The organism is Salinicola sp. V024 (genome assembly GCF_052645315.1).
Map to the genome: position 1 here is coordinate 112787 of NZ_JBQXYB010000008.1, position 93822 is coordinate 206608.

Below are 93822 nucleotides of genomic sequence, written 5' to 3' on the forward strand. Positions count from 1 at the left end.
ACCGAATCGGCAAGCTTGGCGATGGTGCCGAAGGCGGGACTTGAACCCGCACGACCATAAGGTCACTACCCCCTCAAGATAGCGTGTCTACCAATTCCACCACTTCGGCATCAGGGGTGTGTAGCACCGAAACGCTACACCAATCTCGCAACATCTACAGGTCTAGCTAAACGTAGCGAGTTTTCCTTTCCACTCAAGGATTTGACGATTCCTGACCGCCACCTTCCTCGAGTGCTGGCGCAGCATTATTCCCGCTTTGGGCACCATCGTCAAGCGAAGGCGCGCCATTTTGTTGCTGCTCGATCACTTGAGCGTCGGGAATACCACTTTGCGGCGCATTGCCCGCGTTGGTGGCGAAGTACGCGAGCCCCAGCGACGTGACGAAAAACAGCGCCGCCAGACCACCTGTCAGCTTGGACAGAAACCCGCCGCTACCGCGCGAACCGAAGACGGTCTGCGAGGAACCGCCGCCAAAAGCCGCGCCCGCTTCGGCTCCCTTGCCCTGCTGCAGCAGGACAAACACCACCAGAGCGATGGCGGCCAGAACGTGAACCAACAAAATTGCTATTTGCATGAAATCAACCTGCTGACTGACAAATCGCTATAAAATCGTCGACCTTGAGCGACGCTCCGCCGATCAGGCCGCCGTCGATATCTTGCTGCGCGAGCAACGCCCGTGCGTTATCCGCACTCATGCTGCCGCCGTAAAGCAGACGCAGCGACTCAGCCAACTCACGGTCGAAGCCGGCCTGATAGGCGCGAATCGCGGCCATCATCTGCTGAGCCTGCTCCGGTGTCGCAGTACGTCCGGTACCGATGGCCCAGACGGGCTCGTAAGCAAGCGTCATCTGGCGCCGCTGACTCGGCTCGAGCCGGGCCATGACGTAGCCTACCTGGCGCAACACGACTTCCTCGGAGTGGCCGGCATCGCGCTCTTCGAGCGTCTCGCCCACGCACAGGATCGGGCTGATCCCGGCCTGAAGCGCCGCGACCACACGCTCGTAAACCTGCTCGTCGCTTTCCTGAAAGAGCTGGCGACGCTCGGAGTGGCCAACCAGCACGTACTCGACCCCGAATTCGCCGAGCATCTGGCCGCTGACTTCACCGGTGCGCGCACCGGAGGACAACGGATTCAGCGTTTGCGCACCCAGGCCGAGAGGCGTGTCCGAGAACGCGCGGCGCGCGGCATCGAGGTAGGGAAACGGAGGATGGATCACCACGTCGACTGGCGACGGCAACTCAATCTCGGCGAATGCTCGACCAAACGTCTCGACCAATCCCGCCGAGCCGTTCATCTTCCAGTTACCCGTGATCAACGGCTTGCGCATGCAACCTCCCATCGGTGGTGCGACATGGTATAAGAGCCTTGACAGCAAGACAACAAGTGCCGCCGGCTATCTCGTGGTTCAGGCGATCAAGGTTTCGACGCTATCGGCGATCCGCTGGGCCATGGCTTGAACATCGAATCGTGGCCGTCCTTCCACCATGACCCGGATCAACGGCTCCGTGCCCGACGGGCGCAACAACACCCGACCGCTACCGCCCAGCTCATCCTCGACCGAACTTACCGTCTGGCGCAGCGCCTGGCTGTCCAACAGCGTTCTGGCATCGAAGCCCGCGGGCAGTCGAACATTGATCAGCGACTGCGGCGCCTTCTCGAAGCCATCGAGCAGCTGCTCCAGCGGCGCGCCTTCTCGCATCATCACCGCCAGCACCTGCAGCGCGGCGACGATTCCGTCACCGGTCGTCTGTACGTTGCGGCAGACGATGTGGCCGGACGCCTCGCCCCCCAGCAGCCAATCGTTGGCGAGCAGCCGTTCGACCACATATCGATCGCCCACCTTGGCCCGCTCGAAGGGGATGCCCTGTTTTTCGAAAGCCGCCGCCAGACCGAAGTTGGTCATGAGCGTACCCACAACCCCGCCATTGAGCTTGCCCCGGGCGTGCAGATCCCGCGCGATGATATAGAGAATCTCGTCGCCGTCCACCAGCTTGCCGTGGCGATCGATCAGCAGCACCCGGTCGCCGTCGCCGTCAAAGGCGATACCCAAATCGGCCTGGCGGGCCAGCACGGCTTCGCTCAAGCGCCCGGTATGCGTCGAGCCTACGTCCTGGTTGATATTGAGACCGTCGGGCTCGCCGCCGATCACGCTGACGTCGGCTCCCAGCTCGCGAAAGACATTGGGTGCGATGTGATAGGTCGCCCCGTGGGCGCAGTCCAGCACGATTCGCAGGCCGTGCAGCTCGAGACGATTGTGGACCGTGGATTTGCAGAATTCGATATAGCGTCCGGCGGCATCGTTGATCCGGACCGCCTTGCCGAGCTGATTCGGCGCCATCGTCTCCAGCGGTCTATCCAGCTCGTTCTCGATCTCCGTTTCGACCTCGTCGGCGAGCTTCAGCCCTTCCGCCGAGAAGAACTTGATGCCGTTGTCCTGGTACGGATTGTGCGACGCGGAGATCACGATGCCAGCATCGGCACGAAACGTCCGGGTCAGATAGGCGATACCCGGCGTCGGCATGGGGCCCAGCAACGACACATCGGCACCGGCGGCCGACAATCCTGCCTCCAGCGCCGATTCGAACATGTAACCCGAGATCCGCGTGTCCTTGCCAATGATCACCTTGGGCCGCGTCGACTGGGAAAACTTGTGCCGCGCCTGATGACCGGAGAGCTTGCGGGCCAGCACCCGACCCATCGCCCAGCCCAGCTTGAGCATGAAATCGGCAGTGATGGGATACTCGCCGACGGTCCCACGAATGCCGTCGGTACCAAAATAACGTCTACTCATGATCGCTCCGTTCCTGAAGCTGGTCGTTCCTGAAGCTGGTCGTTCCTGAAGCAAGGTCGCTCCTGAAGCACAGTCCAAGCCATATTGATTGCATCCACCGTGGAGGCGACATCGTGCGCTCTGACGATTTTAGCGCCCCGTTCCACCGCCATCACCGCCAAGGCCAATCCGCCGGGGAGTCGCTGGTCGACGGGGCGACCCAATGTCTGGCCGATCATGCTCTTGCGCGACATACCCACCAAGAGCGGCAACTCCAACGCCATCAGCGATTCCAGCCGATTGAGCAGTTGCAGATTATGCTCGAGGGTCTTGGCAAAACCGAACCCGGGATCCAGCAGCAGCCGCTCGCGCCCAATTCCCGCCGCCTCGCAGGCCGCCACTCTTTCGCGGAGAAAATCGGCCACGGCGATTTCGACCGGCCGCTCGTAATGGGGGGCCTGCTGCATCGTCCGCGGCTCACCCAGCATATGCATGAGACAGACCGGCAGCTCGGTGGCCGCCGCTGCCGCCAGAGCGCCGGGGCGAGTCAGCGAGCGCACGTCGTTGATCAAGCCGGCGCCCGCCTGGGCGATCTCGCCAATCAGTTCGGGGGTGCTGGTATCGACCGATACCAGCGCATCGAACTCCGACACCAGCATGTCGACCACCGGCAGCACGCGATCACGCTCGACATCCAGCGGTACGGCCTCGGCACCCGGACGAGTCGATTCTCCACCGACATCGAGGATAGCCGCTCCCTCGTTCAGCAGGCGCTCGGCGTGACGTCGGGCGGCGTCCAGGCCGTTGTGTCGGCCACCATCCGAAAACGAATCCGGCGTCACGTTGAGAATACCCATCACGCAGGGGCGCGAAAGATCGAGAGTGTGATGACCGCAGCGCAGGCGAGCGCCGACGGGTGCCGGGTCAGTCATGAAAATCCGTACTCGCAAAAACGCCCACTCTAGGCAGGCCGGGATCGTCGCGCAACTGGCTCGAAACGCGACAAGGCGCCATTTCTGACGCCCTGTCGCAATTGCTGTCGCTTCCTTATTCGAAGCACTGTTCTTTCAAGGCAGGCATGCCGGGGCACTTACAGGCCCGTGGGGCCACCCAGCGGATCGGACGGGCGACGGCTGTCGGACTCATCGTCCGCGGCACCATCTTCCTTCGGCTGCGGCTCGGGATCGTCGACGGGTCGACCGGAACCCGAGGTCGGGCCGTCGTCGCCCCAATCCTTCGGCGGGCGTGGCTTGCGGCCTTCCATGATGTCCTTGAGCTGCAAGGCATCGATGGTTTCGTACTGCATCAACGCTTCCGCCATCAGGTCGAGCTTGTCACGATTGTCCTCGAGGATCTTGCGCGACATGGCATAGCACTCGTCGATGATCCGACGCACTTCCTTGTCCAGACGGGTCGAGGTCTCGCCGGAGCTCAGCTTGCCACCACCCTGGCCCGGACCGCCGAGGAACTGATGCGACTCGTCCTCGTCGTACATCAGCGGCCCCATCTCTTCGGACAGGCCCCACTTGGCGACCATGCTGTGCGCGAGCTCGGTGGCACGCTTGATATCGTTGGAAGCACCGGTGGTGACGCCATTCGGCCCCAATGTCATCTCTTCGGCAATACGTCCGCCAAACAGCGAGCAGAGCTGACTGATGATCTGCTGACGGGAGTAGCTGTAACGATCTTCTTCCGGCAGGAACATGGTCACGCCCAACGCTCGGCCGCGCGGAATGATGGTGACCTTGTAGACCGGATCGTGCTCGGGCATCACCAGACCGATAATGGCGTGGCCGGACTCGTGATAAGCGGTATTGAGCTTGTCCTTCTCCGACATGACCATGGAGCGCCGCTCGGAGCCCATCATAATCTTGTCCTTGGCCAGCTCCAGCTCTTCCATGCCGACGGTGCGACGATTGCGGCGCGCCGCGAACAGAGCCGCCTCGTTGACCAGGTTGGCCAGATCGGCGCCGGAGAAACCGGGCGTCCCGCGGGCAATGATGCTGGCCTGGACGCCGTCGGACATCGGCACCTTGCGCAGGTGAACGTTGAGGATATGCTCGCGCCCCCGAATGTCCGGCAGCGGTACGGTGACCTGGCGGTCGAAGCGGCCCGGGCGCAGCAGCGCCGGATCGAGCACGTCGGGGCGGTTGGTGGCGGCGATCACGATAATACCGTCGTTGGCTTCGAAACCGTCCATCTCGACCAGCAGCTGGTTCAACGTCTGCTCGCGCTCGTCATGACCACCGCCCATGCCGGAACCACGATGGCGACCGACGGCATCGATCTCATCGATAAAGATGATGCAAGGCGCCTGCTTCTTGGCCTGCTCGAACATGTCGCGGACACGGGAAGCACCCACGCCGACGAACATCTCGACGAAGTCCGAACCCGAGATGCTGAAGAACGGCACCTTGGCTTCACCGGCAATCGCTTTCGCCAACAGGGTCTTACCCGTGCCCGGCGGACCCACCATCAACACGCCGCGGGGAATCTGCCCACCCAGACGCTGGAACTTCGAAGGATCCTTGAGAAAGTCGACCAGTTCGACGACCTCCTCCTTAGCTTCGTCACAGCCGGCGACATCGGCAAAGGTGGACTTGATCTGGTCCTGGCTCAGCAGCTTAGCTTTCGACTTGCCGAAGCTCATCGGCCCGCCTTTGCCACCGCCACCGCCCTGCATCTGACGCATGAAGAAGACGAAGATGCCCAGAATCAGCAGGATCGGGAAGCTGGCAATCAGCAAGCGCGTCCACAGGCTCTGCTCTTCGGGCTTCTGGCCGACGACGGTGACGTCGTGCGCCAGCAGGTCGTCCATCAGCTTGGGATCCTGGGCTGCCGGGCGGATGGTCTGGAACTGCGTACCGTCGTCCCGCTCGCCATTGATGGTATAACCCTCAATGGTCACGCTGCGCACCTGGTCCTTCTGGACCTGCTGCACGAACTGTGAATAGCTCATCGTCTGCGGCGAGCTATCGACACTGAAATTGTTGAACACCGTCAGCAGTACAGCCGCGATGACCAACCAGAGAATTAGATTTTTCGCCATGTCGTTCAAGACACCACCCTCGTAGTACGAACCTTGCTGCCTGCGCTTGCCGTGATCTGACACTACACCAGATGGGGTCGCTCAACCACGCTTGCAAGCCTAGCCCTGAAATCCTTGCGCCAACAGGTAGACTTCCCGGGACCGAGCCCGTGACGCCTCCGGCTTGCGCGTTACCACCTTGCGGAAACTGCCTCGCAGATCCCGCAGGTAGTCATCGAATCCTTCGCCCTGAAAAACCTTGGCCAGAAAATGGCCGCCGGGCGATAACGTCTGCTTCGCCAGATCGAGCGCCAGCTCGACCAGATACATCGACTGTGGCTGGTCGATCGCCGCCATGCCGCTCATATTCGGCGCCATGTCTGACAGCACCAGATCGACACGGCGCTCACCGAGCTCGCCCAGAATCGCTGCCAGCACCTGCTCTTCGGTGAAATCGCCCTGAATGAAGCTGACACCGGCCAGCGCATCCATCTCCAGAATATCGGAGGCGATCACCATCCCCTCGGTGCCGACTTTCTCGGCGGCGACCTGACTCCAGCCGCCTGGCGCGGCGCCCAGATCGATCACCGCCATGCCGGGACGCAATAACTTGTCACGCTCGTCCAGTTCCAGCAACTTATAGCTTGCACGCGAACGATACCCATCCTTCCAAGACTGCTGAACATAGCGATCGTCGAAATGCTCTTTCATCCAGCCGGCGCTGCTTTTGCTTTGCCGCGTGGGAGAACCGACCTTGTCAGCGCCGGATGAGGAGCTAGAGCTGGAAGAGCGCGCCACTGATGATCACCTGGAAGAATAGTCGAGAAAGCGAAGAGCGGTAATGCGGGACTGGAGTGCAGCTCGCAAGCTGCCGGACACATCGACCGTGCCATGCCAGGACTGAGCCATTACAGGTATGAGCCATGTCGAGACTCAGCCATTGTAAGACTTAGCCATCACAGAACTGAGCCGTGTCAGGACTTGGCGATGCCCGGATCCGGCCATCCCAAATCGGGTCGTACCCGGACACGGCCGACGAGCAACGGCATCTTTCCTGTTGCCATCGAAACCCGTAACATGGCGCGTTTCGACAGTGCGGTGGTGAGACCGATTGCAGCACCGCTGTAAAATATCGCGAAGTCCAACGGTCAGATTACCATGAGCCTAACATCCGCACAAAAGAAAGCCTTTCGCAGCATCGGCCACCACCTGCAGCCGATTGTCACCGTGAGTGAAAACGGTCTGAGCGAAGGCGCCCAGCAGGAACTCGACCGCGCGCTGCGAGACCACGAGCTGATCAAGGTCAAGCTGGCGATTGCCGACCGCGAGGAACGCCAGGCGATGGTCGAAGAGCTGGTCGAGGCCTCCGGCGCAGAACTGGTCCAGACGCTGGGCAAGGTCGCCCTGCTCTATCGCCACAACCCCAAGGTCAATCCCAAGCTTTCCAACATCCAGCGCGCCGAGGAACATCACGGCCGGCACTGAACACGAAAGCCGCGAGCCGCGAAAACAGATGCTCCACAACGAGAGAAGCCGCGACACTGTCGCGGCTTCTCTCGCTTGCGGCCGCCTATCTTGCAAGCGCTTGCGAGCTAGGAACAAACGAGGCGAAAGCGGCCGAAACAGCGGAGTTTACGGGGTGTAAATCAGCATGCCGAGGCCGTTTTCAACGCCGTTTGGCCGACGCGCTGCTGCGCGTGAGCGGTCAAAGATGCTCGACGCCGGAGATCTCGTACTCCACATCGCCACCCGGCGTGCGGACGTTGACCACGTCGCCCGCCTGCTTGCCGATCAGCGCACGCGCAATGGGCGAAGTCACCGATATCTTTCCGTCCTTGATCCCGGCCTCGTCCTCGCCGACGATCCGATAGCGCACTTCTTCATCGGTCTCCAGATTGAGCAGCTCGACGGTGACACCGAAGATCACCTTACCGGTGTTGGGTATCTTGGCCACATCGATGACCTGAGCCAATGACAGCTTGCCCTCGATCTCCTGGATACGCCCTTCGATGAATCCCTGCTGCTCGCGGGCGGCATGATATTCGGCATTCTCCTTGAGATCGCCGTGCTCGCGGGCGACCGCAATGTCGTTGATGACTCGCGGACGCTCCACGCCTTTCAACTGCTCCAGCTCCTGACGCAAGGCCTGTTCGCCGTGGACGGTCATCGGGACCTTATTCATTGACTACTCCTGCATGCTGTTCCTGCAGCCGCCGCACCGTGATCTCGTTTCCGTACTCCAGCGCCATGCACACCGCACGCGCACCCGCCAGGGTCGTGGCATAGGGTACCTTGCGTGCCAGCGCCGTGCGCCGGATGACCGAGGAGTCGTTGATCGCCTGGCGGCCTTCCGTGGTATTCACGATATAGGCGATTTCGTCGTTCTTGAGCAGATCGACGATATGCGGACGGCCTTCAAAAACCTTGTTGACGACGGCAACGGACAGACCAGCCTCTTCCAGAGCCCTGGCCGTGCCACGTGTTGCCACTAAACTGAAGCCCAAGGCTAGCAGAGATTGAGCTACCTCGATAACACCCTGCTTGTCGGGTTCGCGTACCGAGAGGAACGCCTGGCGCTCGCCGGTCAATCGCGGAATCGCCTCGCCGGCCCCCAGCTGCGCCTTGTAGAACGCTTCCGCGAAGGTCGCACCGCTGCCCATCACCTCGCCGGTCGACTTCATCTCCGGCGACAGGATCGGATCGACACCCGGGAACTTGTTGAACGGGAACACCGCCTCCTTGACCGCGTAGAAATCCGGAATCAACTCGCGGGTGAAGTTCTGGTCGGCCAACGACTGGCCGGCCATGCAGCGCGCCGCGATCTGCGCCAGCGACGTGCCGATGCATTTGGACACGAACGGCACCGTACGCGAGGCGCGCGGATTGACCTCGATGATGTAGATTTCACCGTCCTGCCAGGCGAGCTGCACGTTCATCAGGCCGACCACGTTGAGCTCGACGGCCATGCGCTTGACCTGCTCGCGCATCTCGTCCTGCACCTCCATCGGCAACGAGTAGGGCGGCAGCGAACACGCCGAGTCGCCGGAGTGCACGCCGGCCTGCTCGATATGCTGCATGATGCTGCCAATGACGACCTGCTCGCCGTCACTGACCGCATCGATATCGATCTCGATGGCGGCATTGAGGAAGTGATCCAGCAGTACCGGCGAATCGTTGGAGACCTTGACCGCATGGGTCATGTAGCGCTCGAGCTCTTCGGCGGTATAGACGATCTCCATGGCCCGGCCGCCGAGCACGTAGCTCGGCCGCACGACCAGCGGATAGCCGATCTTCTCGGCCTTGGCGAAGGCATCTTCGAAACTGCGCGCGGTGGCGTTGGGCGGCTGCTTGAGACCCAGCTTGTCGATCATCTGCTGGAAGCGCTCGCGATCCTCGGCGCGATCGATGGCGTCCGGCGTGGTACCGATGATCGGCACGCCGGCGGCTTCCAGGGCCCGCGCCAGTTTCAGCGGCGTCTGACCGCCGAACTGCACGATCACCCCGACCGGCTTCTCCTTGTCGGCGATCTCGAGCACGTCTTCCAGCGTGACCGGCTCGAAGTAGAGTCGATCGGAGGTGTCGTAGTCCGTGGAGACAGTTTCCGGGTTGCAGTTGACCATGATGGTCTCGTAACCATCCTCGCGCATGGCCAGCGCCGCATGCACGCAGCAGTAGTCGAACTCGATCCCCTGGCCGATCCGGTTGGGCCCGCCGCCCAGCACCATGATCTTCTGGCGATCCGTGACCTCCGCCTCGCACTCTTCCTCGTAGGTCGAATACATGTAGGCGGTATCGGAAGCGAATTCAGCCGCGCAGGTATCGACCCGCTTGTAGACCGGGCGGATATCGAGCTGCTGACGGCGCTGACGGAATTCACTCTCGGAGACGCCCAGCAGTGTGGCCAGGCGCGCGTCGGAAAAGCCCTTGCGCTTGAGACGGTAGAGCTCATCGGCACTCAGATCGTGCAGTGAGCGCTTGGTAACGGCCGCCTCGGTCAGAATCAGATCCTCGAGCTGGACCAGGAACCAGCGGTCGATATGGGTCAGCGCGAAGATCTCGTCGACGCTCATGCCGCTGCGCATGGCATCGCCAATATAGAAGATGCGGTCGGCGCCGGCGGCCTGCAGCTCGCCCTTGATCAGCGCCATGTTTTCCGGGCCGAAGTCGGAGACTTTCGGATCGAGGCCGTCGGCACCGATTTCGAGGCCGCGCAGCGCCTTGTGCATCGACTCCTGGAACGTCCGCCCGATCGCCATCACCTCGCCCACCGACTTCATCTGCGTGGTCAGACGATCGTTGGCCTGGGGGAACTTCTCGAAGGTGAAGCGTGGAATCTTGGTCACGACATAGTCGATCGACGGCTCGAAAGACGCCGGCGTGGCGCCGCCAGTGATGTCATTCTGCAGTTCGTCCAGGGTGTAGCCCACCGCCAGCTTGGCGGCGATCTTGGCGATCGGGAAACCCGTCGCCTTGGAGGCCAGCGCCGACGAACGCGACACCCGCGGGTTCATCTCGATCACGACCATGCGCCCGGTGTCCGGGTCGACGCCGAACTGGACGTTGGAACCCCCGGTCTCGACACCGATCTCGCGCAGCACCGCAAGCGATGCGTTACGCATGATCTGGTACTCCTTGTCGGTCAGCGTCTGCGCTGGCGCGACGGTGATGGAGTCGCCGGTATGCACGCCCATCGGGTCGAAGTTCTCGATCGCGCAGACGATGATGCAGTTGTCGTTCTTGTCACGAACGACCTCCATCTCGTACTCCTTCCAACCCAGCAGCGACTCGTCGATCAGCAGCTCGTGGTTGTTGGAAAGCTCGAACCCGCGATCGCAGATCTCCTCGAACTCCTCCTTGTTATACGCGACGCCGCCACCGGAACCGCCCATGGTGTAGGAGGGGCGGATGATCACCGGGAATCCGAGCGTTGCCTGGATTCTCCACGCTTCATCCATGCTGTGGGCGACTTCGGCCTTGGGACACTCGAGACCGATGTTCTTCATCGCCTTGTCGAACAGATCGCGGTCTTCCGCCTTGTTGATGGCATCGGCGTTGGCGCCGATCATCTCCACGCCGTACTTCTCGAGCACGCCGTGCTTGTCGAGTTCCAGCGCGCAGTTGAGCGCGGTCTGGCCGCCCATGGTCGGCAGGATCGCCGACGGCCGCTCGCGCTCGATGATCTTCTCCACCGTCTGCCAGGTGATCGGCTCGATGTAGGTGGCATCCGCCATCACCGGATCGGTCATGATGGTCGCCGGATTGGAGTTGACCAGGATGACGCGATAACCCTCTTCGCGCAGCGCCTTGCAGGCCTGGGCCCCGGAGTAGTCGAATTCGCACGCTTGCCCGATGACGATGGGGCCGGCGCCGATGATCAGAATGCTGTCGAGATCCGTACGTTTTGGCATGCGCTAACACTCGTCGAAAATGGTGGTGTCGGCGGCTGGCGCCGACCCAGGATGACTAAATTCCAAACTGCCGCTGAGGGCGTGAGCGACTCGTCGCTGATGGATCATGCGACCTGTCGCTGAAGGCTCATGCGACCTGCCGCTGACGGCTCAGGCGACCTGCCGCTGACGGCTCTGCATCATCGTCACGAACCGATCGAACAGCGGCGAGACATCGCGCGGCCCGGGGCTTGCCTCGGGGTGGCCCTGGAAGCTGAACGCCGGACGATCGGTCAACTCGATCCCCTGGAGGGTGCCATCGAACAGCGAGCGGTGCGTGGTTCGCACGTTGGCGGGCAGCGTGGTCTCGTCGGCGGCAAAGCCGTGATTCTGACTGGTGATCATCACCTGCCCCGAGTCCAGATCCTGGACCGGATGATTGGCGCCGTGATGGCCGTGGTTCATCTTCACGGTCTTGGCGCCGGCGGCCAGCGCCAGCAGCTGATGACCCAGGCAGATGCCGAATACCGGAACGTCGGTCTCGAGAATCTCGCGAATCGCCGTGATCGCGTAATCGCAGGGCTCGGGATCGCCCGGTCCGTTGGCCAGGAAGACGCCGTCCGGGTTCATCGCCAGCACTTCGGCGGCCGGGGTCTGCGCCGGCACCACGGTCAGGCGGCAGCCGCGGGACGCGAGCATGCGCAGGATGTTGTGCTTGACCCCGTAGTCGTAGGCGACCACGTGATAGGGGCGCTCAGCGCTGGCGGTATCGGCATATCCCTGACCCAAAGCCCATTCGCCCTCGGTCCACTGGTAGCTGGACTGGCAGGAGGCTTCCTTGGCCAGATCCATGCCCTTGAGCCCCGGAAAGGCCTGGGCAGCCGCCAGAGCCCGCTCGACGGCGTCATCGCCCTGAGCTTCTGCACCGGCCAGAATGGCCCCGTCCAGCGAGCCCTTGCTGCGCAGAATGCGCGTCAGCCGACGGGTATCGATATCGGCGATGCCAATGACGTTCTGCGCGGCGAGATACTCGGAGAGCGATGTGGTGCTGCGGAAATTGCTGGCGATCAGCGGTAGATCACGAATCACGAGGCCGGCCGCGCAGATGCGGGTCGACTCGACGTCTTCGAGGTTGATGCCGGTGTTGCCGATATGCGGGTAGGTCAGGGTCACGATCTGTCGGGTGTAGGAAGGGTCGGTGAGAATTTCCTGATAACCGGTCATGGCGGTATTGAAGACCACCTCCCCGCTGGTTCGTCCATCGGCTCCGATCGCAGTACCGTGAAATACACTACCGTCTTCAAGAGCCAGTATCGCGGGTCTGTTCAAGGCAACATCCTCCTTCACTGGTCATCAAACTGGATATCAAAACACGCCCATCAACACATGGCGTCTAGGCCTGGCATCACGCCCTCACTTCGTATTGACCGTCCAAGCCGCCGCAAGGTCGTAAAAAAGCGGGACGAAATCCGGTAAGACCGGTTTCATCCCGCTTCATTATGCTGATTGCCGCATCGAGAGCGGCGAATCTTCAATCTCTGGGGCAATCTTGATGCCCGCAGCGCTGGCCCGGCCAAATTGGCGAAATGATACCGGAAACCGACTTCCGGCTCCAGTGAAGATCGCGATTCATCACCATGCCGCGCCGGCTTGCTCTTCCACGCCACCGGTTTTCCGCGCCACCCGGCTCCGCAAGCTCAGGTCTTCGCAACGCTAGTCTTTCAAGCCCAGTACATCCTGCATGTCGTAGCGACCTGCCGGACGCCCGGCCAGCCACGCCGCCGCACGCACGGCGCCATTGCCGAACGTCAGCCGACTCGAGGCCTTGTGGGTGATTTCGATACGCTCGCCCTCGGCCGCGAACAGCACCGTGTGCTCGCCGACGATATCGCCGCCACGCACCGTGGCGAAGCCGATCTCCTGGGGATCCCGCGGCCCCACCTGGCCAACCCGCTCGAATACGCCGTGCGTCTTCAGATCGCGACCCAGCGGTTCGGCTACCGCCTCGCCCAGCATCAGCGCGGTTCCGGAAGGCGCATCGACCTTGTGACGATGGTGCGCCTCGATCACTTCGATGTCGTAGCCAGCATCACCCAGCGCCCTGGCCGCGGTCTTGAGCAGATTCACCGTCAGGTTGATACCCGTGCTCATGTTGGCGGCAAACACCATCGGCACTCGCGCGGCAAAACCGTCGAGAGCCTTCAGCTGACTTTCATCGAGGCCTGTCGTACCGATCACGATCGCCTTGTCGTTGTCGGCGCACCAGGCGAGGTTCTCCAGCGTCAACGCCGGGGTGGAGAAGTCGATCAGTACGTCGAAATCGTCTCTCGCCTCATCCAGCGAGCCCAGCAAGGTGACGCCGAGCTTGCCGAGTCCGGCCATTTCGCCGGCGTCGCACCCCAGCAGCGAACTCTCCGGGCGCACGATCGCCGCGCCCAGCTTCGCGGCGTCGCTGTGGTGTGTGGCTTCCAGCAAGATACGCCCCATCCGGCCTGCCGCCCCCATGATCGCAATCCGCGTCATGCTTCCTCCCGTTGCGTCGCCCTGGTTTGGTTTGGCGCAGATTCACCGCGCCGATGACCGTCATTGGCAGCAGTATATCAATGCCACACCCCCGCGCCTCCAACGAACGCCGTCATTCGTTCGTGTTTCGAGTCGAGCGCTAGAAAAATTGAAGACAGGATCGCCAGGACCTGCTTTTAAAAAAGTGCATCTAGGCAAGCTTGCAGCTGACCCAGAAAACCCGGCAGGCGACTAAATTATCGGGAGAACGATAAACGCGCTAAATAAAACCTGCCGCGTATCGAGTGCCATCAGACATGACAAGGGACAATGATTCGGCCCTATAAAGACTAAACTTTAGCCTCATAAACCAAAGCCTAACGCACATAAAATCCTTTGGAATCAAACTCTAACAACAAAGTCACGAAAAGGAAAAGCGCCGCCATCGAGATCGACCCAAAGTCTGTTTGACGCCATTTGGCGGCGCTGTTATTCCTGATATATCAAAAAATATCACAGCGAAATCGGCATCACTAAGTCGTCATATTCGGGTTAACCGGACAGCATCTACCGTTTCGCTGGGAGATTGATTCTTCAACACGCAGGAAAAGAATGGCGATAGGCGCTTCATGAACTCAATCGAAAAACAAGGAAGTCGCGAATGTCGATTCAGCTATTCAACCTGACCGGAAAGACCGCACTGGTGACGGGTTCGTCGAGAGGCTTGGGCCGCGCTTTCGCGGAAGGTCTGGCATCCGCCGGCGCCAAGGTCATTCTCAACGGTATCAACGAGGAACGGCTCTCCATTACCGCTGAAGAGATGTCTCAGGCGGGTCATGAGGTCCAGATTGCCGCCTTTGACGTCACCGATGATCACGCCGTCAAGGAGGCCTTCAACCGGTTCGATAACGCGGGAATCACGATCGACATTCTAATCAATAACGCCGGCATTCAGTTTCGTAAACCCATGCTAGAGCTCGAAACCGCCGACTGGCAGCGAGTTCTCGATACCAATCTGACCTCGGCGTTCGTGGTCGGTCGTGAAGCGGCCAAACGCATGGTCGAACGCGGCCATGGCAAGATCATTAACATCGGCTCACTGACCAGCGAACTCGCGCGCGCCACGGTCGCCCCGTATACCGTGGCCAAGGGCGGCATCAAGATGCTGACCAAGGCCATGGCGGCGGAATGGGGCGGCTTGGGCCTTCAGGCCAACGCCATTGGCCCCGGTTATATGCTGACCGACATGAACGAGGCATTGACCGCCAATGCCGAATTCGACGCCTGGGTCAAAGGGCGAACGCCGGCGGGACGATGGGGCAGGCCAGAAGAGCTTATCGGAACCGTGTTGTACCTGTCATCCCAGGCTTCCGACTATATCAACGGGCAAATTATCTACGCCGACGGCGGCATGATATCGGTGCTTTAAAAGCGGGATTTCGACTGAAAACTCAGCCGTACCGCAGCTTATATTGCCCCACTGTTCCATTATCGACCGGACCCGACATCATGCCAGATGGCCAGGACATAGCGTTACCGGTGCCTCAGGACAAAGGCCGCGACAATAAGAGCCTGCTGGAGCACGCTTACAAGGAAATCGAAGAGCTGATAGTTACCTGTCGGCTAAGACCCGGTAGTTATCTGCGAATTCGAGATCTTCAGGATATGACAGGCTATAACCGCATGCCGGTCTATCAGGCGGTAACCCGACTGGCCTCGGACACGCTGATCACGATACGACCCCGTCAAGGTGTTCAGATCGCGCCCGTCGACCTGCCGCGAACGGCGATTTTGCTCAAGCTTCGACGAGATATGGAGCGATTTCTCGTCACGCTGGCCTGCGAAAAATCTTCACCGCAACAGCGAACCCTGTTGGGCCAGATTTCCCAGGCCATGGAAGAGCAGTCAGCTTCGATGTCGCTCTCGACGTTCAATCGTTTCGATCTTCAAATCGACGCGCAGATACTGAAAATCTGTGACGAACCCTTTCTGGAGTACTCGTTGCGGCCCTTGCACACCATGTTTCGTCGAATCGGATGGATCTATCACACGCACGCCAAACCGAACCAGGATCTGGCCGACACCGTTCACGGTCATCTCGGGGTTCTGCGAGCCGTTCTTGCTCAGGATGCGCAGGCGGCAGCCAAGGCTTCGGATCGTCTGATGGATTTCATGGGCGCGACCGTGAACGCCATCGAGCGAAACGTCGATCCGAAGCTTCTGAACGTGGGTCTGGAGTTGGATACGGTCTAATCATCCGCCGACGTCAGGCTCACCAACAATAAAAACAGCCTTTTCCTACAAAAATTCAATCGATCGACACATCAGCATAAACTCCCAGAGGGACATGACATGACGACACATACCATCCTGAAACACGCTCCCCGTCTTGCCGCGGTATCCTTCGGCGTTGCCATGGCCATGGGTAGCATTTCCGCCAGCGCGGCACAGTACAATGCGAAACTGTCACTGGACGTTCCCGAGGGAAATACCAAGTACAAGGCCGCTCAGGAGTTTGCCGACCTGGTCCGTGAACGCACCGACGACAACGTGGATATCAAGCTATTTCCCAACAGCGTTCTGGGAGGAGAAACCGAGTCCGCAGAAGGCATCCGGCTGGGCTCCGTGCAGATGGGGATCATCACCAGCTCGGTGCTGTCATCCTGGGTGCCCGAGGTCCAGGTCCTGGATCTTCCCTACGTCATTACCGACGAAGCCAACGCTACGGCGCTCAGCGAGCCACTTACCGAAGCGCTCTCCTCGAGCTTCGAGGATCAGGGCTTTCATCTGCTCGGCTTCACCGTCAACGGTGTGCGTGAACTGATGAGCAGCTTCCCGATTCACTCCATCGACGACATTCAGGGTAAAAAGATGCGCGTCATCCAGAGCCCATTGCATGTGGACGCGTGGAGAGAAGCCGGGGCCAACCCGACGCCGGTTCCGGCACCCGAAATCTACAATTCCATGCAAACTGGCGTCATTGACTTCTTCGACAATACGGCAACCAATTATTTGACGAATCGCTTCTATGAGGTCGCGCCTTACTATGTAAAAACCGACCATATCTATGCCATGGGCACCTGGGTCGTCGCACAGAACTGGTGGAAGCGGCTCCCCGAAAACTACCAGCAGGCGATCACCAAGGCGGCGCTCGAGGTCCAGTCCCATGTCCCGGAAATGCGTCAGAAGGATGACGAGGAAGCGCTGAAACAGACGGTCGCTGATGGCGCCACCATCATCGATATCGACGACAAGACACCGTGGATGGAAGCGATGGCCCCCGTACGGGACAAGTACATCGATCAGATTCCCAACGGATCCGAACTGGTCGAACTGATTCGCAACGCCAAGTAAGCTTTCGCGCCACCCAGGCCGGGCCTGGGTGGCGCACCTGTCATTGACGATCGATCCCTTTCCTGGAGGTGGCATCATGGCTGCCGATCAACCCGCTCTCTCCTCTGCAATATCGCTGCTCGATCGATCGGCAGCTCGCCTGGAAGGTCTCGTCCGGCTTTCCGTATTCACCATCCTGGTTGCGATGTCCGTCGCGGTTCTCACCGGGGTCATCGCCCGCTATGTGTTCAACAGCTCCTTTTCGTGGACCGAAGAATTCGCCATCTGGTGCTTCACCTGGCTGATTTTCCTGGGCGCAGCGCTGGGCGTGCGGCGCAGTCGTCATGTCGTGGCGGATCTGCTGCCTCTGGCGCGGCTGCCAATGGTGCAAGCACTGCTCGAGCCAGTAGCCACCATGCTATTGGCGCTGACGTTGATCATGATGTATTCGGGAGGCATGCAGCTGACCGATATGGTCGGGGGGCTGAGCGCCAGCCTGCAATGGCCCAAATCCATCAAATATGCCGTGATTCCCGCATCGGCTCTCATTTCGCTGGGATTCCTGCTGGTCCGCCGCGTCGACTCTCTGCAGGGTTGTCTACGCAACCTCGTGTGCATCGGCGTCGCCTGGCTACTGTTCCAGTGGATCGACGCCGGCGGCCTCGCCTTTCTGGGCGGCTTTTCACCCAGTCTCGTGATGCTCGCGGCATTCTTTCTGGCGATCGCCATCGGCGTGCCCGTGGCTTTCGCTCTGGTACTGGCCGTCTTCATTGCCAGCTCGGCGTCTTTTATCCTGCCGCCTCCCGCTGTCGTTCAGAATATGGTGACCGGCTCGACCAAATTCATTCTTCTGGCCATTCCCTTCTTTCTGTCGACAGGATATCTGCTGAATCTCGGCGGGCTGTCCGCTCGATTGATCGAGTTTGCCGTCTCTCTCGTGGGCCATTTCCGTGGCGGCCTTGCACACGTCAATATCCTCAACAGCCTGATGGTGGGCGGCATCTCCGGTTCGTCCAGTGCCGATGCCGCCAGCAGCACCAAAATCCTCGTTCCCGAGATGGTCAAGCGCGGCTATTCGCCGGCTTTCTCCTGTGCCGTCAGTGCTTCTTCGGCGATATTGCCCAATGTCGTGCCCCCGGCCATCGCCATGCTGGTCTATGCCTCCGTTGCCAACGTCTCGGTGGCCAAGTTGTTCACGGCAGGCGTTCTACCGGCGGTCTTGATCGCGCTGGCCCTGATGGGCGTCGCCTATGCCATTTCGGTTCGACGCGACTATCAGTCCTCCAGTCAGCACGCCCCGTGGCTGACCGTGCGTAACAGCTTTCTCAGGGCACTCCCCGTGTTGGTCATCACCGTCGGCGTATTGGGCGGAATTCGCTTCGGGATCATAACGGCCACCGAGGCAGGCGTCGTCGCCCTCTTCTGGACCTTTATCCTGGGCAAAATGGTGTTCAAGGAGTACGGCTGGAAAACGTTCTACCGTGCTTTCAGTGACTGTGCCATGGATGCAGCCCTGATCGGATTCATCATCGCGTCGTCGGTACCTTTTGCCTGGATCCTGATTGCCGAGCAGGTGCCTCAGGCGATCGTCGGCTGGGCCGGTACGGCGGCAGAAGGGCCGCTGGGGCTCTTTTTCATCCTCATTCTCGTGCTGGTGGCTGCAGGCATGTTCCTGGACCTCACTCCAGCCATGCTGATCATCGCCCCGCTGTTCCTGCCCATGATGATCAATGCCGGTATCGACCCCATCCAACTGGGCATCATCATGATCGTCACGCTGCAACTCGGCGGCGTCTCGCCACCCGTGGGACTGCTGGTGTTCATCACGTCCCAGATTGCCAATGTGGCCCCTTCAGCCGTTTTTCGCGCCGTCATACCCTTCGTCCTGGCGACGATGTGCGTCGTGATCCTGCTTTGCGCGTTTCCCTCTCTGACCATCGGGCTATGGGGCCTGCTGGAATGAGTGGAGGGAAGTCGAAGCCTGCCTACGCCGCGCTGGCCCCCTTACGGGGCCAGCGGTTGTCATCAACGAATCGGGGATTGTGGATATACTGACTGGCAGTCACGGTCGAAGGAAAAGCGCTCATGTCGCTGTCATCTCTCAGGCTTGCCACAATCATCGCATGGCTGGGGCCGGTGTTGCTCGCCGGCTGCAGCGCCGTGCCTCAGCGAACGGCTCTTGCGCCGGTCGATCTGCTGGCGAGCACGCCCAACATCGACTGGTGTGGAACGTTGGCGCTGCCCGGGGAGTGGCAGGACGGCACGCCGGTCGGCGGACTGTCCGACCTCGGCTGGGATGACGACGAAGCGATGCTGTTTCTGATTTCCGACCGCGGCTGGCTGCATCGCGCCCGTCTGACGTTCAGCGGCAGCGGCGAGCTGCGCGATTACGAACCGCTGGATACTTACCCGCTACGCGGCGAGGACGGCGCCATTCTGGCAAGTGCCGGTAGCGACGCCGAAGCGTTGACGCTCGAGAACGCCGACGACGGCATCCGCGGCAACACGCAACTGGTGATCGGCTTCGAAGGCCCCGCGGCGGGTAAGGCGGAAAGTCACGCGGCGGGCGAGATGGAAAGCCATGCGGCGGCGGGTGCAGAAAGCGACGCTCGCTGGCAGCGTTTCCTGCCCTCGGGCCTCGCCAGCGAGCCGCCGCACTTTCCGGCCGGTCTGTCGGGCGTCGAACCCAACGGCGGGCTGGAGGCTATCGTCGCGCTTTCCGGCCACGGCCTCATCGGTGGCATCGAAACCCCACCCGATGGCTGGCCGGAGAAGCTCACCCGTCTATTCACCCTCGACGATCAGCACGAATGGCGCTATCCGTTGGCGGATAACGCCAACAGCGCGCTGACCGCCATGGAAAACCTGGACGGCGATCTGCTGACTCTTGAGCGCGCCTACACGCCGCCGGCCTCACTCGTGATCCGGTTACGCCGCGCCCATCTCGAGGCCGACGGCAGCGTGCGTGTCAGCGAACTGGCGCGACTCTCCAACAACGATGGCTGGTCGCTGGATAATTTCGAAGGCCTGACCCGAATCGGCGGCCACCGCTACCTGATGGTCAGCGACGACAATTTCAGTCTGATGCAGCGCACGCTGTTGACCTGCTTTGCCGTGACCGACGTAGACGGTGCAGGAGGCTGAGACGCAGGCTCCGCGAACGTCTGTAACGCTTGTCAGAAACGATGAACCTCGCTGGCGACGGCTGTCGCTGCAGCGACAGCCGATGTCGCACGTATGCACGTATGCACGTATGCACGTATGCACGGCGCAGCATAATGATTTCCGCTAGTTGTCATTTTCCCTCTCTGATTCGATCCTGCCGACTGTCTTGTGAATACAGCGATATCCAAGAATAAGAATTCGTGTTCATAAGTTCAGCGCTCAAGCCAGGCGCCGTCCCTGCCGATGTAGAGCACGCGGTGTCCTCTCGGTAGCACCGGCAGCGCCAACGACACGATAATCAAGAAGAGGGTTCAGGATGAGTGGGATCAATCAAGCCGTGCTGGAAACCGGCGGCGACAGCCAAGCGGGGTTTTTCTCCCGCGAGAGAACGGTTGCGGGGCCCAATTTCAACCGCTGGCTGGTACCGACGGCAGCGCTGGCGATCCATCTGTGTATCGGCATGGCCTACGGTTTCTCGGTGTTCTGGCTTCCCATGAGCCAGGAGATCGCCAACGCGCCCGCCAGCTGCACCAACCTCGGTCTGTTCCAGGCGCTGACCACGACGAGCTGTAACTGGAGCGTTCCTCAGGTCACCTATGTCTTCGGCATTTTCATTGCGATGCTCGGCGTCTCGGCGGCCATCTGGGGCGCCTGGCTCGAACATGCGGGGCCGCGCAAGGCAGGCTGCATCGCGGCATTGTGCTGGGGTGGCGGCCTGATCGTCGGCGGTCTGGGGGTCATGAATCACCAGCTGTGGATGGTCTATCTGGGCTGCGGCGTCCTCGGCGGTATCGGCCAGGGGCTGGGCTACATCACACCGGTCTCGACTCTGATCAAGTGGTTCCCGGACCGTCGTGGCATGGCTACCGGGTTTGCCATCATGGGTTACGGCGGCGGCGCCATGGTCGGCGCGCCGCTGGCCGTGCTGCTGATGAATCACTACTCGATCGATGGCGGCACCGGGGTCGCCATGACGCTGATCACCATGGGTGTGATCTATGCCATCGTCATGGCTTGCGGCGCGATCGGCTTCCGCGTGCCGCCCAACGGCTGGAAACCCTCCGGCTGGACGGCGCCGAAGAACGCCAAGACCAACACCATGATCACCCAGGGTCACGTCCACCTGAAGACGGCGTGGAAGACCAAGCAGTTCTGGCTGATCTGGGGCGTGCTGTTCCTCAACGTGACCGCCGGTATCGCGGTGATCTCGATGGCCAGCCCGATGCTGCAGGACGTCTTTGGCGGCGCCCTGGTCGGTCTCGAGGATAGCGCCGCTGCTCTCAACGAAGCGCAGCAGGCGGCGGTGGTCGCCGCGGCAGCCGGTCTGGTCGGCCTGATCAGCCTGTTCAACAGCGTCGGGCGTCTGTTCTGGGCATCGCTGTCGGACAAGATCGGGCGCAAGAACACCTACTTCTGCTTCTTCGTGATCGGCATCGTCACGTACTGTCTGTTGCCGATGTGGGGGCATCTGGGCATGGCCGGGCTGTTCGTGATCTCGATCTGCCTCATTCTCAGCATGTACGGCGGCGGCTTCGCCACGGTACCGGCTTACTTGGCCGACATTTTCGGTACCCAGATGGTCGGCGCGATTCACGGCCGCCTGCTCACCGCGTGGGCGGCGGCCGGCCTGGTCGGCCCGCTGATCATCGCGGCCATTCGCCAGACGCAGCTCGATGCCGGCGTGGAACCCAGTCTCGTTTATGACCGCACGCTCTACATCATGGCGGGCCTGCTGCTGTTGGGCCTGATCTGCAATCTGCTGATCAAGCCGGTCAAGCCGGAGCAGCAGATGGGCGAGGCGGAGCTGGCTCACGAGCGTTCGCTGCAGAAGGAAGACGGTGTCGCCGCCAATGCCGAGACCGCGGCACGCGGGCGCTTCGGTGTCGGCGGCGTTCTTGCCTGGCTCGGCGTGGGCATTCCGTTCCTGATCGGGCTCTACATCGCCCTGGCCAAGGCCGCGGCGCTGTTCTGATCCCGCCGCCATTCCACACTACGCCATCATGAACGACGGCCGGACGCTCCCAAGCGTCCGGCCGTCGCGTTGTTATTCGTCTCGTTGCCGAGTTTTCATGCGCCACCGGTCCGTCGATCCTCCGCCAGCAGTGCTTCGAACGATTCCACTTCACCGCAACGGTCCGACGCGTAGCCGCTCAGCGATTCGACTTCGGCCAGAAATGCCCGCGAGGCCATGAAGGCGAGCAACTGCTGCACGTTGTCCTGCTCGAGCCGATCCTCGTGGCAGATCAGCAGATAGTGCTCGGTGGAGAGCGGCAGAAACTCGAGGCCGAACTGCGCCGCCGCCGCCTCCAGACCAAAACCGACATCGGCCATGCCGGCCGCCACGTAGGCCGCCACCGCGGTATGGGTGAACTCTTCCTGCCCCGCGCCCGCAATCTGATCCTCGCCGATGCCGTGCTCCGTCAGCAGCAGATTGAACAGCACGCGTGTGCCCGAATGCTCGTCGCGATTGATGAAGCGGACGTCGGCCCGGGTGAGATCCGCCAGCGATTGAATCCGGTCTCGGTCCTCGCCACGCAGGATCAACCCCTGTCGGCGAGTGACGAATCGAATGACCTTGAGCTTCTGCCCTCGTTGACTCTGCCCCTCCAGCTGCGGCCGATAGACCTGCATCACCCGCTCGGCGAGCCGTGGACATGAAGGAACGTGGAAGCTGGCCAGGTCGCATTCGCCGCGGCCCAGGGCATTCAGCGCTTCCTGCGGATTGCAGTAGCGCAGATCGAGTTCGCCGGGACATTCCGGCAGTAGCGCCACCGCATAACCATGGCTGGCATGCAATCGCAGAACGGGGTGCGCGCCCTCGAGCAACTGCTGCAGCTGATGGTTTAGCTCGGAGGCCATGCTGTCGATCTGCGGCTCCAACCTTGCCCTGACCCGCTGCTCCGACCACAGCAGTTTCTCGCCCAGAGGCGATGGCCGGGTGCCATGCCCCTTGCGCATATCCGCCAGCGGCATGCCGAAGAACGCCTCCCCCCGGTTGAGGAGATTCCAGGCATGACGATAGGAGATGCCGGCGGCTTCCGCAGCGCGCGTCAGCTTGCCGGTCTCGCGCAGATTGGCGAGTAGCCGGAACAGCACCGGGTCGAGCAGTTCGCCGTCATCGCTGCGAAACAGCCACGCCGGCGTGATATTCAACTTTTTTCTAAGCATATTCGTTCATATTTCTCGCGCCCCGCGGGAGTGCTAGGTTGGCGTTTAGCGGCACTCAACATAAAACAGTTAAGAACAACGATTCCTATAAGACGATTGGCTGAGAGCTGGCGAGAGAGGTGGAGTCGCCGGACGAAATCCAACTGCTTGATGAGATGACCAGGCCATGCCACACGCCAGCCCGCAGACCGTCGGCGCCTGGACGCCAGCACAGATTCAGGACGTGATCGACGCCCATAAATCGATGCCGGGCGCCATGCTGCCCACGCTTCATGCCATCCAGGATCGCTTCGGACACATTCCCGAAGCGGCGATTCCGATCATTGCCGAGTCGCTGCGCCATACACGCGCCGACGTCCACGGCATCATCAGCTTCTACCACCATTTTCGGACACAGCTGCCAGGTCGCAGTGTGGTGCAGGTGTGTCGGGCGGAGGCGTGTCAGGCGCGCGGCTGTCGACAGCTGGAAAGCCACGTCAAAGCGGTACTGGGCGTGGATTACCACCACACCACGAGCGACGGCGAGATCACGCTGGAGCCGGTCTATTGCCTGGGCAACTGCGCCTGCGGGCCGACGATTCGGGTCAACGACGAGATTCACGGCCGCATGACCGCGGCCAAGTTCGATCGGCTGGCCGAAGAGCTCACGGCCACCGTGGTGGAGGTGAGATGATGACGACCACCGTCTATGTTCCTCGCGACACCACCGCGCTCGCGCTGGGCGCAGACGCCGTCGCGGCGCGTCTCGAGCGCGCCGCACGGCAGCGCTCGCTGGATCTAAGGATCGTGCGCAACGGCTCCCGCGGCCTGTGCTGGCTGGAGCCGCTGGTAGAAGTCGAGACACCCAAGGGCCGAGTCGCTTACGGGCCGGTCGAGCCCGAAGACGTCGAGGCGCTGATCGAAGCCGGCCTGTTCGAGGGACGCCAGAATCATCCGCTGGCGCTGGGGCTGACCGAGGAGATCCCCTATCTCCGTAACCAGCAGCGCCTGACGTTCTCGCGTATCGGCGTGACCGACCCGCTGTCGCTCGAGGGCTACACCACGCTGCGTGGCTTCGAAGGATTGAAGAAGGCACTCGCCCGCGATGCGCAGGGCATCGTCGACGAGGTCAAGTCCTCGGGGCTGCGCGGCCGCGGCGGGGCCGCCTTCCCCACCGCGATCAAATGGCAGACGGTGCATGACCAGCCCGAGGGGCAGAAGTACGTCGTCTGCAACGCCGACGAGGGTGACTCCGGTACCTTCGCCGACCGTCTGATTATGGAATGCGACCCCTATCTGCTGATCGAAGGCATGGCGATTGCCGGTCTCGCGGTGGGTGCCACCCAGGGCTACATCTATCTTCGCTCGGAGTACCCGCTGGCCCACGCCATCCTCGAGCAGGCGATCTCGCGGGCACGCACGGCGGGCTATCTGGGCGACGACATCCTCGCCAGCGGCAAGGACTTCCACCTTGAAGTCCGCCTCGGCGCCGGGGCCTATATCTGCGGCGAGGAGACCTCGCTGCTGGAGAGCCTCGAAGGCAAGCGCGGCCTGGTTCGCGCCAAGCCGCCGCTGCCGGCGATCGAGGGGCTGTTCGGCCGCCCTACCGTGGTCAACAACGTGCTCTCACTGGCCGCCGTTCCCTACATTCTCGACCACGGCGGCCAGGCCTACGCCGACTACGGCATGGGCAAGTCGCGCGGGACGCTGGCGGTGCAGCTGGCCGGCAACGTGGTGCGTGGCGGGCTGGTCGAACTGGCCTTCGGCGTCACCCTGCGCGAGCTGATGGAGAACTTCGGCGGCGGCACCCAGAGTGGCCGTCCGCTCAAGGCGGTGCAGGTCGGTGGCCCGCTCGGCGCCTATCTGCCCGAGAGCCAGTGGGATAGCCCCATCGATTACGAAGGCTTCACCGCGTTCGGCGGCGTCGTCGGCCATGGTGGCGTGGTGATGTTCGACGACAGCGTCGACATGGGCGATCAGGCGCGCTTTGCGATGGAGTTCTGCAGCGTCGAATCCTGCGGCAAGTGCACGCCGTGTCGAATCGGCGCCGTGCGTGGCGTGGAGGTGATCGACCGTATCCGCGCCGGCGAGCGGGCCGAGGAGAATCTCGTCCTGCTTGCCGATCTCTGCGACACCATGGTCGACGGCTCGCTCTGCGCCATGGGCGGGATGACACCATTCCCCGTCCAGAGCGTAATGAAGCACTTTCCCGATGATCTGATCCGGCCCCGGGCCGAAGGCGGGAGGTAGGCATGCTGCAACATTTCGATCCAAAACAGTTCGACCGTGACCTGGGAACGCCGGCAAGACTCTCGGAAACCCTGGTTCCGCTGACCATCGATGGCGTCGAGATCAGCGTGCCTGAAGGCACCTCGGTGCTGCGTGCCGCGGCGCTCGCCGGTATCACCATCCCCAAGCTGTGCGCGTCCGACAACCTCGAGGCCTTCGGCTCGTGTCGTCTCTGTGCGGTGGAGATCGAGGGCCGGCGCGGCTATCCGGCATCGTGCACCACGCCGGTTACCGAAGGCATGGCGGTGACGACCCAGAACGGCAAGCTCGCCAGGCTGCGGCGCAATGTCATGGAGCTCTACATCTCCGACCACCCGCTGGACTGCCTGACCTGCCCCGCCAACGGCGACTGCGAACTGCAGGACATGGCCGGTGCCGTGGGTCTGCGCGAGGTGCGCTACGGCTTCGACGGTGCCAACCATCTGGATGCCGAGATCGACGACTCCAACCCCTATTTCAGCTTCGATCCCAGCAAGTGCATCGTCTGCTCGCGCTGCGTGCGGGCCTGCGACGAGGTCCAGGGCACCTTCGCCCTGACCATCGAAGGCCGCGGCTTCGATTCCAAGGTCGCCGCCAGCCAGAACGAGCCGTTCATGGATTCGGAGTGCGTCTCCTGCGGCGCCTGCGTGCAGGCCTGCCCGACGTCGACGTTGATGGAGAAAAGCGTCATCGACCACGGCGTGCCCGAGCATAGCGTGGTGACCACCTGCGCCTACTGCGGGGTGGGCTGCTCGTTCGAGGCGCAGATGAAGGGCGACAAGCTGATACGCATGGTGCCCTACAAGGGTGGCGATGCGAATCACGGCCACTCCTGCGTCAAGGGGCGCTTCGCCTTCGGCTACGCCACTCACAAGGACCGCATCCGCGAGCCGATGATCCGCGATAGCATCGACCAACCGTGGCGCCCCGTCTCCTGGGAGGAGGCGATCGCCTTCGCCGCGCGACGCCTCCGGGAGACGCAGTCGACCTATGGCCGCGAGAGCATCGGCGGCATCACCTCGTCGCGCTGTACCAACGAAGAGACCTATCTGGTCCAGAAGCTGATCCGCGCCGCTTTCGGCAACAACAATACCGACACCTGCGCCCGGGTCTGCCACTCGCCTACCGGGTACGGCCTCAAGACCACGTTGGGCGAATCGGCCGGGACCCAGACCTTCGATTCGGTGATGAAGGCCGACACGATTCTGGTGATCGGCGCCAATCCCACCGATGCCCACCCGGTATTTGCCTCCCAGATGAAGCGCCGCCTGCGTCAGGGCGCCACGCTGATCGTCGCCGACCCGCGCCGGATCGACCTGCTCAAGACGCCCCATGGCGGCAGGAGCCTGCATCTGCCGCTCAAGCCCGGCACCAACGTGGCGCTGGTGAATTCGCTGGCCCACGTGGTGGTGACCGAGGGGCTGGAAGACGCCGACTTCATCGCGAAACGCTGCGACGGCGACGCCTACCAGCGCTGGCGCGAGTTCATTCAGGAAGCGCAACACTCACCGGAAGCTCTGGAGTCGGTCACCGGCGTGCCGGCCGTGCAGGTCCGCGAGGCCGCTCGCGTCTACGCCAGCGCCGCCAACGGCGCGATCTACTACGGCCTGGGGGTCACCGAACACAGTCAGGGCTCGACCATGGTCATGGGCATCGCCAATCTGGCGATGGCAACCGGCAACATCGGCCGCGAAGGCGTGGGGGTCAATCCGCTGCGCGGACAGAACAACGTCCAGGGCTCCTGTGACATGGGCTCGTTTCCCCACGAGCTGCCGGGCTACCAGCACGTCGCCGATCCCGCCGTGCGCGAGAAGTTCGAGGCCGTCTGGCACACCACGATCGACGACGAGCCGGGGCTGCGCATTCCCAACATGTTCGACGCGGCCATCGCCGGCACCTTCAAGGGGCTCTACGTCCAGGGCGAGGATATCGCCCAGTCCGATCCCAATACCCAGCATGTCGAAGCAGCCCTGACCGCGCTGGACTGCCTGATCGTGCAGGACATCTTCCTCAACGAGACCGCCAAGTACGCCCACGTGCTGCTCCCCGGTTCCACCTTCCTCGAGAAGAACGGCACCTTCACCAACGCCGAGCGGCGCATCAACCGCGTCCGCAAGGTGATGCCACCGGTCGCCGGCAAGGAGGACTGGGAAGTCACCCAGGACCTGGCCAACGCGATGGGCTATGCCATGCACTACACCCATCCCTCCGAGATCATGGACGAAATCGCCCAGCTGACACCCACCTTCACCGGCGTCAGCTATGCCCGGCTCGAAGCGCGAGGCAGCATCCAGTGGCCATGCAACGATGCCTTCCCCGACGGCACCCCGACCATGCACGCGCTCGACTTCCCCATCGGCAAGGGCAACTTCGCCATCACCGAATACGTGGCCACCGAGGAGCGCGCCAGCCGCCGCTATCCGCTGCTGCTGACGACCGGGCGCATTCTCAGCCAGTACAACGTCGGCGCCCAGACCCGACGCACCGACAACGTGGCCTGGCACGCCGAGGACGTGCTGGAAATTCACCCTTCGGATGCCGAGCTCCGCGGCCTGCGCGACGGCGACTGGCTGGGCATCAGCAGCCGGGTCGGGCGTACGGTGCTGCGCTGTCTCGTCAGCGATCGCATGGCGCCGGGCGTGGTCTATACCACCTTCCACCACCCAGGCAGCGGGGCCAACGTAATCACCACCGACAACTCCGACTGGGCCACCAACTGTCCCGAATACAAGGTAACGGCAGTGCAGGTGGAAAAGGTCTCTCAGCCGTCATCATGGCAGCAGCATTTCCAACGCTTCGACGAACGTCAGCAGCGTTACCTGGAATCCGCCGAGGCGGCGCTCAAATGAGTGTCGCCAGCCACTCTTTCGGCGCCTGGGAGAGCATGAGATGAGCGATTCGAGCAGAGGTGATTCGAACAGAGATGATTCGAACAGAGATGATTCGAACAAAGACGAGCCGGGCCATGGCGGACCCACGGCCCCGCTAATCAAGATGGTCAATCAGATCGGCGCCAACAATCTGCACCATGGTGACGACGCCCAGGCGGCCGAACTGGTCGCCACGCACCTCAAGAAATTCTGGGCGCGCAGCATGAAACGCCAGATCATCGATTACGCAGACACGGATGGCAGCGAACTGAGCCCGGTGTCGCGCCTTGCGGTCGCGCGGCTGCAGACAATGTCGACCACGGTCAAGAACTGGGAGGAGACCTCCGACGCGGGCTAGTCGGGATGTCTCCTTCTAGCGGCTAGCATGCAGCAGACCGTGAACACCCAAGCCGCCGAGCACGCCGCCACCCGCTCGTTGCAGCCAACGTGACGAGCGACCTTCCCCTTGCGTGATCCAGCGCCGCAATGGTGCTGCCAGTAACACCGTGACCACGTCAGCGGAAGAAAAAATCAGGTTGGTGGCAACGCCCAGGAAGAACAGCTGCCAGGTCATCGCCAAATCGGCTTCGGGCTGGACGAACTGTGGCAGGAAGGCAACGAAGAATAGTGCGGTCTTGGGATTAAGCACCTCGACCAAAAAGCTGTCGCGCAATACCCGCCGCGCCGAGGCACGCTCATCCAGCGCTGACGCTTCACCCAAACCCTGACGCCACAGGCGGATACCGGCCCAAACCAGATACGCACCACCGATTAGCTTCATCGCCACATAGGCCGGGGGCACCGCGGCAAATAGTGCCGCTAGTCCCAACGTTGCCGCGATGACGTGCACATAGCATCCAAGATGCACACCCAGTACCGCTTGCCAGCCCGCCCGGCGGCCCCGCCCTAATGTCTGTGCGGCGGTATAGAGCATGGCAGGACCGGGAAGATAGGCGAAGCCAAGCGCGGCGAGAGCAAAGGTCAGCAGGTCCATCACGTCGAGCGCTCCAAGTGTGAGAACCCTCAAGATATCGCGGGCTCATTCAAAACCGAAGCGCTTCGAAAACAAAAGCTCAATGAGAAAAAAGCCTCATCCGACGAATCGGATGAGGCTTTCGAGCTTCAGCCATACAGACTTCTTACGGCTTCATATCTTCGAAGAAGCGCTTCACGCCGTCGAACCAGCCCTCTTTCCGGGGCGAGTGGCGACTGGCGCTGCCCAGGCTGTCCTGGAACTTGCGCAACAGGTCTTTCTGCTCATCGCTCAAGTTGACCGGCGTTTCGGTCACCACCTTGCAGAGCAGATCGCCGGCCGGGCCGCCGCGCACGGGCTTGACGCCCTTGCCACGTAGCCGGAACAGCTTGCCGGTCTGGGTCTCGGGCGGGATCTTGAGCTTGACCCGACCTTCCAGCGTCGGCACTTCCAGCTCGCCACCCAGTGCGGCATCGACGAAGTTGATCGGCACTTCGCAGTGCAGGTGCCGACCGTCGCGTTCGAAGATCGGATGCGCCTTGATCTCGACCTGGACGTAAAGATCGCCCGCGGGGCCACCGTTGAGCCCGGATTCGCCCTCGGCATTGAGCCGAATGCGGTCGCCGGTATCGACACCCGCCGGGATCTTCACCGACAGCGTGCGCGTCTCGCGAACGCGGCCTTCGCCATGACACTTGCGGCACGGCACCTTGATGCTCTGGCCGCTGCCGTGACAGGTCGGGCAGGTCTGCTGCACGGCGAAGAAGCCCTGCTGCATCCGTACCTGGCCCTGGCCGTGACAGGTCGGGCAGGTTTCCTTGCTCGAGCCCGGCTCGGCGCCGGTGGCGTCGCAGTGCTCGCACTCGACGTGACGCGGCACGCGGATATCGACGGTGGTGCCGAATACCGCGTTCTCGAGATCGAGTTCGAGGTTGTAACGCAGATCACTGCCACGCTGCGGTGCGTTCGGATTACGCCGACCGCCGCCGCCCCCGAAAATATCGCCGAACACGTCGCCGAAGATATCGCTGAAGCCGCCCGCTCCGGCACCGCCGAAACCGCCGCCACCGAAGCCGCCGCCCTGACCATCGACGCCGGCATGACCGAACTGATCGTAGGCCGCACGTTTCTGGTCATCGGAAAGCACTTCGTAGGCGTCGGAGACCTCGCGAAACTTCTCCGCCGCCTGCTGATCTTCCGGATTGCGGTCCGGATGGTATTTCTGCGCCAGCCGACGGTAGGCTTTCTTGATGTCCTTGCCGTCGGCGTCTCTATCGACGCCCAATACTTCGTAATAGTCACGTTGGGACATTACTGAGTCCGCCTCCGTATCGGCGCCGTGCAAACAGCAGCGCGGGAGTCATGTTGGCTCCCGCGCTCCTGCCGATCACACGGCGTCAGACGTCGTGTTTATTGCTTTTTCTGATCGTCGTTGACTTCTTCGAACTCGGCGTCAACCACGTCATCCTCTTTCTTGCCGCTGGTCTGGGCGTCGTCGGCCGGCTGGCCTTCTGCGTCGGCGCCTTCGCCCTGCTCGGCATACATCTTCTGCGCCAGGTTGCCGGAAGCTTCGGTCAAGGCATCCAGTTTGGCCTGAATGGCATCCTTGTCATCGCCCTTGAGCGCTTCCTCGAGTTCGCTGATCGCGGTCTCGATCTTGCTCTTCTCGTCGGCGTCGACCTTGTCACCGGCTTCTTCGAGCGTCTTGCGCGAAGCGTGGATCATGCCATCGGCCTGGTTGCGCAGCTGGACCAGTTCCTCGAACTTCTTGTCCTCGGCCTCGTGGGCTTCGGCATCCTTGACCATCTGGTCGATCTCGTCGTCGGAGAGACCGCTGGAGGACTTGATCACGATCGACTGTTCCTTGCCGGTCGCCTTGTCCTTGGCCGTGATGTGGAGGATACCGTTGGCATCCAGATCGAAAGCCACTTCGATCTGCGGCACGCCACGCGGCGCCGGCGGAATGTCGGCCAGATCGAAACGACCCAGCGACTTGTTCTGACCTGCCTGCTTACGCTCACCCTGCAGCGCGTGAATGGTCACGGCCGTCTGGTTGTCGTCGGCGGTCGAGAAGGTCTGGGTCTTCTTGGTCGGGATGGTGGTGTTTTTCTCGATCAGCGGGGTCATGACACCACCCAGCGTCTCGATACCCAGCGTCAGCGGTGTCACGTCGAGCAGCAGCACGTCCTTGACGTCACCTCCGAGCACGCCACCCTGAATCGCGGCGCCCATGGCCACGGCTTCGTCCGGGTTGACGTCCTTGCGCGCTTCCTTGCCGAAGAACTCGGCAACCTTGCTCTGGACCATCGGCATGCGCGTCTGGCCGCCGACCAGGATGACGTCCTGAATCTCGCTGTTGGAGAGACCGGCATCCTGCATCGCGGTCTTGCACGGACCGAGCGAACGAGCCACCAGGTCTTCGACCAGCGATTCGAGCTTGGCGCGCGTCACCTTGATGGCCAGGTGCTTGGGACCGGTGTTGTCCGCCGTGATGTACGGCAGGTTGACTTCGGTCTGCTGCGCGGAAGAGAGCTCGATCTTGGCTTTCTCGGCGGCTTCCTTCAGGCGCTGCATGGCGAGGCTGTCGCCGGACAGATCGATGCCTGAATCGCTTTTGAACTGCTGAACGAGATAGTCGATCAGCTTGAGATCGAAATCTTCGCCCCCCAGGAAGGTGTCGCCGTTGGTGGCGAGCACTTCGAACTGCTTCTCGCCATCGACGTCGGCGACTTCGATGATCGAGATATCGAACGTACCGCCACCCAGATCGTAGACCGCGATAGTGCGATCACCGGTGGAACGATCCATGCCGTAGGCCAGTGCGGCTGCGGTCGGCTCGTTGATGATGCGCTTGACCTCGAGACCGGCGATGCGGCCCGCGTCCTTGGTGGCCTGGCGCTGAGAATCGTTGAAGTAGGCCGGCACGGTGATGACCGCTTCGGTCACTTCTTCGCCGAGATAGTCTTCGGCGGTCTTCTTCATCTTCTTCAGCACTTCGGCGCTGACCTGCGGCGGCGCCAGCTTGTTGTCGTTGACCTTGACCCAGGCGTCGCCGTTGTCGGCTTCGACGATCTCGTAAGGCACCATCTTGATGTCTTTCTGAACGACGTCGTCCTTGAACTTGCGACCGACCAGACGCTTGATGGCGTAAAGCGTGTTGTGCGGGTTGGTGACCGCCTGACGCTTGGCCGCCTGACCGACCAGCGTTTCGCCGTCGTCGGTGTAAGCGATGATGGAAGGCGTCGTGCGGCCGCCTTCGGCGTTTTCGATCACTCGGGTCTTGTCACCATCCAGTACGGCAACACAGGAGTTGGTCGTACCCAGGTCAATGCCAATGATGCGTCCCATAATTCCTCACCTCTAACTATTCGTTGACGACTCAATTCGTTTTGATGACGGCGCTTGCTGCGCGTTTGACTGCTATGTGGGGGCTGGTCGGCGCCTTTCAAGTCCCGTCGACGATTCAAACGCATCGCCGGGCACACTCGCCCCCCTAGCCGCTAGTTCGCCGCCTTGCTGACCACGACCATGGCCGGACGCACCAGGCGGCCGTTCAGGGTGTAGCCTTTCTGCATCACATCCATCACGGTGTTGGGCTCCAGCTCGGGGTTGGGCACCATGGTCATCGCTTCGTGAAACTGCGGATCGAAAGGCTCACCCTGCGGATCGATCTGCTCGACACCGAATTTGCTCAGCGCATCGAGCTGCATCTTGAGGGTCATCGACACGCCTTCTCGGTGCGTGTTGTCGACCTCCTGCATGCTTTCCAGGCCTTTCTCCAGGCTGTCGACGACCGGAAGCAGCTCCTTGACGAACTTTTCGAGCGCAAACTTCTTGGCCTTGTCGGCGTCTTGCTCGGCGCGGCGGCGTGCGTTCTGCGCATCGGCGGCGGCCCGCATCGACTGGTCCTTGGCCTCCGCCAGCTCCTGCTCGAGCTCCTCGACCCGGGCAGCCAGAACCTCGGCTTCGGGATTGGCCTCGCCTTCCGTGTCGCCCGCCTCGTGTTCTATCGATTCCGCGAACTGCTCCAGATCGCCATCCAATGCGTCGTTGGTGGACTGATGCTGGGGTTCAGCGTCGCGCTCGGCGCGCTCGAGTTCTTCGTCTACGGGGTTCTGCGGATCTCTAGCCATGAATCTCTCCTGGCAAGGTGTTGTGACAGTTATTCGAAAAACGTGATTTCGACAAGCGTCGGAGCTGTCTGCCTATATGGGGCTATCGATTCAGATCTCAAGCGCCAATACCTCTCGACCGTCAAGACATTCATTGAAGGCGAATTTTGACTACTGTATAAACGAACAGATCGACAACACTTGACCGTCAGTCAACAGACCTCGCTCGTTCACCAGATTTCGACTGGCCGCCATCGACACCGGGAGGCAGCATGCTGATCCAACTCGCCATTCGTGACTTCGCTATCGTCGACACGCTGGATCTGGAGTTTCACGCCGGCATGACGGCCATCACCGGCGAGACCGGTGCCGGCAAGTCGATCCTGCTGGGTGCGCTGGGGCTCTGCCTGGGCGAGCGCGCCGACGCCGGCGGCGTTCGCCACGGCGCCGAACGCGCCGACCTGAGCGCACGTTTCGACATCGCCGAGCGGGAAGAAGCCAAGAGCTGGCTGAGCGCCCGCGAGCTCCCCACGGACGACTGCCTGCTTCGTCGCGTCGTTACCGCCAGCGGGCGCTCCAAGGCGTGGATCAACGGCCAGCCCTGCACCATTGCGGACCTGCGCGAGCTCGGCGAGTGCCTGATCGATGTGCATAGCCAGCACGCCCACCAGGCTCTGCTCAACGAGGAAACCCACCGCCGTCTGCTCGATGATGCCGCCGGCCATCATCAGGCGGTGGCCGAGCTGGGCGATCTGCATCGCCAGTGGCACACGCTGCGCCGACAGTACCGCGAGCGCAGCGAAAACGATGAAGAGCGCCAGGCCAAGCGTCAGCTACTGCGCTATCAGGTGGAGGAGCTGGATCAGCTCGATCTGCAGCCGGACGAGCTGGAAAGCCTCGAACAGGAACAGGAGACGCTGGCCCATGTCGAGGAAAGCCTGCAGGAAGCGCAGTTCGCCGCCGACAGCTGCGATCATGACGAGAACGGTGCGCTGACGCTGTTATTGCAGGCGACCACCCGGCTTGGTCGCGTACCCGGTAGCGACCGCGGCAGCCTGGCGGAAGCGCTGGGCATGCTGAACGAGGCGCAGATCCAGCTCGAGGAAGCCGCCCGGGAGCTTCATCACTACGTGGAGTCCACCGAGCTCGACCCGCAGCGCCTCGCCTGGGTCGATGAACGACTCAGCGAAATTCATCGCGTCGCACGTAAGCATCACGTCATGCCGGAAGAACTGGCCGGTCTCCACCGTCAACTGACCGACGAACTGGCCATGCTCGACAGCGGCGATGACGACCTGGAGTCGATGCGCGCGCGCCTGGACGAACTACGCCAGCAATACCGCGACGCTGCCAAGCGCATCAGCGACACGCGTCAACGCACGGCCACCGTCTTCGCTCAGCAGGTTCAGGAACAGCTGGCCTTTCTGGGCATGGACAAGGCGCGTTTCGCGGTCGACGTCACGCCGCAGGAAACGCCGCAGCCTCACGGTATGGATCGGGTCAGCCTGCAGATCAGCGCCAACCCGGGCCAGCCGCCGAAGCCGCTGACCAAGGTGGCCTCCGGCGGCGAACTGTCACGCGTCAGTCTGGCGATCCAGGTGGTGGCCGCAAGCCACAGCACGCTGGCAACACTCGTCTTCGATGAGGTCGATGTGGGTATCTCCGGCGCCACCGCTGAAATCGTCGGCCAACTGCTGCGCCGGCTGGGGAGCGACGCCCAGGTCATGACCGTCACTCACCTGCCGCAGGTCGCCGCCCAGGCGCATCAACATCTGCATATCGAGAAGCGCTCCAGCGACGACGCCACCCATACCCAGATGTCACAACTGGACGACGCCGGGCGAGTGCGGGAGCTGGCTCGAATGCTGGGCGGTGTCAAACTCTCCAACCAGACCCTGGCTCACGCCCGCGAGATGCTCGCGGCCAGCCAGAGCTCGGCTCACTAGCCACTGCTTTCTCAACTCGGTTTCGACGCTCGGTCATACAACCCGGCGGTGTTCCGGGGTCGTTCTCGAATTATTGGGCCGCTTTCGAAACCTCACGACATCCCAAACGCAAAACGCCGACCCTGAGGTCGGCGTTTTCGTGATTCTGACGAAAGTGATTCTGACGAAAGCGATTACTTCTTTACGCCATCCTGACGGGTGGCCTTGGAGCCGCGAGGCCGCACGTAAAGCACCAGGGCGTGCTCGACCAGTTCGTATCCGTGCTCTTCGACGATTTCACGCTGGCGACGCTCGATCTCTTCATCGTAGAACTCGACGATCTCGCCGGATTCCAGATCCACCATGTGATCATGGTGCTCTTCCTGAGACATCTCGAAGACCGCATGACCACCGTCGAAATTGTGTCGAACGACTAAACCAGCGGCCTCGAACTGGGTCAAAACGCGGTAGACGGTCGCCAACCCGACATCTTCTCCCGACTCCAGCAGCGCCTTGTAGACGTCCTCGGCACTCATGTGGAGCTCTTCTTCCATCCGAGTCGCTTCGAGGATCTGCAGAATCTTGACGCGCGGTAGCGTGACCTTCAGGCCTGCTTTACGCAATTCTTGGTTTTCGTCGGCCATGGTCGCTCTTCGCAGTAGCGTCTTGTGTCGGGTATGATCAATCCACGCAACGATAGTGAAAGACGGGCCCAAATGCAAAATCTGATCAGAACCACCGTACTCCTCCTCGCAGCCTCCCTCATCACCGGCTGCAGCTACTTCGGCGTCTATAAAAGGGATATCCCCCAAGGCAATCTCATCACCCAGGACATGGTCTCTCAGCTTCATCCCGGCATGAGCCGCGAACAGGTCGCCTACATCATGGGGACCCCGCTGATGGAAGCGCCGTTCTCGTCTGACCAGTGGGACTACGTCTTCTATCTCGACGAAGCTTACGGCGATACGGTCGAGAAACGCATGACGCTGACCTTCCAGAACGACCAGCTGACCGATATCGCCAAATCCGGCGACATGGACTCTGACGTCGAGCTGAACCAGGACAGCGGTCCCGGACCCGCGGTAGAAGGTGCCGGCGAGAGCGCGCCGACGCCTCGGATCGGGCCTAGCGCCATCTAATCTCGCCGGATGGCGCCTGGTGTCGTGAATGGGCATTCATGGCGGGAACACCGTCATGATCCGGGCGGTCAACGCGATGAGGCGTTGGCCGCCCGTTCACGTCGGGCCTGCTTGGGATCGATCTCCAGCGGCCGGTAGACCTCGATGCGCTCTCCCTCTGCGGGCAGATACATCTCCGGCTCGCGCAGGCGTTCACCGAAAACGCCTAATGGCGCCTGAGCGAAGTCGAGATTCGCCCATGCCGGATACCGCCCTGGCAGATCCGCCAGCATGACGGCCTGGCGAGCATTCATCCCGGGTTCGAGCGAGACGCGAACGATGACCTGATGCGCCGGCGTCGCGAACGCAATTTCGACATCGGCCACAAGGTCAGGCATATAGATGTCCCCTCTAACGCCCGTAGACCTGATCGGCCCGACGCGTGAACGCATCGACCAATTGGCCCGCCACCTGCTGGAACAGCCTGCCAAACGCCATGCCCAGTAGCCGATTGCTGAATTCGAAGTTCATCTCGAGTTCGATCTTGCAGGCATCCTCCCCCATCGCACGAAAGTGCCAGCGACCGTCGAGCCGCTTGAACGGGCCATCGACGAGCGAGAGATCGATTCGCTCGGGTCGCTCGAGATCGTTGCGTGTGGTGACGCTCTGCTCGACGCCGCCTTTGGCTAGCGTCATGCGCCCAATCAGGAAGCTGTCACCACGCTCGAGGACGCTGGCGCGCCGACAGCCGGGCAGAAACTCGGGGTAGCGCTCGAAATCATTGACCAGTTCAAACATCTGTTCCGGGGTATGCCGAACGAATGCAGACCGATTCACGCTTGGCATAGGGGTCTCCACTGATTTATCGCCCCGACATGCGTATCATGGGGCACCGTTTTCGATGGCTTGAATGGTATCACGACTGCCCTCACAACTAGACTTCACATGAGTTGGCTCCACACGAACCTTCGTCGGGCATCCCTCGCGCGCAGAAGAAAACAGTAACTGCCTGAGCGCGTCGCCCGCGGGCAACCGAATATCGCTGTAAAGAGGTGTCATGGGTAAGAAAAAAGCAAATGCGCCAAGCAGCAACACGATCGCCCAGAACAAGAAGGCTCGTTTCGAATACCACATCGACGAGACTTTCGAGGCCGGTCTGGCGTTGGCGGGTTGGGAGGTCAAGAGCCTGCGCGCGGGCAAGGCCCAGCTGACCGACACCTACATTCTGGTCAAGAATGGCGAGGCGTGGCTGCTGGGAAGCCACATCATGCCGCTCAACACGACGAGCACGCATGTGGTGGCGGACCCGACCCGGACGCGGAAACTGCTGATGCATCGCAAGGAGATCGCCAGGATATTCTCCCGAACGCAGGAGAAAGGGCACACCTGTGTGCCTCTCAAGCTCTACTGGAAGCAGAATCTGGTCAAGTGCGAACTGGCCCTGGTGCGCGGCAAGCAGCTGCACGACAAGCGCGCCACCGAGAAGGAACGCGACTGGAATCGCGAGAAAGCCCGTATCGTCAGAGACCATGCGTGATCTCCGACGGGTTTCCAAGCGCTAGAAGCTTGAAACGGCACTTGATATGGCGTGGACTCGCCGCCATCTGTTAGAATGATCGCGTAATACGGGGGCGACATGGCTTCGACGCCGGTGACAATCCCTGAGGTGCATGCCGAGAGCGTAACGTATCTCGTAAATCCAACGTTGCAAATGAATAGTCGCAAACGACGAAAACTATGCTCAAGGCGCACTGGCAGCGTAAAAACTGCTAGTTGTTAGTCTGGCCTCAAAGCGATGTGCCCATTCATCGCCGCGAGGATACGAGCTAAAGCTGATGGGACCGCGGATGTCAGCGCTCTCCTGACATTCGTTAAACCTTAGAGAGATCGCAAGGTGCAATCCTGCCCGCCGGAGTGCACTGCGTTAAATCAAAAGACGGAACTAAGCATGTAGAGCTGATGGGCGAGTGCCGGCGGACGGGGGTTCAATTCCCCCCGCCTCCACCAAATAAGGGTTTCAGGGCATATCAGGAAGTGTCATGAGACCAGCAAACAAGGGCCTTCGGGCCCTTTTTTGTTGTTAGGCCATATCACGCGATTGCTTGTAATATCGCTATCAAAGGGGGCATATTTGGGGGCATATCACCAGAACGCCCACGAGATGCCCCCAAATGCCCCGCCCCACCAACAAGCTGAGCGCCACCGCCGTTCGTAACGCCAAGCCTGGAGAGAAGATCCAGCGCCTGGCGGATGGAGGCGGTCTCTATCTGGAGATCACTCCCGCTGGTGGCCGCTACTGGCGGATGAAGTACCGGATGCACGGCAAGGAGAAGCGGCTGGCGATCGGCGTCTACCCCGACGTTGGTCTATCGGATGCGAGAGGCGCCCGAGATGAGGCGCGCCGGCTGCTGGCGCAGAACATCGACCCCAGCACTGCCAAGCGTCTGACCCGGCAATATGGCGCGGAGAGCGCCGCCAGCACCTTTCAAGCCGTAGGCGTCGAGTGGCTAGAGCAGGTCCACCAGCATGAGGTGGTGCCAGAGCACTACCAGCGCAACAAGCGCCGGCTGGAGCGTGACGCCTTCCCCATCTTGGGCCGCCGGCCGATCGCCGAGATAAACGCCCCGGAGCTGCTGGACTGCCTCAAGCGGATACAGGACCGCGGGCACCTGGAGACCGCCCACCGCATAAAGACACTTTGCGGCCAGGTGTTCCGCTATGCCATCTCGAAGGGGCGCGCCGAGCGTGATCCAACGCCAGACCTCAAGGGTGCGTTACGCAGTGCGAGAAGCGGCCACCACGCCGCGCTGACCGATCCCGATCAGATAGGCCCGTTGCTGCGAGCGATCGACGGCTATGGCGGCACACCGATTGTCATTGCCGCGCTCAAAGTCTCGCCTTTGATCTTCGTTCGGCCGGGAGAGCTGCGGCAAGCGTTGTGGGAAGACATCGATCTTGAGGCCGCCGAGTGGGCATTCCAGCCCAGCAAGAACGCTCCGCCGCTGATCGTGCCGCTACCGACTCAGGCGGTGGAAGTGCTGACCAGCCTGGAAGGGCTCACCGGGCGTAGCCGGTACGTTTTCCCCGGCGCCCGTAGCAACACCCGCCCGATGAGCAATGCCGCCATCAAGGCCGCACTGGACACGATGGGATTCAAAGGCCAGATGACCGCCCACGGGTTCCGCGCGATGGCGCGCACAGTACTGGCGGAGCGCCTCAACTTCCCCAGCGAGTACATCGAGCAGCAACTGGCCCACTCGGTGCGCGATGCGAATGGCCGTGCCTATAATCGGACGCAGCACCTCGAGCAACGCCGGGAGATGCTGCAGGCTTGGGCCGATTACCTGGATGTCCTGAAACAGGACACCCCCAACGTGGTCCCTATCAGGGGTAGGCTATGAGAGATTACGGGCTTCTGGCTTCCTCCGTCGAGGAGCTAGACCAATTAGACGTCGGGAAAGCCGTTCAGGCTGGCCGTGATTGGGCAAAAGCCGAAGGTACTGGAAGCTCCGACAATCCAATTGCCCAGTGGCAGGCTTGGCACGAAGACATCCCCAGGCTGAGAGAGAGCTACGAGCGAGGCAACCCCCGAGCTTTACTCAATGCTTTAGAGCTATGTGCCATTCGTGGGCTACCTATGCCGGAATGGTGCCGATCGGCTTATCTCGAGTGCTGGAGAAAGGCCAAGGAGTACAGGTGCCGAACGCTGGATGAAGCCTTCGGGCATGAGGTGAAAGGCACCAATCTGGCCAGGGCACGCGAGAAGTATCAGCACTCAATGGCGGTGGCAATATCGGTGGCGCGTGAGATCGGTAGAGGTGCGACGGTAGAGGTCGCCATCCAGTCCGTGGCTGATGAGTTCAACATCTGCTTTTCACGTTCGCGAGAATGGTACTACGCATTTCGGCGAATCGATCACCCCGCCATCATGTGCTTCCTTCCAGCAGAATCCGAAAACTCCCGGAAAGACTGAGCGCCGCTGACAATTCAGTCTTGTCCTCGTGAACTCACACGAGACAAGGTGAACTGGAATGACAAAGCGCGATACCCCATCCGCCTCCCCGGTATTTCTTAAGGCTGGTCAAGTCTCCGAGCGCGAGAGCATCAGCGTCCCAACCATCTGGCGCTGGGTGCGTGAAGGTCGCTTCCCCGCCCCCGTCAAACTAGGCGAGAACTGCACCCGCTGGCGCCTGGCTGACCTTGAGGCTTGGGAAGCCGAACGATGCGAGGTGGCCTAATGCTTGCGCTGCCCTCTCCGTCCCGATATGCTGAGATTGTTGCGGCAAAATCCGTAACCGATCTTGGCGGATCGAATTCAATCAGGCGCACCAGCGCCCCCCATGACGGCGCTTTTTTTGTGCCCGTCAGTTATGGCGGCTGTGCGCGAGATGCCTCAGGGCATGCCGGATTCCTGTTTGACCGGTCCGCCAACTTGCGTACAGTCGCCCCCATTCGATGCTTGGCGGCATCCGGGGACGACTCCAATTCAAACAGGAGTCACCCAATGGCATTTCCACGCCTGTTCCCTACCCGCAATCCGTCCGATCGCGCCGCAGCGCACCGCGCTATGGCGAGAGCCGCCCTGTTCAGCGACTCCAGCGCTGCCGTCCGGCTCAAGCGTTACAACTACCACATCGCCAAAGCTCACCGCCTGACCGCCGCCAATAACGGCCAGGAGGTGCCGGCATGAATACCGTGACCCTCACCCCTACCGCGATCAAGCATCGCGCGGATGCCGCTGCGCGCATTGGTTCAGCGCTGGCGGGCATTACCACCGTGCTCCAGAACGACGAGATAGAACGCGGCGAGGGCCGTTCCGGGCTGGTGGACGCCTTCACCCGAGGCAATCTGTTCGAGGCGCTGATGTCGCTCAGCGATCAAGCCACCGATCTGGCGGACTCCATCGACTACTTGAGCAAAAGCGCTGACGAGGTGCCGTCATGAGCGACGATCTATCGATTGCCCAGCAGATGGCGGCCCGCTTCGTGTTCGAGTCCAGTCGCCTACAAGTCGCGCTCACCGCGATCAATGAGGTGGCCTCCTCCGAAGAAGGCGCCATTTCCGAGGGAACGCTACGAGGGCTGATGGAGGCTTCCGGCATCCTTGGCGACTACCTCGACCTGTTTGCCTCCGACCAACAGACCCACCTCGAGCGTATCGCCGAGGAACGCGCATCGGCCAAGACGAAGAAAGGAGCCGCGTGATGACCGCTATCAGGCAAAGAATCGACGAGTACAGCCTAAAGCTCGAGCAGCTTTCCCTGGCATCCGAAGACCTGCTGCAGGCGGCGGCGCTGTTCAAGGCTGTCGAGGCAATGATCGAGAAAGATCCGTTCGACCCTGCTGCCAAGCGTGTCGCCCAAGCTGGGCGCCAGATTGCGGAACGTCGATCGGATTACTTCGAAGATGAGGCCAATGCGCTGGAGGCCGAGATCGAGCAGCTAGAGGCTCAAGAGGAGGCAAAATCATGCGAGTAGAAACGAAAAAACCCGGCCTCTCCCCAGGCCGGGCTCATTCGAATGCTCTATCTGATATTGATCCTACCACCCAGACGGGACGGGTGCTAGAGGCGCTGAGGCGTCATCCGATGAGCGCGGCGGAGTTGCAGTGGGATCTACGCATTGCCCACGCGCCCGCAGCGATCCGAGACCTGCGCAATCGCGGCTTCTCCATCGTCACGGAATGGCATCCACAACCGGCAAAGCCCAAGGCCAAAATCAAGCGTTATCGCCTGATCGAGACCGAGTAGCTGGCGCGGGGGTGTCGCGAAACGCGACGCCCCTGCCTCCGAGGAGGATGGCATGACGAAGAAGAAGCGCGATCGGGTATCAGCGCCCGGCGGCTTCCTCGCATTGCCCAAGCTACTGATGGAGCAGCGGGACTTCCGAGAGTTGTCACCGTCTGCCCTGAAAGTGCTGATGGTGCTGGGAAGCCAGTACAACGGCCGCAACAACGGCAATCTGGCCGCCACTCACTCCATGATGGATGGCTGGGGCGGCATGGCCAAGGCAACGCTGGCCAAGTCGCTGAGGGAGCTGCAAGACCGCAACCTGATCAGCAAGACCCGTGACAATCGGCATGGCCGTGAGGGCGCCCGCTGCGCGCTGTTCGCGCTCACGTGGCACACCATCGACGACTGCCCGGGGAAGGATCTGGACGTGGTGCCGAGCATCATCCCGCAGCGCAAGCTATCCCAAGCATAAACAGATTGCCCTTTCGACCCGCCGTTGAGGCGGGTTTTCTTTTCTTTGGCCGTTCGATTTTTACCGCGTTCAAAATTTGCCACCCACGGTGGCAAAAAATGAACCCTTATCCAGTTGAGGATACTGCCACCTTTAAATAAGGGTTCAAAAAATGAACCCTTATCCGGGAGTTTCGATTTTTACCGCGTTCAATAATTGGACACCCTTCTAGAGTTACCACCCAGTGGGCATTTAAAGGTGTTTCAGGATCCCATTTAAAACATCTATGCAACGATATATCATTACGCTTATGGTGGTTATTCATACAGTACCGCCAGCCCAACCCGACACCGCCACAAGGTGAATCATCATGAAACTGAGTGCCCTACGTGAGCAGCGTTCCGCCAAGGTCGCCGCCATGAAAACCCTGGTCGAAACCGCCTCCAACGAAGGGCGCGATCTGACCGCTGACGAAACCCAGAACTTCGACGCCCTCAAGGCCGAGGAGCGCAACCTGGTCGGCCAAATCGAGCGAGCCGAGTATGTGGCCGATGCCGAGCGCCGCAGCGTCGCCACGCCCGTGAACAACGAAGCGGGCGGCGACCTCGACAAGCTGGCGCGTCAGGTCAGCGTCGTGAAGGTGATGCGTGCCCAGATGGAAGGCCGCTCGCTGGATGGCGCTGAACGTGAGTACAGCCAGGAAGCCGAACGCCGATCGGGCCGCAAGGCTCAAGGCGCGTTCATTCCGATGCAGGCGCTCGAGACCCGAGCCAACGAGACCAGTACCGCCAGCCAGATTGTGCCGGTGCAGCATCGCCCGCAGGACTACATCGGCGCGCTGCGTAATCGCCTGCTGGCCCGTAGCCTTGGTGTGCGTGTGCTCTCCGGCCTGTCCGGCGACGTGGCTATTCCCAAGTACGGCACCGGGCTGGCCACTGGATGGGTGACGGAAGGCCAGGCCGTACCCGAGGGGCAAATGTCATTCGGTGACGTGAAGCTGACGCCCAAGCACGTGGGCGGCAAGACGGAGATGTCCCGCCAGCTCATCCAGCAATCGAGCCCGGACATCGAGGAGCTGGTGCGCAGTGACTTGACCGCACTGATCGCCGAGCAAATCGACCGCGCTATCCTCGCTGGCACCGGGACCGCTGGTGAGCCGACCGGTATCCTCAACGCCGCCGGCATCCAGACCGCCAACCTGCCGAGCGATTGGGCGGGCGTGCTGGGTCTGTCCGAGCTGCTGGAGCTGGCCAACCTCGAGGCGGTCAACTGGCTGGCGGCGCCCGGCGTGAAAACCACGTTCGCCAGCACCGAGAAGGTGCCGGGCAGCGGCTCCGGCTTCCTACTGCAAGGCGGCCGGATGGACGACAAGCCGTTCAACGTCACCAACCAGATGCCGGCCGAAACGCTTCTGCTGGGCGACTTCAGCCAGGTGATGCTGGGGATCTGGTCGGAGCTCGATATTCTGGTCAATCCGTATGCCGAGCCGGCCTACAGCCGTGGCGGTGTTCAGGTTCGCGCGATGGCGACCGCCGATGTGGCGATTCGCTACCCGCAAGGCTTCGTTGTCGCCAAGCCGGTAGCCTGATCATGGAAGTGCGCGCCAGCAACGAGATGAAGCCCCAGGGACGCAAGCTGACCGGCTATGTGTCCCGCTTCAACGCGACCGCCGATCTGGGCGAGTTCGTCGAGGTAGTCCGGCCTGGCGCGTTCACTCGCACGCTGGGCGAGCCGACCGCCCGCAACATCCGCGCCATCTACGAGCATGACGGCCGCGCCCTACTGGGGAGAGTAGGCGCCGGCAGTCTCAGGCTTACCGAAGATGCCGATGGCCTGGCGTTCGAGATCGACCTGCCCGACACGACACTGGGCCGGGATCTGGCGGCGCTCGTCACGCGCGGGGACGTTGCCGGCTGTTCGTTCGGCTTCCTGCCGGTACGAGATCGCTGGATCGAGGAGAACGGGCGCCCGATGCGGGAGTTGCTGGATGTCGACCTGTTCGAGGTGACAGTGACGGCGGCGCCCGCCTACGACACCTCGAGCGTTCAGGTTCGCCACACTCAACACCGTGCCATCCGCTTGGCCCGGCTCTACCTGGAGGCTTGCCAGTGAGACTGTTTCGACGCCGCACCGAGAAGCGCGCCGACGCCTACGACCGTTACTGGGACAAGGTGGCGGCCGCTCAGGACGTGGCCGGCGTGAACGTGACCCCATCCAGCGCCGAGGGTATCTCCGCTGTCTATGCCGCCGTGGCAGCGATATCCGAGAGCGTGGCCAGCCTACCCTTGGACATCTATCGGCGCACGGAGGACGGCCGGGAGAAGGCACGCTCACACCCGCTGTACAAGGTGCTGCACACCGAGCCCAACTCGAAGCAAACCGCGCTCGAGTTCCGCGAGATGATGCAGCGTCACGTACTGCTGAGGGGCAATGCCTATGCCGAGATCCAGTGGAGCCGTACCGGGCGCATCGAAGCCCTACTGCCATTGCATCCAGATCGGGTGAGCGTACTACTCACGGCCGACGACTCGCTGGTCTACGAGGTGAGCGATCGACGCGGCAACATCCGCCGCTTGCTGGCCGAGGAGGTGCTGCACCTTCGCTACCACACCGATGACGGGATCATGGGTAGAAGCCCGATTGAGGTAGCCCGCGACACCGTGGGGCTGGCACTGGCCGAACGCACGCACGGGGAACGGATGTTCGCCCAGGGCACCAAGCTATCCGGGGTGATCCAGACGCAAGCCGGCACCACCAAGCAGCAGGCCGGCGACATACGGGAGAGCTGGGCCGCTGGCTATGGCGGCGTGGGTAGTCACGGCAAGACCGCCGTACTGCCTGCCGGCGCCGAGTTCAAGACCGTCAGCATGACGCTCGAGGATGCCGAGTGGATCGAGGCCCGCCGGATGAGTGTCGAGGAGGTGGCGCGCCTGTTCCGCGTGCCGCCTGTCCTGATCGGTGATCTGCGCGAGGCCAACTACTCCAACGCCGTGGAGCTGGGCCGGTACTTCGTGACGCACACGCTGCGCCGGCACCTGGTGATGTGGGAGCAGGCAGCGGGCCGATCGTTGATCAACGACCCGAACACCTTCTACGCCGAGCACAATGTGGAAGGCTTGCTGCGCGGCGACAGCCTCAAGCGCGCCCAGTTCTACCAGCGTTCGATCGAGGATGGCTGGATGATGCGTTCAGAGGTTCGCCAGTTGGAGAACCTGCCCACCGTGGAGGGTATCGACGATGCGCCCCGTCAAGAAGCAGCGCCGCGTACCGCTGAGTAGCGCCGCTTGGCGCAAGCTGCGTGCCCAGGTGCTCGCCGAGGAGCCGCTGTGCCGCCAGTGCGTGGCGCTGGGCATCGTCACCCCGGCTACCGATGTCGACCACATCGACAACGCCGTGGGCGACTACACGGACGACAACAGCCGCGAGAACCTGCAGCCACTGTGCCACGAGTGCCACTCACGCAAGACGATGGCAGAGACTCAGGGGCGCGGCGCGACCGTCATCGGATGCGACACGAGTGGAATGCCGCTCGACCCGGATCACCCGTGGCGAAAAATCACCAGCAACTGACCCGGCCCACACCGCCGCCAAAGGTCGCTTTTATCGGTAACTGCCATGAAATCCACGCCACGCCGCCATCGATCCGACAGCGCTAAGGCCGCTGTGACGGCTGCCCAGGCCGCGTCTATGGGGCCGATCGAGCCGCCGGCATTCGTGCGCGTGCGCGACCGTGACCGCCCGGCGTGGGACGCCATCGTGACCGCTCGAGCGCGTGACACGTGGACCGAAGCCGACCTGATGCTGGCCGGGCAACTGGCCCGCGCCTATGGCGATATCGCCGAGCTGGAGGCCTACATCGACGAGAACGGCATGATTCTAGGCGATCAAATCAACCCGGCCTGCACACTGCTGGACAAGGTGAGCCGGCGAGCATTGGCAATGGCCCGCCAACTCAAGGTCGATACGATCAGCGTGGTGGGCAAGTCGCAGGACATCCATAAGGGCGCAGCACTCGAGCGTGGCGCCCGCCAGGGTATCGACGATGACGACGACCTAATTCCGAGGGCGCTGCAATGACTCGCGCCGATCGCGTGATTCGCTTCATCGAGCGCTACTGCGTCACGCCTGAAGGTGCCGGCGTTGGCAAGCCGATGGTGCTGGCGGACTTCCAGCAGCGGTTTATCCGCGACATCTACGACAACCCGGCCGGCACGCGGCGCGCGATCCTGTCGGTGGGCCGCAAAAACGGCAAGACCGGGCTGATCGCCGCCTTGCTACTGGCCCACCTGGTGGGGCCCGAGGCGAAGCAGAATAGCCAGCTCGTCTCCGGCGCGCTGAGCCGCGATCAGGCGGCGCTGGTGTTCAACCTGTCGTCGAAGATGGTGCAGCAGTCGCCCGAGCTATCCCGCATCGTGAGGATCGTGCCCAGTGGCAAGCGCCTCATCGGGCTGACGATGAATACCGAGTTCAAGGCGCTGGCGGCCGATGGCAAGACGGCGCACGGCTTGTCGCCGGTGCTGGCCATCCTCGACGAGGTGGGCCAGGTGCGCGGGCCACAGTCCGACTTCGTGGACGCGATCACGACCAGCCAAGGCGCCCACGAGAGCCCGCTACTGATCACGATCAGCACGCAGGCAGCGAACGATGCCGACCTGCTGAGCCAATGGATCGACGACGCCCTGCGCTCGAAAGACCCGCGCACGGTTTGCCGACTCTACGCCGCGCCCGAAGGCTGCGACCTGATGGACGAGGAGGCGTGGAAGGCTGCCAATCCAGCGCTTGGCATCTTCCGCAGTCAGGACGATATGCGCGAGCAGATGGCGCAGGCCGAGCGGATGCCGAGCATGTCGAACACCGCCCGTAACCTACTGCTGAATCAGCGCGTGAGCCTGGATAGCCCGTTCATCAGCCCGGACGTATGGGCTGGCTGCGCCGAGACACCCGAGCCATTCGATGGCCCGGTCTATGGCGGGCTAGACCTGTCGGCCCGAACCGACCTCACCGCGCTGGTGCTGGTGGGCAAGGTCGGCGGCGTGTGGCAGGTGCGCCCGTACTTCTGGACGCCAGAGCAGGGGCTATTCGACCGCGCCAAGGCAGACCGGGCGCCCTATGACGTGTGGGCGCGTTCAGGGCTGCTTCGTACCACGCCCGGTGCCACCGTGGACTATGAGGCAGTGGCCGCCGAGCTGGCGGACATTCTGCAGGACGTGGATCTGCACGCGCTGGCCTTCGACCGCTGGCGAATCGACATCTTCCGTAAGGAGCTCGACCGGCTTGGTATCGAGCTCCCGCTGGTACCGCACGGCCAAGGCTTCCGAGATATGGCGCCGGCACTTGATGCGCTCGAGGCCGAGCTGTTGAACGGTCGCATTGCCCACGGCAATCACCCGGTGCTGACGATGTGCGCGGCCAACGCCGTCGCCGTCACCGATCCGGCCGGCGCTCGCAAGCTGGACAAGTCGCGGCGAACCGGGCGCATCGACGGCATTCAGGCGCTGGCGATGGCAATGGGCGCCGCCCAGGGGGCTGAGGAGCCCGCCGATATCGAAACTGAGGTGTATTTCATATGACGACCGTCACGCTGCAGGAAGCAAAGGACCATCTCCGAATCCCCGAGGACTACGACGACGCCTACATTACCGGGCTGCTGGCGGCCGCTGAGGGCCACGTAGCCGGCTACCTTGGCGATGACCTGCCCGAGCCAATGCCGGCGCCCGTGCGCGCCGCCGTCCTTCTGCTGGTCGGCGACCTGTACGAGCATCGCGAGCGGCAGAATGACCGGGCGCTGTACGAGAACGCCACGTTTCATCTGCTGCTGAACCCCTACCGATCGCACGAGGTGCTGTGATGCCGGATATCAGAATAGTCGCCCGCCCCAATCCCCTGCGAGCTGACACCGTAGAGGCCTACGTCTCCGAAGGCGAGACCGTGAACCGGATCATTCCCAATGTCGTCGAGTCGGTAAGTGTCCAGTGGAATGGGCAACCGTTTCCACGTTGTCGCTGGGATGAACCACTGAGCGGGGGCGAGCTGACGATCGTGAGCACGCCGCGGGACGACAGCATCACTTCCGCAGTGCTTCAGATAGGCATGGCGGCAGCAGCAGCATACGCAGCTTCTCTAGTGCCAGGCTCATACGGGCTTTGGGCAAAAGTCGCTGTGGGCGCCGCCACACCAATTTGCGGCCGGCTGAACATCGGGCAGAGGTCTGCACCATGACCACGCTTAACCTCACGATTACAGCAGAGCGCGCCTGGATGTCTCAAGATCACGCGTTAGCGTCGACGTCCAAGGAACTCCCCGAGTCAGTGGAGAAGCTGCACTTATGCCACGACAGGAAGATGGTTGTCGGCGCCGCCGGCTCCTTCCTGCACGCAATGCTTTGGAGGGCTCGCCTTGCAGCCATGCCCGAAGGTGATATCAGTGAAGTTGCCCAATGGGCGCCTGACGCTTTGCGCGAGATCGTGAAGATACCCGTCGCAACGGATGTGGCCGATCTCATCGTCATTCACGCGGGGTGGAGCTCGTCAGAGGGCAGAGTGATTGCCTTCATCTATCAACGCGCCAATGACTTCGCCCCCCTCCGAGTCGATCAAGGGCATACCTATACGCCTTCCGAACTGAGCAACGATGCCCCCGGCTACCCGCGCCTATACGAGCTATGGCCACAAGCTGCAGAAGGGCGGAGGGTCAAAGAGTTTCACGCCGCGCTACTTGAGAACCAGCGGTTTAGTTCGGCGGCTGGCCGACTTCTCAACGACACAAACATCTCGGAGTCCTTTTCCATTGTGGCGATCGATCATGTAGGCATACACGCGGTGGAAGGGTGCGATTTGAAATCGCGCCCTTGAGGGTACGCACACTGTGCGCCCCCTATTTGGCGCCCGTATCTCTTACACGGTGGCAAAGGGTGGGTTGTTTCGCCCCATCCTTACATACCTCCCTCGACGGGGGCATATCTGGGGGCACACCGGATCACGCATTATGAAAAATGCTTTATTAACTGATGCATAGACGAGCTTTTCAGTGGACCCCGCCTCCACCAAACATGAAAAAGCACCCGATCGGGTGCTTTTTTTGTGTCTGTACCGCGAGCGACTCAGGCCAAGCATGACCTTCGCGCGATGGCCTCTACTCGCTGTCTCAGGCCACCGCAGCCATGGCAGATTTTCGATGCTGGGCAGACATGACCCGCTCCAGGTCGTTGCCCTTGCACTTGAAGGCGGAGCAATCGGCGCAGCGAATGTCTTCAGATGCCTCGCTCAGTGTCGGCAGCAGGAATCGCCCGCCACCGCAGACGTTGCAACGTAGATCCAGCGTGACTTTCAGCATCATCTCTTCCTCCACTGACGGCTATGCGTGCAGCGATATCATCAGGTCGATAGAGCTTCACTCGGCGCCAGCAGTGCCGTCATGAAGCTGTGATAAGGCTCGCAGGGCGCGTAACGATTCATCCGCTCCAGCAGCTTGATTCTCTCGGACGCCGATATGCCCCGCAGGGCACCGTCGAGATTGGCATCATCCAGGGTCTCGAGAATCCGGCCCGGCGTTGCCAGGTAGCGCTCGTTGGTCTGCAGAATCACGTAATCTGCGGCCTCGTGATCGACGATCTCCTGCACATAACTGCCCGGCAGATTGATCACGACGACTCGCTGGAATATGTGCGCGAACAGCAGCGCGAACCCGCCGGCATTCGAGGAAGAGCCGCCGAAGATCAGCAGCGTGCGGGTATACCGCGGCCGGGAGTTCTTGAAGATCGTGATGTTACCGGTGCCAGGCAGGTGGTTGGAAAAACGGCAGGCGACCCCGCTTTTCTCCTGAAAGACGGCGGCGGTCGATAGCGACTTGGCGGGAGGATCGATCTTGGACCCGAGATCGCCGACCAGCTCGCGCTGCTCGAAATCGTAGAGCGAGTCGAAATCGTCATCGAGGCCGAAGTATCGCATGCAGGCCACGAACGCGAGATAGGCGCCACGCCCACTCCAATGGGTATCCGTTTGATAGTAACTGTCCGATACGGCCTGCATCGCCGCGACGGGGTTGGCGTAATCGACTTCCGCCTGTTGCAGAATGGCCGACACCTGCTCGGTGGTCGTGATATCGGCCTTCTCGAACGGATAATATTCCGGCCGGACCTTTTCCTTGGAATTGGCGATCAGGAACAACAGAGAGCGCTGTTGTTGCAGTGGCGCGAGCTCTGCACTGAAACGGTGCCACTGATGAGTCTCGTCGTCCGTCAGTAGCCGCTTGCCGGTGAACTGATCGATACTCGCGTTGGTGTCGTTGGCCAGAAAAAGCCACCCTTCACGGCCCTCGATGACTTCCATGACCGGGGCCAGAGAAAAGCGCAGGCATTCATAGGCCTTGCCGCCCTCGAGCCTGACGCCGAGCGTCAGACCGCGAGAGAGATCGAAAGTGTGCTCGAACATCCAGCCCGCTTCCTGATAGGGCGCGCTCGGTTCGACTGCGGTAAGCCCGAGGGTGTCGGTCCCTGCATGAGTCGAGGCGATCAGTTCCGGCCGCTGATCCTGGCGAGCGTCGACCCAACCGCGGATTCGATAGTGGCGGAATGACTCGAGGTTCGTAATCTGTTTCTGGCCCTCGTCGACCTCCCAGCGTATCGCGATCGGCGCCGCCAGTTTGTGCGCCGCCAGTTGAAACTTCTTCGCTTTGTGGCTGGCAATGACGTTCTTGAGATCGGCGAGGGTCGTGTTCCCAGGCTGCTTCTCGAGTGCCAGATTCACCACACGAAGCGCCTCAGCGAACTGTTCGGCCGCCAGCAGGGCGCGCGCCTGGCGCAGGTAGATCTGCGGAGGGAATGCCTCGTCACGATCAATGATCGACTGCCACCTTTCGATGGCCGCCGGCCAGTCCTTTCTCGTCATCGCCGCTTCGGCATACGCGATCCGAAGCTTGAGCGGCGACTCGGGAGTTTTCTCCAACGCGACGGCCATCGTCATTTCCCGCTTGGCGCTATCGCCGGCGCCTTCGTAGGCCTTCAGCAACGCCGCGACGAGTTCAGGACTGTCGGCACCCGCCTGGAAGGCCGGCTCCAGCAAGGCGATGGCACCGGCAAAATCCTGCTGCGCCAGTCGATCTTCGGCCTCGACGACCAGTTCGGGGGCCTGCTCGATGCGCTCGGCAAAAGAAGATGAACTCATGGCAGCCCCTGATTGGTTGGCGGCGGTAGACAGGGAGAGAACGTTGACGGCGGCGAGGCCGCTGTCAGCCGACCGAACCGGATCGCATCGCGCCGACCTCTCGATCAATCGCCCTCTCGATTATCAGCCACTATATCCCAGCCGCCAGATGGCTAGACATCGCCCGTCGAGCATGAACTTTATCAGCGTCGTGGGGCGAGCAACGTCATCCGCCGCGGATTCATCGGTACGGTCCCGGTATCGCTTGCGGTCATCAGATAGTCATCGTGACCGTCACCTTTCGATAGGCGCCGGAGCTCTTCATCCAGCCTTGATTTTCCAACCGATAGTCCCGTTTCCGGGCGAACAGCGCGACGGTCTCGCATGTGGAAATCCCGACCAGGCCGGCTAGTCTGACAGGATCGCCATTCGTCTGGGGTTCGGAATTTCTCCCCTGCCAGAAAGTGTTACCCTAACGATGGTTAGGCTGGCAACATGCCGTCAAATCGATCCGCTCATAAAACAAGGAGGTTGGAGCTTGATAGTCCTTCGCCCCGATCGCTGGCTCTGTCGCTGGCTACTGCTGTTATTACTGGTATTTGCTGCCCCGGTGTTCGCTCAGGATAGCGGCTCCGAAGGGCAAAGTGCCAAGGATGGCCCCGCCTATTCCACCATGGCGGACCTGCTGGAAAATTCCGAATCGCGTCAGGCCCTGATCGACCAGCTGAGACAGCTGGCCTCGCAACAGGAGTCGGCTGGCGAGACTCAAGGCAGTAGCGACGCTGAAAGCCGTGATCAGGAGTCGGGCGCGGCCAACGCCGAGGGTAGCCCCGCCACGGAATCGACCGCCACTGCCGACAGCGAAGAAAGCGCCGAAATACCGGTCTCGTTTCCTCGTCGGATGGCGCAGGCCACCAGTCACATCGCGGGCGATATCGGTGGACAGTTCACCAGCATCGTCGCCATGGTCGGTGGCTTCTTCGGTAGCGGCGATGCCGCGGCCAGCAGTGGGCCTTCGTTCAGCATGAGCGACTTCGTCAGCGCCGCGATCGACCTCGCGCTGGTGATCATCGCCACGGTCGCGGCGTTCTTGATCCTGCGCCGGATCGCCAGCCCGCTATTCTCCAAATTCAGCCACTGGGCGCTGCAGGGCGAAGGACGCAGTCATTTGCTGCGAGTGATCCTGTCAGTGCTGGTGGCGGCCATCGTCGACATCATCGTCGTCGTGCTGGCCTACGTGGCCGGCAATCTGGTCGCGACGTTCCTGGTCGGCGAAAGCGGCAATCTCGATACTCGTCTGTCGTTGTTCCTCAACGCGTTCCTGCTGATCGAGCTCTTCAAATGCGCACTGCGCGTACTTTTCTCCTCGCGTCACGAAGGGCTACGTCTGGTATCGATCGAGGCCGCTCAGGCACGCTACTGCAACCGATTCCTGGCGACGCTGGCGGGCTTCGTCGGCTACGGCATGCTGGTGGTGGTTCCGATCCTCAATACCACGCTGTCGCCGGCCTTCGGCAAGGCCGTTGGTGTGCTGATCATGCTCATTGCGCTGGTCTGGTCTGTCATCGTCATCCTGAAAAATCGCGCTGGCGTGCGTGACATGATCATGACCAAGGCCGAGGCAGCTCAGATGTCGGCGTCTCGCGTGGCGCTTCGTCTGCTGGCGCGCATCTGGCATGTCATTGCCCTGCTCTACGCCGTCATGGTATTCGCCGTCACGTTGCTGCATCCCGAGACGGCACTGCCATTCGTGCTGCTGGCAACACTCAAGACCATTATCTACATCGGCATCGGCATGCTCGTTTCCGGCATCCTGACTCAGCTGATCGGGCGTCGCATCAACCTTTCCGACGAGCTTCGTCAGCGTCTGCCGATGCTGGAGTCGCGGCTCAACTCCTACATCCCGACGCTGCTCAAGATCATCCGCGCGATCATCCTGATCGCCGTGGTGATGTACACCCTGGATGCGTGGGGCGCATTCGATCTTGCTGCCTGGTACGTCAGCGATGCCGGTTCACACACCATCGCGACGGTGGTCCAGGTTCTGCTGATTCTGATAGTGGCCGCGATCGTATGGGTCGGTCTGGCCAGCCTGATCGAGAACTTCCTCAATCCGGATACCGGCGGCGGCGCGCCCACCGCACGCGCGCAGACGCTGATGAGCCTGTTCCGCAACGCGCTGGCGATCACTCTGATCATCATGACGGTGATGATCATTCTGTCTCAGATCGGCATCAATATCGGGCCGCTGATCGCCGGCGCCGGCGTACTGGGCCTGGCCATCGGTTTCGGTGCGCAGAAGCTGGTGCAGGATGTCATCACGGGGGTATTCATCCAGCTGGAAAATGCGATGAATACCGGCGATGTCGTCACGGCCGGCGGCATCACCGGCACCGCCGAACGCGTCAGCATTCGCTCGGTGGCCATCCGCGATCTCGCCGGCACCTACCACATCGTGCCCTTCTCGTCGGTTGATACCGTTTCCAACTTCATGCGTGAGTTCGGCAACCACGTGGGCGAATACGGCATCGCCTATCGCGAGAACATCGATTACGCCATCGAACAGTTGCAGGCCGCTTTCGATGACCTCCAGGCTAGCGAAGAGCATGGGCACAAACTGCTGGCGCCGATGACGGTAGCCGGGGTCGTCGCCCTCGCCGACAGCTCGGTCAACATTCGCGTGGTGATCAAGACCACCCCGGGCGATCAGTGGGGCGTCGGGCGAGCGTTCAATCGGCTGGTCAAGCTCTACTTCGACAAGGCCGGTATCGAGATTCCGTTCCCGCATACCACGCTCTACTTCGGCCAGGATCGCACCGGCTCGGCGGCGCCCGCCAATCTGCGCATCATGCAGGAGGACTTCACGATCGACGGCAGTCCCGCCGGTCAGCCGAAGGCGCATCAAACCGACGCGCCGAACGCGATCGAGGGCGAAAGCCGTTCGACGACCGAATCCCGTGCGCAAGACGAAACGCATCGCAAGCCGAATCACGATGACGTCGACGGCGATAACGGCGACGAGCGTTAAGCCGGAAGCACGATCATCAGATCCAAGCTAAACAGGCCGCCTACGGGCGGCCTTTTTCATGGCCGCCGACAACAGGATTCCCCGCCGAGGCGGCCGCACCCAGCATGGCCGCGCCGCGAACGCCGCTGGCATCGCCCAGACGAGAGCGCACGACCTCGGGTACCTCGACGCCCGCAAACAGGTGCTCGGCGATGGCGCCCGACAGGGCCTCCACGAATCGATCCATCGTCGACAGGCCGCCGCCGACGACGATCACCTGCGGCGACAGTAGCTTGACCACACTGGCCAACGCCCCGCCCACCAGATCCAGATGACAGTCGCGGGCGCGCTGCGCCGATTTCTCGCCCGCCTCCCAGGCCTGGTGCCACTGTTCGGCGGATACCGACGCGCCACCGAAATGACGATGCAATCTCACTAACCCTGGCCCGGCGATATAGGCTTCCAGGCAGGCCTCCAGGCCGCAGCCACAGGACAGCAACGGCAGATCGTAACGTTTGGCCGCCGCGGCCGGCAGTGGCAGGTGCCCCCATTCTCCGGCAAACCGCCCGCCGCCCTTGAGAAGCCGCCCCTCGACGATCGCGCCACCGCCGGCGCCGGTCCCCAGAATCGCGCCGAAGACATTCCGCTGACCTTCCGCCGCACCGCCGGGGCCGGTTTCCGAGACCACGAAACAGCGACTGTCATTTTCGATCACGAAAGCGCGATCCAGTCGTGCTGCCAGCGTCGTTTCCAGCGCCCAGGCGCGCAGCCCCGGCAGATTCGCCGCGACCAGATGGCCCTGCTCGTCGAGCACACCCGGAAAGCCCAGCCCCAGCGTACCTTGGCCGCCACAGCGATCATCCGCCTGCTGGACCAGCCGGGTCAGCATTGTCAGAAAAGCCTCGCCATCCTGCGCCGGCGTCGGCTCACGCCAGCGATCCAGACACTGCCAGTCACGGTCGTAGATCGCGATTTCGGTCTTGGTGCCACCGACATCGATGCCGTAATGCATAAACGTCCTCCTTGAGCCGGCCTGAAGCGGTCCATTACACACAAAAAAGGGCGCCCGCAGGCGCCCAGGAGAGCAATCGATCGGAGATCGGGATCAGCGCGTCATGTCGCTGGGCTGCGGCAGTGCCGGCAGCGACTTGTCGAGCAGCGTCACGCTCTGCCGGTAGTAGAGCTGGCTCTTGCTGTGATCACCGAGATTGGCATAGAGCCGGGCGAGCTCGGCACACACGACCCCACTCGGACGTTGACGCTGGCTAGCCTCGAAGTACTCCTGCGCTTTGCCCCAGTAGGCGTTGCGCAGCGACAGCCGGCCCAGCGTCAGCAGCAGATCCGGATCGTTGGGACGTTCCTGCAACCATTTCTCGGCGTAGACCAGCTGGCGTGCGGCGTCGACGTTGAGCAGCCCGTAGCGCAGCACTAGCCGCGTATCCCAATGCTCCTTGAGCGCGTTGCGTAATAGGCGCTCGGCGTCGCCTTCTTCGCCGCCCTGAATCAGCGCTTCGGCGTAGAGCCCGACCAGCTCGACATCGCTGCGCAGGCTGTCCGGCATGTCGGCCCACAACGAACGCACCCGCTGCAGATTGCCTTCCTGCAACGCGGCCTGTACCAGCAGCTCGCGATAGACCCGCTGGTCGAGCTCGCGACGCTCGTCTTCGGTGATCAGGCGGTGCTTGTCGAGACGCGGCAGCAGGCGACGCATGCCATCCCAGTCATTGACGCTGAGATAGGCCTGTTTGAGCAGCTTGAGCACCTGCGGGTGCTCCGGAAGCTGCTGTTCCAGCCTCGTCAGCGTCGCCAGGGCTTCCTCGAACTGCTGGCGATCCAGCATCAGCTGGGCCTGCACCAGCCCCACCGCCGTATCGGCGCCTTCGGTGCTGTGGTGCGCCCGCTTGAGCAGCACGTCGGCCTGCTCGTAACGACCTTGATAGTGCGCCGCCAGCGCCGCGGAGAGATAGTTGACCAGCGGCGTGCCGGAATCGTCGGCGGCCTTGGTGAGCGACTTCTCGGCTCGCTTCCAGCGACCTTCCGCCAGCGCCACCAATCCGCGAACGGTGCGTTTCATCGCCGTGCGATGACGGGTGCGGCTGTTCCAAACCTTGAGCCGGCTCACCGGCCGACGCAGACGCATTAACGCGCGCAGCAGGAAATGGAGTATCAGGAAAGCGGCCAGCAACAGGACGCAGCCGAACCAGAACGAAGTCTGGACGGAAGTGTCGCCAACACGAATGAACCAGTAGCCGGGCAGCGACTGCATCAGCTGCCCGAACAGCGCGCCGACCGCCAGACCGAAGACGATCAGCAGGATCAGCTTTCTCATGCGCCCTCTCCCTGTGCCGATTCGTCGGTCGAGCTACCGCTTTGTCCGCCGCCATTCTGCGAGCCGCCGTTACGTGCGCCTCCATTCTGCGAATCGCTGTTCTGCGAATCGCCGTTCTGTGAACCGCCAGCCTGAGAGCCGCCGTTGCCGAAGCGCTGTTCGATGAAACGCTTGAGCAGCTGCGACGATTCGCTGATGTCCGGCAGTTCCGGGCGAACCTGGTTGTCGCGAAGACTCTTGAGCTTGTCGATGGAGTTGGTCACCCCGTCGTTGTCGGTGGCGTAGTAGCCTTCGACCAGTTCCAGCGCCTTGTCGAGACTGGCCTGATACAGCTTGGGCTCCGACTTCAGCAGTGCCAGCTGCGCCTGCTCGAGCAACAACCGCACGTTCTGTCGCAGGTAGGACTCCTGCTGGGGGGTGATCAGCGCTTCGAGCGGCTGATCGTGACGACGCACGGTTACCAGATCCTTGAGCTCGCTGCCGAGCGTTGCCAACTGCTGACGCCAGCCGCCGGTCGGCTTGGCGTCGCCCTTGCCGGCGGCGATCTCTTCGATATCCTGCTTCAACGGCAGCCGGGCGAGCTGTTCCTGCTGTGCCATCAGTGCCAGATAGAGCCCGGTACGATCGATGTCCGGCACCGAATCGAGCGATGCGAGCTCGGACTGGATGGCGCGCCGAATCGGCACCAGCGCCGGGTTGTCGGCCTCGCGCAGGCGCTCGTCGGCGGCATTCAGCAGTGCCTTGGCACCCTTGACATCGCGCTCGAGCTGCAAGCGCTGGTTGGCCAGGCGCAGCAGATACTCCGCCTCGGCGTGCAGCCATTCCCGCGGGTCGGCCTGCTGCTGTTGCGCCAGCTCCTTGAGCACCTTGTCCAGCGTGTCATCGAGCTTCTGGCGATATCGATCGAACTCGCCACGCATCATTTTCAGGTTCTGCTGGCGATTCTGGTCGAGCTCGCCGACTTTCGACTCGAGCTGGTCGAGCGTGGTGCTGTTGGCGCCGACCTGGTTCAACTGGGTCTGCTGCTGCTGAATTTTCTGCCATCCCCGATAGCCGACGACAGCCACCACGATCGCCAGCACGATGACCAGAATCAAGGCCAGCAACCCCAGCTTGGCGCCGTTGCCACGCATTCCGCCGCCGGAGGCCGAGCCGCCGCCTGCCGGCGGTTGCGTTCCGCCCGCCGAGGTCGGACCGCTCGATTGGCCACGGGTGCCGTTCTTCGTGGATTTCGCGGTAGCGGACTTGCCAGCCGCGCTGGAAGCCGACGCCTTGGCACCACTCGTCGCTGCCGCGCCAGGCTTGTCACTCTTGCCGGGGTTTTCCGTCTTAAAGCTCTCTGTCTTGACGCTATCTGTCTTGTTGCCGGCGCTGTTATTGCCGGCGTTATGGTTGCCGGCGTTGTTGCTGCCATCGGACCTGGCGCTGCTCGTTTCGAGGCTATCCGCCTTGGCGCTTCCGGCTGGCCGGGAGCCGCCGACGGAACTCGTGTCGCCAGCCGTGCTGGGACTGCTAGACGCCGCCGACGTGTCGGTGGTGTCCCGGCCGGTGCGCGGTTTGCCTGTCGCGGTATCGGTGGCGGCCGGCTGAACGACGTCCGGTTTGATCGGGTTGGTCTTGGCAGGGTCCGGCGGGGTCGGGTCGGTTGTCGCGGGCGACCCGGCTGGCGACGACGGCTGGCTGTCGCCCGCGCTCGGCGTCACAGATGAGGTCGCTTTCGGATCCTGTCCGTCAGGCCCGGTCTGATCTTCCGACGCCTGCTTGCTGCCGGAAGACACTGCCGACGGCGGTTGCTGATCTTTGCTTTGCTTGCTCATCTATCGCTAGCCTTTTTCGTGATCACCCTGATCGAAGGTGGCGCCCCGTGAATCGAGCACCGCGCGAATCTCGGCGCTCAGTGCCGCCGGAGATGCACCCGACGCCACATGCGGCGAGCCGAATCCCAGCGTCCCCGCCAGTGTAGCCAACCGTTGGCTCGAAACGATTAGCGGTTGGTTCAACGCTACCTGGCCACACCATGTGACCAAATGTTGCAATATTTCCCCGCTGGTCACCACCAGCGCGGCGAAATCCCCCTCCGTCAGCCACGTCTTCGCCGGGGAGGACGGCGGGTGATATCGACGTCGGTAGAGGGCCAGCGCTTCGACCTCGGCGCCGCGCTCACGCAGGCGCTCACGCAGCAGCTCGCGACCCTCTTCACCGCGAGCCAGCAACAGCCGCTTGCCGGCCACGGCCCTGAGCGATGCCACGGCCAGCAGCGCTTCGCTGTCCTCGCCGCCGGCGCGTGACGGAATGACTGCCGGCACGCCCAGTTCAGCATGCAGCGTCTGCGCGGTGGCGTCGCCGATGGCATAGAAACGCAGGCCCTGTGGCAACTGCGGCCAGTATGACGCAATGGCTTCAGCAAGACACGTCGCCGCCTGAGGACTGACCACGATGACGCCCTGGAACTGGTCGAGATCGAGCAGCGCGGCACGCCCCGAGGCGGACAGCGCCAACGTCTCGAAGCGCAGCATATCGAGCGCGACTGGGTCGTAGCCTGCCTCGCGCAGCGCTCGCGCCAGAACGGCGCCTCGCGGGCCCGGGCGTGTCAGCAGTACGCGGCCCGGCATCAGTCGTTGCCAACGTTTCCATAAACCTCGGCCAGGATCTCGCCGGCGCCCTGCGACAGCAGGTCCTCCGCCACGCGAATCCCCAACGACTCGGGCTCCATGGCCGAGCCTCGGCTTTCGGCGCGCAACACTGTCGAGCCGTCGGGATGCCCCACCAGTCCGCGCAGCCACAGAGTATCGCCATCGTTCTCGAGCACGGCGTAGCCGCCGATCGGTACCTGGCAGCCGCCGTCGAGCCGGGTGTTGAGCGCTCGTTCGGCGCGCACTCGCGTCGCCGTGGCGGCGTGATCCAGCGGCGCCAGCAGGGTGATCAACTCCGCATCGTCATGACGACACTCGATTCCCAGCGCGCCCTGACCACAGGCCGGCAGGCTCTCCTCCGGCGTCAGCTCGGCGGTGATCCGCTCGTCGAGCGCGAGCCGCTGCAGACCGGCGGTGGCCAGGATGATCGCCTCGAAATCGCCCGCATCGAGCTTGCCCAGCCGCGTCTGCACGTTGCCGCGCAGCGGCAGCACCTCGAGGTCGGGGCGACGCGCGCTGACCTGGAGCCCGCGCCGAAGGCTGGAAGTGCCGACTCGCGCCCCCTCCGGTAGCGCATCGACACCCGCATAGTCGTTGGAGACGAAGGCATCCGTAGGCGCGCCGCTTTCCAGGATCACCGACAGCCCCAGCCCTTCGGGAAACTGCATCGGCACGTCTTTCATCGAGTGCACTGCCAGATCCGCTCGACCGTCGAGCATGGCCTCTTCGAGCTCCTTGACGAACAGTGCCTTGCCGCCGATCTTGGCCAGCGGCGTGTCGAGGATCTGATCGCCACGGGTAGACAGTGGCACCAGTTCGACGCTCAGGTTCGGGTGAAACCGTTCCAGCAGCGTCTTGACGTGTTCGGCCTGCCACAGCGCCAACGCGCTCTTGCGGGTTGCGATTCTCAATCTATTAGCGTCGAGCACGCCGTTCTCCGGGTCGAATGGTCGTCACCGGCGGCACCGCCAGCGGGTGCCTTCGATTCGTCGCCAAGTGGGTGTTCGCGTCCGCGAACCTTGGCTTACATGATAAAGCAGTCGCCGAGTGAGTAAAAATCGAGCGCAGCGATAAGGGTCGTGAGCATCGGCCAGCTTCCCCGGTACCTCTTTCATCGTCCGCTTTCCACCGTCTCTTACCTCCCCCTCTTCGCAACTCCCTCTTCACATCGCCCTATGCCAACACCGTCTCTGATACACTCGGGATAGCGCTTCATGGAGCCGTTTCGTAGACTTTTTCCATTCGCAGACCACGCAGAGCTCGATTTTCGATGACGCAGGCAACCAACCAATCCTGGGGCGGACGTTTCAGCGAACCCACTGACGCATTCGTCGCCGCCTTCACCGCTTCGATCCCGTTCGACAAGCGTCTCTATCATCACGATATTCGCGGCTCGATCGCCCATGCCACCATGCTGGCTCGGGTCGGCGTGCTGACCGACGACGAGCGTGATCGCATCATCGAGGGCCTCAACGCCATCGAAGGCGAGATCGAACGCGGCGAGGTCGAGTGGTCGATCGCGCTCGAAGACATTCATATGAACATCGAAGCGCGGCTGACCGACAAGATCGGCATTACCGGCAAGAAGCTGCATACGGGACGCTCGCGCAACGACCAGATCGCCACCGATATCCGGCTCTACCTGCGCGACGAGATCGATGCCGTGGCGGCCGAGCTCGCGCGCCTGCGCAGCGGCCTGATCGAGCTGGCCGATCGCGAAGCGGATACCATCATGCCCGGCTTTACCCATCTGCAGACGGCGCAGCCGGTCACTTTCGGTCACCATCTGCTGGCGTGGCAGGAGATGCTGACGCGCGATCACGAGCGTCTGCTCGACTGTCGCAAGCGGGTCAATGTGCTGCCACTCGGCGCCGCGGCGCTGGCCGGCACCACCTACCCCATCGATCGTCATGTCACCGCCGAGCTGCTGGGCTTCGATCGTCCGTCGGAAAACTCGCTGGATGCGGTCAGCGATCGCGACTTCGCCATCGAGTTCACCGCCTTCGCCAGCATCCTGCTGATGCACCTCTCGCGCATGAGCGAAGAGATGGTGCTGTGGGCCAGCGCCCAGTTCGATTTCGTCGACCTGCCGGATCGCTTCTGCACCGGTTCCTCGATCATGCCGCAGAAGAAGAACCCCGACGTCCCCGAGCTGGTGCGCGGCAAGACCGGGCGTGTCTATGGTCACCTGATGAGCCTGCTGACGCTGATGAAGTCACAGCCGCTGGCCTACAACAAGGATAATCAGGAAGACAAGGAACCGCTGTTCGACACTCTCGATACGGTCAAGGGCTGCCTGCGTGCGTTCGCCGACATGGCGCCGGCGCTCAAGGCCAAGCCGGAGAGCATGCTCGAAGCCGCGCGCCGCGGTTTCTCGACCGCCACCGATCTGGCCGACTACCTGGTTCGTGCCGGCGTCGCGTTCCGCGATGCCCACGAGATCGTCGGCAAGGCGGTCGCCTACGGCATCGAGCAGGGCAAGGATCTCTCCGAAATGACGCTCGAGGAACTCCAGCGCTTCTCCGAGGTGATCAATGAGGACGTTTTCGAGGTGCTGACGCTGGAAGGCTCGGTTGCCGCGCGTAACCACATCGGCGGCACCGCACCGGACCAGGTCCGCGCCGCTGCCCAGCGGGCACGCGATGCCCTCGCCACCCTGCAGGAGAGCCGTCATGTCGCGTAACGCTCCCTTCTCCGGCGCGCTGCTGGCGCTGTCGGTGCTAATCCTATCGCTGCTGGCCCTGTCCGGTTGCGGCCAGAAAGGGCCGCTCTACATGCCCGGCGACAGCGAGGCTACCAAGACCTACGACCCTCAGGGCGATTACGAGAACGAGCCGCCGGCCTCCTCGAAGCAGACACCCGGCCAAAGCGATACCGATGGACAGCGCCGACAGCCGGCACCGCCCCAGGCGAGCGCGGCCCCTGCGCCCGCCCAGCCGAGCGCCGAGGCACTACCGTGACGTTCGACGCCTTCCCCGTTCGCGACGGCGTACTCCACGCTGAAGATATCGCCCTGGATCGGCTGGCGGAGCAGTACGGCACGCCCTGCTACGTCTATTCGCGTGCCGCGCTGACCCGGCATTTCCGGGCTTACAGCGACGCCCTCGGCGATATGCCGCATCTGGTCTGCTATGCGCTCAAGGCCAACTCCAACCTGGCCGTACTGGACGTGCTCGCACGACTCGGTGCCGGTTTCGACATCGTTTCGGTGGGTGAGCTGGAGCGCGTGCTGGCGGCCGGCGGCGACCCGGCCAAGGTGGTATTTTCCGGCGTCGGCAAGCAGGCCGGCGAAATGGCCCGTGCGCTGGACGTCGGCATCAAGTGCTTCAATATAGAGTCGCGCCCGGAGCTCGAACGTCTCGAACGGGTTGCCGCCGAGCGCGGCCAGGTGGCGAACATCTCGATTCGCGTCAATCCGGACGTCGACGCCAGGACCCATCCGTACATCTCCACCGGACTCAAGGCCAACAAGTTCGGCGTGGCGGCAGAAGACGTGTTCGATCTCTACGCCTGGGCCGCCGAACGGCCGAGCCTCAAGGTCGTGGGGCTGGACTGCCACATCGGCTCGCAGCTCACCGAACTCTCGCCCTATCTCGACGCGCTCGATCGCCTGCTCACGCTGATCGATCGGCTCGCCGATCACGGTATCGCCATCGAACATCTGGACATCGGTGGCGGCCTGGGCGTGACCTATCAGGACGAACGCCCGCCGGCGGCCGGCGATTTCGTCGCCGCGGTGCGCGAGCGCCTGCAGGGCCGAGACCTGACGCTGCTGCTCGAGCCGGGCCGCTCCATCGCCGCCAACGCCGGCCTGATGCTGACCCGGGTCGAATATCTCAAGCCCGGCGAGACCAAGAACTTCGCCATCGTCGATGCCGGGATGAACGATCTGATCCGGCCGTCGCTGTATCAGGCATGGCAGCGGATCGAGCGGGTCGATACGCGCACGACTCGCGACAGCGCCCTCTACGACGTGGTGGGGCCGATCTGCGAAAGCGGCGATTTCCTCGGTCAGGAACGCCAGCTGGCGATCGCCGAAGGGGATCTGCTCGCGGTGCGCTCGGCCGGCGCCTACGGCTTCGCCATGGCATCCAACTACAACAGTCGCGGCCGCCCTGCCGAAGTCCTCGTCGACGGCGACAGGAGTCATCTGGTTCGCCAACGGGAAAGTGTCGAATCGCTGTGGGCCTTAGAGTCACGCTTACCTGAGACATCGCCTGAGACGTCGCCAAAGACATCGCGACAGCCGGAGAACAGCTGATGCTGCTGAACTTCACCAAGATGCACGGCCTGGGCAACGACTTCATGGTGGTCGATCTGATCAGCCAGCGCGCCTACCTGCGCGACGAGCAGATCCGCCAACTCGCCGACCGTCACTTCGGTATCGGTTTCGATCAGCTGCTGCTGGTGGAACCGCCGCGCAAGCCCGACATGGACTTCCGCTACCGAATCTTCAACGCCGATGGCGGCGAGGTGGAAAACTGCGGCAACGGCGCACGCTGCTTCGCCCGCTTCGTGATCGATCAGCGTCTCACCCACAAGCGGGAGTTCCAGGTCGAGACCCTGGGCGGCCCGTTGACGCTGAAGGTGGACGCCGATGGCCGAGTGCGGGTCGACATGGGGGCGCCACGCTTCACGCCCGCCGAGATTCCGTTCGTCGCCGAGCGCGACGAGCCGGTGCACCACCTCGAGATCGACGGCCGCAGCATCGCTTTCAGCGTGGCGTCGATGGGCAATCCCCATGCGGTGATCGACGTCGATGACGTCGACAGCGCGCCGGTGGGCGAACTCGGGCCAAAATTGCAGCAGCACCCGAGCTTTCCGCGCCAGGCCAACGTCGGCTTCATGCAGATCGACTCCGAACACGCCGTTCGCCTGCGCGTTTTCGAGCGTGGCGTCGGCGAGACGCTGGCCTGCGGTACCGGTGCCTGCGCCGCGGTCGCCTGCGGCATTCGCCGGGGGCTGCTGAAGAGCCCGGTCGACGTGGAGCTGCGCGGCGGTCGCCTGACTCTGGCCTGGGAAGGCGGAGCGGCGCCGATGTTCATGACCGGCCCCGCCGAACGTGTGTTCGAGGGACGCGTCGCCCTGAATTAACAAGCGCCTTGAAACTAAAAAGATGCGGCAAAAAGACCGCTCTATCGGTAGGGATTACAGGAGAACAACGCATGTCACGCGCCCAGCTCCCCGAGCCTCGCCAGACACTCGATCCCGACCGGGTCGCCGAGTGGCTGGCGCAGCACACCGACTTCTTCGTCGGTCGAGAGGGACTTCTGCAACAACTCAAGGTGCCTCACCCCAACATCCCCGGCGCGGTCTCGCTGCTGGAGCGGCTGGTGGTGGATCTTCGTTCCCGCGCCGAAGATGCGGAGTGGCGTCTCGAGAATCTGCTCGAGTCGGCGCGCTACAACGAAGCCCAGTATCGACGGACCCGTGAGCTGGTTCTCGGTCTGATCGAGGCTGAAAATGCCGACGCCCTGGCAGAAGCCCTGTCGACCCAACTGGCCGAGCGCTTTCGCACCCAGGCTATCGGCCTGTGGCTGGAGACGCCGCCGGAGTGCCACGCCACGCCGCGCAATGCCAACGCCTGGCAACCACCGCGATTCGTCCTGACCGACGACGCGCGCCAGCGCCTCGAACGGCTGCTCAGCCAACAGACCAGCTGCTGCACCACCCTGGAACGCGAGGACTGGCAAGCGCTGCTGCCACACTGCAGCGCGCCCCAGACGTCGGGATCCTGCGCCATCACCCGGCTGACCCAGGGGGAGTCGATGGGCTTCCTGCTATTGGCCAGTCACGATGGCGAGCATTTCCGAGCCACGCTGGATACGCTGTTCACGGAGTATCTGGGCGAAGTCGTCAGCCGTCTGCTGCGGCGCACCGAGGTCGCCAGTGCAGGCCGCGCTTGATGCCTTTCTGAAGCGGCTGGCGCAGCGCGCCAGCCCGGCGACGGTGGACGCCTACCGACGCGATATCGGCGGGCTGATCGGCTACCTCGAAACGCAGGACGTGCATAGCTGGCGCGAACTCGATGTCGCGCTGCTGCGGCGTTACCTGGCCCACGAGCGAACTCGCGGCATGGCGCCGAGAACCCTGGCCAGACGCCGCGCCGCACTGTCGCGTTTCGCCGATGAGCTGGTCAACCGGGGTGAACTCGAACACAACCCGGTGCAGCTGACCCAGGCGCCACGTCAGCCGCGCCACTTGCCCAGTCCGGTGGATGTCGATCTGCTCGGCCACTTTCTCGATACGCCCCACGACGGCGATCCGCTCGATTTCCGCGATCAGGCCATGCTGGAACTCTTCTACTCCTGCGGCCTGCGCCTGGCGGAACTGGCGGCACTCGATCTTGCCAGCCTCGACCAACGCCACGTGCGCGTCGTGGGCAAGGGCGGCAAGCCTCGCCAGGTGCCGCTGGGCAGTCGCGCCAGCCAAGCCATCCAGAGCTGGCTCGGATTTCGCAGCACCCTGGCGGGAGACGGCGAAACGGCCCTGTTCGTGGCCCAGCATGGCGGGCGCCTCGGGCATCGATCGATCCAGAGCCGGCTGGCCGATACGGCCCGCAAGCGCGGCCTGCCGGAGCACCTTCACCCGCACCGCCTGCGCCACTCCTTCGCCAGCCATCTGCTGGAATCGAGCCAGGATCTGCGCGCGGTGCAGGAGCTGCTGGGCCATGCCAATCTGTCGACCACGCAGATCTACACCCGCCTGGACTGGCAGCAGCTCGCCGAGGTCTACGATCAGGCTCATCCCCGCGCGCGACGCAAGCCGGCTTCGCCCGCCAACGAGAGTTCCGACAAACCCTAGGACCATCCGCCATGCCGCTGGACGCCATCACCTTCGATCTCGACGACACCCTGTGGCACAACGGCCCGGTCATGGCCCATGCCGAGCCGGCGCACTATCAGTGGCTCGTCGAACAGATCGACGCCCATCGCGGCCCCACGGCGACACCGCTGGCCGAAGCCTTCCCGCTGGAAGCCTATCAATCCATTCGCGCCTCGTTGATGCAACGCTTCCCGTTGAGTCGGGGCGATCACAGCTGGATTCGCGAACGCGCCATGATCGAGCTGCTGACCGAGCATGGCCTGTCCCCGGCCGAAGCGGCGCAGTGGGCGGCAGCCGGCTTCGAGCAGTTCATGGCCCTGCGCCACGACGTCGCGCTCTATCCCGAAGTCGTCCCCATGTTCGATGCTTGGGCCCGGCGCTATCGACTCGGCGTCATCACCAACGGCAACGTCGACGTGCGGCGCCTGTCGCTGGATCATCACTTCGACGTGATCATTCTCGCGGGTGAAATGCACGCCTCGAAGCCGGACCCGCGCCCCTTCCTGTCCGCCGTGGCGCAGCTCGGCACCCAGCCCTATCGCGCCCTGCACGTCGGTGACAATTGGGAAGAGGACGTTCTCGCCGCGCAACGACTCGGCATGCATGCCGTCTGGATCGACGCCAAGAACGAAGGCGAGCGCGAGCTGCCGCCGCGAGTGCATCGCGTGACGCATGTGCGAGAGCTGCCGGAGATCGTCGCTAAGCTGGATCGACAGGACGTCTGAGCCACATCGGGGTCATGATTACCGCCCTGCGACCGACTCGGCCTCGAATTTGCCATCTTTCGACGCCTATTCAGGACGGCGCGGCCTGCTGAATCGATGAGCCGGGGCTTGCATCATGGATGATGCAAGAGGCGCGTTGGGCAGGATGCCCTTTTGCGCCGACCCGAGCTCAGCGATGACGCAGGCAGGTTTTAAGGGGAGTGTGAGGGGCCTGCCCCTCACGATAACGAGCGGAACGGTCGACAGAATGGCTTCAGTGGATAGCGGGTGAAACTCGAATAAGTCTTTCGGGGAAGCATCCCGCATTCGCCGCCAGGCAGATGCTGGATCGAATTCGATCAGTCCGCCGTCATCCACCGATCCATCACACCGTAAGCCTGATCGAGGCCCTGGCGCTTCAGCGACGAGAAGAGCTGCACGCTGACCAGGTCTTCCCATTCGGCCAGGCGCTGCCTGACCTGCTGCAATGAGGCCTTGGCCGGGCCCTGCTTCAACTTGTCGGCCTTGGTCAGCAGAATGTGGACCGGTAGCTTGCGGTCGTCCGCCATTTCGAGCAGTTGGATATCGAACTCGCTGAGTGGATGGCGCACGTCCATCAGCAGGATCAAGCCGGCCAGCGAACGGCGGTTATGCAGGTAATCGGCGAGATGGGCCTGCCACTCCTTCTTCATCGCTTCCGGGACCTTGGCGTAGCCGTAACCCGGTAGATCGACGAGCCTGAGCTGATCGTCGCTCTGCAGCGTGAAGAAGTTGATCAACTGCGTGCGCCCCGGCGTCTTCGAGGTTCGCGCCAGAGCCCGCTGCTGGGTCAGCGCATTGATGGCGCTCGACTTGCCCGCATTGGAACGTCCGGCGAAAGCGACCTCGACTCCCCGATCGAACGGGCATTTGGCCAGCGTCGGCGCGCTGATCTGAAAGGTCGCCGTCTGGTAGTTGAGGCGCGCGGGGGTGGCAGTCATGGCAAGCTCGATCATCGTGGACGGTAACGCCGCGCAGTGTAGCACGCGTGCTCTCCAGCGGATGAGCGCTGACGTCGAGTCGCGCTCCCGCAGACGAGCGCCCGATGTTTCGCTCCCGAAGACGAGCGCCCGATGTTTAGCTCCCGAACACGAGCGCCCGATGTTTCGCTCCCGAAGACGAGCGACGGGCACCCTACGCTTTTCCGCTCATTTCTGTCAGGCTAACGGCAAAGGGGTCGGTAGCAGGCTAGCGAGGGAACCTGCCGCCCGTTCGAGGCTCCAATACGGGTAGCGTGGCATTCATCAGCGGTGCAGCGATGTTTTCCGAACGGCGTTCCAGCCTCGACGCTTCGACAACGAAGGCTTCAACCACCGGTTTTCTTTCTCGACATTCAGGAGCAGCAACGCATGATCAAGTCGTTTATGGCGCTATTGGCAGGGCTGACGTTCTCCGGCGCAGTGATGGCGGCGGATATCGTCGAAGGTCAGGACTATCAGGTCATCGACCAGCCGATGAAGACGGAAGTGCCCGCCGACCAGATCGAAGTCACCGAAGTGTTCTGGTATGGCTGCCCCCACTGCTACGCTCTCGAGAAGCCGCTCAACGAGTGGGTCGATCAGCTCCCGGACGACGTCAGCTTCGACCGGATGGCGGCCCCGTTGGGCAAAGTCTGGGAACAGCACGCCATCGCGTTCTATGCGGCCAAGCAGCTGGGTATCGAACATGAAATGCGTCAGGACTTCATGGACGCCATCCACAAGCAGGGTAAGCGGCTGACCGACAAGGACGAGATCGCCGAGTTCTTCACCAACTATGGCGTCAGCAAGGACGAAGCCCTCAAGGCACTCGACTCCTTCGGCGTGAAAAGCGAGATTCAGCAGGCATCGGCCAAGATGCGCGGCTATCAGCTGATGGGCGTGCCCGATCTGATCGTCGATGGCCGCTATGTCGTCACGCCGAACTCCGCCGGCTCGCTGGAGAACATGCCGAAGATCGCCAGCGCGTTGATCGAGAAAGTCCGCGAGGAACGTACCGAGAGCGAGTGACCGAATGTCCGTAGCTGCCTCGACACCCGCCAGCGAGATCGCGCCGACACTGAAGCTGCTGACCTGCAATCTGCAGGTCGGCATCCATACTTCGGCCTATCATCACTATCTCACGCGTAGCTGGCAGCATCTGTTGCCTCACCCCAAACGCAGCTCGCGTCTCGACATCGTCGCCAGCGCTCTGTCGGCGTACGATATCGTCGGGCTCCAGGAGGCCGACGGCGGCAGCTTTCGCTCCAATCATGTCAATCAGGTCGAATATCTCGCCAACCGCTCGGCCTTTGACTTCCACTTCCAGCAGCTCAACCGCAACCTGGGTCACGTCGCTCAGCACAGCAATGGGCTGCTTTCGCGTCTTACCCCCAACCGGGTCGATGAGCATCGGCTGCCGGGAATGCGCGGGCGCGGCGCGATCCATGCTCGCTATGGCGAAGGCCCGGACGCGCTGCACGTCTTCGTCGCGCACCTGGCACTCAGCCAGCGCGGTCGGCTGCGCCAGCTCGACTACCTGGGAGAGATCATCCAGCCGCTGCACCATGTCGTGGTGATGGGCGATCTCAACTGCACGCCGGATCAGCTGCTGGCTCATCCGCGCTTCTGTCGCGCGCTGGATCTCAATCCGCTCAAGCCGCAACTCAGCTATCCGGCCTGGCAACCCCGCCGGGCCCTCGATCATATCCTGCTGTCCTCATCGTTGAGGGCCGAGAAGCCTCGCGTGCTGGAAGCGATGTTCTCCGACCACCTTCCCGTCGCCGTGGACATTCACCTGCCGGCCGCCTGTCGCCGCAGTATCGGGATGGCCCACAGCCGCAGCGCGGATTCCTGAACGCCAAGCCGTTCCGCGCCGATTGAAGACGTGATTGCGACCCATAAAAAAACGCCTCCGAAGAGGCGTTTTTTTGGCAGGGCCCAATGGTTGGGCAGACGTCGTTGGTAACCGTGGCACTGTTGCGAGCGCCACGGGTATTGGCGAGAGTCAGGACCCCGCCACCCAGCTGACCCAGTTGATCATCGGCGTGGGATAGAGTCCCAGCAGGATCACCAGTGCCGCCACCCCGAGCACCACCATGCCGCCGGCGCGTTCGGCCCAGTCGTGGGTGGCATCGCGACGCTGCATGCCGGGTTCGTGGAGGAACAAGGTGACCATTACCCGCAGGTAGTAGTAGAGCCCGATGGCACTACCCAGCACTACGCTGCCCACCAGCCACCAGCGGTGCGCCTCGACACCCACGGCGATGATATAGAACTTGCCGATAAAGCCGGCCGTGAACGGTATCCCCGCCAGCGACAGCATCGATACCGTCATCACCGCCGTGAGATAGGGCCGACGCCAGAACAGACCGCGATAATGGTGAAGGGGGCTGGCATCGGCCGTACCGCCGGTCGCGACGTACGGGCTCGACACCAGTGTGACCACACCGAAGGCTCCGAGGGTCGTCAGCACGTAGGTCACCAGATAGACCCCGACCGTCTCCACCGCGAGCCCGTCGTTGACCACCAGCGCCACCAGCAGATAGCCGAAATGGGCGATCGACGAGTAGCCCAGCAGGCGCTTGAGATCGTTCTGGGTCAGCGCCAGCAGGTTACCCACCAGCATGGTGATCACGGCGATGAAGCCCAGCAGGTCGTGCCACCAGGCTTGGTGGAAGGCCAGCGTCGACTGGAACAGCCGCAGCAGCACCAGGAACACCGCCACCTTGCTGGCGGTGGCCAGGAACGTCGTCGCCGGCCCGGGGCCGCCCTGATAGACATCCGGCGTCCACAGATGGAACGGCACGATGGAGAGCTTGAACGCCAAGCCCACCAGCATCAGGCCAGCGCCGGCCAGCAGCCACGGATCCCCGCCGTCACGCGACAGCGCCGCGCCCAGTTCGGCGAAATCCAGCGTCCCTGTCACCGCATAGAGCAGCGCCATGCCGAACAGTAGAAACGCCGTGGCCGCCGCCGACAGCACCATGTACTTGATGCCGCTCTCCAGCGCCCCCCGATCGCGAAAGGTGTAGGCGAGCATCCCGAACAGCGGCATCGACAGCAGCTCGATGCCGAAGAACAGCGTCGTCATGTGGCGCGCCGAAACCAGCACCAGGCCACCGGCAGCCGCACTCAGCAGTAGCAGGTAGAATTCGTCTCGCGGACCGTCGTAGCCTTCGAGGTAATGATGCGCCAGGGTGACGCAGGCCAGCGTCGACATCAGCACCAGCACCCCGCCGAAACGTGACAGGTCGTCGACCACCAGCACCGAGGTGACGTCGACCGTGCCCATCGTCCAGCCGAACAGCAGCGCCAGCAGGGCGACGTTGAGCCCGATGGCGGTGACGATGGCACTCAGCGTGTGGTTGCGGCGCCAGGCAATCAGCAGCATCACCACGACCACGGTCATGCTGACCACGATCAACGGGGAAATGGCGAGTAGCGCCATCACGGCGTCATGACTCATTGAGGACCTCCCGTCATTGCCCCGACCTGCTGAACACTCTGCTGCACGATTTGCACGGCCCCGGCGGACGTATCCAGCAGCGGCTGCGGATAGATGCCGAAGAACACCACCAGCGCGACGATGCCGAACAGCAGGATCGTCTCGCGCAGATCCAGATCAGCCAGTGGCGTCTCCTCGGCCGGTGGGCCGTAATAGACCCGCTGCATGATGAACAGCGAATAGACGGCGGCCAGAATCAGGCCGGCACTGGCGATCACCACGATCCAGGGCGCCACGCCGAAGGCGCCGAACATCACCATGAACTCGCCGACGAAATTGGCCGTGCCCGGCAAGCCCAGCGATGCCGCCACGAACACCAGCGCAAACCCTGGCAGACCACGGATGCGGCCCCAGAGGCCGCCCATCAGGCGCATGTCGCGGGTGTGCAGACGTTCGTAGAGCTGGCCGGAGAGAATGAACAGCCCCGCCGCGGAAAACGCGTGCGCCACCATCAGCGCGACCACGCCCTGCAGTGCCAGTTCGGTCCCGGCATAGATACCGATCAGCACGAAGCCCATATGGGAAATACTGGTGTAGGCGATCAGGCGCTTGAGATCGCGCTGGCCGCACGCCAGGATCGCGCCGTAGAAGATGCCGATCAGGCCCAGCGTCATCGCTATCGGCGCGAATGCGTGGGACGCCTCGGGAAACAGCGGCAGCGCAAAACGCAACATGCCGTAGGCCGCCGTCTTGAGCAGAATGCCGGCGAGATCGACGCTACCGGCCGTCGGCGCCTGGGCGTGGGCATCCGGCAGCCAGCCGTGCAGCGGCACCACCGGCAGCTTGACCGCGAACGCCACGAAGAAGCCCAGCATCAGCCACCAGGCGGTGGTCTCGGACAGTGGCGTGTTCAGCAGGTCCGCATAGGCGAACGTGTAGTTGCCGGTGGCCGCGTGATGCGCGAATACCAGCCCCAGAATCGCGATCAGCATCAAAAGGCCGCTGGCCTGGGTGTAGATGAAGAACTTGGTCGCGGCACCGATACGCGAACTGCCCTTCGAACCGCTGTGGCCCCACAGCGCGATCAGGAAGTACATCGGCACCAGCATCATTTCCCAGAACAGGAAGAACAGGAACATATCGATGGCGAGAAAGACCCCGACCACACCGCCCAGAATCCACAGCAGGTTAAGGTGGAAGAACCCGACCCGAAGCACGATCTCCTTCCACGAGCAGATCACCGCCATGGCGCCGAGCAGCCCGGTCAGCGCGATCATCAGCAGCGACAGGCCATCGATCGCCAGGTGGACCTGGATGCCAAAGCGCGGAATCCAGTCGGCCTGCCACTCCAGTGTCCAGGCAGCGGCGGCACCTTCGGCCGGCAGGCTGAAGTCGCTGCCGATCCACAGCCCCATCACAAGCAGAAGCTCGAGCAGCATGGTCCCGAGCGCGATCCAGCGCGGCGCTTGGTCTCCGAAGCGTTCCGCCTGCCAGCACAGCAGACCGCCGATGAAGGGGATCAGTATCAGCCAGACCAGAGTCATGAATCAGCCATCCGCGATAGAGTGAATTCCGTTGGTTCCCGACATGCTGTCGCCGGGCCAGCACTGTGCATCGTTGGTGTGCTCATGGCGTCAACCCACCAGCAGGAAGGCGAGCAGCAGCGTCGCCCCCAGCACCATCGACACGGCATAGTGGCGCATCAGCCCCGTCTGGGTCAGGCGCAGCCCGTGATGAGAAGCTCGCGCCAACCACGGCAGGATATTGCATAGCGTGTTGATCCAGTCGTTGCGGTTGACCTTCACCAGCCCTTGATAGGGCCGCACGAACAGCCAGTCATAGAGCGCGTCGAATCCCCAGGCGTTGTGCCAGAAGGTCCAGAGCCTGGCGCCTCGAGGATCGGCCACGCCGCGGCGTACCAGATCGCGCCGACGCATGAACAGCCAGCCGGCGAACAGCACGCCGCCGACCGCCACGATCATCGCGGCGATTTCGAGGATATGAACGCCCATGCCTTCTCCCGCCGGGCCGGCAGGCAGCACGTCGTCCAGCGGCGGTGTCAGCTGGGCGCCGATGGCAGTCGACATCACGATCAGCACCACCAGCGGCACGCCGTGGACCAGGCCTTTGCCGGCATGGGCATCACGGGCGTGGTCGCTCTTGGGTTTGCCGTGGAAGGTGCCGAGAATCAGACGCACGGTGTATATCGACGTCAGCAAAGCCCCGAGCAGGCCGGCCAGCATCAGCACGCCGTGGCCGGAAACGAGCGCCGACACCAGAATGGCGTCCTTGCTGTAGAAGCCGGCCGTCACCAGCGGCAGCGCCGCCAGTGCCGAGCCGCCGACGATGAAACCGGCATAGGTCAGCGGCAGTTTGCGCCATAGCCCGCCGAGGCGGCGCATGTCCTGCTCGTGATGCGTGCAGACGATCACCGAGCCCGCCGACAGGAACAGCAGCGCCTTGAAGAAGGCGTGGATCATCAGGTGGAAGATCGCCGCGTCGAAGGCACCCACGCCCAGCGCCAGGAACATGTAGCCGATCTGGCTCATGGTCGAATAGGCCAGCACGCGCTTGATATCGGTCTGCGCCAGCGCCGCGAAGCCCGCCACCAAGAGCGTCAGCGCACCGATCACGCCGACCAGCAGCAGCACGTCCGGCGCCATCAGGAAGATGCCGTTCATGCGCGCGATCAGATAGACACCCGCGGTAACCATAGTAGCGGCGTGAATCAGTGCCGACACCGGTGTCGGGCCCGCCATGGCGTCCGCCAGCCAGGTGTGCAGCGGCAGCTGGGCCGACTTGCCCACTGCCCCACCGAGCAGCATCAGCGCCGCGAGTTGCGGCATCAGGCTGCCCTCGCTCCAGATTTCCGGCGCCCGTGCCAACAGCGTCTGCAGGTTGAGAGAGCCGAGCTCGACGTAGAGCAGGAACATGCCGATGGCGAGGAAGACATCGCCGGTGCGGGTGATGATGAACGCCTTGAACGCCGCCCAACCGTTGGCCGGGGTGCGGTAGTAGTAGCCGATCAGCAGATAGCTGCAGAGACCCACGCCTTCCCAGCCAAAGTAGAGCAGCAGCAGGTTATCGCCCAGGACCAGCAGAATCATGCTGAACACGAACAGGTTCATGTGACAGAAGAAGCGGGTGATGCCCTCTTCGCCGCGCATGTACCAGGCCGCGAACAGGTGAATGAAGAAGCCGACGCCGGTAATGACGCCCAGCAGCGTCAGCGACAGCCCATCCAGCATCAGCCCCACCGTGGGCTGAAAATCCCCCACCGAAATCCAGTGCCACAGCGTCAGGGTCTGCGCCGACCGGCCGTGATCGTAGAAGTCGATGCCGACCCATAGCGCACACAGCGCGGCCAGCCCGATCGACGCGACACCGACGGTCGCGCTGGCCCGCTCGGAGAGCCGCCCGAACGAGAGTGCCAGGATCAACGATCCCAGTAGCGGAAAGACAAAGGTGAGCGTGAGCAGAACATCCGGGAACGTATTCATCCGCGCAACCTGCTGGCCGAGTCGATATCGAGCGTCTTGAAGCGGCGATAGAGCTGCATCAGCAGCGCCAGGCCCACGCTAGCCTCGGCCGCCGCCAGCGTAATGATCATCAAAAACATTACCTGGCCATCGGCCTGCTGCCAGTACGTGCCGCCAACGATGAACGCAAGCCCGGCCGCGTTCATCATGATTTCCAGGCTCATCAGCACGAACAGCATGTTGCGTCGCGTCATCAGCCCGGCCAGCCCCAGCACGAATAGAATCGCTGCCAGCCACAGGCCGTGTTCTACCGGAATGCCCGTCATGCCTTGCCCTCCTGCGTACCGGCGTCTTTATCGGCGGCGTCGAACGGCGTCTGCCGTGTTTCTCGTGGGGGCGCCGTCCTACGAGTCTGTTCCTCGAGTTCGCGCTGGCCGTTGATTTCACGTTGCCGCTCACGCGCCAGATCGGCTTCATCGTGGGCTTCGCTGCGACCCAGATGGGACGCGGCCACCAATGCCGCCAGCAGCAGCATGGCCGCCAGCTCGACGATCACCAGATAGGGGCCGAACAGCGAGATGCCGACCATCTTGGCAGTCAGGGGGTCGCCGCTGATGCTGCCGCTGTAATCGCCACTGGCAAGCGTGACGATCATCACGATCAGCAATATCGCCGTGAGTACCGCCGGCCCCACCCACGCCTTGGGTTGCAGCCAGGCGCGCTCCTGTTCTACCGCCGATTCGCCGAGATTGAGCATCATCACCACGAACACGAACAGCACCATGATCGCCCCGGCATAGACGATGATCTCCAGAGCGCCGGCAAAAGGCGCGCCGAGGGCGAAGAACACCATCGCCACCGCGATCAGCGAGACGATCAGATAGAGCAGCGCGTGCACCGGATGGGTGCCCGTCACCACGCGCAGCGTGGCGAGAATCGCGACCAGGCCACTCAAGTAAAACGCGATTTGCATGCTTCTCTCCCAGCTTTCGGTCTAACCCGGCTCACGACTCGCCGACTTGGAACTTGTTTACGATCTCGCGAGCTAGAGCCAAGGCTATGCCCGTTCCCTACGGGCCAACGCACTTCCCACATCCCTGTGGGTCGCGAGGCGAAAACACTTGAGGAAAGGACCGGGCTCGCGTACGAGTTTACTTGGGGGTAAACAAGCATCTCGAAAGTGTTTTCAACAAAGTTTGGCCGACGCGCAGCAGATCGTAGGCAGGTTCTCATGGCATCAGCGACTTGACGTTGATCGGCTCGGCCTCGTTCTGCGCCTCGCCCTTGTCCTTGCCGGCAATCGACAGCCCGGCCACGCGATAGAAATTGGTGTTGTGATCCTTGCCCGGACCGTCGATCAGCAGATCCTGCTTCTCGTAGACCAGCTCCTGGCGGCGGAACTCGCTCATTTCGAAGTCCGGCGTCAGCTGAATGGCCGAGGTCGGGCACGCCTCTTCGCACATGCCACAGAAGATGCAGCGCGAAAAATTGATGCGGAAGAACTCCGGATACCAGCGGCCATCCTCTTTCTCGCCCTTCTGTAGCGAGATGCACGCCACCGGGCAGGCCACCGCGCACAGATTGCAGGCCACGCAGCGCTCTTCGCCGTCGGGGTCGCGGGTCAGCACGATACGACCGCGATAGCGCGGCGGAAGATAGACCTGCTCTTCCGGATACTGGACCGTTTCGCGCTTGCGCCAGGCGTGAGAGAACACCATCCACAGCGTGCGCAGCTGGGTACCGGTGCCATTCACGATGTTTCGGATCTGATTGAGCATCGATGATCCCCTCAGGTCGCCGGATCGATGAGCAGAATCATCGCCCCGGTGATCAATAGATTGACGAGTGTCAGCGGGAGACACACCTTCCAGCCGAAGTTCATCACCTTGTCGTAACGCGGTCTCGGCAACGCCGCGCGCAGCAGCACGAACAGGACGATGAAGAACACCGTCTTGAGCAGGAACCAGACGATCGGCGGCAGCAGCGGCCCGTGCCAGCCGCCGAAGAACAGTGTCACCAGCAGCGCCGACATCAGCACGATGCCGATGTACTCGCCGACGAAGAACATGCCCCACTTCATGCCGGAATATTCGATGTGGTAGCCATCGGCCAGCTCCTGCTCGGCCTCGGGCTGATCGAACGGATGGCGATGCGTGACGGCGATGCCGGCGATGATGAAGGTGCAGAAGCCGAAGAACTGCGGAATGATGAACCAGACGTTCTCCTGCGCATTGACGATGTCACGCATGTTGAACGAGCCGGTCATGGCAACGATGCCCATCACCGCCAGCCCCATGAACACCTCGTAGGAGAGCGTCTGGGCGGAGGCACGTAGCGCGCCGAGCAGCGCATACTTGTTGCTGCTGGCCCAGCCCGCGAACAGCACCGCGTAGACGTTGATACCGGCCATGGCGAAGAAGAACAGGATGCCGATATTGAGATCGGCCACGCCCCAGCCGGGCGTGATCGGAATCACGATGAACGACAGCAGCAGCGAGGCCATGGCGATCGCCGGCGCCAGCACGAAGAAAGTGCGATCGGCGAACGGCGGAATCCAGTCTTCCTTGAAGAAGATCTTGAGCATGTCTGCGGCGATCTGCAAAAGCCCGAATGGCCCGACCCGATTGGGGCCGTAGCGGTCCTGCCACAGTGCCAGCAGACGCCGTTCGACCATGCTCAGCACGGCCCCGAAAACGACCACCGCCAGCAGGATGACCACCGCCTGGACCATCGCGATCAGCACTGCCTCGACCTGTGGCGTCCACCAGTTCATGTGCGATCCTCCTCGACTGACACCTGGCCATGATCCGCGCGCGTGACGAGGCCCCAGCGAGTGGCGCTCGGCGTCAATGCCCCGGTACGTTCCTGAATCGTGCCACTGGGCAAACCGACCACGCCCGCCGGCAGACCGGCGCTGAGACGCGCCGGCAGGTCGAAGCTGACCCCGTCGAGCGAGACCGTGACCGCGTCGCCCGCGGCGAGACCCAGCCGAGCGGCGTCGGCCTCGCTCAACGCCACCTGCGGCGCGGCCATGCGCTCGCGAATGGGCTCGGCGCGGCGCGACATCTCGTCGCCACCGAACAGCTGCGGCAGGTCGATCACCTGCCACTCGCCGTCCCGCGCGGTGAAGGCGGCGGGAATTTTGCTGCAGTATTCACCGGCGGCAGCCGCCCGGTCTTTGCTCAGAGCAGGAAACAGCCGTTTACCCGGATCGCCAGCGCGCAGGTGACCGCCGACTTCATCCTGGAACTTGTTCCACGCCTGCGGCGAGTTCCAGCCCGGCGCCCAGGCGAAGGCGACCTCGCGGCGCGGTTCCTGATAGCCGGCGTAACCTTCCATCGAAAAGGCGAACGGCGTATCGAGATCCAGCGGCGCACGGGGCTCGTTGACGTTAATGTCGGCACGCATCGCGGTACGCCCGCTGTAACGGTGGGGTTCGCGGGCGAGCTTCAGGCCGTGGACGCGGAACATCGCTTCCGGCGTCGTCTGATGTAACGGCGCGAACGCCGGCGTCTCCTCGGCGACCGCCTGGGTCAGATCGTCGAGCAGAATCGTCTCCACCGGCTGGCGTTCCAGCGTGGCGTGGAGCGCATGCAGCCAGCGCCAGCTTTCGCGGATGCGGGTATCGGGGCGCATGTAGCTGGGGTCGAACACCTGATAGAAGCGCTGCGCGCGCCCTTCCAAGCTGACCAGAGTGCCGTCGCTCTCGGCGAACGTCCCGGCCGGCAGGGCGACATCGGCGCGCTCCCAGGTCGGCGTTCGCTGGTGGTCGACCACCACCACGGCGACGGCACGATCCAGGGCAGCGTCGATGCGGGCGGCCGGCAGCCGGGTATAGAGGTCGTTTTCGAGAATCACCACGCCGTCGGCGTCGCCCTCGAGTTGCTCCAGCGCCCAGTCGAGAGATTCCCCACCGAGCAGGCCCAGCCCGACACTATTGGCCTCGCGGCGCACCAGGGTCAGGCCGGCATCCGTCTTCTGGCGCCGTGCCAGCGCACGGGCGACGTTGCCCGCCGCCTCGAGAATCGCCATCGAACCCAGCGACTCGCCGGCGATGACCAGCGGCTTCCTGGCCGCCAGCAACGTATCGGCGATGCGTTCGGCCAGTTGGGACGTGGCATCGTCGAGACCTTCGACGGCCGGGGCGGTGGAATCGAGCGCGTGCGCCACGGCAAACCCCAGCCGGGCGATATCGTCGGGCGCAGCACGCTCGGCATGAGCCGCGATACCGTCGAGCTTGGTGACATCCGGCGTCACCAGAAACAGCGGATGGCCGGCATCCTGGGCGATGGTCTTCACCGCCTCGGCGTTCCACTCGGGGATGCCCCGCGCTTCGCCCAGTTCGGCACCCTTGCTGCGCACCGCCTGGCGAACCGAGAGTGCGATCCGTGCCGCGCTCTGAAGCAGGTCTTCGCCCAGCACCAGAATCGCATCGCAATCCTCGATCTCGCGCAGGCTCGGCGTGGTAAGGCCGGCGTCGCGGTTGAGCGCTTCCATCCGCCGGATTCGCGAAAGCTCGCCGGCTTCGATGCCGGTGGAGAAGTTGGCGGCGCCCACCAGCTGGCGCAGCCGATGATTGCTTTCGAGACTGGCCCGCGGCGAGCCGATCCCGATGATTCGCTTGGCGCCGCGCAACGCATCGGCGGCACGGTCCAGTCCTTCGTCGACTTCCATCGGCGTGGTGTCGCTGACGTTGCGACTCTCGGGACGCGTCGGGCGATCCTTGCGGTTGACGTAGCCGTAGCCGAAACGGCCGCGGTCGCAGAGGAAGTAGCCGTTGACGTCGCCGTTGTAGCGATTCTCGATCCGGCGGATGTCACCATAGCGCTCGCCGGGGCTGATATTGCAGCCCGACGCGCACTGGTGGCAGACGCTCGGCGCGAACTGCAGATCCCACTTGCGGGTGTACTGATCGGAGTGGGTCTGGTCGGTAAAGACGCCGGTCGGGCAGACCTCGGTCAGGTTGCCGGAAAACTCGCTCTCCAGGGTGCCGTCGGTAACTCGGCCGAAATAGATGTTGTCGTGAGCACCGAAGGCGCCGAGATCTTCGCCGCCGGCGTAATCCTGATAGAAGCGCGTGCAGCGGTAGCAGGTGATGCAGCGGTTCATCTCGTGGGCGACGAACGGGCCCAGATCCTGATTGCGATGGGTGCGTTTGCGGAAGCGATAACGGCGGCGGTCGTGGCCGGTCATGACCGTCATGTCCTGCAGATGGCAGTGGCCGCCCTCTTCGCAGACCGGGCAGTCGTGCGGGTGATTGACCATCAAAAACTCGATCACCGTCTGACGAAAGACCTTGGCCTCTTCATCGTCGATGGAGATATAGGCGTCGTCCTTGACCGGTGCCATGCACGACATCACCAGCATGCCACGGTCGTCGTCGGCATCCTTGTACTGCTTTACCGCGCACTGGCGGCACGCGCCGACGCTGCCCATCGCCGGGTGCCAGCAGAAATAGGGAATATCCAGGCCCAGCGAAAGGCAAGCGTGGAGCAGGTTGTCGCTGTCTTCGACCTCGTAATCGTTGCCGTCGACGTGAATGGTGGCCATGGCGTCAAACTCCTCCTACACGCTGCCGACCGGGATCGGGTCCGCGTGCGCCTTACCCTTGGGCCGGGTAACGCCGCGCTCGAACTCGTCACGGAAATAGTGGATTGCGGATGCCAGCGGCATCGCCGCCCCCGGCGCATGTGCGCAGAAGGTCTTGCCCGGGCCGAGATCGCGGGCCATCTGTTCGAGCAGTTCGATATCGCCGGGCTCGCCCTCGCCGGCCTCCAGCGCGCGCAGCAGCTTCACGCTCCAAGGTAGGCCGTCACGGCAAGGCGTGCACCAGCCACAGGACTCGCGCGAGAAGAACTCCTCGAGATTGCGGGTCAGCGACACCATGCTCTGGCTGTCGGCAACCACGGTGAGAAGCCCAGTGCCCATACGGCTGCCGGTCTTGCCGATGGTGTCGAAATCGAGCGCCAACTCGAGATGTTCCGGCAGCAGAAAACCGGTACTGCCGCCGCCGGGCAGCCAGCTCTTGAGCGTCAGGCCATCGCGCATGCCGCCGGCGAGTTCGATGATCCGGTTGCCGGTGGTGCCCATCGGCAATTCCCACAGGCCAGGATTGTTGACCTTGCCGGAAACGCCGTAGAGCTTGGTGCCGCCGTCGCTGCTGAGATCGCCGGAGAGCGCCTGGAACCAGTCGGCGCCGTTGTTGACGATGCCCGGCACGTTGCAAAGCGTCTCGACGTTGTTGACCACCGTCGGCAGCCCCCAGGCACCGGACTGGCCGGGAAATGGCGGCTTGGCCCGCGGGTTGGCGCGCTTGCCTTCGAGCGAGTTGATTAGTGCGGTCTCTTCGCCGCAGATATAGCGACCGGCGCCGGTGTGCAGGGCGATATCGAAGTCCCAGCCGCTACCGCGCACGTCGGCGCCCAGCCAGCCCTCGGCGCGAGCGTCGGCGAGCGCGCGCTGGATCGAGGCAGCGGCGCGATGATATTCCCCTCGCAGGAAGATATACCCCTGCTTCGAGCGATTGGCGAAACCGGCGATGATCATGCCCTCGATCAGCAGGTGCGGCTGCTGCTCCATCAGCAAGCGATCCTTGAACGTGCCCGGCTCCATCTCGTCGGCGTTGCAGACGATATAGCCGCGAGGCACGTCGTCGCCCTTCATCGTCAGGCTCCACTTGAACCCGGCCGAGAACCCGGCGCCGCCGCGACCGCGCAGATTGGCGGTCTTGACCTCTTCGGTCAGCGTCTCGTAGGTGTACTGCTCGAGCGCCTTGGTGACCGCTTCATAGCCCTGAGTGCGACAATATTCGTCCAGCAGCACCGGCGACTGATCGTCGTGCAGACGCCAGGTCAGCGGATGGGTCTCGGCACGGCGTTCGCTGGCGGATTGCAGAATGCGGCTCATGCGTAGGCCTCCAGCAGTCGGGGAATCTCGTCCGGCGCGACCGGGCCGTGCAGATCCTCGCCGATCAGAATCGTCGGGCCACGGTCGCAGGCCCCGAGACAGCACACCGGCAGCAGCGTGAAACGCCCGTCCGCCGTGGTCTGGCCCATCTGGATGCCCAGGTGCGCGATAAAGGCGTCGCGCAGTTCCTCATAGTCGGTCAGGAAGCACGAGCTGCTGTCACAGATCAGGATGACGTGTCGGCCGACCGGCTGGCGGAAGATCAGGCTGTAGAACGTCGCCACACCCTCGACGTCGGCGACCCCGATGCCCAACGTCTCGGCAATTGCCGGAATCGCACCGTCCGGCACGTGTCCGTGGCGCTTCTGGACGATCTTCAGCGCCTCGATGCTCGCCGCCTGCGGATAAGGATAGTGCGCACGCTCCTCGAGGATCGCCTCGCGATCGGCGGGGTCGAGCGTGAAGCCGTCGCTGGCGATGGTGCTAGTCGTGGCGGTGCTAGTCATCGTGTTGGTACTAGTCGTCGTGTTAGTACTAGTCGTCGTGCTAGTCATGTCGGTCGTCCCATCTCAACCATCCTCATCGGTCCACATCGGCCATGACGAAGTCGATGCTGCCCAGGTGCGCGATCAGATCCGGCACGAAGCCGCCGCGCATCACGGCGGGGATCTGCTGCAGATGCGGAAAGCTGGGCGTGCGAATGCGCGTGCGGTAGCTCATGGTGCTGCCGTCGCTGGTCAGGTAGTAACTGTTGATGCCCTTGGTCGCCTCGATCATCTGCATCGATTCGGCGGCCGGCAGCACCGGCCCCCACGAAACCTGCAGGAAGTGGGTGATCAGAGTCTCGATATGCTGCAGCATCTTTTCCCGCGGCGGCGGCGTGGTCAGCGGGTGGTCGGCCTTGTAGTCACCTGCCGGCATGTGGTCGATGCACTGCTGGAGGATTCGCACGCTCTGGCGCATCTCCTCGATGCGCAGCATGCCACGATCGAAGGCGTCGCCGTTGACCGCCGTGGGGATCTCGAAATCGAAGTTCTCGTAGCCGGAATAGGGCCGCTTCTTGCGCAGGTCGAAATCGAGCCCGGTGGCGCGCAGGTTGGGGCCGGTCACGCCCCAGTCGAGTGCCTGCTGGGTGTCGAAGGCCGCGACGAACTTGGTGCGGTCGCGGACGATGGCGTTGTCCATCATCGCCTTCTCGTACTCGGCGAGGCGCTTGGGCATCCAGTTGACGAAGCCCTGGACAAGCTTATCCCAGCCGGTGGGCAGGTCGTGGGCGGTGCCGCCGATGCGATACCACGCCGGGTGCATACGGAAACCGGTGATCGCCTCGATCACCTCGTAGGCTTTCTGACGATCGGTGAAGGTGAAGAACACCGGCGTCATCGCGCCCAGATCCTGCAGATAGGTACCCAGAAACAGCAGGTGGCTGTTGATGCGGAACATTTCCGCCATCATCACCCGAATCGTCTTGGCGCGATCGGTGACGGTAATGCCGGCCAGTTTTTCCACCGCCAGCACGTAAGGCAGGTTGTTCATCACCCCGCCGGTGTAGTCGATCCGATCCGTGTAGGGGATGAAACTGTGCCAGGACTGGCGTTCGGCCATCTTCTCGGCGCCGCGATGGTGATAGCCGATGTCCGGCACGCAATCGACCACCTCTTCACCGTCGAGCTGGAGCACGAGCCGGAAAGCGCCGTGGGCCGAGGGGTGGTTGGGGCCGAGGTTGAGAAACATGAACTCGGTCTCTTCGCCCTCGCGCTTCATGCCCCACGCTTCGGGATCGAAACGCAGCGCTTCCTGCTCGACCTCTTGGCCCTTCACGGTCAGCGTGTAGGGGTCGAACTCGGTGGCACGGGCGGAGTAATCCTTGCGCAGCGGATGACCGGCCCAGGTCGGCGGCATCATGATCCGGGTCAGATGAGGATGACCGGCAAAGTCGATCCCGAACAGGTCGAACACTTCGCGCTCGTACCAGTTGGCGTTGACGAATATATCGCTGATCGAGGGCAGCGAAAGATCACGTTCGTGCAACGCGACCTTGATCATCAGATCGGCGTTCCGCTCCACCGACAGCAACTGGTAGAAGACGGTAAAGTCGGACGGCGGCAACCCGCGGCGGTGAGTGCGCAGACGCTCGTCGACGGCGCTCAGGTCATAGAGCATCGAGAACGGTGCCGACAGCTTGCGCAGGTAGACGAGAACGTCGCGCAGCTGCTCGCGCGCGACCCAGATCACCGGCATGGCGGTCATCGTGTCCTGCGGGGTGAAAGCGGCCGCCCCGAAATGTCGCGCCAGTTCCGCCACCACGTCGGCGTGGCCGGCGGTGTCGGAAGCGCTGGAAGTCATCGTGTTCTCGTTTCGAGAATCATCGGCTGCAGTCATGGCTGGCGGCCCCCGGTGCTAAAATCAATGGTCGAAAGCGACCACAAGAATCCATGGCAGGTACGATCGACAAGACCGATCGCACTAGATGCCATCCGGGGTGCGCAGCTCCTTGACCGCAATCCGTCGATCGCGATGCTTTTCGCGCTGAGACGGCATCTCGGCGCGGTAGACACCTTGATCGCCGACCACCCAGGAGAGCGGGCGGCGCTCTTCCTGAATCGACTCCTGGAGCAGCTGGAGGCCTTGAAGAAAAGCCTCGGGACGCGGCGGACAGCCGGGTACGTAGACGTCCACCGGTAGGAACTTGTCGACACCCTGAACCACCGAGTAGATATCGTACATGCCGCCGGAGTTGGCGCACGAACCCATCGAGATCACCCACTTGGGCTCGAGCATCTGGTCGTAGAGCTGCTGGATGACGGGCGCCATCTTGACGAAGCAGGTACCGGCGATGACCATGAAATCGGCCTGCCGCGGAGAGGCGCGAATGACCTCCGCGCCGAAGCGCGCGACATCGTGCGGGGCAGTGAACGCGGTGGTCATCTCCACATAGCAGCAGGAAAGACCGAAATTGTACGGCCACAAGGAGTTCTTGCGCCCCCAGTTCACCGCAGAGTGAAGCACGTCCTCGAGCTTGCCCATGAACACATTGCGATGAACCTGCTGCTTCATCGGATCATCGACAAGCTCGCGTTGGCCGAGAGGATAGCGATCAGCCGCGGAATCGTCTCCCTCCGCGCGGGTCAGGGTGTACTGCATAGTGAGCCTCAACAAACCAGATAGGAAAACGGTCGCGGAAGCACTGGTCAGTCACGGGCGCCAGACTCCCATCATTATCTTTGTCGCGATCGCCGGGGCGATCATTGATGCCCGGCTCAACGCGTTTTCTCTTCTCGGCGGACCTGGCGATCGACGCCAGGTACGGCGGCCAGTTCTCGCGCTCTCGGCGCGTTTTCGTGTCCGCGCTTGCGCGGCGCCCAGTCGAGGGCGCCGACGCGCGCGTCATAGATCAGGCCGGCCAACAGAATGAAGATGAAGACAGCCGCTGCCGCGAATCCCGTCCAGCCCACCTCGCGCACGGAGACGGCCCAGCCGAACAGGTAAACGGCTTCGATATCGAATATCACGAAAAGCATGGCAACGAGGTAGAACTTGACCGAAAAGCGTTGCCGCGCGGACCCGGCACCAACGATACCGGATTCGAAAGGAAGAGATTTGCTGCGGCCGTGGCTACGGCCGCCCAGCAGGCTGGCAGCCCCGATCATCAGCCCGCAGAGTGCCACGACAGCCACCACGAACAACCCGGTAGCCCAGTAGCTGGCAATCCATCCAGAGGCCTGATCGGACATGCGTTCCCTCGCGGAAGTAACGGAACCTCGACGTACGACGACGCGGGTCGAAACTGACAGGTTCGTAAGTTTACGATTTTACACGACAACGACGTAGTAACAAGCCTGCTAATCGTCCCATCGCGGCTCCGCTACCCATCGGATAGCGCCTCCTTCGAGGCGGACAACGCCGGGCTCCGTCATCTACGTAAACTTCTGACTGTCCCCAGGGCGCCAATTTATAGACCGCAGGACTGTGCTGCCATTAGGCAAATGTAGGCCTTTACATTAGGCTAGCCATTCTGACACCCCTTGCAATGTTCAGCACATGCTTTCTCACCCGATTCCCAATGTCTTGACGATCGCCGGCTCGGACCCTTCCGGGGGCGCGGGCCTGCAGGCCGATATCAAGACGCTCTCCGCCCACGGCGCCTACGCCACCAACGTGATTACCGCCGTGATCGCCCAGAACACCCGCGGTGTCCAGACGGTGGAGCCGGTGTCGGCCCGGATGATCCGCGCCCAGCTCGACAACCTGCTCGACGACGTCGCCCTCGATGCGGTCAAGATCGGCATGGTCAGCAGTCGCGAGGTCGCGGAGACGATTGCCGAGGCACTGGGCAGGCGCCGGCCACGCTGGATCGTGCTCGATCCGGTGATGGTCGCCAAGAGCGGTGACCGGCTGGTGGACGACGCCGGCCTGCAGGCGGTAAGGGAAGTCCTGGTGCCGCTCGCCGATGTCATCACACCCAACCTGCCGGAGGCTGCGGCGCTGCTCGGCGCCGATGTACCACGGACGCCGCAGGCGATGGAGATGATGATCGAGGGGCTGGTCACTCTGGGCTCGCGTTATGGTCTGCTGAAAGGCGGCCATCTGCCTTCAGCGCACTGCCCCGATCTGCTGTGGATGCCGGACGGCCAACGCTGGCTGGAGGCGCCGCGTCTGACGACCCGTAATCTCCATGGGGCCGGCTGCGCGCTGTCGTCGGCAATTGCCGCCCGCCTCGCCCACCTGCCCCCCGGCGATAGCGGCGTCGAGGGCGCCATCGACGCGGCCAAGCAGTGGCTGCACCAGGCTCTGCAAGCCAGCGGGCGTTTGAACGTCGGTCAGGGAAAGGGGCCGCCGCATCATTTTCACCGCTGGTGGTAGCGCATCGCGCTGGATGAAGTGAATTTCTCCGGGCAGATCGCCCAATACCCTCTACGCTATCTCTTCCGACGCGCATGGCGGCCTCATTCGCAACGGATGATGGTAACTTGCCATCGCGCTCGATAAAGACTCGGGAATGGATCCCCGAGCGATCACCTAGGGAGATCGTTGCCTGAATGGACCCCCACATCATATTTCTTGGCGGCTTTGGCATCCTGATGTTGCTGGTCGCCTGGGTGCCGGTGCTGATCAAACGACTGCCACTGTCACTACCAATCATCTGTATCGCCATCGGCGCGCTCTTCTTTGCCTTGATCAATGAGAAAGGACTGCAGCCTCGCAACTACCCGCAGATCACCGAGATACTGACCGAGCTCACAGTCATCATTTCATTGGCGGGGGCGGGTCTACGGATCGACGATCCTCTCAAGTGGCGCTTCTGGGCCGACACCAGCCGTCTGCTCAGCATTACCATGCCGTTGACCATCGCCGCCACTGCGATGCTCTGCGCCCTGGCATTGGGATTCCCCTGGGCAACAGCGGTGCTGCTGGGCGCGGTGATCGCGCCGACGGATCCGGTGCTGGCCGCCGACGTTCAGGTCGGGCCGCCGCGCTCCGGCACCAGCGACGGCGTGCGCCGCAGCCTGACCTCGGAAGCAGGACTCAACGACGGTCTCGCCTTTCCGTTCACCTATCTTGCCCTCGCCCTTGCCACTCACGGCCTCACGCTTGGCGACTGGACCTGGCACTGGTTCACGGTGGACGTGCTCTGGCGCATCCTTGCCGGCGCTGGCGCCGGCTGGCTACTCGGCTGGCTACTGGCGATGTTCATGTTCCACTCGGGACGCCTATCGCTGGCCAGCACCGGTCAGGGCTTCGTGGCGCTGGGCGGCACCTTCGTGACCTACGCCGGTGCCGAGGCAATTCACGGCTACGGTTTCATCGCCGTTTTCGTCGGTGCGCTCGCCTTGCGGAGTACCCAGGAGGAGGTCCACGACTATCACATCCGCCTGCACGACTTCACCGAGGAGATCGAGCGGCTGCTGATGATGATGCTGCTGGTGATGTTCGGCGGCGCGCTCGTCGGCCCTGTGCTCGACGGGCTGACCTGGCCCATGGCCGGCGTCGGCCTGGCGATTCTGTTCATAGTCCGGCCGCTCGCCGGCATGATCGGGCTGATCGGCTCACGAATGAAATCGCGGGAGAGAGCGGTCGTCAGCCTGTTCGGCATCCGTGGCGTGGGGTCTTTCTACTATCTCGCCTACGCCACCAATCAGCAGACATTCGGCGAGATCGACAGCGCCTGGACTCTGGTCAGTTTCATCGTGCTCGTGTCGATACTCTTCCACGGCATGACATCGGGTCTGTCGATGGAATGGCTGGATCGGCGCCGCGAGGCCGCTCGACGGCGCGCCAGACGCTGACGCCTCCAGTCCGCGACACCAATGATCAATCGTCCGGGTCGAGCACCGCCTTGAGGAAAGCCTTGGTGCGCTCCTCTTTCGGCGCGGTGAAGATATCCTCGGGCTTGCCCTGCTCCTTGATCCGGCCCTGATCGAAGAAGCAGATCCGGTCGGAAACCTGGCGCGCGAAGTGCATCTCGTGGGTCACCAGCAGCATGGTCAGGTCGTGCTCGTCGGCCAGGGAGCGGATGACGTTCAGCACCTCGCCGACCAGTTCCGGATCCAGCGCCGAGGTCGGCTCGTCGAACAGCATGACCTTGGGTCGCATCGCCAGCGCACGGGCAATCCCCACCCGCTGCTGCTGCCCGCCGGAGAGCTGGTGCGGATACTTGTCGGCCTGATCGGTGAGGCCCACCATCTCCAGCAGTTCCATGCCACGCTTCTTGGCTTCCGCCTTGTTGATGCCGAGCACCTGCACGGGCGCTTCGGTCAGATTGCGCAGCACGGTCATGTGCGGAAACAGATTGAACTGCTGGAAGACCATGCCCATATGGCTGCGCATCTCGCGCAGATGTGGCTCGCCAGCGGGGATCAGCTCGTCGCCGCGGCGCTGATGCCACAGCGGCTCGCCGCCGACATAGACGACGCCATCGTTGATGGGTTCCAGCGTCATCAGGACCCGCAGCACGGTCGACTTGCCGGAGCCGGATGGGCCGATGATGGTGACCTTTTCGCCGCGCTGAACCTCGAAGTCGAGTTCGTCGAGTACCACGTGGTCGCCGAAACGTTTGACGACCTTGTCGAATTTGATGATCGGGTCGCTGCTTTCCGTGGCGTCGCGAATTTCCGTGGCATTGTTCATTTGAGAGACAGGCCTCGTTTGGGCAGATGGGTATCCAGGTAGCGCACACCCAGAGAAGCGATGATCGTCAGGATCAGATAGATTCCGCCAACCATCGTCAGCGGAATCAGATAACCGCCGGTACGGTCGCCGATGATCCGAGCCACGCCGAGCATTTCCAGCACGGTAACCACGCCGAGCACCGGCACATCTTTCATGATCGATACCAGGTAATTACCCAGCGCCGGAATGATGCGCGGAATCGCCTGCGGCAAAATGATGTGAGTAAAGGTTCTGGCCGGTGCCAGATTCAGCGCCCGCGCCGCTTCCCTTTGACCGCTGGCCACCGCTTCGAGGCCGCCACGATAGACTTCCGAGGTGTAGGCACTGTACTGCACGCCTAATGCCAGGGCGCCGGTCAGAAAGGCCGGCAGCGTCAGCCCGAACTCGGGCAGAACGTAGAACAGAAAGAACAGCTGGATCAGCAGCGGCGTGTCGCGGATGAACTCCGTCAACAGCTTGGCTGGCCAGCGGATGAAGCGTGTCGGCGCACTTTTCAGCGCCGCCAGCACCAACCCCAACGCGAGCGCAATGAAGAAGCCGACGACGGTGGCCTCCAGTGTTATCACCAGGCCATGCAGCAGAATCGGAAAGATCGAAACCGCGAAAGCCCACTGGCTGCTGGTATCCCATTCGATGCCGAAAAACATGCGTTATCTCCCCGCCGCGCGCCAGCGGCCAACGTAGCGTTCCAGCAGTTTCATGCACGCAGTGACCACCAGCGCCATGCCGAAATACATGAACAGCACCAGCGTATAGACGGTCACGCTATCCTGGGTGAAGTTACGAATCTGCTCGGCACGAAAGGCCATGTCGCCCAGCGAAATGAGCGATACCAGCGCGGTATCCTTGAGATTCTGCACCGCGAGATTGCCGAAAGTCGGCATCATCTCGGGAATCGCCTGGGGCAGCGTGATCCGCCACAGCCGCTTGCGCCCGGTAAAATTGAGCGCAGTCGCCGCTTCGTACTGCTCCCTGGGTACCGCCTGCACCGCGCCACGCACGACCTCGGCCCCGTAGGCGCCGATATTCAGTGCCAGCGCGGCCACCCCGGCTGCCACCGGCGGGAAGCGCAGATCGAGACCGATCGCCTGTCCCAGGATAGGTAGCGCGAAGTAGATCCAGAACAGCTGAACCAGCAACGATGTACCGCGAAAGATCTCGATATAGGCAACGCTGAACCCCTTGAGCAAGGGGTTGTGGGAAAGCTTGCCGAGACCGAACGCGAAGGCAAACAGACCGCCCAGGATCGTCGAGTAGACCGTGAGCTGCGCGGTCACCCATGCGCCCTGAGCCAGAGGGGCGAGATAGCTCGTCCATTCCATCGGGAAGACTCCGCAGTAACGGGTTCGGACACGACCTGACGAACGGCGCCGACTATGTCGGCACCGTTCGATGACATCGCGGACGCTTCATGGCGATGGCCAGGGCTTTCGTCATGGCCATCGAGCGGACGTCCGCGATCAGATCGAGCTCACAGGCCTGGCTGTGAAAACGCTCAGGAGTCCGCGGTGCAGAGTTCCTTGGTGGTGTGATGGCTGGAGCCGTCGACATCGGCCTGGCTGAAGCCGTAGCCCATCAGCGTCTTGCTCCAGTCGTCGGACTGCTTGTACTTCTCCAGCGCTTCGTTGACCGCGTCACGCAGCTCGGTGTTGTCGCTGTTGAAGGCAAAAGCACCCCAGCTACGTACCTCTTCGCCATCGATAACCGGATCCTTGAACTCACCGGCCGGCTCGACATCGTCGCTCTTTCCGGCCAGTTCGCTGACCGTCAGGCTGGTCGCGGCGTAGGCGTCGGCCCGGCCGGTCGATACGGTCGAGATCGCATCGGCATTGCTGGAGATGGTGACCATGTTGTCCTGGGGAACGCCGAGCGCCTGCAGCATGTCGAGCTGATCAGCCCCGGCCATGATCGCGATCTTGCCGTCGCCGTCGACGAAGTCGCTGAAGGCGTGCAGATCCTTGGGGTTGCCTTGCTTGACCAGCAGGCCTTCGCCATAGGAAGAGTTGGGCTCGGAGTAGATCACCTGCTGGCAGCGATCCGGCAGCACGGCCATCTCGGCCGCGGCGATATCGAATCGATTCGCCTGCAGCCCCGGAATCAGCGAGCTGAAGTTGGTGGTGACCCACTCGATGTCGTCGACGCCCATCTCGTTCATGATATGGCGGATGACATCGGGGCCCGCGCCCTTGGCTTCACCGCTCATGTCCATGTAGCCGTAGGGGATTTCATTGGCGACGGCGATCTTGACCGAGCCGGAATCCTTGATTTCCTGGAGCGAAGCGGCCTGCGCCACGCCGACCGCCAGGCAGGACAGGACGGAACCGGCGATCAACGTGGTAACGCTTCTACCGAGGGTGGTAACGCTCTTGCGCTGAGTCGTGACGTCTTTATTGATGTTATGTCGCATCGTTCAAAATCTCCGTCTGCAAGGTTCGGACCCGCGTCGGCAGGTCGACGATTGAATCGAATTATCGGTGGCGGTGCCCTATCTCTTGTCGTCATGGCCGCCGGTGTCGTCACGGCCGTCTGGCTGGGTCGCGTCGATATTGTCATGATTCGATTGGCCAAAAGCATGACAATTCGTGATAGCGGGGTCTATCTGGATAGTAGCACCTCCCAAGCGCCGGGCGTCAAAGGCTTTATTGCATCATGACAATCGCCGTTGCACGGCGTACTCGATCTGCTGATTCAGCCTCTTTCTTGCTGGAGCACACCGAACACAGCAGCGAGCCGCGTGGCGCCGGTAACATAAACATACGTTCTATTCGCGGCGCTTTTCAATAATGCTTTGCCCGCTATTGATCTCGATCATTTCGTCCTTGGCCCAGCGTGTTAGTCTTCGTTGCAACTATCCATCACTGCCCCGAGGGAGGCCACAGCGTCATGCGAGCCCTGATCCAGCGCGTCAGCCAGGCCTCGGTCAGTGTCGACGGCGAGCTCCTCGGTCAGATCGATCAGGGCTTGCTGGCACTCATCGGCGTGGCCGCCGACGACACTCCGGCGCATGCCGATCGTCTGCTGCACAAGCTACTGAACTATCGCGTATTTGCCGATGACGAAGGCCGCATGAATCGTAATCTGCAGCAGGTCGGTGGCGGCCTGCTGCTGGTCTCCCAGTTCACCCTGGTGGCCGCGACCGACAAAGGGCTACGCCCGAGCTTCTCGAGCGCCGCGCCCCCGGAACACGGCCGCGCCCTGTTCGATCATCTGGTCGCACAGGCCCGCCAGTCCTGGCCCGACACGGCGACCGGACGTTTCGGCGCGAACATGCAGGTCGCGCTCGTCAACGACGGCCCGGTGACGTTCTTGCTGGAAACCTAGGTCTGCTGGAAACTTAGGTACGCTTGAAACCTAGGTTGGCTTGGAAACCTAGCTTCGCTGGGAACTTATCGCCGATAGCGACTCCGGACAATGAAGACGACTGCCGGATTCGATGGCACCGTGCACGACAGGGAACCGCGGCTCGACGCCGCCAGAAAAGGAATTTCGATCATGACCACTCCCCTCGCCATCATTACCGGCGGTGCCCAGGGTATCGGGCTCGCCACGGTGAAATTACTGCTCAAGGACGGCTGGCGAGTCGCCGCGCTGGATCGCGATCCAGAGGCGGTGGCAGAGCTCGATGCGACCTATCCTGAGGCCGCGCTGCTGGCCATGGTGGTAAACGTCGGCGACGAGCTGCAGGTCAAGGAAGCCTTCCACCACTTGTCGGATTGGCAACTGGAGAACGATCAATCCACCGGCGTGGACCTGCTGGTCAACAACGCCGGCATTGCCGACCCGGTCTGCGGTCCGATCGAAGAGCTGGCACTCGAGGACTGGCGGCGATGGCAGGAGAGCCACCTGACCGGAGCCTTCCTGTGCACGCGCGCCGCCGTTCCGGGACTGCGCCGACGCGGCGGCGCCATCGTCAATGTCGCCTCCACTCGCGCGCTGCAGTCGGAGCCGCACTGCGAATCCTACGCCGCCGCCAAGGGCGGGCTGCTGTCGATGACCCATGCCCTGGCCATCAGCCTGGGACCGGACATCCGGGTCAATGCGATCTGCCCCGGCTGGATCGAGACTGGTCCGTGGCAGAAGGCCGGTCAGCGCCACGATCCGGAACATCGCGACATCGACCGCGATCAGCATCCGGTCGGGCGGGTCGGCGAACCGGCCGACGTTGCCGCCACGGTGGCCTTTCTCGCCAGCGACAAGGCAGGCTTCATCACCGGCCAGCACATCAGCGTCGATGGAGGGATGACCAAGAAGATGATCTACGCCGACTAGCCGCGAGCCGCGAAAGCTAACACGGGCTTATTGCGAGAAAAGGGCCAGCGACGTCAGTCGCTGGCCCTTTTCGTAGCTCGTAGCTCGTAGCTCGTAGCTCGTAGCTCGTAGCTCGTAGCTCGGTGCTCGTTGCTCGT

88 protein-coding genes, 1 tRNA gene, 1 other RNA gene and 1 pseudogene are annotated in these 93822 nt (G+C 62.7%); 47 read left to right on the top strand and 44 right to left on the bottom strand.

Annotated elements, in window-relative coordinates; translation table 11 throughout:
- Window positions 1-22 precede the first annotated feature (22 nt).
- The 7 genes from ACUN9V_RS13130 to rlmE all read right to left on the bottom strand — a co-directional run bounded on the left by ACUN9V_RS13130 (window position 23) and on the right by rlmE (window position 6597).
- Window positions 23-109, bottom strand: a tRNA-Leu gene (locus ACUN9V_RS13130).
- An 84-nt stretch (window positions 110-193) separates the two neighbouring features.
- A complete protein-coding gene (gene secG, locus ACUN9V_RS13135) occupies window positions 194-574 on the bottom strand; it encodes a preprotein translocase subunit SecG (RefSeq protein ID WP_075560507.1) in 381 nt (126 codons plus the stop codon).
- A gap of 4 nt (window positions 575-578) precedes the next feature.
- Window positions 579-1328 (bottom strand): triose-phosphate isomerase, encoded by a 750-nt coding sequence (tpiA, locus tag ACUN9V_RS13140; protein WP_445511713.1) that lies wholly within the window; start codon window positions 1326-1328, stop codon window positions 579-581.
- A gap of 78 nt (window positions 1329-1406) precedes the next feature.
- Window positions 1407-2792: a phosphoglucosamine mutase gene (gene glmM / locus ACUN9V_RS13145; RefSeq protein ID WP_445511714.1), complete on the bottom strand. Its 1386-nt coding sequence runs from the start codon at window positions 2790-2792 to the stop codon at window positions 1407-1409.
- Window positions 2789-3703, bottom strand: coding sequence for a dihydropteroate synthase (gene folP, locus ACUN9V_RS13150; RefSeq protein WP_445511715.1), 915 nt, complete (start codon window positions 3701-3703; stop codon window positions 2789-2791). The genes glmM and folP overlap by 4 nt, the downstream gene beginning before the upstream one ends.
- Before the next feature lie 158 nt (window positions 3704-3861).
- The gene (gene ftsH, locus ACUN9V_RS13155; protein WP_110693131.1) at window positions 3862-5829 is read right to left on the bottom strand and encodes an ATP-dependent zinc metalloprotease FtsH; all 1968 of its coding nucleotides are present in this window, start codon (window positions 5827-5829) and stop codon (window positions 3862-3864) included.
- Window positions 5830-5919: 90 nt separating this feature from the next.
- The gene (gene rlmE / locus ACUN9V_RS13160) at window positions 5920-6597 is read right to left on the bottom strand and encodes a 23S rRNA (uridine(2552)-2'-O)-methyltransferase RlmE (protein ID WP_445511716.1); all 678 of its coding nucleotides are present in this window, start codon (window positions 6595-6597) and stop codon (window positions 5920-5922) included.
- A gap of 360 nt (window positions 6598-6957) precedes the next feature.
- Between rlmE and yhbY the strand changes: the two genes are divergently transcribed.
- Entirely contained in the window at window positions 6958-7284 is a 327-nt protein-coding gene (gene yhbY / locus ACUN9V_RS13165; RefSeq protein WP_075560501.1) for a ribosome assembly RNA-binding protein YhbY, read from the top strand.
- A gap of 220 nt (window positions 7285-7504) precedes the next feature.
- Here yhbY and greA read toward each other — a convergent pair whose 3' ends face one another.
- The 4 genes from greA to dapB form a co-directional block, all read right to left on the bottom strand.
- Window positions 7505-7981 carry a transcription elongation factor GreA gene (gene greA / locus ACUN9V_RS13170; RefSeq protein ID WP_075560500.1) on the bottom strand — a complete coding sequence of 159 codons (477 nt, stop codon included), beginning with the start codon at window positions 7979-7981 and terminating at the stop codon, window positions 7505-7507.
- The gene (gene carB, locus ACUN9V_RS13175; protein WP_110693133.1) at window positions 7974-11207 is read right to left on the bottom strand and encodes a carbamoyl-phosphate synthase large subunit; all 3234 of its coding nucleotides are present in this window, start codon (window positions 11205-11207) and stop codon (window positions 7974-7976) included. The genes greA and carB overlap by 8 nt, the downstream gene beginning before the upstream one ends.
- Window positions 11208-11357: 150 nt before the next feature.
- The gene (carA, locus tag ACUN9V_RS13180) at window positions 11358-12515 is read right to left on the bottom strand and encodes a glutamine-hydrolyzing carbamoyl-phosphate synthase small subunit (RefSeq protein WP_075560498.1); all 1158 of its coding nucleotides are present in this window, start codon (window positions 12513-12515) and stop codon (window positions 11358-11360) included.
- Between the two features lie 384 nt (window positions 12516-12899).
- Complete coding sequence (gene dapB, locus ACUN9V_RS13185) at window positions 12900-13709, bottom strand: 4-hydroxy-tetrahydrodipicolinate reductase (protein WP_445511717.1); 810 nt, start codon at window positions 13707-13709, stop codon at window positions 12900-12902.
- 640 nt (window positions 13710-14349) lie between these two features.
- Here dapB and ACUN9V_RS13190 point away from each other — a divergent pair.
- The 6 genes from ACUN9V_RS13190 (at window position 14350) to ACUN9V_RS13215 (ending at window position 22158) form a co-directional block, all read left to right on the top strand.
- Window positions 14350-15117, top strand: coding sequence for an SDR family oxidoreductase (locus ACUN9V_RS13190; protein WP_445511718.1), 768 nt, complete (start codon window positions 14350-14352; stop codon window positions 15115-15117).
- Window positions 15003-15941 carry a GntR family transcriptional regulator gene (locus ACUN9V_RS13195; protein ID WP_445511719.1) on the top strand — a complete coding sequence of 313 codons (939 nt, stop codon included), beginning with the start codon at window positions 15003-15005 and terminating at the stop codon, window positions 15939-15941. The genes ACUN9V_RS13190 and ACUN9V_RS13195 overlap by 115 nt, the downstream gene beginning before the upstream one ends.
- Window positions 15942-16040: 99 nt before the next feature.
- Window positions 16041-17042 carry a TRAP transporter substrate-binding protein gene (locus tag ACUN9V_RS13200; protein ID WP_445511720.1) on the top strand — a complete coding sequence of 334 codons (1002 nt, stop codon included), beginning with the start codon at window positions 16041-16043 and terminating at the stop codon, window positions 17040-17042.
- Window positions 17043-17118: 76 nt separating this feature from the next.
- Window positions 17119-18984, top strand: a complete 1866-nt coding sequence (locus tag ACUN9V_RS13205; protein WP_445511721.1) for a TRAP transporter large permease — start codon at window positions 17119-17121, stop codon at window positions 18982-18984.
- 122 nt (window positions 18985-19106) lie between these two features.
- Window positions 19107-20165, top strand: a complete 1059-nt coding sequence (locus ACUN9V_RS13210; protein WP_445511722.1) for an esterase-like activity of phytase family protein — start codon at window positions 19107-19109, stop codon at window positions 20163-20165.
- 337 nt (window positions 20166-20502) lie between these two features.
- A complete protein-coding gene (locus ACUN9V_RS13215) occupies window positions 20503-22158 on the top strand; it encodes an OFA family MFS transporter (protein ID WP_445511723.1) in 1656 nt (551 codons plus the stop codon).
- Window positions 22159-22253: 95 nt separating this feature from the next.
- Here ACUN9V_RS13215 and ACUN9V_RS13220 read toward each other — a convergent pair whose 3' ends face one another.
- Entirely contained in the window at window positions 22254-23354 is a 1101-nt protein-coding gene (locus tag ACUN9V_RS13220; RefSeq protein WP_445511724.1) for a substrate-binding domain-containing protein, read from the bottom strand.
- Between the two features lie 166 nt (window positions 23355-23520).
- Here ACUN9V_RS13220 and ACUN9V_RS13225 point away from each other — a divergent pair, with 166 nt between their 5' ends.
- Genes ACUN9V_RS13225 through ACUN9V_RS13240 form a run of 4 tightly spaced genes read left to right on the top strand, consistent with a single transcriptional unit; the run spans window position 23521 to window position 28829 of the window.
- Window positions 23521-24027 carry a formate dehydrogenase subunit gamma gene (locus ACUN9V_RS13225; RefSeq protein ID WP_445511725.1) on the top strand — a complete coding sequence of 169 codons (507 nt, stop codon included), beginning with the start codon at window positions 23521-23523 and terminating at the stop codon, window positions 24025-24027.
- The gene (locus ACUN9V_RS13230) at window positions 24027-25583 is read left to right on the top strand and encodes a formate dehydrogenase beta subunit (RefSeq protein WP_445511763.1); all 1557 of its coding nucleotides are present in this window, start codon (window positions 24027-24029) and stop codon (window positions 25581-25583) included. The genes ACUN9V_RS13225 and ACUN9V_RS13230 overlap by 1 nt, the downstream gene beginning before the upstream one ends.
- A 2-nt stretch (window positions 25584-25585) precedes the next feature.
- A complete protein-coding gene (gene fdhF / locus ACUN9V_RS13235) occupies window positions 25586-28450 on the top strand; it encodes a formate dehydrogenase subunit alpha (protein WP_445511726.1) in 2865 nt (954 codons plus the stop codon).
- Window positions 28451-28490: 40 nt separating this feature from the next.
- Complete coding sequence (locus ACUN9V_RS13240) at window positions 28491-28829, top strand: formate dehydrogenase subunit delta (RefSeq protein ID WP_445511727.1); 339 nt, start codon at window positions 28491-28493, stop codon at window positions 28827-28829.
- A 15-nt stretch (window positions 28830-28844) separates the two neighbouring features.
- On the opposite strand, the gene ACUN9V_RS13245 is transcribed toward ACUN9V_RS13240, so the two are convergent.
- The 4 genes from ACUN9V_RS13245 to grpE all read right to left on the bottom strand — a co-directional run bounded on the left by ACUN9V_RS13245 (window position 28845) and on the right by grpE (window position 33577).
- Complete coding sequence (locus tag ACUN9V_RS13245) at window positions 28845-29498, bottom strand: LysE family translocator (RefSeq protein ID WP_445511728.1); 654 nt, start codon at window positions 29496-29498, stop codon at window positions 28845-28847.
- A gap of 112 nt (window positions 29499-29610) precedes the next feature.
- Window positions 29611-30756 (bottom strand): molecular chaperone DnaJ, encoded by a 1146-nt coding sequence (gene dnaJ, locus ACUN9V_RS13250; protein ID WP_445511729.1) that lies wholly within the window; start codon window positions 30754-30756, stop codon window positions 29611-29613.
- A 98-nt stretch (window positions 30757-30854) separates the two neighbouring features.
- Window positions 30855-32792: a molecular chaperone DnaK gene (dnaK, locus tag ACUN9V_RS13255; RefSeq protein ID WP_445511730.1), complete on the bottom strand. Its 1938-nt coding sequence runs from the start codon at window positions 32790-32792 to the stop codon at window positions 30855-30857.
- A gap of 152 nt (window positions 32793-32944) precedes the next feature.
- On the bottom strand, window positions 32945-33577 hold the full coding sequence (gene grpE / locus ACUN9V_RS13260; protein ID WP_445511731.1) for a nucleotide exchange factor GrpE: 633 nt from the start codon (window positions 33575-33577) through the stop codon (window positions 32945-32947).
- 251 nt (window positions 33578-33828) lie between these two features.
- Between grpE and recN the strand changes: the two genes are divergently transcribed.
- Complete coding sequence (recN, locus tag ACUN9V_RS13265; protein ID WP_445511732.1) at window positions 33829-35502, top strand: DNA repair protein RecN; 1674 nt, start codon at window positions 33829-33831, stop codon at window positions 35500-35502.
- Between the two features lie 173 nt (window positions 35503-35675).
- Here recN and fur read toward each other — a convergent pair whose 3' ends face one another.
- Window positions 35676-36125 carry a ferric iron uptake transcriptional regulator gene (fur, locus tag ACUN9V_RS13270; RefSeq protein WP_075560483.1) on the bottom strand — a complete coding sequence of 150 codons (450 nt, stop codon included), beginning with the start codon at window positions 36123-36125 and terminating at the stop codon, window positions 35676-35678.
- A 72-nt stretch (window positions 36126-36197) separates the two neighbouring features.
- On the opposite strand from fur, the gene ACUN9V_RS13275 reads away from it, so the two are divergent.
- Window positions 36198-36620 (top strand): outer membrane protein assembly factor BamE, encoded by a 423-nt coding sequence (locus tag ACUN9V_RS13275; protein ID WP_075560482.1) that lies wholly within the window; start codon window positions 36198-36200, stop codon window positions 36618-36620.
- 68 nt (window positions 36621-36688) lie between these two features.
- Here the strand turns inward: ACUN9V_RS13275 and ACUN9V_RS13280 are convergent, their stop codons facing one another.
- Together ACUN9V_RS13280 and ACUN9V_RS13285 are read right to left on the bottom strand one after the other, a co-directional pair.
- Complete coding sequence (locus ACUN9V_RS13280; protein WP_075560481.1) at window positions 36689-36997, bottom strand: RnfH family protein; 309 nt, start codon at window positions 36995-36997, stop codon at window positions 36689-36691.
- 13 nt (window positions 36998-37010) lie between these two features.
- Window positions 37011-37445, bottom strand: coding sequence for a type II toxin-antitoxin system RatA family toxin (locus ACUN9V_RS13285; RefSeq protein ID WP_075560480.1), 435 nt, complete (start codon window positions 37443-37445; stop codon window positions 37011-37013).
- Between the two features lie 211 nt (window positions 37446-37656).
- Here ACUN9V_RS13285 and smpB point away from each other — a divergent pair, with 211 nt between their 5' ends.
- From smpB to ACUN9V_RS13380, 19 genes are all read left to right on the top strand, one after another.
- Window positions 37657-38136 carry an SsrA-binding protein SmpB gene (smpB, locus tag ACUN9V_RS13290; RefSeq protein ID WP_075560479.1) on the top strand — a complete coding sequence of 160 codons (480 nt, stop codon included), beginning with the start codon at window positions 37657-37659 and terminating at the stop codon, window positions 38134-38136.
- 90 nt (window positions 38137-38226) lie between these two features.
- Window positions 38227-38606: a transfer-messenger RNA gene (ssrA, locus tag ACUN9V_RS13295) on the top strand.
- A 164-nt stretch (window positions 38607-38770) separates the two neighbouring features.
- The gene (locus ACUN9V_RS13300) at window positions 38771-40000 is read left to right on the top strand and encodes a tyrosine-type recombinase/integrase (RefSeq protein ID WP_445511733.1); all 1230 of its coding nucleotides are present in this window, start codon (window positions 38771-38773) and stop codon (window positions 39998-40000) included.
- Window positions 39997-40572, top strand: coding sequence for a hypothetical protein (locus ACUN9V_RS13305; protein ID WP_445511734.1), 576 nt, complete (start codon window positions 39997-39999; stop codon window positions 40570-40572). Before ACUN9V_RS13300 ends, ACUN9V_RS13305 begins: the two co-directional genes overlap by 4 nt.
- 58 nt (window positions 40573-40630) lie before the next feature.
- On the top strand, window positions 40631-40837 hold the full coding sequence (locus ACUN9V_RS13310) for a helix-turn-helix transcriptional regulator (protein WP_445511735.1): 207 nt from the start codon (window positions 40631-40633) through the stop codon (window positions 40835-40837).
- A gap of 266 nt (window positions 40838-41103) precedes the next feature.
- Window positions 41104-41289 carry a hypothetical protein gene (locus ACUN9V_RS13315; RefSeq protein ID WP_445511736.1) on the top strand — a complete coding sequence of 62 codons (186 nt, stop codon included), beginning with the start codon at window positions 41104-41106 and terminating at the stop codon, window positions 41287-41289.
- Window positions 41286-41543: a hypothetical protein gene (locus tag ACUN9V_RS13320; protein ID WP_445511737.1), complete on the top strand. Its 258-nt coding sequence runs from the start codon at window positions 41286-41288 to the stop codon at window positions 41541-41543. The genes ACUN9V_RS13315 and ACUN9V_RS13320 overlap by 4 nt, the downstream gene beginning before the upstream one ends.
- The gene (locus ACUN9V_RS13325; protein ID WP_445511738.1) at window positions 41540-41803 is read left to right on the top strand and encodes a hypothetical protein; all 264 of its coding nucleotides are present in this window, start codon (window positions 41540-41542) and stop codon (window positions 41801-41803) included. The genes ACUN9V_RS13320 and ACUN9V_RS13325 overlap by 4 nt, the downstream gene beginning before the upstream one ends.
- A complete protein-coding gene (locus tag ACUN9V_RS13330; protein WP_445511739.1) occupies window positions 41803-42075 on the top strand; it encodes a hypothetical protein in 273 nt (90 codons plus the stop codon). Before ACUN9V_RS13325 ends, ACUN9V_RS13330 begins: the two co-directional genes overlap by 1 nt.
- A complete protein-coding gene (locus ACUN9V_RS13335) occupies window positions 42066-42347 on the top strand; it encodes a helix-turn-helix domain-containing protein (RefSeq protein WP_445511740.1) in 282 nt (93 codons plus the stop codon). Before ACUN9V_RS13330 ends, ACUN9V_RS13335 begins: the two co-directional genes overlap by 10 nt.
- Before the next feature lie 52 nt (window positions 42348-42399).
- A complete protein-coding gene (locus ACUN9V_RS13340; protein ID WP_445511741.1) occupies window positions 42400-42801 on the top strand; it encodes a hypothetical protein in 402 nt (133 codons plus the stop codon).
- 349 nt (window positions 42802-43150) lie between these two features.
- Window positions 43151-44368, top strand: coding sequence for a phage major capsid protein (locus ACUN9V_RS13345; protein WP_445511742.1), 1218 nt, complete (start codon window positions 43151-43153; stop codon window positions 44366-44368).
- Between the two features lie 2 nt (window positions 44369-44370).
- Window positions 44371-44892 (top strand): HK97 family phage prohead protease, encoded by a 522-nt coding sequence (locus ACUN9V_RS13350; protein ID WP_445511743.1) that lies wholly within the window; start codon window positions 44371-44373, stop codon window positions 44890-44892.
- Entirely contained in the window at window positions 44889-46058 is a 1170-nt protein-coding gene (locus tag ACUN9V_RS13355; RefSeq protein ID WP_445511744.1) for a phage portal protein, read from the top strand. Before ACUN9V_RS13350 ends, ACUN9V_RS13355 begins: the two co-directional genes overlap by 4 nt.
- Window positions 46018-46350, top strand: coding sequence for an HNH endonuclease (locus ACUN9V_RS13360; protein WP_445511745.1), 333 nt, complete (start codon window positions 46018-46020; stop codon window positions 46348-46350). Before ACUN9V_RS13355 ends, ACUN9V_RS13360 begins: the two co-directional genes overlap by 41 nt.
- 45 nt (window positions 46351-46395) lie before the next feature.
- Window positions 46396-46857, top strand: coding sequence for a hypothetical protein (locus ACUN9V_RS13365; protein ID WP_342596069.1), 462 nt, complete (start codon window positions 46396-46398; stop codon window positions 46855-46857).
- The gene (locus ACUN9V_RS13370; RefSeq protein WP_445511746.1) at window positions 46854-48350 is read left to right on the top strand and encodes a terminase large subunit; all 1497 of its coding nucleotides are present in this window, start codon (window positions 46854-46856) and stop codon (window positions 48348-48350) included. The genes ACUN9V_RS13365 and ACUN9V_RS13370 overlap by 4 nt, the downstream gene beginning before the upstream one ends.
- Entirely contained in the window at window positions 48347-48628 is a 282-nt protein-coding gene (locus tag ACUN9V_RS13375; protein ID WP_342596067.1) for a head-tail connector protein, read from the top strand. The genes ACUN9V_RS13370 and ACUN9V_RS13375 overlap by 4 nt, the downstream gene beginning before the upstream one ends.
- A gap of 367 nt (window positions 48629-48995) precedes the next feature.
- On the top strand, window positions 48996-49631 hold the full coding sequence (locus tag ACUN9V_RS13380) for a hypothetical protein (RefSeq protein ID WP_342596066.1): 636 nt from the start codon (window positions 48996-48998) through the stop codon (window positions 49629-49631).
- A 292-nt stretch (window positions 49632-49923) separates the two neighbouring features.
- On the opposite strand, the gene ACUN9V_RS13385 is transcribed toward ACUN9V_RS13380, so the two are convergent.
- Together ACUN9V_RS13385 and ACUN9V_RS13390 are read right to left on the bottom strand one after the other, a co-directional pair.
- On the bottom strand, window positions 49924-50115 hold the full coding sequence (locus ACUN9V_RS13385; protein ID WP_110693148.1) for a hypothetical protein: 192 nt from the start codon (window positions 50113-50115) through the stop codon (window positions 49924-49926).
- 38 nt (window positions 50116-50153) lie between these two features.
- Window positions 50154-51941 (bottom strand): alginate O-acetyltransferase AlgX-related protein, encoded by a 1788-nt coding sequence (locus tag ACUN9V_RS13390; RefSeq protein WP_445511747.1) that lies wholly within the window; start codon window positions 51939-51941, stop codon window positions 50154-50156.
- 517 nt (window positions 51942-52458) lie between these two features.
- On the opposite strand from ACUN9V_RS13390, the gene ACUN9V_RS13395 reads away from it, so the two are divergent.
- A complete protein-coding gene (locus ACUN9V_RS13395; protein ID WP_445511748.1) occupies window positions 52459-54948 on the top strand; it encodes a mechanosensitive ion channel domain-containing protein in 2490 nt (829 codons plus the stop codon).
- Between the two features lie 40 nt (window positions 54949-54988).
- Here the strand turns inward: ACUN9V_RS13395 and ACUN9V_RS13400 are convergent, their stop codons facing one another.
- The 5 genes from ACUN9V_RS13400 to hemC all read right to left on the bottom strand — a co-directional run bounded on the left by ACUN9V_RS13400 (window position 54989) and on the right by hemC (window position 60818).
- Window positions 54989-55939: an ROK family protein gene (locus ACUN9V_RS13400; RefSeq protein WP_445511749.1), complete on the bottom strand. Its 951-nt coding sequence runs from the start codon at window positions 55937-55939 to the stop codon at window positions 54989-54991.
- Between the two features lie 93 nt (window positions 55940-56032).
- Entirely contained in the window at window positions 56033-57256 is a 1224-nt protein-coding gene (locus tag ACUN9V_RS13405; RefSeq protein ID WP_110693152.1) for a heme biosynthesis HemY N-terminal domain-containing protein, read from the bottom strand.
- On the bottom strand, window positions 57253-59073 hold the full coding sequence (locus tag ACUN9V_RS13410) for a uroporphyrinogen-III C-methyltransferase (protein ID WP_445511750.1): 1821 nt from the start codon (window positions 59071-59073) through the stop codon (window positions 57253-57255). Before ACUN9V_RS13410 ends, ACUN9V_RS13405 begins: the two co-directional genes overlap by 4 nt.
- Window positions 59074-59079: 6 nt before the next feature.
- Window positions 59080-59868, bottom strand: coding sequence for a uroporphyrinogen-III synthase (locus ACUN9V_RS13415; RefSeq protein WP_445511751.1), 789 nt, complete (start codon window positions 59866-59868; stop codon window positions 59080-59082).
- Complete coding sequence (gene hemC, locus ACUN9V_RS13420; protein WP_075560471.1) at window positions 59868-60818, bottom strand: hydroxymethylbilane synthase; 951 nt, start codon at window positions 60816-60818, stop codon at window positions 59868-59870. The genes ACUN9V_RS13415 and hemC overlap by 1 nt, the downstream gene beginning before the upstream one ends.
- Before the next feature lie 341 nt (window positions 60819-61159).
- Here hemC and argH point away from each other — a divergent pair, with 341 nt between their 5' ends.
- The 7 genes and pseudogenes from argH (at window position 61160) to ACUN9V_RS13455 (ending at window position 67439) form a co-directional block, all read left to right on the top strand.
- On the top strand, window positions 61160-62572 hold the full coding sequence (argH, locus tag ACUN9V_RS13425; protein ID WP_075560470.1) for an argininosuccinate lyase: 1413 nt from the start codon (window positions 61160-61162) through the stop codon (window positions 62570-62572).
- Window positions 62562-62678, top strand: a pseudogene (lptM, locus tag ACUN9V_RS13430) (LPS translocon maturation chaperone LptM); the annotation flags it as partial. The gene argH and the pseudogene lptM, both read left to right, overlap by 11 nt.
- A gap of 167 nt (window positions 62679-62845) precedes the next feature.
- Entirely contained in the window at window positions 62846-64150 is a 1305-nt protein-coding gene (gene lysA, locus ACUN9V_RS13435; RefSeq protein WP_445511752.1) for a diaminopimelate decarboxylase, read from the top strand.
- Window positions 64150-64983: a diaminopimelate epimerase gene (gene dapF, locus ACUN9V_RS13440; RefSeq protein ID WP_445511753.1), complete on the top strand. Its 834-nt coding sequence runs from the start codon at window positions 64150-64152 to the stop codon at window positions 64981-64983. The genes lysA and dapF overlap by 1 nt, the downstream gene beginning before the upstream one ends.
- Window positions 64984-65054: 71 nt before the next feature.
- Window positions 65055-65795 (top strand): DUF484 family protein, encoded by a 741-nt coding sequence (locus ACUN9V_RS13445; protein ID WP_445511754.1) that lies wholly within the window; start codon window positions 65055-65057, stop codon window positions 65793-65795.
- Window positions 65779-66693, top strand: coding sequence for a tyrosine recombinase XerC (locus tag ACUN9V_RS13450; RefSeq protein WP_439303001.1), 915 nt, complete (start codon window positions 65779-65781; stop codon window positions 66691-66693). Before ACUN9V_RS13445 ends, ACUN9V_RS13450 begins: the two co-directional genes overlap by 17 nt.
- An 11-nt stretch (window positions 66694-66704) precedes the next feature.
- A complete protein-coding gene (locus ACUN9V_RS13455) occupies window positions 66705-67439 on the top strand; it encodes an HAD family hydrolase (RefSeq protein WP_075560464.1) in 735 nt (244 codons plus the stop codon).
- A 338-nt stretch (window positions 67440-67777) separates the two neighbouring features.
- On the opposite strand, the gene yihA is transcribed toward ACUN9V_RS13455, so the two are convergent.
- The gene (yihA, locus tag ACUN9V_RS13460) at window positions 67778-68398 is read right to left on the bottom strand and encodes a ribosome biogenesis GTP-binding protein YihA/YsxC (protein ID WP_110693161.1); all 621 of its coding nucleotides are present in this window, start codon (window positions 68396-68398) and stop codon (window positions 67778-67780) included.
- Between the two features lie 408 nt (window positions 68399-68806).
- On the opposite strand from yihA, the gene ACUN9V_RS13465 reads away from it, so the two are divergent.
- On the top strand, window positions 68807-69445 hold the full coding sequence (locus tag ACUN9V_RS13465) for a thiol:disulfide interchange protein DsbA/DsbL (RefSeq protein WP_110693162.1): 639 nt from the start codon (window positions 68807-68809) through the stop codon (window positions 69443-69445).
- A 4-nt stretch (window positions 69446-69449) separates the two neighbouring features.
- Entirely contained in the window at window positions 69450-70271 is an 822-nt protein-coding gene (locus ACUN9V_RS13470; protein ID WP_445511755.1) for an endonuclease/exonuclease/phosphatase family protein, read from the top strand.
- A 150-nt stretch (window positions 70272-70421) separates the two neighbouring features.
- Here ACUN9V_RS13470 and nuoN read toward each other — a convergent pair whose 3' ends face one another.
- The 13 genes from nuoN to ndhC form a co-directional block, all read right to left on the bottom strand.
- Complete coding sequence (gene nuoN / locus ACUN9V_RS13475; protein WP_445511756.1) at window positions 70422-71882, bottom strand: NADH-quinone oxidoreductase subunit NuoN; 1461 nt, start codon at window positions 71880-71882, stop codon at window positions 70422-70424.
- Window positions 71879-73405, bottom strand: a complete 1527-nt coding sequence (gene nuoM, locus ACUN9V_RS13480; protein WP_075560460.1) for an NADH-quinone oxidoreductase subunit M — start codon at window positions 73403-73405, stop codon at window positions 71879-71881. Before nuoM ends, nuoN begins: the two co-directional genes overlap by 4 nt.
- A 90-nt stretch (window positions 73406-73495) precedes the next feature.
- Window positions 73496-75361: an NADH-quinone oxidoreductase subunit L gene (gene nuoL, locus ACUN9V_RS13485; protein WP_110693165.1), complete on the bottom strand. Its 1866-nt coding sequence runs from the start codon at window positions 75359-75361 to the stop codon at window positions 73496-73498.
- On the bottom strand, window positions 75358-75666 hold the full coding sequence (nuoK, locus tag ACUN9V_RS13490; RefSeq protein WP_445511757.1) for an NADH-quinone oxidoreductase subunit NuoK: 309 nt from the start codon (window positions 75664-75666) through the stop codon (window positions 75358-75360). Before nuoK ends, nuoL begins: the two co-directional genes overlap by 4 nt.
- The gene (nuoJ, locus tag ACUN9V_RS13495; protein ID WP_110693166.1) at window positions 75663-76313 is read right to left on the bottom strand and encodes an NADH-quinone oxidoreductase subunit J; all 651 of its coding nucleotides are present in this window, start codon (window positions 76311-76313) and stop codon (window positions 75663-75665) included. The genes nuoK and nuoJ overlap by 4 nt, the downstream gene beginning before the upstream one ends.
- A gap of 256 nt (window positions 76314-76569) precedes the next feature.
- Complete coding sequence (gene nuoI / locus ACUN9V_RS13500) at window positions 76570-77118, bottom strand: NADH-quinone oxidoreductase subunit NuoI (RefSeq protein WP_075563199.1); 549 nt, start codon at window positions 77116-77118, stop codon at window positions 76570-76572.
- A gap of 11 nt (window positions 77119-77129) precedes the next feature.
- Window positions 77130-78113, bottom strand: a complete 984-nt coding sequence (gene nuoH / locus ACUN9V_RS13505) for an NADH-quinone oxidoreductase subunit NuoH (RefSeq protein ID WP_445511758.1) — start codon at window positions 78111-78113, stop codon at window positions 77130-77132.
- A complete protein-coding gene (nuoG, locus tag ACUN9V_RS13510; protein ID WP_445511759.1) occupies window positions 78110-80890 on the bottom strand; it encodes an NADH-quinone oxidoreductase subunit NuoG in 2781 nt (926 codons plus the stop codon). The genes nuoH and nuoG overlap by 4 nt, the downstream gene beginning before the upstream one ends.
- 15 nt (window positions 80891-80905) lie before the next feature.
- Window positions 80906-82246 carry an NADH-quinone oxidoreductase subunit NuoF gene (nuoF, locus tag ACUN9V_RS13515; RefSeq protein WP_075563196.1) on the bottom strand — a complete coding sequence of 447 codons (1341 nt, stop codon included), beginning with the start codon at window positions 82244-82246 and terminating at the stop codon, window positions 80906-80908.
- The gene (nuoE, locus tag ACUN9V_RS13520; protein ID WP_439302992.1) at window positions 82243-82752 is read right to left on the bottom strand and encodes an NADH-quinone oxidoreductase subunit NuoE; all 510 of its coding nucleotides are present in this window, start codon (window positions 82750-82752) and stop codon (window positions 82243-82245) included. The genes nuoF and nuoE overlap by 4 nt, the downstream gene beginning before the upstream one ends.
- Window positions 82753-82825: 73 nt before the next feature.
- Window positions 82826-84592 (bottom strand): NADH-quinone oxidoreductase subunit C/D, encoded by a 1767-nt coding sequence (nuoC, locus tag ACUN9V_RS13525; RefSeq protein ID WP_445511760.1) that lies wholly within the window; start codon window positions 84590-84592, stop codon window positions 82826-82828.
- Between the two features lie 120 nt (window positions 84593-84712).
- Window positions 84713-85390 carry a NuoB/complex I 20 kDa subunit family protein gene (locus ACUN9V_RS13530; RefSeq protein ID WP_075563193.1) on the bottom strand — a complete coding sequence of 226 codons (678 nt, stop codon included), beginning with the start codon at window positions 85388-85390 and terminating at the stop codon, window positions 84713-84715.
- 116 nt (window positions 85391-85506) lie between these two features.
- Complete coding sequence (gene ndhC / locus ACUN9V_RS13535; RefSeq protein ID WP_075563192.1) at window positions 85507-85980, bottom strand: NADH-quinone oxidoreductase subunit A; 474 nt, start codon at window positions 85978-85980, stop codon at window positions 85507-85509.
- Between the two features lie 307 nt (window positions 85981-86287).
- Between ndhC and thiD the strand changes: the two genes are divergently transcribed.
- Window positions 86288-87109 (top strand): bifunctional hydroxymethylpyrimidine kinase/phosphomethylpyrimidine kinase, encoded by an 822-nt coding sequence (gene thiD / locus ACUN9V_RS13540; RefSeq protein ID WP_445511761.1) that lies wholly within the window; start codon window positions 86288-86290, stop codon window positions 87107-87109.
- A gap of 176 nt (window positions 87110-87285) precedes the next feature.
- Entirely contained in the window at window positions 87286-88533 is a 1248-nt protein-coding gene (locus ACUN9V_RS13545; RefSeq protein WP_075563190.1) for a cation:proton antiporter, read from the top strand.
- Between the two features lie 25 nt (window positions 88534-88558).
- Here the strand turns inward: ACUN9V_RS13545 and ehuA are convergent, their stop codons facing one another.
- The 4 genes from ehuA to ehuB form a co-directional block, all read right to left on the bottom strand.
- Window positions 88559-89374: an ectoine/hydroxyectoine ABC transporter ATP-binding protein EhuA gene (ehuA, locus tag ACUN9V_RS13550; protein WP_110693172.1), complete on the bottom strand. Its 816-nt coding sequence runs from the start codon at window positions 89372-89374 to the stop codon at window positions 88559-88561.
- On the bottom strand, window positions 89371-90063 hold the full coding sequence (gene ehuD / locus ACUN9V_RS13555) for an ectoine/hydroxyectoine ABC transporter permease subunit EhuD (protein ID WP_110654565.1): 693 nt from the start codon (window positions 90061-90063) through the stop codon (window positions 89371-89373). The genes ehuA and ehuD overlap by 4 nt, the downstream gene beginning before the upstream one ends.
- 3 nt (window positions 90064-90066) lie before the next feature.
- Window positions 90067-90738, bottom strand: coding sequence for an ectoine/hydroxyectoine ABC transporter permease subunit EhuC (gene ehuC, locus ACUN9V_RS13560; protein ID WP_075563187.1), 672 nt, complete (start codon window positions 90736-90738; stop codon window positions 90067-90069).
- 173 nt (window positions 90739-90911) lie between these two features.
- Window positions 90912-91823 (bottom strand): ectoine/hydroxyectoine ABC transporter substrate-binding protein EhuB, encoded by a 912-nt coding sequence (gene ehuB / locus ACUN9V_RS13565; protein WP_083627891.1) that lies wholly within the window; start codon window positions 91821-91823, stop codon window positions 90912-90914.
- Window positions 91824-91874: 51 nt separating this feature from the next.
- On the opposite strand from ehuB, the gene ACUN9V_RS13570 reads away from it, so the two are divergent.
- The 3 genes from ACUN9V_RS13570 (at window position 91875) to ACUN9V_RS13580 (ending at window position 93685) form a co-directional block, all read left to right on the top strand.
- On the top strand, window positions 91875-92069 hold the full coding sequence (locus ACUN9V_RS13570) for a hypothetical protein (protein WP_439286790.1): 195 nt from the start codon (window positions 91875-91877) through the stop codon (window positions 92067-92069).
- A gap of 230 nt (window positions 92070-92299) precedes the next feature.
- A complete protein-coding gene (gene dtd, locus ACUN9V_RS13575; protein ID WP_439302986.1) occupies window positions 92300-92737 on the top strand; it encodes a D-aminoacyl-tRNA deacylase in 438 nt (145 codons plus the stop codon).
- Between the two features lie 171 nt (window positions 92738-92908).
- Entirely contained in the window at window positions 92909-93685 is a 777-nt protein-coding gene (locus ACUN9V_RS13580; protein WP_445511762.1) for an SDR family NAD(P)-dependent oxidoreductase, read from the top strand.
- The last annotated feature ends 137 nt before the right edge of the window (window positions 93686-93822 follow it).

Bases quoted from the DNA above. Each gene is read 5' to 3' on its own strand.
- secG (WP_075560507.1), bottom strand. From the start codon at position 574: ATGCAAATAGCAATTTTGTTGGTTCACGTTCTGGCCGCCATCGCTCTG.
- tpiA (WP_445511713.1), bottom strand. From the start codon at position 1,328: ATGCGCAAGCCGTTGATCACGGGTAACTGGAAGATGAACGGCTCGGCG.
- glmM (WP_445511714.1), bottom strand. From the start codon at position 2,792: ATGAGTAGACGTTATTTTGGTACCGACGGCATTCGTGGGACCGTCGGC.
- folP (WP_445511715.1), bottom strand. From the start codon at position 3,703: ATGACTGACCCGGCACCCGTCGGCGCTCGCCTGCGCTGCGGTCATCAC.
- yhbY (WP_075560501.1), top strand. From the start codon at position 6,958: ATGAGCCTAACATCCGCACAAAAGAAAGCCTTTCGCAGCATCGGCCAC.
- greA (WP_075560500.1), bottom strand. From the start codon at position 7,981: ATGAATAAGGTCCCGATGACCGTCCACGGCGAACAGGCCTTGCGTCAG.
- carB (WP_110693133.1), bottom strand. From the start codon at position 11,207: ATGCCAAAACGTACGGATCTCGACAGCATTCTGATCATCGGCGCCGGC.
- dapB (WP_445511717.1), bottom strand. From the start codon at position 13,709: ATGACGCGGATTGCGATCATGGGGGCGGCAGGCCGGATGGGGCGTATC.
- ACUN9V_RS13190 (WP_445511718.1), top strand. From the start codon at position 14,350: ATGTCGATTCAGCTATTCAACCTGACCGGAAAGACCGCACTGGTGACG.
- ACUN9V_RS13195 (WP_445511719.1), top strand. From the start codon at position 15,003: ATGGGGCAGGCCAGAAGAGCTTATCGGAACCGTGTTGTACCTGTCATC.
- ACUN9V_RS13200 (WP_445511720.1), top strand. From the start codon at position 16,041: ATGACGACACATACCATCCTGAAACACGCTCCCCGTCTTGCCGCGGTA.
- ACUN9V_RS13205 (WP_445511721.1), top strand. From the start codon at position 17,119: ATGGCTGCCGATCAACCCGCTCTCTCCTCTGCAATATCGCTGCTCGAT.
- ACUN9V_RS13210 (WP_445511722.1), top strand. From the start codon at position 19,107: ATGTCGCTGTCATCTCTCAGGCTTGCCACAATCATCGCATGGCTGGGG.
- ACUN9V_RS13215 (WP_445511723.1), top strand. From the start codon at position 20,503: ATGAGTGGGATCAATCAAGCCGTGCTGGAAACCGGCGGCGACAGCCAA.
- ACUN9V_RS13220 (WP_445511724.1), bottom strand. From the start codon at position 23,354: ATGCTTAGAAAAAAGTTGAATATCACGCCGGCGTGGCTGTTTCGCAGC.
- ACUN9V_RS13225 (WP_445511725.1), top strand. From the start codon at position 23,521: ATGCCACACGCCAGCCCGCAGACCGTCGGCGCCTGGACGCCAGCACAG.
- ACUN9V_RS13230 (WP_445511763.1), top strand. From the start codon at position 24,027: ATGACGACCACCGTCTATGTTCCTCGCGACACCACCGCGCTCGCGCTG.
- fdhF (WP_445511726.1), top strand. From the start codon at position 25,586: ATGCTGCAACATTTCGATCCAAAACAGTTCGACCGTGACCTGGGAACG.
- ACUN9V_RS13240 (WP_445511727.1), top strand. From the start codon at position 28,491: ATGAGCGATTCGAGCAGAGGTGATTCGAACAGAGATGATTCGAACAGA.
- dnaJ (WP_445511729.1), bottom strand. From the start codon at position 30,756: ATGTCCCAACGTGACTATTACGAAGTATTGGGCGTCGATAGAGACGCC.
- dnaK (WP_445511730.1), bottom strand. From the start codon at position 32,792: ATGGGACGCATCATTGGCATTGACCTGGGTACGACCAACTCCTGTGTT.
- grpE (WP_445511731.1), bottom strand. From the start codon at position 33,577: ATGGCTAGAGATCCGCAGAACCCCGTAGACGAAGAACTCGAGCGCGCC.
- recN (WP_445511732.1), top strand. From the start codon at position 33,829: ATGCTGATCCAACTCGCCATTCGTGACTTCGCTATCGTCGACACGCTG.
- fur (WP_075560483.1), bottom strand. From the start codon at position 36,125: ATGGCCGACGAAAACCAAGAATTGCGTAAAGCAGGCCTGAAGGTCACG.
- ACUN9V_RS13275 (WP_075560482.1), top strand. From the start codon at position 36,198: ATGCAAAATCTGATCAGAACCACCGTACTCCTCCTCGCAGCCTCCCTC.
- ACUN9V_RS13280 (WP_075560481.1), bottom strand. From the start codon at position 36,997: ATGCCTGACCTTGTGGCCGATGTCGAAATTGCGTTCGCGACGCCGGCG.
- ACUN9V_RS13285 (WP_075560480.1), bottom strand. From the start codon at position 37,445: ATGCCAAGCGTGAATCGGTCTGCATTCGTTCGGCATACCCCGGAACAG.
- smpB (WP_075560479.1), top strand. From the start codon at position 37,657: ATGGGTAAGAAAAAAGCAAATGCGCCAAGCAGCAACACGATCGCCCAG.
- ACUN9V_RS13300 (WP_445511733.1), top strand. From the start codon at position 38,771: ATGCCCCGCCCCACCAACAAGCTGAGCGCCACCGCCGTTCGTAACGCC.
- ACUN9V_RS13305 (WP_445511734.1), top strand. From the start codon at position 39,997: ATGAGAGATTACGGGCTTCTGGCTTCCTCCGTCGAGGAGCTAGACCAA.
- ACUN9V_RS13310 (WP_445511735.1), top strand. From the start codon at position 40,631: ATGACAAAGCGCGATACCCCATCCGCCTCCCCGGTATTTCTTAAGGCT.
- ACUN9V_RS13315 (WP_445511736.1), top strand. From the start codon at position 41,104: ATGGCATTTCCACGCCTGTTCCCTACCCGCAATCCGTCCGATCGCGCC.
- ACUN9V_RS13320 (WP_445511737.1), top strand. From the start codon at position 41,286: ATGAATACCGTGACCCTCACCCCTACCGCGATCAAGCATCGCGCGGAT.
- ACUN9V_RS13325 (WP_445511738.1), top strand. From the start codon at position 41,540: ATGAGCGACGATCTATCGATTGCCCAGCAGATGGCGGCCCGCTTCGTG.
- ACUN9V_RS13330 (WP_445511739.1), top strand. From the start codon at position 41,803: ATGACCGCTATCAGGCAAAGAATCGACGAGTACAGCCTAAAGCTCGAG.
- ACUN9V_RS13335 (WP_445511740.1), top strand. From the start codon at position 42,066: ATGCGAGTAGAAACGAAAAAACCCGGCCTCTCCCCAGGCCGGGCTCAT.
- ACUN9V_RS13340 (WP_445511741.1), top strand. From the start codon at position 42,400: ATGACGAAGAAGAAGCGCGATCGGGTATCAGCGCCCGGCGGCTTCCTC.
- ACUN9V_RS13345 (WP_445511742.1), top strand. From the start codon at position 43,151: ATGAAACTGAGTGCCCTACGTGAGCAGCGTTCCGCCAAGGTCGCCGCC.
- ACUN9V_RS13350 (WP_445511743.1), top strand. From the start codon at position 44,371: ATGGAAGTGCGCGCCAGCAACGAGATGAAGCCCCAGGGACGCAAGCTG.
- ACUN9V_RS13360 (WP_445511745.1), top strand. From the start codon at position 46,018: ATGCGCCCCGTCAAGAAGCAGCGCCGCGTACCGCTGAGTAGCGCCGCT.
- ACUN9V_RS13365 (WP_342596069.1), top strand. From the start codon at position 46,396: ATGAAATCCACGCCACGCCGCCATCGATCCGACAGCGCTAAGGCCGCT.
- ACUN9V_RS13370 (WP_445511746.1), top strand. From the start codon at position 46,854: ATGACTCGCGCCGATCGCGTGATTCGCTTCATCGAGCGCTACTGCGTC.
- ACUN9V_RS13375 (WP_342596067.1), top strand. From the start codon at position 48,347: ATGACGACCGTCACGCTGCAGGAAGCAAAGGACCATCTCCGAATCCCC.
- ACUN9V_RS13380 (WP_342596066.1), top strand. From the start codon at position 48,996: ATGACCACGCTTAACCTCACGATTACAGCAGAGCGCGCCTGGATGTCT.
- ACUN9V_RS13385 (WP_110693148.1), bottom strand. From the start codon at position 50,115: ATGATGCTGAAAGTCACGCTGGATCTACGTTGCAACGTCTGCGGTGGC.
- ACUN9V_RS13390 (WP_445511747.1), bottom strand. From the start codon at position 51,941: ATGAGTTCATCTTCTTTTGCCGAGCGCATCGAGCAGGCCCCCGAACTG.
- ACUN9V_RS13400 (WP_445511749.1), bottom strand. From the start codon at position 55,939: ATGCATTACGGCATCGATGTCGGTGGCACCAAGACCGAAATCGCGATC.
- ACUN9V_RS13405 (WP_110693152.1), bottom strand. From the start codon at position 57,256: ATGAGAAAGCTGATCCTGCTGATCGTCTTCGGTCTGGCGGTCGGCGCG.
- ACUN9V_RS13410 (WP_445511750.1), bottom strand. From the start codon at position 59,073: ATGAGCAAGCAAAGCAAAGATCAGCAACCGCCGTCGGCAGTGTCTTCC.
- ACUN9V_RS13415 (WP_445511751.1), bottom strand. From the start codon at position 59,868: ATGCCGGGCCGCGTACTGCTGACACGCCCGGGCCCGCGAGGCGCCGTT.
- argH (WP_075560470.1), top strand. From the start codon at position 61,160: ATGACGCAGGCAACCAACCAATCCTGGGGCGGACGTTTCAGCGAACCC.
- dapF (WP_445511753.1), top strand. From the start codon at position 64,150: ATGCTGCTGAACTTCACCAAGATGCACGGCCTGGGCAACGACTTCATG.
- ACUN9V_RS13445 (WP_445511754.1), top strand. From the start codon at position 65,055: ATGTCACGCGCCCAGCTCCCCGAGCCTCGCCAGACACTCGATCCCGAC.
- ACUN9V_RS13455 (WP_075560464.1), top strand. From the start codon at position 66,705: ATGCCGCTGGACGCCATCACCTTCGATCTCGACGACACCCTGTGGCAC.
- yihA (WP_110693161.1), bottom strand. From the start codon at position 68,398: ATGACTGCCACCCCCGCGCGCCTCAACTACCAGACGGCGACCTTTCAG.
- ACUN9V_RS13465 (WP_110693162.1), top strand. From the start codon at position 68,807: ATGATCAAGTCGTTTATGGCGCTATTGGCAGGGCTGACGTTCTCCGGC.
- ACUN9V_RS13470 (WP_445511755.1), top strand. From the start codon at position 69,450: ATGTCCGTAGCTGCCTCGACACCCGCCAGCGAGATCGCGCCGACACTG.
- nuoN (WP_445511756.1), bottom strand. From the start codon at position 71,882: ATGAGTCATGACGCCGTGATGGCGCTACTCGCCATTTCCCCGTTGATC.
- nuoM (WP_075560460.1), bottom strand. From the start codon at position 73,405: ATGACTCTGGTCTGGCTGATACTGATCCCCTTCATCGGCGGTCTGCTG.
- nuoL (WP_110693165.1), bottom strand. From the start codon at position 75,361: ATGAATACGTTCCCGGATGTTCTGCTCACGCTCACCTTTGTCTTTCCG.
- nuoK (WP_445511757.1), bottom strand. From the start codon at position 75,666: ATGACGGGCATTCCGGTAGAACACGGCCTGTGGCTGGCAGCGATTCTA.
- nuoJ (WP_110693166.1), bottom strand. From the start codon at position 76,313: ATGCAAATCGCGTTTTACTTGAGTGGCCTGGTCGCGATTCTCGCCACG.
- nuoI (WP_075563199.1), bottom strand. From the start codon at position 77,118: ATGCTCAATCAGATCCGAAACATCGTGAATGGCACCGGTACCCAGCTG.
- nuoH (WP_445511758.1), bottom strand. From the start codon at position 78,113: ATGAACTGGTGGACGCCACAGGTCGAGGCAGTGCTGATCGCGATGGTC.
- nuoG (WP_445511759.1), bottom strand. From the start codon at position 80,890: ATGGCCACCATTCACGTCGACGGCAACGATTACGAGGTCGAAGACAGC.
- nuoF (WP_075563196.1), bottom strand. From the start codon at position 82,246: ATGAGCCGCATTCTGCAATCCGCCAGCGAACGCCGTGCCGAGACCCAT.
- nuoE (WP_439302992.1), bottom strand. From the start codon at position 82,752: ATGACTAGCACCGCCACGACTAGCACCATCGCCAGCGACGGCTTCACG.
- nuoC (WP_445511760.1), bottom strand. From the start codon at position 84,592: ATGACTTCCAGCGCTTCCGACACCGCCGGCCACGCCGACGTGGTGGCG.
- ACUN9V_RS13530 (WP_075563193.1), bottom strand. From the start codon at position 85,390: ATGCAGTACACCCTGACCCGCGCGGAGGGAGACGATTCCGCGGCTGAT.
- ndhC (WP_075563192.1), bottom strand. From the start codon at position 85,980: ATGTCCGATCAGGCCTCTGGATGGATTGCCAGCTACTGGGCTACCGGG.
- thiD (WP_445511761.1), top strand. From the start codon at position 86,288: ATGCTTTCTCACCCGATTCCCAATGTCTTGACGATCGCCGGCTCGGAC.
- ACUN9V_RS13545 (WP_075563190.1), top strand. From the start codon at position 87,286: ATGGACCCCCACATCATATTTCTTGGCGGCTTTGGCATCCTGATGTTG.
- ehuA (WP_110693172.1), bottom strand. From the start codon at position 89,374: ATGAACAATGCCACGGAAATTCGCGACGCCACGGAAAGCAGCGACCCG.
- ehuD (WP_110654565.1), bottom strand. From the start codon at position 90,063: ATGTTTTTCGGCATCGAATGGGATACCAGCAGCCAGTGGGCTTTCGCG.
- ehuC (WP_075563187.1), bottom strand. From the start codon at position 90,738: ATGGAATGGACGAGCTATCTCGCCCCTCTGGCTCAGGGCGCATGGGTG.
- ehuB (WP_083627891.1), bottom strand. From the start codon at position 91,823: ATGCGACATAACATCAATAAAGACGTCACGACTCAGCGCAAGAGCGTT.
- dtd (WP_439302986.1), top strand. From the start codon at position 92,300: ATGCGAGCCCTGATCCAGCGCGTCAGCCAGGCCTCGGTCAGTGTCGAC.
- ACUN9V_RS13580 (WP_445511762.1), top strand. From the start codon at position 92,909: ATGACCACTCCCCTCGCCATCATTACCGGCGGTGCCCAGGGTATCGGG.